Origin of the sequence: Streptomyces olivaceoviridis (assembly GCF_014650115.1) — a bacterium.
Classification (GTDB): domain Bacteria; phylum Actinomycetota; class Actinomycetes; order Streptomycetales; family Streptomycetaceae; genus Streptomyces; species Streptomyces olivaceoviridis.
This window is the reverse complement of sequence record NZ_BMUI01000010.1, coordinates 112513-225250: the sequence shown is the minus strand read 5'-3', so window position 1 is coordinate 225250 and position 112738 is coordinate 112513. Positions and strand designations below refer to the sequence as shown.

The window sequence follows — 112738 nt, the reverse complement described above, 5'->3', positions numbered from 1 at the left end:
GCCATCCGGGCGCGGCGGGGGCGCACACGAGAAGCCCGTACACCACCTGTGCTTCTCGCCCACCGCCGGGCGCCGCCCGGGACGGCGGCCGGCCCTCCGGGGGACGGCGTTCTCGTCCGCAGCCCGCCCTCCCCTTCCGCGCCGGTGCATGGAGACGGCCGTGCGGGGTATGCGGAGCCATCCGGCACGCGCGGGCGCGAAGGGAGCTCCCTGAGCGTTCGCCGTGCGCGGGGCGCCGCCGCGAGGGAGTCTTGTGGCCGGGATGCGACGCGCGGCCGTACGAGGAGGTGGTCGGCGTGTCCGAGGGGCCGGAGCCGGGACGGGCGCCGGCGGCCGGGAGGGCGCCGGCCGGACAGCCGGTGCTGTCGCTGGCGCTGGCCACCCTGATGGAGGAGGTACAGGCGCACTCCGGCGCGGTCTATCTGCTCAGGCCCGACGAGACGGTCCTGGAAATGGCGGTCATGGCGGGCATGCCCCGCGCCTTCGCGGCACCGTGGGAGCGGATCGGGCTGAGCGCGCCGATCCCGGTCGCGGACGCGGCGCGCGAGAGGCGGCTCGTGTGGGTGGGCGGCGAGGCGGAGATGGCCCGCCGCTATCCCAGGATCTCGGTGGTGCTGCCGTACCCGTTCGCGCTGGCCGCCGCGCCCGTGGCGACGGAGCGCACGGTGTACGGCGCGGTGTTCGTGACCTGGCCGGGCACGCACCCGCAGGAGCTGGCGGACCGGGAGCGGCAGCACCTGACGGCGGCCTGCGCGCGGCTGGCGCGGCGGCTGGAGCGGGCCGCGCGGGAGGACCGCCCGCTCGGGTACGAGCCGGACGTGCTCGCGGCGCCGGTGTCGTTCGTGGCGGAAACGCTGGGCTCGGTCGAGGCGGTGCGGATGGTGTCCCGGCTGCCGTACGGACTGATGTCACTGGATCTGCACGGCCGTATCGGCTTCGTGAACGCGTCCGCCGCCGAACTGCTCGGCCGGCCCGCCGGGGAGCTGCTGGGCACGGTGCCCTGGGTGTCGGTGCCCTGGCTGAACGACCCGATGTACGAGGACCGTTACCGGGCGGCGCTGGTGAGCCAGCAGGTGACGTCTTTCGTGGCGCTGCGCCCGCCGGGCGAGTGGCTGTCGTTCCGGATGTATCCGAGCACGACCGGACTGAGCGTGCGCGTCACCCGGGCCCGGGCGGTGGCGGAGATGGCCGGCGGGACCCCGCGGGCGGGCCCGGCTCCGTCCCGGCTCGTGACGATCTCCCAGCTGCTGAGCCTGGCGGGCGCGCTGACCGAGGCGGTCGGGGTGCGGGACGTGGTGCAGCTGGTGTGGGACGAGGTGGCCCCGGCCGTTGGCAGCCAGGCGCTGGCGCTGCTGCGGGCACAGGGCGGGCGGATGCACGTGCTGGGGCACCGGGGCTACCCGGAGCCGCACATCGTGGAGCGGTTCGACGGGCTGCCGCTGTCCGAGCGCACGCCGGGCACACACGTCCTGAGCAGCGGGGTGCCCGCCTTCTTCGACTCCCAGGAGCAGCTCGAACGGCTGTACCCGATCCGGCACGACAGCCCGGACGGCTTCGCGGCCTGGGCGTACCTGCCGCTGATCGCGTCCGGGCGGCCGGTCGGCACCTGTGTGCTGGCCTACACGGAGCCGCACGTCTTCCCCGCCGACGAGCGGGCGGTGCTGACCTCGCTCGGCGGGCTGATCGCGCAGGCCCTGGAGCGGGCGCTGCTCTACGACGCCAAGCACCGCCTCGCGCACGGCCTGCAACAGGCGCTGCTGCCGCACTCGCTGACGCCCCCGCCCGGCATCGAGGCGGCGGCCCGCTATCTGCCCGCCACCCACGGCATGGAGATCGGCGGCGACTTCTACGACCTGGTGCCGACCCGGCCGCTGGCGGCGGCGGTGATCGGGGACGTCCAGGGGCACAACGTGACCGCCGCCGGCCTGATGGGCCAGATCCGCACCGGGGTCCGCGCGTACACCACGGTGGGGCAGGCACCGCACGAGGTGATGAGCAGCACCAACCGGCTGCTGATCGAGCTCGGTACCGAACTGTTCGCGAGCTGTCTCTACCTGCGGCTGGATCCGGCGCGCGGGCGGGCCGTCATGGCGCGGGCGGGTCATCCGCCGCCGCTGCTGCGCCGGCCGGACGGGCGGGTGCGGGTGCTGGACCTCGCCGGGGGCCCGCTCCTCGGGATCGACGCCTCGGCCCGGTATCCGACGACCGAGGTCTGCATGGTCCGCGGCTCGGTGCTCGTCCTTTACACCGACGGCCTGGTGGAGTCCCCGGGCATCGACATCGAGGACGCGCTGGTCGACCTCGGCGGGCTGCTCGCGGAGATCGGCAACCAGCCGCTGGAGAGCCTGGCGGACGAGGTGGTCCGGCACAGTGCGGGGGCCCGGGGGCGGGTGGACGACGTGGCGGTGCTGCTGCTGCGGGCACGCGACGACGGATGACGCGGTGCCGCCCGCGGCCCGGCGCCGGCGCGGGCGCCGGGCCCGTGCGGCCCGCGGCCGGGTCCGGCCCTCCCGCCGGAGGGCCGGACCACTCCCCCGCCGACCGGCCCAGCGGGTGACCGGCGGGGAACCCCGCGGGGCGTACCGGCCGGGTCAGTGCGTACCGGCCGGGTCAGTGCCCATCGGCTCACTGCCTGCCGGTCGGCTCACCGCCCGCCGGTCCGGTCAGTGGGAGCCGGTGAGGGACGACGACCCGTCGTCCGCCGCGCCGGCACCGGACGGATCGGCGCTGCCCCCGATCCGGTCACCGCCGGCACCGGCCTGGTCACCGGCACCCGCCTGGTCACCGGCGCCGGCTTCGTCACCGGCACCCGCGCCGGCCTGGTCGCCCGCTCCGTTGTCACCGCCGCCGCCACCGCCGCCACCGCCGCCGTCGCCGAGCGTCGCGCCGGTGGCCTGGAGGGCGGTGGTGACCGGCTGGAAGAAGGTCTCGCCGCCGCTGGTGCAGTCGCCGCTGCCGCCGGAGGTGAGGCCGAGGGCGCTGCCGTCCTGGGTGAACAGCGAGCCACCGCTGTCGCCGGGCTCGGCGCAGACGTCGGTCTGGATGAGGCCGGTGACGGTGTCGACGCCGTTCGGGTCGGTCTCGCTCTGGAAGTTGACGGTGGCGTCGAGGCCGGTGACCTGGCCGTCGTGCAGCCCGGTGGTGGAGCCCATCCGGAACACGGTCTCGCCGACGGTGGCGTCGGCGGCCTGGTTGATCCGGACGGTCCGGCCGTTGCCGGCGTTGACCTCGCTGGGCGCCTGGGTGTTCGGGTCGTCGTACTTGACGAGGGAGAAGTCGCCCTCGCCGGGGAAGGTGGCCTGGTCGACGGTGGCGATGGGCTGCCCGGTCTCGGAGTCGGACCACTCCTTGGCCGCGACCCCGCAGTGACCGGCCGTCAGGAAGGCGGGGCTGCCGTCGGAGGCGGTGACGTTGAAGCCGAGGGAGCAGCGGACGCTGCCGCCCTGCACCTGGGAGAAGATGGCGTCGCCGCCGGAGACGAAGGTCTTGAAGGTGCCGGAGGACTTCTTCAGGGTCGCCATGCCGGACCCGAGGCCGCGCACGGTCGACCGCAGTCTGTTCCAGTCGGCGCCGGTCACGGTGGAGTCGGCGGTGACCAGGACCTTGTCGGTGCGCGGGTCGACGGCCCAGGAGGTGCCGGGGATGGTCGCCCTGGTCCTCAACGTCTGTGCCGCGGCCTTGAGTTCGGCGATGCTGTTGTCGACCTGGCGGACCACCGCGCCGGCCTTCTTCGCCTGCACGACGACATTGCTGTCGCCGCTGACCACGTTGACGACGAGCCGCTGCTTGCCGCTGTCGTAGTAGGACCCGGCGAAGGCGTCGCCGAGGATCTTCTGGAGCCGGCCGGCGAGGCCGGAGGCGTCCGTGGCCTTCAGGGTCCTCGCGCCCGCCGTGCCGCCCGCGGTCGCGCTGTCCTGGTCCTGGGAGGCGTTGGCGTTGGGCAGCAGGAGGGCCGCCGCCCCGAGCGCCGCGACACCGCCCACCGCTACCGCGGCCTTGCGCTTGGGCATTCGCTTGTGACTCAAACTTCTCGACCTCCACGGGGTCTGCCGCTCACGGGCAGTGCGTATCGGGTTCGTACCGGGGCGCCTGGATGGCCGTACGTACGCACCGGCCGCGTGGTGTGTTCAATTCCGCTTCCGCACGGCCGTATCGGCGCGGGGAATCGGCCATGCTCCGCGTGTCGCGCTGGGGGGCCGGGAACAATCCCCCATATGACGATGACCACCGCCGAAGCCGACAAGATCCTCTCCGTCAACTTCGCCCCCTGGGTGCTCGATCTGGGCTTGACCGTCGAAGCGGTGGGCGAGGACCGGGCCGTGCTGCGTCTGCCCTGGTCCGGCCGGCTGGTCCGGGAGGGCGGCGGACTGTCGGGTCAGGCGCTGATGGCGGCGGCCGACACGGCGACGGTGATCGCCGTATCGGCCGCCCGGGGCGGGTTCGTGCCGATGACGACGGTGCAGCAGTCGACCTCGTTCCAGCGGGCGGTGACCGGCACGGATGTCCTGGTCGACGCGGTGCTCACCAAGCTGGGCCGCCGGATGGCGTTCGCGGACGTCACGTTGAGCGACGCCTCCTCGGGCGCGCTCGCGGCCCGTGCGAGCACGGTCTACGCGCTTCTCGGCTGACGCGATACCGGCCGGCACGATGCCGGCTGACGCAATGTGGGCTGACGCCACGCCGGTCGACACGATTCCACACTGACACGTTCAGCGACCGATCGGTAACGGTCAGCTGCGAACGCGAAGCGGAATCCACCCTTCAGGGAATCTGCACATCGAATGCCCAGGCGCGCCACGGCCGCCCGGAGATCTGCACATCCGCGCGCCCCCCGGCAGGTCTTTGGCGAGGAGTGCCGGATTCGCGATCCGCGGGGCAAGACACCCGGTGCGACGATGCCGTGCGCCATGTGAAGGAGTCGCCGACATGCCGTGCGCGCACCTGCACGGTTGGACCCCCCTCACGCGCCAAGTTCCCAGGTGAGAGCCCTGGTTGATTGGAAGCGCGCCCTGCGTGCGTGCTTTGATCCATCGCACCGCGGGGGTCCGGCGGGCCTCCGGAAACGGGGCCCGGCGCCTGCGGTCGCGGCCGTCCGTCTGTCCCCAGAGGGGGCCGCTCCCCCCTTGTGAGATATCCATATGAAGGGAAGTTCCACCATGAACTCCACCCCCCAGGTTGAGACCGTCGAGATCTCGGACGCCGAGCTGGACAACGTCTCCGGCGGTCTGTCCGTGAACACCCTCAACAGCACCCTGGGCACCGTCAACGCGGTGGCCCCGGGCGTGACCGGCCTGGTCAACACGGTCGTCGGCACCGTCGAGGGCGTCTCCGGCCTGAACGTCGCCCCGGTCAACGGCCTGGTCGCCAGTCTCTGATCGCACCTCGGTGTGACCGACGTCCCGGAGCCGTCCCACGGCTCCGGGACTCATCGGTGCCCTGAAACACCCGCGTCTCTCCCACAGGTGAGGGAAGTTCCGTGCAGTTCCGCCAACAGGCCCTCGCCAAGCTCCAGTCAGCGGAGGAGCTTGACCTCCCGGTGCGTCTCGCGCGCCCGCAGGGCTGGCTCGCCCTCGGCGTCACCGTCGTCGTCATGGCCGCCGCCTCCGTCTGGGCGGTGACCGGCTCGGTCGCCTCCACCGTGAGCGCACCCGCCATCCTCACCCACGGGCAGGGCAGTTACCTGCTCCAGAGCCCGGTGGCCGGACAGGTGACGGCCGTCCTGGCCCGGCAGGGACAGCGGCTGCCCGCGAACGCTCCCGTCCTGAAGGTCCGTGACGACAAGGGCGAGACCGTGGTCCGGACGGTCGCCGCCGGACGCGTCACCACGCTCGCCGCCACCATCGGCCAGATCATCCAGACCGGCACCGACGTCGCCGCGGTCGAGAAGGTCGCCCACGCCTCCGACCCGCTGTACGCGACCGTGTACGTGCCGGCCGAGAACGCCGCCGCCATCCCGGCGCACGCCTCGGTCGACCTGACCGTGTCCTCCGTACCGACGCAGCGGTACGGCGTGCTGCGCGGCGAGGTGAAGTCGGTGGACCGCACCGCGCAGTCCGCCCAGTCCGTCGCCGCGTTCCTCGGCGACAGCCAGCTCGGCGAGCAGTTCACCCGCAAGAGCCGCCCGGTGGCCGTCCTGGTGGAACTCGCCACGTCCTCGTCGACCAAGAGCGGCTACCGCTGGTCCACCTCGGACGGACCGCCGTTCCGGCTCGACTCCATGACCCTCGCCACCGGCTCCGTCCGGCTCGCCGACCAGCATCCCGTCGATTGGCTGCTCCCGTGACCACCGCCCAGGAGACCCGCGGTCGCAGACGCGCCGCCCCCGCGAAGCGGCCGGTCCCCAAGTCCCGTACCGGCACGGTCCGTACGCCCACCGTGCTCCAGATGGAGGCCGTCGAGTGCGGCGCCGCCTCCCTCGCCATGGTCCTCGGCCACTACGGCCGGCACGTCCCGCTGGAGGAACTGCGCATCGCCTGCGGTGTCTCCCGCGACGGCTCCCGCGCCTCCAACCTGCTGAAGGCGGCCCGCGGTTACGGCCTGACGGCCAAGGGCATGCAGATGGACCTGGCCGCCCTCGCCGAGGTGCGGTCCCCGGCCATCCTCTTCTGGGAGTTCAACCACTACGTCGTCTACGACGGCATGGGCCGCCGCTTCGGCCGGCGCGGGGTGTACGTCAACGACCCCGCCAAGGGCCGCCGTTTCGTGCCCATGGAGGAGTTCGACGGCAGCTTCACCGGTGTGGTGCTGGTGCTGGAGCCCGGCGAGGGCTTCACCAAGGGCGGGCGCAAGCCCGGTGTGCTCGGCGCGATGCCGGCCCGGCTGCGCGGCACCGCGGGCACGCTGCCCGCCGCCGTCCTGGCCAGCCTCCTGCTGGTGGCGGTCGGCGCGGCCGTACCCGCGCTCAGCCGCACCTACATCGACATGTTCCTCATCGGCGGGCAGACCTCGCTGCTGGGCGTGCTGTTCGCCTCGATGGCCGCCTGTGTGCTGCTCACGCTGGTGCTGACCTGGCTCCAGCAGGCCAACCTGCTGCACGGCCGGATCATCTCCTCCACCCTCTCCAGCGCCCGCTTCCTGCGCCATCTGCTGCGGCTGCCGGTGACGTTCTTCGCCCAGCGCTCCCCCGCCGACCTGGTGCAGCGCCTCCAGTCCAACGACCAGGTCGCCGAGACCCTGGCCCGCGACCTCGCGGCGGCCGGCGTCGACGCGATCGTGGTCGTCCTGTACGCGGTCCTGCTCTACACCTACGACCCGCAGCTGACGTTCGTCGGCATCGCCGTGGCCCTGCTGAACGTGGTGGCCATGCGGCTCGTCGTACGGCTGCGCGCGACGCGCACGGCGAAGCTGCGCGCCGACACCGCACGGCTCACCAACACGTCGTACACCGGCCTCCAGCTGATCGAGACGCTGAAGGCGACCGGCGGCGAGGACGGCTACTTCCGCAAGTGGGCCGGGCAGCACGCCGGCACGCTGGAGGAGCAGCAGCGGCTCGGCGTGCCGAGCGCGTGGCTCGGCGTGGTCGCGCCGACGCTGGCCACCTTCAACAGCGCGCTCATCCTGTGGATCGGCGGGATGCGCGCGGTGGAGGGGCACATCTCGGTCGGTCTGCTGGTCGCCTTCCAGGCGCTGGTCACCCGCTTCACCGCGCCGCTGACCCGGCTCAACGGCGTGGCGGGCCGCATCCAGGATTTCGCCGCCGACGTGGCCCGGCTGAAGGACGTGGAGAACTTCCAGGCCGACCCGCTCTACGCCCGCCCCGGCGGGGGCGACTCGGCCCGGCGGCTGCACGGGCACGTCGAACTGGAGAACATCACCTTCGGCTACAGCCCGCTGGACCAGCCGCTGCTGACCGGCTTCGACCTGACCGTCGGCCCCGGGCAGCAGGTGGCGCTGGTGGGCGGCTCGGGCAGCGGCAAGTCCACGGTCTCCCGGCTGATCTCGGGGCTCTACACGCCGTGGGACGGGGTGATCCGCATCGACGGCCGCCGACTGGAGGACATCCCGCGCGGCGCGCTCGCCGCCTCCGTCTCCTTCGTCGACCAGGACGTCTTCCTCTTCGAGGGCTCGGTCCGCGACAACGTGGCCCTGTGGGACCCGTCGATCCCGGACGAGGCCGTGGTGGAGGCGCTGAAGGACGCGGCGCTGTACGACGTGGTGATGCGCCGGCCCGGCGGCATCCACAGCAGGGTCGAGCAGGACGGCCGCAACTTCTCCGGCGGGCAGCGCCAGCGCCTGGAGATCGCGCGGGCGCTGGTGCGCCGGCCGAGCATCCTGGTGCTGGACGAGGTGACCAGCGCGCTGGACGCGGAGACCGAGCTGGTCGTGATGGACAACCTGCGGCGGCGCGGCTGTGCCTGCGTGGTGATCGCGCACCGGCTGAGCACGGTCCGCGACAGCGACGAGATCGTCGTCCTCCAGCACGGCACGGTCGTGGAGCGCGGGCGGCACGAGGAGCTGGTGGCGCGCGGCGGCGCGTACGCGGCGCTGGTCAGGGAGCGGTGAGATGACCTCCGTACACGAAGGGGACCTCGTCCTGGGCGCACTCGGCTCGCTCGGCACGCGGTTCGACTGCGCCGGTCTGAGCCGCCTGGACCTGGAGGGTCCGCAGGTGCTGTGGCTGGTCGCGGCCGGCGCCCTGGACCTGTACGCGGTGGACGCCGCCCAGCAGGGCCACTGGCACCACCTCGGCCGGCTGGAGGCGGGCACGCTGCTGCTCGGCCCGGTCGCCGGCCCCCAGCACACCCTGGTGGCCCGGCCGGTCCGGGACTGCGTGGTCCACCGCGTCAACCTGCGCGAGCTGTACCAGCCGGCGCAGACCCAGACCTGGTCGTACGACGAGTACGGCAACCCGCAGTACGTGCCGCCGACGTCGAGCCCGCTGGAGTACGCGCTCGCCCTCGGTGTCGGCCGCGGCCTGTCCGTCCTGTTCCAGGCCCCGCTGGCCGAGGAGCGGGCGACGGCCCCGGCGGACGACGACGTGTTCTGGATGCAGGTGCCGCCGGGCAGTGTGCAGTACGGCTCGCTGTACGGCGCGGAGGCCGCCGCCGATCTGCTGGTGGACCCGGCGCTGTGGCAGAGCATGGTGGACCAGCAGTACCGGCTGCTGACCGCGCTGGACCGGTGGATCGAGCAGCTGGAGCGCACCCACGAGACCCGGACGGCCGCCGGCATCAAGGCCGGTGAGGCGGTCCGCGCCCAGGCCGACCGGACCCTGCTGGCCTCCATCGGCAAGCGCTCCTCGCGCCGTACGACGGGCGCCGACGCCGACGCCACGTACGCGGCCTGCAAGCTGGTCGCCGAGGCGGCCGGCATCCCGCTCGCCGAACCCGCGCAGAGCGGCACGGAGAGCGACCGGCTGGACCCGGTGGAGCGGGTGGCGCTGGCCTCCCGGGTGCGGACGCGGGCCGTCCGGCTGAACGGGCGCTGGTGGCGGGAGAACCTGGGCCCGCTGGTCGGCCACCGGGCGCTGTCCGGGGCGCCGGTCGCGCTGCTGTGGCGGCGCGGCGGCTATGTCGCCGTCCACCCGGGCACGGGGCGCGAGACCCCCGTCGAGAAGGCGAACGCGGAGGAGTTCGAGCCGCGCGCGGTGATGTTCTACCGGCCGCTGCCCGACAAGCGGCTCGGGCCGCTCGGGCTGCTGCGGTTCAGCCTGCGCGGCACCCGCGCCGACCTGGTGAACCTGCTCCTCGCGGGGCTGGTGACGGTGGCGATCGGCGCGCTGGTGCCGATCGCGACCGGCAAGGTGCTCGGCGAGTACGTGCCGAGGGCTCAGGAGGACCTGATCGTCCAGGTGTGTCTGGCGGTCATGGTGAGCGGGGTGGTCGCGGCGGCGTTCACGCTGCTGGAGAACCTGTCCATCCTGCGCCTGGAGGGCCGGATCGAGGCGGCGCTGCAACCCGCCGTCTGGGACCGGCTGCTGCGGCTGCCCACCCGTTTCTTCACCCAGCGCTCCACGGGCGAGCTGGCCAGTGCCGCGATGGGCATCAGCACGATCCGGCGGCTGCTGGCGGGCGTCGGCCCGGTCGTCGCCCAGTCGGTGACCGTCGGCGCGATGAACCTCGCCCTGCTGTTCTGGTACAGCCCGGCGATGGCGACGGCCGCGATCGGGATGCTCGTCGTCATCGCGGCGGTGTTCGGCGGGCTCGGACTGTGGCAGGTGCGCTGGCAGCGGCGCCTGGTGGTGCTCGGCAACAAGCTGAACAACCAGGCGTTCCAGACCCTGCGCGGGCTGCCGAAGCTGCGGGTGGCGGCGGCGGAGAACTACGCCTACGCGGCCTGGGCGCGCCAGTTCGCGCACAGCCGGGAGCTCCAGCAGAAGGCCGGCCGGATCAAGAACCTCACCACGGTCCTCGGCGCGGTCTACCTGCCGGTGTGCACCCTGCTGGTGTTCATGCTGCTGGCGGGCCCGGCCAGGGGGGCGATGTCGGCGGCGGACTTCCTCGCCTTCAACACCTCGGTGACCATGGTGCTGACCTCGGTCACCCAGCTGACCGGCGCGTTCGTGTCGGCGGTGGCGGCGCTGCCGCTGTTCGAGGAGATCAAGCCGGTGCTGGAGGCCACGCCCGAGGTGCGCACGGCGAGCACCCGCCCCGGCCCGCTGTCCGGCGCGGTGGAGGCCCGCCGGCTGTCCTTCCGGTACGCCGACGACGGCCCGCTCGTGCTGGACGACGTGTCCTTCGCCGTACGGCCGGGCGAGTTCGTGGCGGTCGTCGGCCCGAGCGGCTGCGGCAAGTCCACGCTGCTGCGCCTGCTCATCGGCTTCGACCGGCCGGTCTCCGGCAGCGTCCTGTACGACGGCCAGGACCTGGCGGCGCTCGACCAGTCCGCGGTGCGCCGCCAGTGCGGGGTCGTCCTCCAGCACGCCCAGCCGTTCACCGGCTCGATCATGGACGTCATCTGCGGCACCGAGCCGTACACGCCCGAGGAGGCGATGGCGGCGGCCGAGCTGGCGGGGCTCGCGGAGGACATCCAGCGGATGCCGATGGGGCTGCACACGATCGTCGCGGCGGGCGGAGCGGTCTCCGGTGGCCAGCGGCAGCGCCTGATGATCGCCCAGGCCCTCATCCGGCGCCCGCGCATCCTGTTCTTCGACGAGGCGACCAGCGCCCTGGACAACGACACCCAGCGCATCGTCATCGACAGCACCCGCAAGCTGAACGCCACCCGGATCGTCATCGCCCACCGGTTGTCGACCGTCATGGACGCCGACCGGGTGATCGTGATGGAGGACGGCAAGGTCGTCCAGCAGGGCACGCCGGCCGAGCTCCTCGCGGACACCGGGGGCCGGCTGCACGAGCTGGTGCGCCGGCAGCTGGCCTAGCCGGGCTCCTCCTCGTCACCCGGCTGGGCCGGCTCGTCGTGGTGGTGGGACGGCACCCAGTGGTGCTCGGTGAACCAGCGGCCGAACAGGGCACCGCCGTAGATGACGAAGCCGACGCCGATGAGCCAGGACTCGACGACGAGCACGGTGCCGACGGCGCCGTAGCTCAGGGCGTTGGTGACGATGAGCGGGGTGAAGACGAGGTAGGAGAAGGCGCGGAGGCCGGCCAGGCCGATGATCGTGGCCACCGCGCCGGGCAGCAGTGAGCGCCAGTGGACCTGCCCGCCGAGCAGGAAACGCTGCCCCCACCAGAAGAACAGCACTCCGCTCAGCGCGGAGAACACGATCCGCTGCGTCCCGTGCAGCGTCGACTTCGTCGCGACCTCCTCGTAGAGGTACGCCGTCAGCACCACCAGCCAGGTCGCCTGCCGCCACACCCGGTGCCAGGGGCCGGACGCCAGGCCCCAGATCCGCTCATAGGCGTTCTGCACGCTGCCGCCGAAGGACACGCCGAACACGGCGAGCAGGACGCCACTCCACACGCTGGTGGTGCCGATGACCTTGCGCGGGGGGCTGATGACGTCGGTGATGACGTGGGCGGACCGCCCGGACAGGCCCATGCCGTCGGTGAGCCAGGAGGCGAAGCCGCCCCGGACCAGCGGGTCGGCCGCGGCGACCACGATCAGCAGCGGGGCCAGCGTGACCAGGGCCAGGGTGGCGAAGCCCATGGCCCGGTGCATCAGCTCCAGCTCCCGGCCGTGCTCGAACAGGGCCTGGACCCGCAGCCACCGCCACGCGCGGTGCAGGCCGCGCCGCAACCGCCTCACGGCTCCTCCCGCCGCTCGCCGCCCACCACACGCTCTCCTGTGTCGATTCATCCAGCCTGGCACGCGCCGCGCGACTCGCAGCCGGAGGGCGGGCACCGGCCCGGGGCGCTGCTGCGGACGGGTGACCGTCCGGCCGGCGACACGGCCGGCGGGTGCGCGGTTTGCGCCTCGCGGCGGCGGAGAATCGGACTCCGTGCCTACCACCGAGGACGCGCCGGGCGGCCGGCTGCGCATGCTGATCCTGAGCGCGAGCATGGGAGCCGGTCACGACACCGTGGCCGCCGAGCTGGCGCGGCGGGCCGCCGACCGGGGGCACGAGGCCCGGGTGGCCGACGTGCTGGCGCTGCTGCCGTACGGGCTGGGTACGGGACTGCGCCGCGGCTACCAGGCGTCGGTACGGCACCTGCCCTGGCTGTACGGCGGCGTCTACGGCGCGTTCCTGCGCGGTGGGCCCGGCCGGCGGCCCAGCGGGGTCCCGCTCGCCCGGCTGGCCGGGGACCGGCTGACGGCACTCGTGGACCGGATGGGCGCCGACGTGGTGGTGTCCGTCTTCCACCTGGCCGCGCAGCTGACCGGGCATCTGCGGGAGCGGGGCGGGCTGCGGGTGCCGAGCGCCGTGTTCCTGCTCGACTTCGCGGTGCACCGGCAGTGGCTGCATCCGGGCAACGACCGCTATCTGTGCGTCACGGACGCGGCGGCGGCACAGGTGCGCCGGTCGCTGGCCGTGCCGGTGGTCACGACCGGCCCGGTGGTCGCGCCCGCCTTCCGCGCGCCGGCCCCCGGAGCGGCCCGCTGGCGGGAGCGGTTCGCCCGGCGGGCGCCCGGCCGGCCCCCGGTGCTGCTGTCCGCCGGTGCCTGGGGCGCGGCGTCCCGCCCGGCCGCCACCGCCCGACTGCTGGCGGCGGCCGGCTATCTGCCGGTGGTGCTGTGCGGCCGCAACGAGCGGCTGCGCGCGCACGTCTCCCGGGAGCCGGCGGCGCTGGCCCTGGGCTGGGTCGAGGACATGCCGGGCCTGCTGGCCGCCTGCTACGCGCTGGTGGACAACGCGGCCGGTCAGACCGCCGTCCAGGCCCTCGCCGCGGGCCTGCCCGTGATCGCCCACCGCCCGCTCCCCGGCCACGGCGCGGACGGCGTGCGCCGCATGACCGAGCTGGGCCTGTCCGAGCCGGCCCCGGACGCCCCCGCCCTGCTGGGGGCGCTCGGGCGGCTCGGGGAGCACACCCGGGAACGCGCGGACCGGGTGGCCCGCGGGCGCGCCGTGTTCCGAGGGGAGGCCCTGGACCGCGTAACGGAGCTGGCGACGAACCCGTGACCGGGCCGGGGCCGGACGCCCGGGAGCCATGGCCCGGACGGGTTGCGTGGGGTCGGCCCGGGGCGGGTCGGGGTCGGGGAGGCGTGCGGCACCGCGCCGACCGGCGCCGGTCCCTGACCGACACCATCGACACACCGGTGCGCCGGCAGCCCTCCGCTCCGGCGGCGAAGCCGCTCCGTGCTCGCCGGGAGACCCCCACGGTCGGCTCACCGCACCAGCCGAGCCCGAGCGGCGCCCGTCACCCCCCCGCCACCCCGGCCGGCACCACCATCCCGCCCGGAACCGGAACCGGCCCGTGGTCACGCAGGGGCCCCACCACCAGCCCCGCCTCGCGGCAGTCCCGGACCACCGTCGGCAGGGCCGTCAGGGTCGCGTGCCAGCAGCCGGGGGCCGAGTGGCGGTCGGAGTCGTGGAGCAGGACGGTGCCGCCGCCGCGCAGGTCCGCGGCGACCCGGGCCCGTACGGACGCGGGCGTCGCGTCGGCGGTCCAGTCCCTGCCCCATGCCGACCACAGCACCGTCCGCAGTCCGGCCCGCCGGGCGGCCAGCCAGCGGCTCGTGGTGAGGATGCCGTACGGCGGGCGGTACCACCGCGGGCGGTGGCCGGTGAGGTCGTGCACCGCGCGGACGGTCCGGGCGACCTCCTCGGCGTCGCGGGCGAACGCCGGCCACCAGGGCCGGTCGTGGGTCCAGCCGTGCACGCCGAGCTCGTGCCCGCGCCGTACCGTCTCGCGGACCAGCGCGGGATGGCGCACCGCCTGCTCGCCGAGGACGAAGAACGTGGCCCGCACCCCGAGCTCGTCCAGCGCGTCGAGGAAGCGCGGGGTCGACACCGGGTCCGGTCCGTCGTCGAAGGTGAGCGCGATGTGCCGGCGGGGCCCGGTGCCGGCGAGCCCGGGGAAGAGCGGCAGCCGTACGCCCGGGAGCCAGGTGGCCGCCGGGCCGATGTGGGCCGCGGCGACCGCGGCGGGCAGCAGGACGGCGGCCGTCCGCACGGCGCGGCCGGACACGAGGGACATGGGTGACCTACCTCCTCGGGGTGCGCGGGACGGCGGCGGTGGAGCCGGAGGACTCCTCCGGGTCGGTGGCGTCCCACTCCCCGCCGACCGACGGCGAGTGGACCAGGCCGATGCTGCCCGCGCCGATGAGGGCGACGCCGACCGCCTCCGGCAGCAGGCTGAGGCCCAGGTGGATGGTCTCGCCGAACAGCACCCAGCCGAGCACGACGCTGGTGAGCGCGTCGCCGAGGGTGAGGGCGGGCTGGGAGGCCGTCAGCGAGCCGGCCCCGAGCGCGCCCTGGAGCAGCAGGAACGCGACGAGTCCGGCGGCCCCCGTGGCGTACAGCGACCAGTGGCCGAACATCTCCGCGGGCCCCTGCCCGAGCCGCCCCACGGCCTCCTTCAGCAGCGCCGCGGTCGTGGCGAAGGACACGGCGGAGGCGAGGCCGAGCAGCGCGGCCCGCGACGCGCCCCGGGTCGGGCGCGCGACCACCACCAGCAGGACGACGACGCCGAGCGCCCCGCCACCGCCCAGCAGCCAGTCCTCCGGCCGCGCGGTGGGCCGGCCGGCGGACGGCGCCGCCGCCAGGAGGAACAGGGCCAGTCCGCCGGCGAGGGCGACGAACGCCAGCCAGGTGCGGGCTTCCGGGCGGCGCCGGAAGACGACACTGCCCACGGCCAGCGTGAACAGCAGTTCGGCGGTGAGCAGGGGCTGGACCAGGGACAGGCTGCCCACGGCCAGCGCCCCTGCCTGCAACAGGCTCGACAGCCCCAGCAGTCCGGCGCCCGCCAGCCAGTAGGGTTTGCGCAGCAGATGGGCGAACCGGCGCAGCGCGGACCCCGCCCCACCGTCCTGGTCCGGCTCCTCCTGCACGGCGGCCCGGCGCTGGAGGACCGACGCGGACGCGTTGGACAGGGCCGCGAGGAGGGCGAGCAGCACCGTCAGCGCCATCATGGCCGCTCATCCGAAGCGGGCGGCGAGCCGCCGGTAGAGTCCGGGCGCGGCGCCGCGCACCCGGGCGGGCAGCCGGAGCCACCCGGGGACGTACACCTCGTCCCGGCCGTGCAGGACGGCGGCGCAGACCGCGTCGGCCACGCGTTCGGCGGACACGGGCCTCGGCCAGGCCCGGGTGTAGGGGGTGCCCCGCCGGTCGAAGAAGGGGGTGGCGACCACGCCGGGGATGACATGGCTGACGCCGACCCCGGTGCCGCGCAGTTCGTACCGCAGGCAGTCGGCGAAGGTGGCCAGCGCGGCCTTCGCCGCGGAGTAGACGGCCTCACCGCGCACGCCCACGCTGCCGGCGAGGGATCCGATGAGCACGACGCGTCCGGTTCCGGCGGCGACCATGTGCGGCAGCACGGTCCGCACCAGGTGCACGGTGGCGAGCAGGTCGACCCCCACGATCTCGTCGATCCGCGCGGCCGGCATGCCGGCGAAGTCGCCGGCCCAGCCGACGCCGGCGCCCGCGACGAGCAGGTCCAGCCGTCCGAGGTGGTCCAGCGCGAGGCCGGCGAGCCGGCGGTCGGCGCCGGGCCGGGTCAGGTCGGCGGGCAGCGCGACCGCACCGGCCTGTGCGGCCACCTGCTCCAGTCGGGTGACGTCGCGTCCGTTCAGGGCCAGCCGCCAGCCGCCCTCGGCGGCCAGCCGGCGGGCCACGGCCGCGCCGATGCCCGAGGAGGCGCCCGTCACCAGGGCGGCACCGCCCCGGCCGGGGCAGGGGGCGGTGTTCGCCGTTCCGGCCGGGGCCGGCAGCGGCCGGGTGTCGTTCGACGGTCCTGCGGGGGACGGGGCATGGGACATGGTGACGACCTCACTGCGACGGCGTTGCAACGGGCTCGCGAACTGTCGGGGCCGAACCTTCGCGGTGTATCCAGGGCGCCACACACTGAAACTCCGCGCACGGCGAAGTGGGCCGCAATAGAGAAACGTTGCCGTTTCGATCGCGGTGACTTAAGCTCTAGGTGTACGAAACAGTTTCGTTTATGAGCTGTTCACCTTCTCGTACCCGTCTGCCGTCCCGTACCCGAACGACTTCCCTGGAGTAGTTCCGCATGCCCGAGAAGACCCTGGCCGAGAGTTCCCGCGCGGGAGCCGTGGCGCCAGAGCACACCGAGGCCTCGCCCAAGCGGTGGTGGATCCTCGCGGTCATCGCGATAGCCCAGCTGATGGTGGTGCTCGACGCCACCATCGTGAACATCGCCCTGCCGTCCGCCCAGACCGACCTCGGTTTCTCCGACGGCAACCGGCAGTGGATCGTCACGGCCTACGCGCTGGCCTTCGCCTCCCTGCTGCTGCTCGGCGGCCGGATCGCCGACATGTTCGGCCGCAAGACCGCCTTCCTCATCGGCGTCGTCGGCTTCGCCGCGGTCTCCGCGCTCGGCGGCGCCGCGAACGGCTTCACCATGCTGGTCGTGGCCCGCGCCCTCCAGGGTGTCTTCGGCGCGCTGCTCGCGCCCGCCGCGCTGTCGCTGCTCAACACCACGTTCACCGACGCCCGGGAGCGGGCGCGCGCGTTCAGCGTGTACGGCGCGATCGCCGGCGCGGGCGGCGCGTTCGGTCTGCTGCTCGGCGGTGTGCTGACCGACGCGCTGGACTGGCGCTGGACGCTGTACGTGAACGTGGCCATCGCGGTCGTCGCCTTCGCGGGCGGCTGGCTGCTGCTGAGCAACCACCGCGACGCGGCGAACGCCAAGCTCGACGTCCCGGGCACCGTCCTGGTCGCCGCCGGCCTGTTCTCCCTGGTCTACGGCTTCTCCAACGCCGAGACCCACGACTGGGGCTCTCCGCTGACCTGGGGCTTCCTGCTGGCGGGCGGGGTGCTGCTGGCCGCCTTCGCCTGGTGGCAGACCCGGACGGCGCACCCGCTGCTGCCGCTGCGCATCCTGCTCGACCGCGACCGCGCGGCCTCCTTCCTCGCGGTACTGATCGCCGCCGGCGGCATGTTCGGCGTGTTCCTCTTCCTGACCTACTACCTCCAGCTCAACCTCGGCTTCAGCCCCACGAAGACCGGTGTGGCGTTCCTGCCGATGGTCGGCGCGCTCATGGTGACCGCACAGGTGGGCACCACCGTCCTGCTGCCTCGGACCGGCCCCAAGGTGGTCATCCCGCTGGGCTTCGCGGTCGCCACGGCCGGCATGGCCTGGCTGACCGGCATCGGCCTCGGCTCCCACTACCTCGGCGCGGTGCTCCCGCAGCTGATCGTGATCGGCGTGGGCCTCGGCCTCGTCATGCCGACGGCCATGCAGCTCGCCACCGGCGGGGTCGCGGCCGAGGACGCGGGCGTGGCCTCCGCGACCGTCAACGCCATGCAGCAGGTGGGCGGCTCGATCGGCACGGCCCTGCTGAACACCCTCGCGGCGAGCGCGGCCACCGACTACCTGGCCGGCCGGGACGCCACCAGCAAGCTGGTGCAGGCGCAGGCCACGATCGAGAGCTACACCACCGCCTTCTGGTGGTCGGCGGTCCTCTTCGGCGCCGGCACGGTCATCGCCTTCCTCTGCTACCGGCGCGGGGTGCCGCGGCAGGACGCGGGCGCCGCACCCGTCGTCCACATGTGACAGCCGTCGCCGTCCAGGCCCGGGGGGCCGCCGTCAGCAGGGAGACGGCGGCCCCCCGCCCTGTCCGGGGCACGCTTGGGACGCCTCCGGCGGGTAACCCGCAGTAGAGATCACCTCGCCGACGGAAGGAGACGCCATGCCCGGCGGGAACGGCCACGACGACCACGACGACCACGAGGACCGGCCGGAGACGGCCCTGGAGGAGGTGCTCCGGGAGGTCGAGGAGGCCGAGAAGCGCGACGAGGACCAGTCCGCCTCGGGCGAGGCCGGGGACACCATCACCCCGAGCCCCACGGCGCAGGAGCAGGCGAAGGGCGACTGAGGAAGGGCGACGTGAGGTCAGCCGGGCGGCGCGCCCACGGGGCGCTCCGCCAGCGCCCGCGCCACCCCGTACAGGTTCGCCGCCATGGCCCGGCCGGTGCGGTGCGACCAGTCCCGGCCGCGTTCCTCCTCCAGATAGTCCGGGCCGGGGCCGGGGCCCAGGTGCCAGTACGTCCAGGCCTGCCCGGGGACGGTGTGGCCGATGTCGGCGAGGGCGCCCTGGATCTCGCTGATCACGTGGTGGGCGCCGTCCTCGTTGCCGGTGACGACCACACCCGCGACCCGGTTGTAGGCGACCGGGCGGCCCTCGTCGTCGGTCTCGGAGAGCATCGCGTCCATCCGCTCCAGCACCCGCTGCGCGACGGACGAGGGACGCCCGAGCCAGGTCGGCGAGGCGATCACCAGGATCTCGGCGTCCAGCAGCTTGCGGTGCACGGCCGGCCAGGCGTCGCCCTCCCGCACGGCCTCGCTGACCACACCCGGCTCGATGGGCAGGTCGACGGCCCGCAGGACCCCACGGCCACGCCCCGCTCCGCGAGCTGCTCGGTGACGACCCGGGCCGGCGCCTCGGTGTTGGACGGGTCCGGTGACCTCTTCAGGGTGCAGTTGATCACTAGTGCTTTCATCCGGGGCGGGTACCCGGGCCGCATGAACCACCACGTGCGAGGACCCCTGCTGCCCCCGCCCCGAGGCCCGCTCTCCGCCGCGGTCACCGCGTACCTGCGCGGCACGGGCCCGCTTCCCGACCCCGAGGGCGCCGGGGCCGCCGATCCGTACGGCGACGACCTCCAGCTCGCCCTCTACCTCTGCTACGAGCTGCACTACCGCGGCTTCGCCGGTGTTCCGCCGGAGACCGAGTGGGACCCGGAGCTGCTGCGGGTCCGCGCCGCGCTGGAACACCGCTTCGGTGCCGCGCTGCGCGCCGACACCCCGGTCCACGACAGCCTGGACGACGCGCTCGCCGCCCTCCTGGTCGAGCCGGCCGAGGGCACGGGGGTCACCCACTTCCTGTGTGCCGAGGGCGAGCTGTGGCAGCTGCGGGAGTACGCGGCGCTGCGCTCGCTGTACCACCTGAAGGAGGCCGACCCGCACGCCTGGGTGCTGCCGCGGCTGTGGGGCCGGGCGAAGGCGGCGATGGCCGCGGTGGAGTACGACGAGTTCGGCGGCGGCCGGGCCGAGCGGGTGCACGCGCGCCTGTTCGCCGACCTGATGACGGACCTGGGCCTGGACACCACGTACGGCCGCCACCTGGACGCGGCCCCGGCCGAGATGCTGGCCGTCGTCAACCTGATGTCCCTGTCCGGCCTGCACCGCGACCTGCGCGGCGCGCTGGTGGGCCACTTCGCCGAGGTGGAGATCACCTCCTCGCCCGGTTCCCGCCGGCTGGCCGAGGCGATGCGCCGCACCGGCGCCGGCCCGGCCGCGGAGTTCTTCTACGACGAGCACGTGGAAGCGGACGCGGTGCACGAGCAGGTCGTCCGGCACGAGGTGATCGGCGGACTGCTCGCCGAGGAACCGGAGCTGGCACCGGACATCGCCTTCGGGATCGACGCGACCGAGTATCTGGAGGACCGGCTGGCCCGGCGGCTGCTGACGGACTGGCGCGCGGGACGGTCGTCCCTGCGGACCCCCCTGGACTCCCCCGTGCGCACAGCCCCGGGCTCCCCCGCGGGGACACCCCTGGAACAGGAGGTTTCCCATACATCCTGATGACCGGGGTACCCGCGCGACGTGATCGCTTTGGTGCTTCCGGGTGTGTACGCCCCGCAGGACGATACGGAGCTGCTGGCCGAGGCCCTCCACGAGGAGGCGCCGCCGCCCGGCGCCCGGGTGCTGGACGTCGGGACCGGGAGCGGGGCGCTGGCCCTGGAGGCGGCCCGGCGGGGCGCCGAGGTGACCGCGGTGGACGTGTCCCGGCGGGCGGTGTGGACGGCCCGGCTGAACGCGTGGATGACCCGGCTGCCGGTGCGCATCCGGCGCGGCAACCTCTTCACACCGGTGCGGGACCGGACGTACGACCTCATCCTGGCGAACCCGCCCTACGTGCCGGCGCCCGACGCCGGGCGAGGGCCGCACGGGCGGGCCCGGGCCTGGGACGCCGGGCGCGACGGGCGGCTGCTGCTGGACCGGATCTGCCGGGACGCGCCGGCGCTGCTGCGCCCCGGCGGGGTGCTGCTGATCGTGCACTCGGCGCTGAGCGGTTCCGACCGCACCCTGGAACTGCTGCGGGCGGCGGGCCTGAAGGCCTCGGTGATCCGGCGCCGCTGGATCGCCTTCGGCCCGGTGCTGCGCTCCCGGGAGGACTGGCTGCGCCGGAGCGGGCTGCTCGCACCGGCCGAGGACAGAGAAGAGCTGGTGGTCATCCGTGCCGAACGACCCTGCTGAGACCGCGGACTCCGCGGCGGCCTCCGCCGACTCCACGGCGGACACCGCCCCCGCCGGCCCGACGGCCGGCGCTCCGGCCGACCGGGCGCGGCGGATCACCGTGCAGCGACGCGGGCCCCTCCTCGTGGAAGGGCCCGTGGAGATCGAGCTGGAGGACGGGACCACGGTCTCCTCGGACCGCTTCCGCGTCGCTCTGTGTACCTGCCGGCGCAGTCGCCGCTACCCCTGGTGCGACACGAGTCACCGGCGCAAGGCCTGAACAGCTCGTTGAAACCGATTGTTTTTTGCCGCTCCCCGGGCGGTCCCCCACGGACCGGCCCGGGGAGCGGCTGTGTGCCCGGGGCCGGCGGGCGGCCCCACTCCGCCCGCCGGCCCCGGCGCGAGATCGCAGGTTCCCCGCTCCAGGGGGCCGCACTCCCCAGTTGCGGGCCTGATCCGGCGTCCACGGGGACCCGTGCGATCCCGGTCCTAGAAGGCGAACAGACCGCCGCCGACGGCATCCCTCATGCACGCGTTGCCGAAGCCGCGCTCGTAGGCGACGCGCTTGCCCTGCCAGACACCCTGGACGGTGACGACGACGGGGTCGTGGACCTTGGCGCACATCACGTCGTCGGCCGGCTTCAGCGCGTCCGGTTCGCCGCCGACGCCGCGCAGTTCGGCGCAGGCCCGGGCGGCGGCCGGATGGGTGCCGGAGGCGGTGGGGGCGCAGGTGAGGGTGACGGCCCGCTCCGCAGTGGCCGTGGCCGCGTCGTCGCCGTGGCCGGTGGTGAGCACCAGCGCGGAGGGGGCGTAGAGCGACGACGGGGCGGCGCCCGGTGCGGCGACGGCGGCCCCGGTCAGGGGTCCGCAGACGGCGGCGGCCGTGAGGCCGAGGGCCGCTGCCCAGCGCGCGGTGTTCCGCATTGTGTGCATCCTTCCGCTCGAACAGTCGGGTCGCCGGCTCCGGTCCGGTCGGGCGCCGGAGCGGCGAGCGCCACTCTGCCGACTCCCTGGGGGAAACTCACATCGAACCCATGGGTTTCAGTAACCTTTCGTGTTGAATCAGTGGCGTGAAGTAACGGAATTCGAACGTCGTGACCCCGGAACCAAGCGGTTGCCCCCTTACGGAAGCAGCCAGGTGGCCGAAAAGCAGCTCTTCGTTAATCGTCCTGAAACACTCCGGCTCCGACCGCGTCGCACTCCTTCATGACTCCTCGTGTTCATGAAGTGATCACCAGACGCCGGTGTCCCCGTCGCCCGGCCCATGGGCGATTCATCCATGAGCGGCGCGAAATTTGGATGAAGCGTCCTCTGGATCACAGAGTTCCGCCCGCCGTACCGTCAGCGCACCCCGCTGCCGTCCCCGCTGGAGCGCCCGTGTCCGCACAACCCGCACCACCCACCGCGTCCGCCTCCTCGTCCGCACCCGCCCTGACCGAGGTCGAGGCCCACGGTGTGGAACGCATCCCCGACGCCGACCGCACCGCGACCCCGCTGGACCTGTTCCGGCTCGCCTTCGGCGGCGCCAACACCTTCTCCACCTGTGTCCTCGGCGCCTTCCCGATCCTGTTCGGGCTGTCCTTCTGGCAGGGCCTCGCGGCCACCGTGCTCGGTGTCCTCGCGGGCGCGCTGATCCTGTGCCCGATGGCGGTGTTCGGCCCGGTCAACGGCACCAACAACGCCGTGTCGTCCTCGGCGCACCTCGGTGTGCACGGCCGGGTGGTCGGTTCGTTCCTGTCCCTGCTGACCGCCGTCGCGTTCTTCTCGCTGTCGGTGTGGAGTTCGGGCGACGCCCTGGTCGGCGGCGCGCACCGGCTGTTCGGCCTGGAGCGCGGCAACCTGTCGTACGTCGTCGCGTACGCGCTCTTCGCCGGTCTGGTGCTCGCGGTGTGCGTCTACGGCTTCCGGTTCATGCTGTTCGTCAACAAGATCGCGGTGACCTCGGCGAGCGTGCTGTTCCTGCTCGGCGCGGTCGCGTTCGCCGGTGACTTCGACCCGTCGTACGCCGGGGTGTTCACCGCCTCGGCGGACGCGGCGACGCGGTCGATGTTCTGGCCGTCCTTCATCGGCGCGGCGCTGATCGTGCTGTCCAACCCGGTGTCGTTCGGCGCGTTCCTCGGCGACTGGTCGCGCTACATCCCGGCCGCCGCCCCGCGGCGCCGGGTGGTCGGGGCCGCGTTCCTGTCCCAGCTCGCGACGCTGCTGCCGTTCGTGTTCGGTCTGGCGACGGCCAGCATCGTGGCGACGAAGGCGCCGAAGTACGTCGACCCGGCCGCGCCGGACTTCGTGGGCGGGCTGCTGGCGATCTCGCCGAGCTGGTTCTTCCTGCCGGTGTGTCTGCTGGCGCTGATCGGTGGCATGTCCACGGGCACGACCTCGCTGTACGGCACCGGCCTCGACTTCTCCTCGGTGTTCCCGAGGCTGTCGCGGGTCCAGGCGACGCTGCTGGTCGGTGTGTTGTCGATCGCGTTCATCTTCGTCGGCCGGTTCGGCCTGGACCTGGTGCAGTCGATCTCCACCTTCGCCACCATGATCATCACCTGCACCACGCCCTGGATGGTCGTGATGATGCTGGGCTTCTGGACCCGCCGCGGCTGGTACGACCCGGACGCCCTCCAGGTCTTCAACCGCCGTCAGCGCGGCGGCCGTTACTGGTTCGCGCACGGCTGGAACTGGCGCGGCATGACCGCGTGGTGGGTGTCGGCGCTCATCGGTGTGCTGTTCACGAACATCCCGGGCCAGTTCGTGGGTCCGCTGGGCGATCTGGCGCACGGCGTCGACATCAGCCTGCCGCTCTCGCTGGCGACGGCCGCGGTGCTCTTCCTGGCGCTGCTGTGGCTGTTCCCCGAACCCCGTGCCGCGTACGGCCCCGAGGGCGCCCGGCTGGTCCGTACGGTCGAGGTCCCGGTGCCCCCGATCACCGGTCCGGGAGCCACCGTCGACGCTCCCGCGCCCGTGCCTGCGGGCGGGGCCGGCTGACGTGGTCCCGCGGCGCGCCTCCGACGTACCGGTCGGTATCGTCGGGGGCGCACGCGGCCGACGACGCGCGGGAGTTGACGGATGGCACAGCACTGGGCGGACTTCCAGTACGAGATCTACCTGAACGGGATGACCGGGGCCGTCCCCCGGCTCCCCACCGACCTGACCCGGCTGGAGGAACTGGCCGAACACCGGCTCGGCCCGGGCCCGGTGGGCTATGTGGCGGGCAGCGCGGGCGACGGCGGCACGGCCCGCGCCAACCGGGCGGCCCTGGCCCGGCGCCGGATCGTGCCGCGCATGCTGCGGGACGTGCACGAGCGCGACCTCACCACCGAGGTGCTCGGGCGGACCCTGCCGGCACCGCTCGCCCTCGCTCCCGTCGGCGTGCTGTCGATCATGCACCCGGACGCCGAGACCGCCGCCGCCCGGGCCGCCGCCGCACAGGGCGTGCCCTACGTCCTGTCGTCGGCGTCGAGCACGCCGATGGAGCAGGTCGCCGAGGCGATGGGGGACGCTGAGCGGTGGTTCCAGCTGTACTGGGGCAAGGACCGCGAGGTGACCCGGAGTTTCCTCGCCCGGGCCCGTGCGGCCGGCTTCTCGGTGCTGGTCGTCACGCTGGACACCCCGCTGCTGGCGTGGCGGCCCCGCGATCTGGACCAGGCCTACCTGCCGTTCGTGCACGGCGTGGGCACCGCCAACTACTTCACCGACCCGGCGTTCCGGGCGGGCCTCGCCAAGCCGGTGCACGAGGACCCGAACGCGGCGGTGCTGCACTTCCTCGGCCTGTTCGGGGACGCGAGCCACACCTGGCCGGACCTGGCCTTCCTGCGGGAGCACTGGGACGGGCCGATCGTCCTCAAGGGCGTCCTGCACCCGGACGACGCCCGGCTCGCCGCCGACGCCGGGATGGACGGTGTGGTGGTCTCCAACCACGGCGGCCGGCAGGTGGCCGGTTCGGTCGCGGCGGCCGACGCGCTGCCCCGGGTCGCGGACGCGGTGGGCGACCGGCTGGCGGTGCTGTTCGACAGCGGGGTGCGCACCGGCGACGACGTCTTCAAGGCCCTGGCCCTGGGCGCACGGGCGGTCCTGCTCGGGCGCCCGTACGTCTACGGCCTCGGCCTGGACGGCCAGGCGGGCGTGGAGCACGTCATCCGCTGCCTCCTCGCGGAGTTCGACCTGACCCTGGCCCTGTCGGGCCACGCCCGCCCGGGTACGGTGACGCGGTCGGACCTGGAAGCCGACGGCGGCCCGGCCTCCTGAGGGCCGCGGGCCGGTGCCGGTGTGCGGCCCGGCCGGGAGACGGGCGGCGCTGTCGCCACCGGGACCGCGACCGGGGCCGCCCATCTGCCGCTGCGGGTCCGAAATCCCGGCGGGCACCGGAGCGTCGGGGCCTCGCGTGCCTGATGCCGGTGCCGCTGCCGGTCAGCGACGGGCAGGCAGCCGGTGTGGCGACCAGCCGCAGCCCTACGCTCGGCCGCCGGAGACCCACCGTTGGCCGACGGACCCGTCCCGGACCTTGACGACGAGGTCGGCCCCCGCCTGGTCGCCGCCGGCGGCGAGCGCGAGCGTCGGGTCCCACCGCGGCAGCAACTCGCCCGGCGCGGTGAGGTCGTAGCGCACGTCGTCGCCCCGTTGCGACCCGGCGCCGGCGCAGCGGCCGAGGAGCACCACGCCGGCGTCGGCGTGCGAGTCCAGGCACAGACCGGTGCCGGCGGCACTGCGCAGCAGCCCGTCGGTCCCGTACGTCCACCGCTGCGTGGCCGAGCCGGAGCACTCGGCGAGCACGGCACTCGCCCCCGCCTCCGGTGTGCCCTTGACGTCCAGGCACCGGCCGGCGGCGTTGCGCAGCGGACCCGGCCGGCCGGCGACGGGCAGGCCCGGGGTGCCCGAAGGAGCCGACGCGCCGGGGGCGGCGCTGGTGGCGACGGGGGCGGTGCCGTCGTCGCCGTCCGGCCGCACGCCGACCGCGAGGACGGTGGCGAGCAGCCCGGCCGAGGCCACGCCGACCCCGGTCAGCAGCGTCCGGGACGACCAGGCGGTGCCGGGTGCGCGGTGCGCGGACACTCCGGCGAGGAACCGGGCCGGCAGCCCCCTTCCGCCCTCCTCGGTGCCGCGCCGGACGCCGCCGCGCCGGCGTCCGCCGGACCGCCGGGAGCCGCCGCGGGCGGGGCCGGGACGGCGGCCGGGGCGCGAGTCGAGGTAGCGGCGGGCACCCCAGCCGAGCACGGCCTCGGCGAGCAGCACGCCCAGTGCCGCGTCGGCGTGGCCGAGTTGCTCGGCCGCGTGCCGGCAGTAGGCGCAGCCGGCCAGATGCTCCTGGACGTCGGGCAGCAGCGCGCCGCCCCGGCGGATCGGGACGTCGAGCAGGCGGTTGTAGTAACGGCAGTCCTTGCCGGGCGCGAGTTCCCGGTGGGCGCGTACCAGGCCCTCACGGAATTTCTCCCGGGCCTGTTCGAGCGCGGCGGCGGCGTTCCGGATGTCCACGCCGAGCAGTCCGGCGGGCACGTCCAGCGGTTCGGCCTCGACCTCGACGTGCCACAACAGGGCCCGTTCCAGGCGGGACAGGCCGTGGAAGGAACGGTCGGAGAGGGCGCGGTTCTCCGGTACGAGCGGTTGCGCGGCCCGCATCCCGCGGCCCCCGGCGGATTTGCCGAGTCCGGGGAGCACGGCGGTGATCCGGTCGGTGCCGGACCAGTTCAGGACCGTGTCACGGACGGCCACCAGCAGGCGGGGCCGCAGCGCGTCGGCGGGTTCGCCGAGCGCCAGCCGGCCGAGGACCTGGTGGAAGGCGGTCGCGGTGACCATGTGGGCGAGGGGTCCGGAGGCGGCCAGGCAGATGACCGCGTACTCCTGGGCCGGCTGCCAGTGCCGGGCCATCAGGAGGGCGGCCGACCGGGAGGCCTCCGCGTCGGAGCCGGCCCGCAGCGGGCCGGCGAGGAACTCGTCGGATTCCCCGGGATCGGCGCCGGACGGCGGATAGGGAGGACGAGGGGGGTGGGGGGTGAGCACGGAGCGGATTCCTTCTGGCGCGTGTGCGAGCGGGAAATTCACCGCGTTCGAACCCTTGCACAAGTGCCACACGGGCAACAAGGCGCACGGAAGACATCAGCCGGTTTGAAAGAAAGTCAGAACCGGGGCCACGGCCTGGGGTTGTCGCGAAAGCGGCCGGATTTCTCATGCGCCCCGTGTGAAGCGTGCGCACGCGTCCACCGGACGCGCACGCTCCCGCGGCGGGCGGCCCGGTGGTGGACTGGGTACCGGTCCTCCTCGGAAAGGCCCGCTCCCGGCCGGCGGCTCCCGGCGGCTTCCCCCGCCGGCCGGGGGCGGGACGGGCCCGGCCGCCTCAGATCTGCCAGGAGCGGAGCCGGTCGGCGGCGCCGTACACGTCGGTCTTGCCGGAGATCAGGTCGCGGGTCAGGTCGACGAGCGCGCCGTAGGGCGGGTCGATGCCGACGCCGCTGACGAACATGTAGGCCACGGCGGTGGCGCAGGCGAAGCGGGCGTTGGCCGCGGGCAGCGGCTTGAGCACGGCGAGGGTGTGCAGCAGCGCGGCGGCCCGCCAGGCGGCGTCGGAGTCCACGCCGAGCCGGGGTGGGTCCACCCGGTGCCGGGCGACGGCGGCGACCAGCGCGGAGAAGTCGTCCACGGCGGGCTGGTCCGGCAGGACCTCCTCGTGCCGCTGGAGCAGCCACGGGACGTCGATGTGGATGACGGAGGGCATCGCTCAGGCGGCCTCGCCCTTGGCGGGGCGCTCGTCGTCGGGGAAGGCCGCCGCGAACTCCTCGGCATGACCGGCGAAGAAGCGGCGGAACGCCTCGGCGCCCTCCTGGAGGGCCCGGTGCCGGGCGATGTCGGCGGCGGCGGCCTCGCGCACGAGGGCCTTCATCGACGTACCGCGCTCCTTGGCGATCTGCCGCAGGTCCTCTAGTTCCCGTTCGCTGAACTCCACGTTGAGAGCTGGCATGCCCCTCACGGTACCGCGCGGGTACTCACGCGTAAATATGCCCAGGTCAACGCGGTCTCGGTGCGGTACCGGCCGTTCACCGGTCGGCGCGGGCGCACCCGCCGCGGCCCGGTCGGCCGGGCCGGGTCTTCCACGACGCCGCCTGACCGCTCCCGGGCCGTCCCCGCCCCGTCACACGTCCAGCCGGCTGATCCGCACCGCCCCCTTCGTCTGCCCCGGGTACGCGCTGGTGAGCGTCAGCCGCAGCCGGGAGCCGCGTACCGCGTCGAAGGTGACGGCCGTCGGGCTGTCGGAGGCGGTGGCCCACTCCACCTTCGTCCCGGTCACCGGGACCCAGGCGTGGCCGTCCCACACCGCCACCTCGGCCCGCGCGGGCAGGGTGTGGCCGGCGTCGACGGTGAAGGAGACCGTGACCCGGTCGAAGGTCCGGGTGCGCCCGAAGTCGACCGACACCCAGTCCTTCGGCCGGGCCCCACCGAACGCCGGCAGCAGCGCGGTGGCCTGCTTGACGAAGGCGTTGGACCAGCCGGTGGCCGGGTCGCCGTCCAGCATCGCGGCGGGCAGGGTGTCCGGACGGCCGCAGTAACTGGCGTCGGCGTGCGGGTGGCCGGGCGGCGTCGGGTGGCCGGGCCGGAAGCCGGCGGGTTCGGTCGTCGCGGCCGAGCGGGCCGGGCTCGTGACCAGGCGGGCCGTGCCCGTGCGCAGGCCGTCCACCCGGGCGGTGACCCTTTAGGGTGCCGGGCCTGGTGCCGGAGCGGACGATGGCGAGGGCCTTGCCGTGGAAGGCGGTGCGGGTGCTCGCCTGGTAGCGCTCGGCGCTCTCCTGGCGGCCGTTGTCGACGCCGGCCAGGGAGCCGCCGGTGACGTCGAAGGCGATGAGGTGGTCCGCGTCGGGCACGACCACACCGTGCGCGTCGACGATCTCGGCGGTGACGAAGGCCGGCGAACGCCCGTCGGCGGCGAGGGACGTACGGTCGGCGGTGAGCCGTACGGCGTGCGGGGCACCGGCCGTACGCAGCACGTCGGTGGCGACAGCCTTGCCGCCCCGCCGGGCCACCGCCTTCAGCTCACCCGGCCGGTACGGCACCTTCCAGCTCAGGTGCAGCTTGCCCGCGCTGCCGTTGGGGCTGGTGTAACTGCCCGGGTAGGGGCCGTCGGTGAAGGTCTTGTCGTCGCCGGTGGGTTCGGTGGTCTCCAGGTAGCCGCGGCCGTCGGTGGTCCGCTTGACGTCGAACTCCCTCACTCCCAGGGACTCTCCGTTGAGGAAGAGCTCGACGGTGGGCACGTTGGCGTACGCCCACACCTCGACGGTGTCGCCCTCCTCGTGGTTCCAGGTCATGGGCAGCAGGTGGACCATCGGCTCGGTCGTCCACTGGCTCCTGAAGAGGTGGTACATGTCCTTGGGGAAGCCGGCGGTGTCGACGGCGCCGAAGAAGGACGCCTTGACCGGGAAGACGTCGTACGGCGTCGGTTCGCCGATGTAGTCGATGCCGGACCACAGGAACTGGCCCGCGAACCACTTCCGGTCCCGGTCCTTCTTGTGCCCGTACTCGCCGCTCATCGTCCAGGAGGCGAGGTTGTTGTCGTACGAGGAGACCTCCCGCCCGCCGGGCGTGTGGTTCTCGCCCGTGTTGAGGTGCTCCGGCTCCTGGTAGGTGCCGCGGGTCGAGGTCTCCGCGGAGGACTCGGACTCGAAGAGGAACAGGTGCGGGTAGGCGGCGTGCAGGGCGTCCACCGACTTGGCCGTGTTGTAGTTGAGGCCGAGGCCGTCCAGTCTGGCGAGCATCAGGTCGGCCGCCGAGCCCTTGGCGGGTACGCGCCGGTACTTGTCGGAGCCGATGACGAGCGGCCGGGTGTCGTCGGCGGCCTTGACGGCGGCGATGATCCGGTCCGCCATGGCGAGCCCGGCGGTGGAGGTGGAGTCGGGGATCTCGTTGCCGATGGACCACAGCACCACGGCGGGCGAGTTGCGGGCGGCCAGGACCATCTCGGTGGCGTCCCGTTCGCACCACTCGTCGAAGAACCGGCCGTAGTCGTACGTCGTCTTGCCGGTGCGCCAGCAGTCGAAGGCCTCCACCATCATCACGATGCCCAGCTCCTCGCAGACCTGGATCATCTGCGGCGAGGGCGGGTTGTGGGAGGTGCGGAAGGCGTTGACGCCCATCGACTTCATGATCCGCATCTGCCGGCGCACGGCGTCGACGCTGATCGCGGCGCCGAGCGCGCCCTGGTCGTGGTGGAGGTCGACTCCCTTGATCTTCGTGTACGCGCCGTTGAGGGAGAAGCCCTCCTCGGGGTCGAAGCGGAAGGTGCGGATGCCGAAGGGCGTGTGGTGGGTGTCGGTGGTGCGGCCCCCGACGCGCAGCTCGGTGTGCAGGGTGTAGCGGTGCTCCGGGGTCGCGAAGTCCCACAGGAGCGGCTCGGGGACCGTCAGTTCATGGGTCTCGGTGGCCTCGTCCGAGACGGCGGCGGTGGTGACCGTACGGGCGACGGTACGGCCGTCAGGAGCGACGACGCGGGAGCGTACCTCCACGTCCGCCCCGGTGCCGGAGGCGTTCCGCACGGTGGTCCGCACCCGGACCAGCGCCCGGTCGGCAAAGACCTCCGGCGTGGTGACGTACGTGCCCCAGCGGGCCACGTGCACCGGCTCGGTGATCACCAGACGGGCCTCGCGGTAGATGCCGCTGCCTGAGTACCAGCGGCTGCTGGGCAGCTGGTTGTGGACCTTGACCGCGAGCACGTCGGCGGTGGTGCCGTCGGTGTGGACGAGGTCGGTGAGGTCGAAGGCGAAGCCGGTGTAGCCGTAGGGGTGGCGGCCCACCTCGGTGCCGTTGCAGTAGACGTGGGCGTCCATGTAGACGCCGTCGAACTCGACCGAGATCCGCTTGCCGGCACAGTCGCACGGGAGGGTGAGGGCGAGCCGGTACCAGCCGAGGCCGCCCGGGAAGAAGCCGGTGCCGCTGGTGGTGCCGTGATCGGTCGTGGGGGTCTGCTCGATGCTCCAGTCGTGGGGGACGGCGACCTCGCGCCAGGCCGAGTCGTCGTGGCCCGGGTCGGCGGCCCGTGCGTAGGCACCGGTGGGGTCGGCGCCGTCCGGGTCGGCCAGGGCGAAACGCCAGCCGTCCCGCAGGGGCACGGTGTGGCGCCCCCCGGCGGCGGGCGCGCCGGCGGCGAGGGCGGCCGGAGCCGCGGAGATGTCCAGGAGCGTCCCGGCCGCGGGCGCTGCCGTGGCTGCGACCAGAACCGATCTGCGCGTGACCGACATGGGCGGCTCTCCCTCATCAGGGCCCAGAAATACTCATAACTGATCGCGAACAAACAGATTCTGACGTTCAGCCACACACGATCGTCAAAGGTCCGGAACCCTGCGAGTACCGTCGGCGGCACATCGGCCGGATGTGCCCCTTGACCGTCCCCCGGCGTGTTCGACGGGTCGGCCCGGCGGCCGGGAATCGGGGCTCATGGGCGGGTGCGAAGCACTAGGCTGGTACACGAGTGGTGCCACCTGTTCACTGTGAGTGTGCGCTTGGGAGCGGCGACGATGAGCCGGGTCTATCCGTTCGACGATGCGGCGACGGCCCGGGCTGTCATCGGCCACGACGGAACGCTGGTGGAGTGGAACGAGGGCGCCCGCCGCCTGCTCGGCCACCCGGCCGACGCCGTCCTGGGCCGTCCCGCCGCCGAGCTGCTGGCCGACGCCGGCATCCCGGTGCCGCCCACGGGCCCCCGCTGGGCGGGGACGGTCGGATTGCGCCACCGGGACGGCCGTACCGTCCTCGTGTGGCTGCTCGCCCACCACCGCCCGCCGCACGACGGGCACCCCGGTGACTGGCTGGTGGTCACCCCGCTCACCGGCACCGATCCGCCCGCCGGGGACGACCCGCTCACCGAGGCGGGCCTGATCCAGTCGCCGTGCCCGGTCGCCGTGTACGACGACCGGCTGCGGCTGCGCCGGATGAACGAGGCGATGGCCGGCGTCGTCGGGCTGCCCGAGGCGCGGGTACGGGGGCTGCGGCTCGCGGAGATCGGCGGCAGACCGCACAGCGAGGAGCTGGAGGAGAGCATGCTCCGGGTGCTGACCTCGGGCCGGCCCCTGGACGTGCAGACCTTCATGCGCACCGGCGGCGAGGACCGGGCCCACGCCTGGCTCGCCAGCATGGCGCCGGTCCGGGACCCGGCCGGCCGGGTCCGGGGCGTGTGCCTGGCCGCGCACGACATCACCGACAACCACCGCGCCCGGCAGCGGCTGCAACTGCTCAACGAGGCCAGCGTGCGCATCGGGACCACGCTCGACGTCACGCGTACCGCACAGGAGCTGGCCGACATGTGCGTGCCCGCGCTCGCCGACTTCGTCACCATCGACCTGCTGGACCCGCAGGAGTACGGCGATGAGCCCCCGGCCCGCATCACCGCGCCGGTACGGCTGCGCCGCGCCGCCCACCAGTCGGTGCTGCCGGACCTGCCCGAGGTGGTGGTCCGGCCCGGGACGACGGAGGAGTACCCGGCCCTCTCCCCCCAGGCCGACTCGCTGACCGCGGGCCGCACGATCACCGCCACCGTGTCCGCCGGTGACCTGGACCAGTGGCTGGCCTGGCACCCGGTGCGCGGCGAGCGGGTGCGGCGGTACGGCATCCACTCCTCGATGTCGGTGCCGATCCAGGCCCGCGGACTCACCCTCGGGGTCGCGGTGCTCACCCGGCACCGCAGCCCGGACCCCTTCACCGCGGACGACGTGCTGCTGGCCGAGGAGATCACCGCGCGGGCGGCCGTCTGCATCGACAACGCCCGCCGCTACTCGCGCGAGCGGGAGACTGCGCTCGCGCTCCAGCGCAGCCTGCTGCCCCGCTCGCTGCCGCGCACGGCCGCGCTGGACGCCTCCTCCCGCTATCTGCCGGCCGCGCGGGCCGGCGTGGGCGGGGACTGGTTCGATGTGATCCCGCTGTCCGGGCTGCGGGTCGCGATGGTCGTCGGGGACGTCGTCGGGCACGGCATCCAGGCCTCGGCCACCATGGGCCGGCTCCGCACCGCCGTGCGTACCCTCGCCGACATCGACCTGGCCCCGGACGAGCTGCTCACCCACCTGGACGACCTGGTGCTGCGGCTGTCGGAGGACGCCGGCGCCGAGGGCAGCCCGGGGGAGGTCGGCGCGACCTGCCTGTACGCCGTCTACGACCCGGTGTCCCGCCGCTGCGCGCTGGCCCGCGCCGGGCATCCGCCGCCCGTGCTGCTGCGGCCGGGCGGCCGGCCGCAGCTGCTCGACCTGCCCGCCGGTCCCCCGCTGGGCCTCGGCGGGCTGCCGTTCGAGTCCACGGAGGTGGACCTGCCCGAGGGCACCGTCCTCGCCCTGTACACGGACGGTCTGGTGCAGTCCCGGGAGCGGGACCTGGACGCCAGCCGCGAGCTGCTGTACCGGGCGCTGCGGCGGGACACGGACTCCCTGGACGAGGCGTGCGACGGTGTCCTGCACGCCCTGCTCCCGGGCGGGGCCGCGCCGGACGACGTGGCGCTGCTGCTGGCCCGCACCCGGGGCCTGCCCGCCTCGCAGGTGGCGACCTGGGACATCCCCGCCGACCCGGCGCTGGTCGCGCCGATCCGCAAGCAGGTCGTGGACCAGCTGGACGCCTGGTCGCTGAGCGAGGCGACGTTCACGGCGGAGCTGGTGGTCAGCGAGCTGGTCACCAACGCCATCCGGTACGGGGCGCGGCCGATCCGGCTCCGGCTGATCCACGACGCGACCACGCTGATCTGCGAGGTCTCCGACACCAGCCACACCGCGCCGCACCTGCGCCGGGCGAAGACCTTCGACGAGGGCGGCCGGGGCCTGCTGCTGGTCGCCCAGCTCACCCAGCGCTGGGGCAGCCGGCACACCCCCGACGGCAAGACGATCTGGGCCGAGCTGCCGCTGTACGAGGAGGACCGGTAGGCGCGGGGCCGCGTCTCAGGAGGCGGCCAGCCAGGGCCGCACCTGTTTGCGGGCCTCGTGCAGCCGGGACTTGAGGGTGCCGAGCGGGATGCCCGCGCGCTCGGCGGCCTCGGCGTAGTCCAGTTGGCAGATGTCCCGGTAGACCAGCGGCGCCACCAGATGCGGATGCTCGCGCTCCAGCCGGTCCAGGGCCTCCAGCAGATCCACCCGGGAGCCGGCGATGACGCTGGTGGTGCGCGGGTCGACGGCGTGTGCGGGCTCGATGGCCGCGGGCTGTTCGGCGGCCCGCCGTTTCAGCTCGCGGTACTTCTGCCGGCAGCAGTTGGCGACGACGGTGTACAGCCAGGTGCCGAAGCGGCTGCGGCCCTGGAAGCCGGTGATGTGCCGGGCGACCTGGAGCAGCACGTCCTGCGCGGCCTCCTCGGCGTCCTCCCGGCAGGGCAGGAAGCGCGCGCAACGGCGCACGACCTCGGGCCGGATCTCGGTCAGCAGCCGGTCCAGGGCCCCGCTGTCGCCGGCCGCGGCGCGCCGGGCGAGGTCTTCCGTCGGCGCCTGGTCCTGCACGGACGGGCCCCCCTCCAAGTCGATCTCAGGCCAGGCATGATAGTCGTATGCACCCCCTGGAGCGGATCGGCCGCCACCGCCTCGAACGGCCGCTGGGCAGCGGCGCCTTCGCCACGGTGTGGCTCGCGCACGACCCCGAGCTCCAGGCCCCCGTGGCGGTGAAGGTCCTCGCCGAGAACTGGTCGCACCGGCTCGACATCAGGGAGCGCTTCCTGTCCGAGGCGCGGCTGCTGCGCCGGGCCGGGTCCAGCCGGGTGGTGCAGGTCTACGACATCGGGGAACTCCCGGACGGCAGGCCGTACTTCGTGATGGAGTACGCCGCCGGCGGGACCCTCGCCGATCTGCCGGCGGGCGGCCCGCTGCCGGTGCGGGAGGCGCTCGCGCTGACCGCCGAGGCCGCGCGCGGCGCCGCCGCGCTGCACGAGGCGGGCATCGTCCACCGCGACATCAAGCCGACCAATGTGCTGCTGCACACCGCCCCGGACGGCACCCGCCGGGTGCTGCTGGCCGACCTGGGGCTGGCCAAGAGCCTCGCGCAGGCGTCGGTGCTGACCCTGGCGGCCGGTTCGGCGGGCTACCAGCCGCCGGAGCAGGCCGAGCCGGGCGAGGGCATAGACGAGCGGGCGGACGTCTACAGCCTGGGCGCGGTCGGCTACGAACTGCTCACCGGGACCGTCCCGGGCCCGCCGGGGAAGGTGGTGCCGCCCCGGCGGCTGCGGCCGGAGCTCGCCGCGGACGTGGAGCGGGCGCTGCTGCGCGCGCTGGAGCCGGACCGGGCGCGGCGCTGGCCCGGCGCCCTGGCGTTCGCCCACGAGCTGGAGCGGCTGGCCGCGGGTCCGTCGGTGCGGCCCGCGCGGCGCCTGGACGGGGTGCGCGGCCGGCTCAACACCGTGACGCTGGCCGTGGCCGCGGTCCTCGCCGCCACGGCCGCCGCGGTCACGGTGACCGTGGCGCTGCACCGGGACGACGGCACGGACGACGGGGTGCGCATCGCGGACGCCACCGGGCGGGTGACCCTCCGGGTGCCCGCCGGCTGGGGCCGCGAGCTGCGCGACTCCGGCTGGGACCCGCACGCGCTCGGGCTGCCGGCGGGCCACGAACCGGGTCTCGTGGTGGCCGACGACCTGTCCCGCTGGTCCGATCCGAAGGCCGCCGTGGACGGGGTGTTCGTCGGGGTCGGCGGGCGCGGCGACGTCACCGCGAAGGTGAAGGCGCTCGCGCACCCCGGCTGCCGCTACGCGGGCGCCCACAGCTTCACGGACCCCGACTGGCACGGGCTGGTCCGGTCCTGGAGCGGCTGCCCGGACGGCGGCTCGATCACCGAGTCCGCGCTGGCACCGGCGGGCGGGGCGGCGCGGTCGCAGGTGTACGTACAGGTGCGCGAGCGGGGTGACGGCGGCGCCACCGACGGCGTGCTCCGCTCGCTGCGGGTGGCCTGAACGCGCCTGCCCGGGGGCGGGGCGGGGAAGAGAACACGACAGAACCCGGCGCGTCCCGAACTTTTCCGGCGGTCCGTGCATCGGACGGAGAGGACGGCGCACCCGGCGCCGTAGGCACGCGTTCCCGTCGCGTGCCGTGACCTCCAGGAGTGTTGAGCGACATGGTGTACACCCCCCGGTCCGCCCCCCGGTCCGCGCGGCACGGGGCCCTGCTCGTGAGCACGGTCGCCGTGCTGGGCCTGCTGACCGCCTGCGGCAACGGCACGAGCGCGCAGGGCGACGCCCCGGCCACCGTCTCGGGTACGGCAGCCCCCGCGACAGACGGCACGACGAGCCCGGCGCCGCCCGCCACGGCCTCCTCCGCCACCGGCACCGGCTCGCCGGCCGCGCCCCGGACGACGGCGTCCCCGGGCGGCGCCACGGCCACGAGCGCCACGGCCGCGGCGAGCACCCGCTGCCACACCTCCGAGCTGCGCGCCTCCGTGGGCCGCAACGACCCGGGCGCCGGCCAGGAGAACTTCCCCGTGGTCCTCACCAACGCCTCCGCCCGGACCTGCACCCTGCACGGTTATCCGGGCGCGGCCTTCGTGGGCGCCTCCGGGGACCAGCTCGGTCCGGACCCCCAGCGGTCCCCGGGCACCCCGGTGACCGTCACGCTCAAGCCCGGGCAGAGCGCCTGGGCGGGGCTGACCTTCTCCAACCCGGGGGTCAGCGGGGCGAAGACGGCCACGCCGGCCGCGCTGCTGGTGACCCCGCCGGACGAGCGGGACCAGGTCAAGGTGGTCTGGAAGGGCGGCTCCGTGCCGGTCTCCGGCAACTCCTCGACCGTCCGTCTGACGGTGTTCACCCCCGGCGCCGGGCCCTCCTGACCCGACGCCCCCGCGCGCGGACCCCGCTGTCACTCCCCCGAGGCAGCGGGGTCCGCCACGTCGGCGCCGGCCGCGTTTGTCATGCTGGCGCCACAACTGTCACAGGACGGCAACAGCCGCCGCGATCCGCGATCTTTTCCCGCCCCCCGGTCATCGAACCCGGTCGACCGCACAGCGAAGTGGCCCCCACCAGGGGCCGTGACCAGGGAATCGGGGAGAAGATGAGCGGGATCTCACGCAGGCGGATGCTGGCGTCCGGGGCGGTGGCGGGCGCCCTCGGGACACTGGCCGCCTGCTCCTCCGGCACCGGCCTGAGGACCGGTGGGCCGGACCCGGCGGACGGGAAGGGCACCGCGCAGGCCCGGCCGGTGAAGCCGATCGGCGACGGCTCCACCGCAGACACCGGCGCCCAGCCGCACCAGCCGGAGCCGGAGCGGCTGCGTCCGGGCCGGCGGCCCCCGCAGTTCGTGGTGTTCTCGTGGGACGGCGCGGGCGAGCTGAGCAACAAGCTGTTCTCCCGGTTCCGCAAGGTGGCCGCCGACCACGGCGCCGGGATGACGTTCTTCCTCAGCGGCATCTACACCCTGCCCGAGTCCAAGAAGCACCTGTACCGGCCGCCGCAGCACCCGGTCGGCGCCTCCGCGATCGGCTACCTCGCCGACCGGCACATCCACGCCACGCTCCAGCAGGTGCGCGCGGCCTGGCTGGAGGGCCATGAGATCGGCACCCACTTCAACGGGCACTTCTGCGGGGCGACCGGCGTGCGCAACTGGTCCCCGGACGAGTGGCGCAGCGAGATCGACCAGGCGGTGGACTTCGTGACGAAGTGGAAGACCAACACCGGCTTCACCGACCTCGACCCGTTGCCCTTCGACTACCGCAAGGAGCTGATCGGCGGCCGTACTCCCTGTCTGGAGGGCCAGGCCCGACTGCTGCCCACCGCCGCCGCGCTCGGCTGGAAGTACGACGCCAGTTCCCCCGGCGGCCTCCAGGTCTGGCCGGGCAAGGTGCAGGGGGGCAGGCTCTGGGACTTCCCGCTCCAGTCCATACCGTTCGCCGGGCACTCCTTCCAGGTCCTCTCGATGGACTACAACATGATGTTCAACCAGTCCGGCGGGAACCCGCTCGGCGACCGCGCGCAGTACGACACCTGGCGCGTCCAGGCCCGCGACACCTACCTGGCCGGTTTCCGGCGGGCCTACGAGTCCAACCGCGCGCCCCTCTTCATCGGCAACCACTTCGAACGCTGGAACGGCGGCATCTACATGGACGCCGTCGAGGAGGCGATCGGGAAGATGGCCACCTACGATGAAGTGCGGTTCGTGTCCTTCAAGCAGTTGGTTGCCTGGCTGGAGGCGCAGGACCCTGCGGTGCTGCGCAAGCTGCGCACGCTCGTGCCCGGGCAGTCCCCGGCTGGCGGCTGGGCGGAGTTCCTGGGCGCGGCGGGCGCCGGGGCGTCGTAGCCCGTTCGGAATCATCTGTTTTGATGGGCGGGCACCCTCGATCCACTCCGGAAGGACCCGCCCTGAACACCCCGCTCGCCGAGGCCCTGTCCGCCGTACTGCTGGTCGCCGTGCTGGCCTGGGCCGTCGTACGGCCCTTCGGATGGCCGGAGGCGGTCATGGCCGTGCCCGCCGCCGGGATCGCCGTCGCGACCGGCGCGATCTCCCTCGGCCATGCGCGGGCCGAGGTGGAGCGGCTCGGCCCGGTGGTCGGGTTCCTGGCGGCGGTGCTGGTGCTCGCCCACTTCTGTGACGTGGACGGGCTGTTCCAGGCGTGCGGGGCGTGGACGGCGCGGTGGGCGGCGGGCCGTCCGGTGCGGCTGCTGACGGCGGTGTTCGCGCTGGCGTCGGTCATCACCGCCGTCCTCAGCCTGGACGCGACGATCGTGCTGCTCACCCCGGTGGTCTTCGCCACGGCCGCGCGGACGGGCGTCCGGCCCAAGCCGCACGTCTACGCCTGTACGCATCTGTCGAACACGGCGTCGCTGCTGCTGCCGGTGTCCAACCTGACGAACCTGCTGGCGTTCGCGGCGAGCGGGCTGAGCTTCACCCGGTTCGCGGCGCTGATGGCACTGCCGTGGCTGGCCGCGATCGGCGTCGAGTACCTGGTGTTCCGGCGGTTCTTCGCCCGGGACCTGGCGGCGGCGGCCCCGGCGGGCCGGGACACCGGTGAGACGCCCGAGCTGCCGCTGTTCGCGCTGGTGACCGTGGGCTGCACGCTGGCGGGGTTCGTGGTGGCGTCGGCGTTCGGCGTGGAGCCCGCCTGGGTGGCCGCGGCGGGCGCGCTGGTGCTGGCCGGGCGGGCGCTGGTGCGCCGTAAGGCGGGTCCGCTGAGCGTCGTACGGGCGGCGGCCCCGGCCTTCCTCGCGTTCGTGCTGGCACTGGGCATCGTGGTGCGGGCGGTGGTCGACAACGGGCTCGCGGACGTGCTCGGGCGGGTGATGCCGGGCGGCACCGGACTGCCCGCGCTGCTCGGGATCGCCGCGCTGGCCGCCCTGCTGGCCAACCTGATCAACAACCTGCCCGCGGTCCTGGTCCTGCTGCCGCTGGCGGCACCCGCCGGCCCGGGGGCCGTCCTGGCCGTGTTGCTCGGCGTGAACATCGGCCCCAACCTCACCTACGCCGGGTCGCTGGCCACGCTGTTGTGGCGGCGGATCGTCCACCAGCACGAGCACGACGTGGACCTGCGCGAGTTCACCCGGCTCGGGCTGCTCGCCGTGCCGTCCTCCCTCGCCGTCGCGGTGGTGGCACTGTGGTGGTCGCTGCGGATCGTATGACGGGTAGTGGGCGAAGGAGGCCGAGGAATGCGCGTGATCGTCTGGCTCGTGGAAGGCACCTGGCCCGCCTGCGTGGACGCGGTGCGCGCCCACGCACCGGGTGACGCCGAGGTGGTGCTGCTCCATGTGAGCGGGCCGGAGGTGCCGGCGGTGGCGCACGGGGCCTTCGCCGGGCTGCTCGGGCGGCGGAGCCAGGACCCGGGTGACCGCCTCGAAGCGCTCGGCGTCACGTCGGCGACCGCCCTGCTCGACGCGGCGGCCGAGCGGCTGGGCCGGCCGTGCGTGCGCGAGGAGCGGTCGGGCCGGGTCGAACGGGAGGTCGTGGCCGCCGCCGAGGGTGCCGGGCTGCTCGTGCTGGCGCGGGACGGGGACCGGTCCCGGCTGGGCCCGAAGAGTCTCGGCCCGGCCGTCCGCTTCGCCGTCGACCACGCGCCCTGCCCGGTCCTGCTGGTCTGGCCGGAACCGGCCCCGCGTCTGGACACGATCCCGCCACCGCCGCCGCACCACCACCCCTGACCCAGCGGCGCCGGCGTCCTGTGGGGCCGCCCTGCGTCACGGCCGGTGCGGCGCGGAGAGGGGGACCGGGGTCTTGCCGCCGTCCCAGTCGACGTTCTCCATCCGCAGGTCCGGGTGGGCGGTGTCGATGGCCCAGCGCTGCGCGGTCCCTGCGGCGCGGGTCTTGACCACGAGGGCGCCGGAGCCGTCGGTGGCGGCCGGGGTGAGGGCCAGCTCCTGGTCGGAGCGCGGCACCAGGGCGCCCTGGAGGGTGAACTCGTAGTGGAGGTCGCGGGCGGCCTCGCCGGTTGCCGTGCAGGGGGCGAGACGCACGGAGTAGCCGAGGCGGGAGTCCAGGCACAGCCCTGGGGCGGCGCCGCTGCGCAGCAGTCCGTCGGTCTCGTACGTCCACTGCTGGGTCGGGGCGGCGGAGCAGTCGGCGAGTGCCGTCTCGGCGCCCCGGACGGCCTTGTCGCGGACGACTCCGACGCACAGGCCGGAGGCGAGGTTGCGCAGCCGGCCCCGCAGGGTGCCGTGGCCCGAGGCGTTCCGGTCGGCCCAGGAGGGACCCGGGGAGGCGCCGCCGCCCGGCGTACGGGAGGGCGCCCCGGCGGCGCCGGACGCCGGCACGTCGTCGGAGCCGAGCGCCGACCACAGCGCCAGGGGCAGGACGACCAGACCGCTGACGGTGAGGACGGCCAGCGCGAGGTTGCGGCGCCGGGCCCGGCGGGCGGCGCGCTGGGCGGAGCGGCGGGAGGCGGGTCCGGGCCCGGCACCTTCCGCGCCCGGGGCGATGACGGGGTTCGCACGCGTGCGGCGCCGGGCGCTCCGCGCACCCGACAGGGCGGATCCGGCACGCCCGATGCCGTCGGCGACGACCGAGGAGGCCACGCCTCGACGCCGGACGAAGAACACACCACGCCCGACAGTACGACGTGCACCCCTCACACCCGACCCACCGGGTACAGCGCGCCCGATGCCGTCGGCCTCGACGGAGGAGGCTCCCCCTCCGCGCCGCACGAAGAACACACCACGCCCGACAGTACGACGTACACCCCTCACACCCGACCCACCGGGTACAGCGCGCCCGATGCCGTCGGCCGCGACGGAGGAGGCTCCCCCTCCGCGCCGCAGACGCGACGCACCGCGCCCCGCCGGCCGGCGGGCGCCCCCCACATCCGACACCCCGGAGTCGACGTCGTCCGTGCCCTCGGCAACGGTGGACCGTGCTCCCCCGGACGACGGGCCGCGGCGGGCCGATCGACCGGGGGCGGGTCCTTCGCCGGGTAGGGCGGGTTCCGCGGGGGCGAACTCTTCCCCGGCCCGGAGGCCCGCGGGCGCGACGGCGGCGGCTGCCGGTGCCGGTGGCGGCGGCTGCTGCGTGTCCGCCGCCCGGGACTCCAGGTAGCCGCAGGCGCCCCAGCCGAGGACCGCCTCGGCGAGTGCGAGGGCCAGGCCGGCGTTGAAGCGGGCGAGTTGGTCGGCGGTCCGGGCGCAGTGGGAGCAGCCGGCCAGGTGCTGACGCAGGTCGGGGTCGATGTCGGTGCCGCCGCGCCGGAAGGTCACGTCGAGCATGCGCAGATAGCGCCGGCAGTCGTCCTCGGGGGCGAGTTCGCGGTGCGCCTGGAGGCATTCCTCACGCAGCCGCTCGCGGGCCCGGCGGAGTTCGACGCGGGCGTCCTCCTCGTCCAGGCCGAGCAGCGCGGCGGGCACGGCCAGCGGTTCGGCCTCGACCTCGGTGTGCCACAGCAGGGCGCGGGAGGTCTCGGGCACCCGCTGGAACGCTCGGGACAGCACCCTCCGGCCGGGCGGTGGCAGCAGCCGCGACGAGGCCCGCTCGCCGGTGCCGTCCCCGGAACGCAGGGCCGGGTGGAGGAGTTCCCGGCGGCCGTCGGTGTCCCACTCGGCCGCGATCCGGCGGACGGCGACCAGGACATGGGGCCGCCAGGCCGCGGTCGGGCCGGATTGCCGGAGGGACGCGCCGAAGAGCCGGGTGAAGGCGGCGGTGGTGAGCATGCCGGCGGCGGGCGGTCCGTCGGTGCACAGCCGGGCGTAGGCGAAGGCCGCCGCCCAGTGCCGGTCGAGGAGTTCGCCGACGGGACGCAGGGTGGGCGATGCTCCCGTCCACTTCTTCAGTTCGGCGCTCAGCTGCTCGTCCGACAGGCCTGCGTCGGTCACGGCCGCATTCCTCCAGAGGCATTACCGAAATAAGTCCATACCAAGCGGTACGGCGATGTCGTGGCAGCTCCAACGTCCACCTGAGGCGGCACTTTTACACAGCCGGAGACACCGGAACAAGCGATCTCCCGATTCTCGGGATTTCCCGCCCGGATTCTCTCTGTTGACATTTCGTCAAGGGCCGCCATTTCCTCCCCTTACCGCCGTTCGCCCACCCGATAGGCGCCGGCCGCGGGAGTCGGCGAGCAGGCGGGGGTCCGTGCGGCACGGAGTCCGTACCGCACGGACCGCACCGACCGGTCAGTGGCCGCTGATCTCGTGCGGCGCGTACGGCCGCTCCAGTTCCTCGATCTCCTTCTCGCTGAGCTTCAGTTCGACGGCGGCCACCGCGTCCTCGATGTGCTGCGGCTTGGCGGCGCCGACGATCGGCGCCGCCACGGTGTCCTGGTGCAGCAGCCAGGCGAGGGCCACCTGGGCGCGCGGCACGCCCCGCTCGCCGGCGATCCGGGTGACGGCCTCGACGATCGCGTGGTCGCTCTCCAGGTAGAGCCGGCTGCCGAAGGCGTCGTTCGCGCTGCGCTCGGTCACCGCGCCCCAGTCACGGGTGAGCCGGCCACGGGCGAGCGGGCTCCACGGCAGCACGCCGACGCCCTGGTCCGCGCACAGGGGCAGCATCTCCCGCTCCTCCTCGCGGTAGAGCAGGTTGTAGTGGTTCTGCATCGACACGAACTTGGTCCAGCCGTGCCGCTCGGCGGTGTACTGCGCCTTGGAGAACTCCCACGCGTACATCGAACTGGCCCCGATGTAGCGGACCTTGCCCGCCTTCACCAGGTCGTGCAGCGCCTCCATCGTCTCCTCGACGGGGGTCTCGTGGTCGTAGCGGTGGATCTGGTAGAGGTCGACGTAGTCGGTGCCGAGGCGGCGCAGGCTGTGGTCGATCTCGCTCATGATGGCCTTGCGGGACAGCCCGGCCCCGTTGGGACCCGGCCGCATCCGGCCGTGCACCTTGGTGGCGAGCACGATCTCGTCGCGGTGGGCGAAGTCCCGCAGCGCCTTCCCGACGATCTCCTCGCTGGTGCCGTCGGAGTAGACGTTCGCGGTGTCGAAGAAGTTGACGCCCGCCTCCAGCGCCTGCCGGATCAGCGGGCGGGACGCCTCCTCGTCCAGGGTCCACTCGTGCGTGCCGCGGTCCGGCAGTCCGTAGGTCATGCAGCCCAGACAGATCCGCGAGACGTCCAGACCCGTGGAACCGAGCTTCACGTACTGCATCGTTGCTGCTCCTGCCTTCGGGACGATGGTCATGGCCGAGCCTACGACGTGCGGCGGGGCCGACTTGACGTCCGGAGCGCACGGACGATCTGATCCTGACACGTACCGCGCCGCCCGGCGTGGGCAGGACGGAGCGGACGTGCCCCTGACACGTGTTCACCGCGCCACGGGTGCGCGCACGGCCCTGGGCGCCCTGGCAGCGGCCCTGGTCGTCGCGGTGACGGCGCTGTCCGGCTGCGCCTCCGGCGAGCGGGCGGAGGACGGCGGGCCCCCGCGCGCCGCGCTGCGGCTGCCCCCTCGGCACGCCGGGTTCGACTACCAGATCGGCGGTGCCTATCCCCCGCCCGCGGGCGTGCGGATCGTCAGCCGCGACCGCTCGGACTCCCCCGCGCCGGGCCTGTACAACATCTGCTACGTCAACGCCTTCCAGGCCCAGCCCGGCGAGCGCTCCTCCTGGCCGGCCGACCTGCTGCTGCGCGACGCGCGGGGCCGGGTCGTCGTCGACGAGGACTGGGACGAGCCGCTGCTCGACATCGGCACCCCCGCCAAACGGGACCGGGTGGCGCGGCGGGTGAACCGCTGGATCGACGGCTGCGCGGACAAGGGCTTCGACGCCGTCGAGCCCGACAACTACGACAGCTACACCCGCTCCCACCGGCTGCTCACCGCGTCCGACGCGACGGCGTTCATGCGTCTGCTGTCCCGGCACGCGCACGCCCGGGGGCTGGCCGTCGGGCAGAAGAACACCGCGGAGCTGGCCGGGCGGCGCGAGCGGGCCGGGCTGGACTTCGCGGTGACGGAGGAGTGCGGGCAGTACGACGAGTGCGAGGTGTACGCGAAGGCGTTCGACGACCGGGTGGTGGACATCGAGTACACCGACGCCGGCCTGCGCGCGGCCCGCGCCCGCTGGGGGAACCGGCTGAGCATCGTCCGCCGGGACCGGGACGTGTCCACGCCGGGCAGCGCCGGGTACGTCCGCAAGGTGCGCTGGGAATCGTCCGGCGGTACGGCGGTCCGGGCGCCGTACCGCCGGACGGTCGTCAGCCGGTGCTGTCCCGTACGGTGATCGCGCTGACCGGGCAGGCGCGGGCCGCCGCACGGACCATGGGGTCGCCCGCGCCGTCCTCGTGTCCGGGCACGAGCGTGCTGTAGCCGTCGTCGTCCTGGGTGAAGACGCCCGGCGCGGCCAGCGCGCACTGCCCGGCGCCGATACAGACGTCCTTGTCGATGTCGATGTGCATGAGTAGAGCCTCTTACCAGGTCACGGGGAGTTCCAGCATCCCCTGGACCGTGTCGCCGGGTTTGAAGGGAATGTCCTCGGCCGGCACGGCCAGCCGCAGCTCCGGCAGCCGGGTGAACAGGCTGCCGAGGGCGATCTCCAGTTCCGCGCGGGCCAGGTTCTGGCCCAGGCACTGGTGGATGCCGAAACCGAAGGCGACGTGGTGGCGGTCGGGGCGGTGGAAGTCCAGGGCGTCGGGGTCGTCGTACACGGACGTGTCACGGTTGATCACGGAGGTCCCGAAGAGCACGCCGTCGCCGGCCCGGATCGTGGTGCCGGCGATCTCGATGTCCTCCAGCGCCACCCGCTGGAGCCCCTCCGCGATGGACAGCATCCGCATCAGCTCCTCCACGACGGCGGGCAGCAGCGCGGGGTCGGCGCGCAGCTCGGCCAGCCGGCCGGGGTGCCGGAGCAGGGTGTAGGTGCCGAGGGAGATCATGTTGGCGGTGGTCTCATGGCCGGCGACCAGCAGGATGATGGCCAGCGACACGGCGTCGTCGCGGTCCAGCTCCCCCGTGCGCAGCCGGTCGTGGACCAGCTCGTCGAGGATCCCGTCGCCGGGCTCGGTCTCCTCCGCCTTGGCGTCGATCAGTCCGCCGAGGTAGTCCTCCAGCCGTTTGCGGGCCTCCACCGTGTCGGCGGCGGTCGGGCCGCGCAGCAGCCGGCGGGACTGCTCCTCGAAGAACTCGTGGTCGGCGTACGGCACGCCGAGCAGGCCGCAGATCACCATCGACGGCACGGGCAGCGCGAAGGCGGAGACCAGCTCGGCGGGCGGCCCCTGGGCGATCATCGTGTCCAGCAGTTCGTCCACGATCCGCTGGATCCAGGGGCGCAGCGCCGCCGCGCGTTTGACGGTGAACGACGGGATCAGCATCCGCCGCTGCCGGTGGTGCTCCGGGTCGTCCAGCCCGAGCAGGGCCACCTTGCGGTCGCGGCCCGCCGCGAACCGGGGCGTGGGCATGGGGAAGCCGGGGCGGCGGCGCTCGGTGGACAGGCGGGGGTCGGCGAGCAGGGCGCGGGCGGCGGAGTACCCGGTGACCAGCCAGACCTCGCGGCCGTCGTAGAGGGTGACCCGGGACAGGGGGCGCCCGTCGCGCAGCGGGCCGTAGCCGGTGGGCGGGTGGTAGGGGCAGGTGCGGTTCTGGGGGAAGGCGACGGGGTCGGGCGGGGCAGCCGGGGTGGAGATGTCCGTCAGTTCCGTCATGGAAAGACCTCGCAGACGAAGAAGTGCGTCGAGCCGATCATCATTAGATGCCCCAGGCACCTATAGGTCGACGCCAAGTTCGGCCACTTAGGTGACCGTCGTCATCTGGCCGAAGTACCCGGGGTCCGACGGACGGAAACCGGCCACGGCCGCGCGCGGGGCCGCGCCCGGTCACGGCGTCCGGGCGCCCTGCTCGCCGGGGGCGAAGGCACGGGCGACGGCGAGGCTGTCCTCGTACACGTGGTGCCGTACGACCAGGCCGTCCCGGACGGTGAGGTGCAGGGCGAACCGGGCGGCGTAGGCGCGGCCCGTCGGGACGGCGGTCTGCCGGATGACGCCGAGCACGACCGCGTCCTCGCCGTCGGCCAGGACGCGCTCGATGGTGGTGCCGGCCTGCTCCGGGACGTGGTGGGCGGCCAGCTCCCGGTAGTGGGCGGCGGCGTCGGCGCGGGTGGCGCGGTGCCGGATCCACGGTGTGTCGGCGCGGCCGTGTTCCTCCTCGGGCCAGTCCAGCCGCCAGTCGCAGTCCTCCGCGTACAGCTCGGCGATCCGCTCCGGATCGCCCTGGCCGATCCTGCGGAGGAGTTCCCGGACGGCGGCGCGGGTCGCGTCGGTGCGGTCGGCGGACATGGGTGGTTCCCTCCCCGGGTGGGCAGTGATCGGGACACGGATCACTGTGCCGCGCGCGGCGCGGCGGCGCGATGACCCTGGAGGTAATCACCGTGGCCGGACGGCGATCACCCCATCGGCGCCATCGGCGCGCGGTACGGATGATTCGCGGCGTCACCGGCGTTGTCGCGGTGGCAGTCAGCCGTTTGGACCGACGAAGGGAACGGGATCCCATGCCTCTTGAGGGCGAGTACGAACCCAGTCCGACGCAGTGGGTGCGCGAGCAGGTCGAGTTGTACGAGAGCTCGGGCGGGACGAAGGGCACGACGCTGCTCGACACCGGGCTGCCGGTGATCGTACTGACCACCCGGGGTGCGAAGAGCGGGAAGATCCGCAAGACGCCGTTGATGCGGGTGGAGCACGAGGGCCGGTACGCGGCGGTCGCCTCCCTCGGCGGTGCGCCCAAGCATCCGGTCTGGTACTTCAACGTGAAGTCCGACCCGCGTGTCGAGCTCCAGGACGGCCCCGTGAAGCGGGACATGCGGGCCCGCGAGGTCACCGGGGCGGAGAAGGCCGAGTGGTGGGAGCGGGCGGTGGCCGCGTACCCGGCGTACGCCGACTACCAGACGAAGACGTCCCGGGAGATCCCGGTCTTCGTGCTGGAGCCGCTCGACCAGCGCTGATTCAGGCCGGGGGCCGCCCCATTCCAGAAAAATCCGTTCCGGGGAGGTGTGAGCCGGTCCCCGGACGGGCACTCGTGGGTCAGGCCCCGCCGCGTTCCCCCGTCGCGGCGGGGCTTTTCCGTGCCTCGCCCGCCGGCCGGTCGGTCACATCGAGGAAGATCTGGTCGGCCTCGGGGAACGTCCGGGCGAGGGACCGCTTGATGCGTACGGCGACCTCCTCGACGCGTTCGCTGTCCAGGCCCGGCACCAGGTCCACGCGGGCGGCGACCAGCGTGGAGTCCAGGCCCATCTTCATCGTGAACAGCGCCTCCACACTGTCGATCTCCGGCTGCGCCCGCAGCAGCGCGCGGATCCTGCCGGTCTGCTCCGGGTCGGCGGCCTCCCCGATCAGCTGGGCGCGGGCGTCGCGGCCGAGCCGGAAGGCGACGTAGACGAGGAGCACGCCGATCGCCAGCGAGGCGGACGCCTCCCAGACGACCTGTCCGGTCACCATGTGCAGGGCCATTCCGACCAGGGCGAGGGTCACGCCGAGCACCGCCGTGCCGTCCTCGGCGACCACCGTACGCAGCGCCGGGTCGCGCAGCGCGCCGAGGCCGCCGCCCTGCCGGCGCACCTGGTGCAGGGCCCGCAGCAGTGAGACGCCCTCGGCGATGAGGGCCACGCCCAGCACGATCAGGCCCGCCACATAGCCGCTGAACTTCTCCTCGGTGTGGCTGCCGAGGGCCTCGACGCCCTGGAAGAAGGAGAAGCAGCCACCCATGACGAAGATGCCCACGGCGGCGAGCAGGGACCAGAAGAAGCGCTCCTTGCCGTAGCCGAAGGGGTGCCGGGCGTCGGCGGGGCGGCGGCTGCGGCGCAGGGCGGCCAACAGGAAGACCTCGTTGAGGCTGTCGGCGACCGAGTGCGCGGCCTCCGACAGCAGCGCGGGCGATCCCGCGAGGACGCCGCCGACCGCCTTGGCGACGGCGATCACCAGATTGGCGGCGAGCGCCACGAGGACGGTGATCTTGGTGTGCCGGTCGCCGTCGGCACCGGCACGCCCGCCGGGGTCTCCGTCGGTGTGGTCGCGTGCGGTGTCCGGTGCGCCGTCCTGGGCGTGTGCCGACGGCGCTTCCGGGCGCGGCGCATGCGGCGGTGGCGCTGTCCGGTCCGCGGCGCGCACCGGCTCCGGTGCGCCGTCCGGGGCGTGTGCCCGCGCCGACGCACCATCCGAAGTCTGCGCCCGTGCCGGTGCGCCGTCCGCGGCCTGTGCCGGGCGTGTTCCGTTGTCCTCGGCCGTGCGTGCGGCCGGCTCCCGTTCCGAGGGTGTCCCGCTCATCTCTCGCCGGTTGCCCCCGACCGGGCCGCTCACACCGTGCCGGCCGGGTGGAACGGGGAACGCGGTGGTCAGGACCACCCGTGCGGCGAGGAGGAGACATGAGCGGCGACGGCAACCGCGCCTACGGACACCGGACCTTCAGCAGGTCCAGGAGCCACTTCCAGGACCGGATCACCGCGGACGGCCGGGACGGCTGGCCGGTCGAGGCGGGCCGCTACCGGCTGGTGATCTCCCGCGCCTGCCCGTGGGCGAGCCGCGCGGTGATCTCGCGCCGGCTGCTGGGGCTGGAGGACGCGCTCTCGATGGCGATCGCCGATCCGGTCCAGGACGACCGCAGCTGGCGGTTCACCCTGGACCCGGACGGCCGTGACCCGGTGCTCGGCATCCGGTTCCTCAGCGAGGCCTACGACAAGCGCGAGACCGGCTACCCGGGCGGGGTGAGCGTGCCCGCGCTCGTGGACGTCCCCAGCGGCCGGCTGGTCACCAACGACTACCAGCGGATCACCCTGGACCTGGCCACCGAGTGGACTGCCCTGCACCGCGCCGGCGCGCCGGACCTCTATCCGGCCGGCCGGCGCGACGAGATCGACGAGGTGATGGCCGAGGTCTACGAGGACGTGAACAACGGGGTGTACCGGGCCGGGTTCGCCACGCACCAGAAGGAGTACGAGGAGGCGTGCACGGCCGTGTTCCGGCGGCTGGAACTGCTCGGTGAGCGGCTGTCCGGGCAGCGGTATCTGGTCGGTGACACCCTCACGGAAGCGGACATCCGGCTGTTCACCACGCTGGTCCGGTTCGACGCGGTCTACCACGGCCACTTCAAGTGCAACCGCTGGAAGCTGGCGGAGCACCCGGTGCTGTGGGCGTACGCCCGGGATCTGTTCCAGACTCCGGGGTTCGGTGACACGGTGGACTTCGACCACATCAAGCGGCACTACTACCAGGTGCACACCGGTATCAACCCGACCGGCATCGTGCCGATCGGCCCGGACCTCGGCGGCTGGCTGAGCCCGCACGGCCGCGCGGAGCTGGGCGGCCGGCCGTTCGGTGACGGTACGGCGCCGGGTCCGGTGGCCCCGGGCGAACGAGTGGCCGCGCGGGGACGGCCCGCATGAGGGCCGATTGACGAGGAAGTAGTCACACATGGCCAAGAACAAGAAGAAGAAGCTCCCTCTCGTCTACCAGCCGGTCGGATTCGTGCTCAGCTGGGCGGGCGGCGCGCTGGCCGGTATGGCCTTCCGCAAGGCGTGGATGGCGATCCGGCACGAGGAGGACGCCCCCGACGCCCTGGACCCGGACCGCGGCTGGGGCGAGATCCTGCTGGCCGCGGCGGTCCAGGGCGCGATCTTCGCGGTGGTGCGCAGCGCCGTGGACCGCACCGGCGCGAAGGCCATCGCCCGGTCGACGGGCGTGTGGCCGGCGACCGACAAGGGCGGCCGGGACTGACCGGACCGACCGCCCCCTGCCCCGGCGCCCCGGCCGACCACCGTCGCGGCGCCGGGGTTCATCCCCGCCCCGGCACCACCGCCGCCACCCCGGCACCCCCGCCGTCCGCCGGCCTCGCCGGGTGCCACGGGCAGCCGCCGCCCGGTCGCCCCCGTTCCCGCACCGCCGTCGACCGGGCCCCCGCGCCGTCGGTCACCCCTGCTTCGGTGCTGTCGGCGGCAGCAGGCGCAGGGTGAAGGAGTGGCCGGCGGGGTCGGCGTAGCCCCGTTCCTCGTACGGGCCCGCCGCGTCCCGCGTCTCGATCGGCCGGCCGCCGAGTCCCACCACGCGTCGCTCGGCCTCGTCCAAGTCCTCGACGAGGAAGTCGAGATGGGCCTGGAGGGAGTTCTCCGGGCGCGGCCAGCTGGGCGGGGTCGCGTTGACATCGCGCCGGAAGGCCAGCCGGACGCCGTCGGCGCCCCTGACCTCCACGAGGTTGGCGGACGCGCTCACCCGCTCTCCGTCCAGCAACTCGCGGTAGAACTCGGCGAGTTTCTCGGGCTCGGCGCAGTCCAGCACGACCACGCCCGCTTTCACCAGTGACATGGGTCCTCCCGGGAAGTGTCCTCTCCCCAGCGGATATCCCCGGCCCCCGGATTCAGTCGGCGGGCAGCCACTGTCCGTCGCGCATCAGCTCCCGCCCGCGCAGCTCGTTCTCCTCGCGCCAGGCCTGGATCCGCTCCGGGAAGACCCTGAAGTACAGGTAGCGGGCGGCCAGTCGGCGCGGGTCGAAGCCGGTCTTCCCGGCGAAGACCTCGGCGTCCTCCTCGGGCAGGTCCTCGGGTGTCACCGCGCGGACGCCGCCGTCGACCAGGACGACGTCCCGGGTGGGGCCGATGCCGAGGCGGGCGCGGCCGGTGGCCACGAGATTGCGGCCGGTGGGGCTGTCCGCCGGGGTGGCGATCAGCAGGCAACTGCCGTCCCACACGAACGACAGCGGTACCAGGTACGGCGCTGCGCCGTCGGGTCCGGCGGTGGCGACCCACGCGTCGACGTCGTGGTCCAGTCGGCGCAGGGTGTCCTTCTTGCGCTGTTCGGCGGTGCGGGCGGGGGGCGGGGTCATGGCGTACGGCCTCCTCTGCGTGATCGTCCCGATCAGTGTGGCCGTGGGCCCCCGGTCCGCGCACGGAGTCGCCCACAGCGTGTCCGGGTGCGCCCGAGCGGATCAACGAGCTGGACGTGCTCGGCGCCCGGTGCCCCTTCCGCGCCCGGAGCGACGAGGAGCCCACGATCCCGTCACCCGGCCCCGAAACCCCCGCCCGCGCCGGTCAGTCGCACCCGACTCCCTCCTTCACCAGCGGCCACGCCTCCACCCCGTGGTCCGTGCGGACGTACGCCGTCGCCTTGTCCGCCGTCAGCCACAGCCGCCGGTCACGGAAGCGGTACCCGGTGTCCCGGGCGGCCGCGGGCATGCGGACCTTCGCGCGGTAGGGCGCCCGGAGCAGTTCGTCCCGGCCCAGCACGCCCTCGGGGTCGCGGGCGTAGGTCCGGTCGTCCAGGGCGAGGAAGTCGGCGGACTGCCAGCCGCAGTGCTCCGGTCCCGACGAGCCGTGCAGCCGGGCCACCGGCACCCTCCGGCCCGCGCGGTCGGTCCAGATCTGCCAGTCCGTGGTGGACGTGAAGCTCTCCGGGAGTTCGGCCGGGTCGCAGGAGGCGTGCGTCTCGGGACCCCAGCCGGGCCGGTCCTGCTGGTCCTTGGCCACGACGACCGCCACCTTGGTGCGGCCGTCCACGTCGTAGGAGTACAGGACCCGGTCCGCCTCCTCGCGTTCCACGCGGTACCCGTGGTCGGGCTCCTCCGGCTGGACCATGTCGAAGTAGAGGGCCAGCCCCTCCTGCGGGGTGTCCCCGCCGTCGGACCTGCTCCACCCGTCGGGTCCGGAGCCCTCGAAGATCTCCCCGTCGCACTCCAGCGCCCGGCCGGCCGCCCCGGAGGCCAGGCGCAGCGCCCGGGGTGTGCTCTCGTCGAGTTCCTTGGTGGGTACGTCGAGCGGTCCGCTGTAGGGGGTCGGCGGCGGGGTGCCCTCCACCACCAGGCCGGGCCCGGGCCCGTCGTCGCACCCGGCCACCGCCCCCACCGTCACGGCCGTCAGTACCGCCGTCGCCACCAGCCCTCTGCGCATTCCCGCCCCTGTTCTCCCGTGCTCCGTGCGGTCCTTCGACGCCGGAGCCGGACGGAACGTTCAGCGGGCCCGCTGGAAGGTCCTCCGGTAGGCCTGCGGGGACACGCCGATCGCCGCGTGCAGGTGCTGGCGCAGCGAGGCGCCGGTGGCGAAGCCCACCTCGGTGGCGATCCGGTCCACCGGCAGGTCGCTGGCCTCCAGCAGGTGCCGGGCGCGGGCCACCCGCTGCTGGATCAGCCAGCGGCCGGGGCTGAGGCCGACCTCGTCGCCGAAGCGGCGGGCGAAGGTGCGCAGGCTCATCCGGGCGTGCCCGGCGAGGTCCGCCAGGGTGAGCGGTTCGTCCAGCCGCTCCAGTGCCCAGGCGCGGGTCGCGGCCGTGCCGGCGGCGCCGCTCTCGGGGACCGGCTGCTCGATGTACTGGGCCTGGCCGCCGTCCCGGAACGGGGGCACGACACAGCGGCGGGCGACGGCGTTCGCCAGTTCGCTGCCGTGGTCGGTGCGGACGATGTGCAGGCAGATGTCGACGCCGGAGGCCGCGCCGGCGGAGGTGAGGATGCGGCCGTCGTCCACGAAGAGGACGTCCGGGTCGAGGTCGACCCGGGGGTAGCGGCGGCGGAACAGGTCGGCCACCTGCCAGTGGGTGGTCGCCCGGCGGCCGTCGAGCAGTCCGGCCTCGGCGAGGACGAAGGCAGCCGTGCAGATGGAGACGATCCGGGCGTCCGGGCGGATCCGGTCGAGTGCGGCGGCGACCTCGACCGGCAGCCCGGTGGGGATGTGGGCGGGCGCCATGGAGGCGACGACCACCGTGTCTGCCGTCTCCAGGATCTCGGGGCCGTGGGCGACACCGACGGTGAAGTCGGCGTTGGTGCGCACCGGGCGGCCGTCGACCGTACAGGTGAACACCTCGTAGTGACCGTCGGCCGCGCCGAAGATGCGGCTGGGGATGCCCAGCTCGAAGGGGTAGACGCCGTCGAGGGCCAGGACGACCACGCGTTCGGGACTCGGTGTGCCACGCATGGCACGATCCTATCGAAGCTTGGCATTCATGCCATTTCCCGGCCGGGCGCGCTTCGGCAGGCTGGGTGACCATGAGCGATGTGAACACGATGCGAGCCATCAGCCAGGACGTTCTCGGCGGTCCCGAGGTCCTGAGGGAAGTGCGGGTCGAGCGGCCGAAGCCGCGTCCGAACGAGGTGCTGGTCCGGGTGCGGGCCGCCGGGGTGAACCCCACCGACTGGAAGCACCGGGCCACCGGCGGGTTCCTGGGCCGGCCCCCGTTCGTGCTCGGCTGGGACGTCTCCGGCGAGGTCGCGGAGACCGGGGTCGGCGTGGCCGCGTTCCGGCCCGGCGACGAGGTCTTCGGCATGCTGCCCTACCCCTTCGGCCACGGCTCGCACGCCGAGTACGTCATCGCCCCGGCCCGGGCCCTGGTGCACAAGCCGGCCTCCCTCGACCACGTGCAGGCGGGCGCGCTGCCGCTGGTGTCCCTGACCGCCTGGCAGGCGCTGACCGAGCACGCGGACGTCGGGCCGGGGCAGCGGGTGCTGATCCACGCGGCGGCCGGCGGGGTCGGCCATGTGGCCGTGCAGATCGCCAAGGCGCGCGGCGCGTACGTGATCGGGACGGCCAGCGCGGGCAAGCACGACTTCCTGCGGGAGACCGGTGTGGACGAGCCGGTCGACTACCGCACGACGGATGTCACGGAGGCGGTGCGGGACGTCGACGTCGTCCTGGACACCCTGGGCGGCGAGACCTCCGTGCGCTCGCTGCGGGTGCTGCGGCCGGGCGGTGTCGTGGTGTCGATCCTGCCGGTGGGCTCCGCGGAGTTCCACGAGGAGGCCGAGCGGCTCGGGGTGCGGGCGGTGCGGATGCTGGTCGACGCCGACCGGGCCGGGATGCGGGCGGTCGCGGAGCTCGCGGAGTCCGGCCGGCTGAAGGCCACGATCGCCGGGACGTTCCCGCTGGCCGACGCGGCGAAGGCACACGAGCTGGGCGACACCGGGCGGACGACGGGCAAGCTGGTGCTGCTGGCGGACTGAGCGCTGCGCGCCGACAAGCCGCAAACTCGAAGACATATGTCAATCGAACATGCTCAAATTCCTTCCATCGAGGGTAACTTGACGATCGGGAAACGACGTCCGGGCGCGGGTGGGAGGTGGTGGCGAGGTGCGACACGAACCCGTACCTCTCCCCCGGCAACTGGGCATGTACCCGTACCGCGGGCACACGGTGCTGGAGTTCCGGGGTGAGATCGACATCGTCTCGGCGACGGAGATCGGCCCGTTCGTCGACCGGGCCACCGACCGGCCCGGGGCGCGGATCGTGATCGACCTGCGGCCCGTGGAGTTCTTCGACGGCTCGGGGCTGCGGCTGCTGTACCGGGCGCGCGTCCGGGTGCTGGAGCGCGGCGGGCAGTTGCACCTCGTGTGCACGCACCCGCTGACGCTGCGCGTGTTCCGGGTCACCGGTCTGGCCCGGCTGCTCCCCCCGCAGCCGAGCCTGGACGCGGCCCTGACCCGCTCCGGGGCCGCGTCCGGCTCACTGTGACCCCGGCCGGCCGCATCTCACACATGACGCACCGGTCTGCTCCGGCTGTTGACGGGCATGCGGTCAACAGGAAGGAGGACCGTCGCGATGACGACTTCCGTGAGGCGCCTGCCGGGGTGGGCCAAGGCCGTGGCGGCGCTCGTGCTGGTGCTCGCCGTGCTGTTCGCCGGCATCCGGCTGGCCGTACTGCCCGGCATCAAGGACCTGTTCGGCACCGAGACCCATGACCGCTCCGGCCCGGCTCTCCTCAAGTCCATCCAGGACATGAGCCGTTACGACGCGGCGTCGGGCAACTTCCAGGTCGTCGTGGACCTGGACAAGGACGCGAAGTTCCTGCCCGACGCCATCCGCGGCACCCGCACCCTGTACGTCGGCGCGGGCACCGTGGACGCCTACGTCGACCTGGGCCGGGTCGGCGACAAGGACGTGACGGTCAACGACGACCGTACGTCCGCCACCATCCGGCTGCCGCACGCGCGGCTCGGCAGGCCGGCCCTCGACCCCGACCACTCCTACGCCGTGTCCAAGCAGCGCGGGCTGCTGGACCGGCTCGGCGACCTGTTCTCCGACAACCCCAACAGCGAGCAGGCCGTGCAGCAGCTCGCCGTCCGGCACATCGGGGACGCGGCACACACCAGCGGGCTGACCGCCCGGGCCGAGCGCAACACCACCGGCATGCTCCAGGGCCTGCTGCGCTCCCTCGGCTTCACGGAGGTGCACATCGCGTACGGCACCTGATCAGGAACCGAGAATCCCCGGCAGGGCCAGCGCCCCCAGCACGGTCGCGCCCACCAGCAGCCAGGCCACGTAGTCGCCCACGTGCCCGGACTGGAGGCGCCTGAGGGGTGCGGCCCAGCCGGGCGCGGCCACCCAGCCGGGGCGGCTGACCGCGAGCCCGGCCAGCGCCAGGGCCAGCAGGGCGGAGGCCACGCCCAGCAGGACGCCGGGCAGGGTCCAGTGCGCGGAGGCGTGGGCGCCGCCCGAGCCGGCCTCGTTCACGGAGCGGGCGACCAGGGCGCCGAAGCCGGGGGCCAACCCGACGGCGAGGGCGGCGGCGAGCAGCACGGCGGGCACGATCGTCATGGTGTCCGGGATCCGGCGCAGCGGGCCGGACGTCTCGGGTTCCTCGTCGGAGCCGCTGGTCTCGTACTCCGCGTCCCCGGGGCGCGGCCCGAGGCCCAGGAAGACGCGGGCGGTGACCCGCAGGACCGCGCCGGCGGTGATCGCGGAGGCCGCCACGTACACCACGGTGAACGGGCCGCCGACCGCCTCCTCGGTGATCGCCTTGCCCAGCGCCGTACCGAACGGCGGCAGGCCGGCCAGGCCGAGGCCGCCGACGGCGAACATCACGGCGGTGGCGCGCAGCTGCCCCCGGGCCCGGCCGTGCAGCGCGTGCTCGTCGACGCTGCCGAACCGGTCCAGCAGGACGCCCGCGCAGGCGAACAGCGCGGCCTTCACGCCGGCGTGCCCGAGGAGGTACAGGGCGACCCCGTCGTCGCCCTCGGGGGTGAGGACGCCCAGGCCGACGAGGAACAGGCCGGTGTGGGCGACGGTGGAGTAGGCGAGGAGCCGTTTGATGTGCCGCTGGTACCAGCACATGACGGCGCCGGTCACGGCCGTGAGGGCGCCGAGCGTCACCAGGGCGCGGGTCAGGTCGGCGGCGGGGATGCCGCCGGGTCCGGCGAAGACGGTGCCGTACACCCGCCATACGCCGTAGGCGCCGAGTTCCACCATGACGCCGGACAGGAGCATGCAGACCGGGGTGGGGGCGACGGCGTGCGCGTCCGGGAGCCAGAAGTGGAACGGCACGGCCGCCGCCTTCACCAGCAGCCCGGTCAGCACCAGCACGAAGGAGGCGAGGACCAGCGCGTCCGGCCCGCCCGGCCCGGCGGCGGCGTCGAGCCCGCGGCCGATCTTCGCCATGGCCAGTTCGCCGGTACGGGCGTACAGCAGGGCGATGCCCATCAGCATCGCGTACGCCCCCAGGGAGTTGACGATCCCGAAGGTCAGGGCGCCCTGTACGGCCTTGGCCTCGTCGATGCGGTAGCCGGTCAGGGCGTAGGCGACCACGCTCATCAGCTCGAAGAACACGAACGCGTTGAACAGGTCGCCCGCGACGGCGAAGCCGCACATGGCTCCCTGGAAGACCAGCATCAGCGCGGTGAAGGAGCCGGTGCGGTCGCGCGGGGGCTCGTCGAAGTAGCGCCAGGAGTAGGCGAGCGCGGCCAGGGTGAGCAGTGAGGCCAGCGCGGCCATGCCGAGCGCCGGGCCGTCCCCGACCACGAGGATGCCGACGCTCTCGCCGTCGACGGGCAGCCAGCCGCCGACCCACTCGACCATCGGCGGGGCGGAGTTCAGCAGCAGGATCAGCGCGAGGGCGGCCGTGCCTGCGGAGACGACGAATCCGGTGAGTTCGGCGGCGATCCGGGGCAGATGGCGGCCCGTGGCCACCAGCAGGGCGGCGCCGAGCAGCGGGATCGCGACGAGCAGCGGGATCAGGTGGTGCATCAGCCGCGCAGCTCCCGCAGTTCGTCGGGGTCGACCGTGCCGTGCCGTTTGGCGATCTGGAGGACGAGGGCGAGCAGCAGCGCGGTGACGGTGGCGCCGACGACGACGTCGGTGAGGGTGAGGGCCTGCACGACCGGGTCGACCAGCGGCCGGGAGCCGGGCTTCATGTCGGAGAAGACGGGTGCGGTGCCGCCGTCGCGGTAGCCGACCGCCAGCAGCAGGACGTAGGTGGCGGACTGGCAGACCGCGAGGCAGCCGACGGCGTGGATGAGGTTCCGGCTGGTGGCGAGGCCGTAGCAGCCCGTCAGGAAGATATAGGCGGCGACCGGGTACGGCAGGACGTGCATCACGGTGTTCCCCTCCCGTGCTCTTCCTCGATCTCCACGGCCTGGTCGAGGAAGTGGGCGAGCAGGACGACGACCGCGCTCGCCACCTCCATGCCGATGGCCGCGTTCAGCAGGGGGACGGTGCCGCCGGACGACAGCGTGTTGAACGTGCCGTACGGCAGCAGGGTGTTGGCCAGGAACGCGGTGCCGGCGAGGATCCCGGCGGCGCCGAGCACGAGGTAGGAGGAGACGGCGAGCGCGTCGGTGGTCTCGTAGACGCCGAGCGGGCGGACGCGTTCCAGCGCGTGGTAGTCGGCGCCCAGGTAGAGCAGGTGCAGGGCGGTCGCGGCGACGACCCCGCCCTGGAAGCCGCCGCCGGGACTGAGCTGGCCGTGGGCGATGACGTACAGGCCGGTGACCAGGGCGACGGGCAGCACGAGCAGGGCGTAGCGGCGGACCGGACGGGCCACGTCGGCGGGTTCGGGCCGTGCCCGGTGCTCGTCGCGGGCCTCGCGCAGCAGCACCACGCAGCCGAGGACGGCGGCGAACAGGATGCTCATCTCGCCGAGGGTGTCGTAGGCGCGCTGGTCGAAGTTGACGGAGGCGATGGTGTTGGCCGTGTGCCGGGAGAGGGCGGCGCGGACGGCGCGGTCGCCGTACGGGTGGCGGGACCCGCCGAAGCCGGGCAGGTCGAGGCAGGCCGCGACGAGCAGGGCGGCCAGGCCCGCGCCGCCGACGGCCAGCAGCCACAGCCGCAGCCGGTTCACCCGTCCTCCTCCTCGGAGCGGCCCCGACGTCTGATCTTGCGCACCGACAGCATGATCAGCAGTGGGGTGAGGGCGGAGCCGACGGCGAGCTGGGACAGGCCGACGTCCGGGGCCTGGAGCACGGTGAACAGCGCGGCCAGCAGCACGCCCAGGAAGGACAGCACGAGCGCCTGGCGGGCGGGATCGCGCTGGGCCACGGCCGCGGTGGCGGACCCGGCCACGAGCAGCAGCACGACGACGATCAGGGCGTCGGACACACGGCACCCGCCTTCCACGTGCCGGCGGGCGCGCGCCCGCCCCGCGGGGCGTACCGGCGACCGGCCGCACCCGGCGTCCCGTCAGCCACCCCGCACCCCCCGGTATCCGCCCGCCAGGGCGCGGGAGGCGATCACGTTGCCGCTGATCAGCAGGGCGCCGATCACCAGGAGCTTCACCGTCGCCCGGCCCGGGGCGCCGGCCACGCACAGGGCGAGCACGACCGCCGCGCCCAGGCCCGCCGCCGTCCAGGTCAGGGGCCACGCGCCCGGGCGTTCCCCGGCCAGGTCGTCGGAGAGCAGCCGGGCGAAGACGAGCGTGCCGACCGGGCCGAGCAGGGCCAGCAGCAGGGCGAGGTCGACGTAGGAGGGGCGGCCGTAGCCCTGGGCGAGGAGCAGCAGGGCCGGGCAGACGGCGGAGGTGGTGAGGTTCTGGGCGACGACCCGGCGGGCCGGCGGGCCGGTGGTCACGCCCCACAGGGCCGCCGCTCCTCCCCCGCCCAGCTCGACGGTCGCCGCGAGGATCCAGCCGTTCACCGCCAGCTCACCGCCCGCCGGCCGGTCCGGGCGAGGAGCGCGCCCACGGCGGCGCAGCTCGCGCCGACGATCCGCTCCAGGGTGTCGACGGTGCTGATCAGCACCAGCCACAGCAGTGCCAGCACCGCCCACCAGGCGAGGAGTTCACCGGCGGCGAGGAGGGCCGCCCGGGGTGCCGTACGACGGGTCACGCAGCACCTCCTGGGTCCGCTGTGCTCGGATACGCGGCGATGTGTCCACCATGCCGCTGGGGGCATCCAAGCACCGCCGGACCCGGGCGGGAGCGGCGGCACGCGGGTCCGCACCCGGAGTGCCCCTCAGGCGTGAACGGAAACCACGGGTGCGGGCCGGACGGCGGGCATCCTGTGCCGCGGTGGGGGTAACCGACGTTCGGACCGCGGAAGTTGACGAGTGGAGGAGCACATGGCCCGTACCGTGCCGCGCCTGCCGGAGATCCTGCGCGCCGCCCGGAAACGGCAGCCGGCCGAGGAGGTCCGCCCCGCCCGGAACCGGCCGCCGGCCGACGAGGGGCGCCCCCGGTCCACCCGGACGTGGTGGCCGGCCGAGAGGCTGCGCCTCCGGTCCGCCGCCCGGCGGCGCCCGGCCGCGGACACCCGGGAGCGACCCGCCGAGGAGGGCCGCCCCCGGCACGTGTGGCCGCTGCCCGTCCGGCTGCTGGCGATCCTCGTCGCCTTCGCGTGCATGGTCGCGTTCGCCGTCGCCCTGGCCCGCATCACGCTCCAGCCGTCGCCCGCGTCGGTGCCGCTGACGCACAGCAACCTGCACCCGGGCCGCTCGCTCCGGGCCTACCTGGAGCAGGCGTCGCTGCGGGACGCGCTCCGGCAGCTCGGCGGCAACGTGCTGCTCGGCGTGCCGTTCGGGGTGCTGGTGCCGGTCCTCGCGCCGCGTGCCCGGGGTGTGCTCCAGGTGCTCGCGCTGACGGCCCTCGTGATGCTGATGGTGGAGCTGGTCCAGGGGGCGCTGGTCACCGGGCGGGCCTTCGACATCGACGACGTCATCCTCAACACGGCCGGGGCGCTGCTGGGTTGGCTGCTGCTGGGGCGGAGGCTCGGACGGGGGGTGCACCGGCGCGTGCGTGAGCCGTCCGCCGGCTGATCGTCAGCGACAGGTCCGTACCAGAGTATTGACGGCCCCTTATCTCACTCCTTAAATCAAGAGGCGCACCGCTCACGCCCCCACATGAACGGAGAGCCATGGCCTCCCCACGCCTGCTCCGCAGATGTCTCCTGGCCGCCCTGTCCGCGGCACTGATCGGCTCGGCCGCCGTCGGCCCGGCGCGGGCCGACACCGCCGCCCCCACGGCGGCGGCCGTCACCACCTTCTCCGACAGCTTCGACGGGCCCGCGGGCGCCGCGGTCGACTCCTCGAAGTGGACCCTGGAGACCGGCGACAACGTCAACAACCACGAACGGCAGTACTACACCTCGGGCACGAAGAACGCGGCCCTCGACGGCCAGGGCCACCTGGTGATCACGGCCCGCAAGGAGAACCCGGCCGGCTACCAGTGCTGGTACGGCAGCTGTCAGTACACCTCGGCCCGGCTGAACACGGCCGGGAAGTTCAACGCCCAGTACGGCCATGTGGAGGCGCGGATGAAGATCCCGCGCGGCCAGGGCATGTGGCCCGCCTTCTGGATGCTCGGCACGCCGGTGAACTGGCCGGACTCGGGTGAGATCGACGTCATGGAGAACGTCGGCTTCGAACCCTCGACCGTGCACGGCACCATCCACGGTCCCGGCTACTCCGGCTCGGGCGGCATAGGCGCGGCCTACTCGCTGCCGAACGGGCAGGCCTTCGCGGACGCCTTCCACACCTTCGCCGTCGACTGGGCACCGGACTCGATCACCTGGTCGGTGGACGGCAACGTCTACCAGCGGCGCACCCCGGCCGACCTGGGCGGGAAGACCTGGGTGTTCAACAAGCCGTTCTTCCTGATCCTGAACCTCGCGGTCGGCGGCTACTGGCCGGGCGACCCCGACGGCTCCACGCAGTTCCCGCAAGCGCTGGTGGTGGACTCGGTGTCGGTGACGACGAGCGACAGCGCCGCCGGTGTGCCGATCCGGGGCCTGGCGGGCAAGTGCGTGGACGTGGCCGGCGCCAACCCCGCGAACGGCACCCCGGTCCAGCTCTACGACTGCAACGGCACGGCCGCACAGTCGTGGACCGTGGGCTCGGACGGCACGCTCCGGGCGCTCGGCAAGTGCCTGGACGTCAGCGGCGGCGGCACCGCCGACGGTACGCCCGTCCAGCTGTGGGACTGCAACGGCAGCGCCGCCCAGAAGTGGGCCCTCCCGGCGGCCCGCGACATCGTCAACCCGCAGGCGAACAAGTGCCTCGACGTCACCGGCAACAACTCGGCCAACGGGACACGGTTGCAGATCTGGACCTGCACGGGCAGCGCCAACCAGAAGTGGACGGTCGGCTGACCCTGCCCCGCCGGCCGGTCAGTGCAGCGTCCAGGTGTACTTGTCGCCGCCCACCCAGCGGACCGCGTCCGGGTCGTCCAGGTCGTGGATGGGTATGCCGTACGAGGCGGCCGTCTCCAGCACGTCCGTGATGGTCCTGGCCTCACCGACCACCTGACCGTCGATCTCCATGATCCGGAAGGGCGGCTCGCCGTGCCGGCCCGGGCACACCCCGAGGACCAGGATCCGCGGGCGGGAGATGTGGGGGGCTGCTTGTTCGGTCATGCAATCGAGGGTAGAACGCAACCCGCGCCGACGGGTCATCCGCCGGAGCCGTCGAGGAGATCGAGTACGGCCGCCTCGACGGCTCCCTGCGTGGCCGGACGCCCGAACTCCCCGTGTTCGCCCAGCCGGGTGAGCGCGGGGGCGACGGTGACGCCCTGCTCGAACAGCTCGAAGACCTTCGGGTCGATGTACGACGTCCGGCACACCGCGGGCGTGTTGCCCAGGTAGTGGCTGACCTCACGGACGGCCCGGGCGAGCTGCCGGCGCCGGGCGGCCTCGGTCGCCCGGGCGCCCCGCGCGGTCACGGAGACCGCCACGGCGGCCAGCACGGTGGCGTGCCAGGTGCGGAAGTCCTTGGCGGTGACGTCGGTGCCGGACAGCCGGCGCAGGGCCTCGTTGAGGTCGTCGCCGCGCAGGTCGTGCCAGGCGCCGTGGTCCCAGTAGGCGAGGAAGCGGTCGCCGCCGCGCGGGCGGCGCAGCAGGGACCGGGCGACCGCGTGCACCTGCTCGTCGACGAGGGCGCGGACCATCTCGGTGCCGCCCTTGGCCGGGTAGCCGAAGCTGATCTCGCCGCGTGCGCAGCCGACGTGCTCGCGGAGCATGGTCGTCAGGCCGTAGGTCTCGCTGGTGCGGGTGTGCCGGTCGCTGCCGATGCGGAAGAAGCCGAGGTCGAGCAGGCGGACCGCGCAGGCGGTGACCCGGTCCCGGCTCAGCCCCCGCCCGGCGAGGTCCACCGCCACCTTGGCGCGCAGCTCGGGCAGGGCCCGCGCCACCTGCCGTACGTGCTCGTGCTTGGCCCTGTCCTGCTCGGCCCGGAACCGCTCGTGGTACAGGTACTGCCGGCGTCCGGCGTCGTCGGTGCCGACGGCCTGGAGGTGGCCGTTGGGCCAGCGGCAGATCCACACGTCGCGCCAGGCGGGCGGGACGGTCAGGGCGCGGACGCGGGCGAGCTGCTCGGGGTCGGTCAGGGGCTCGCCGGCGCCGTCGACGTAGCGGAAGCCCCGGCCGCAGCGGACGCGCGTGTAGCCGGGGCCGTCGGGCGAACTGGTGCGCAGCCTCACCGCGGTCTCCCCCCGGCCTCGTCGCACCGTCCCCGCCGCCTCAGGGCCGGCGCCAGTCGTCGCTGGTCAGATGGGAGCCGGCCTGCGGGCCCATGCGCAGCATGCCGCCGTCGACGCTCCACGAGGCGCCGGTGACGTAGGAGGCGTCCGGGCTCGCGAGGAACGCGATCACGGCGGCGACCTCGCGGGCGTCGCCGGGCCGGCCGAGCGGCACGCCGGGACGGCGCTCGCCGCGCACGTCGGTGTCCTCCTGGCCGGTCATCGGGGTGGCGATCTCACCCGGCGCGACCGCGTTCACGGTGATGCCGTACTCGGCCAGCTCCAGGGCCATCACCTGGGTGAGCAGTCCGAGCCCGCCCTTGGCCGCGCAGTACGGGGCCGCGCCGACCCGCGGCTGGTGCTCGTGCACGGAGGTGACGTTCACGATCCGGCCGCCGCCGCCCTGCCGGATCATGCGCCGCGCGGCCCGCTGCCCGAGCAGGAACGGGCCCACGAGGTCGACGTCCAGGACCCGGCGCACATCCGTGAGCGTCAGGTCGAGGTAGGGGGTCATCGTGCCGGTACCGGCGTTGTTGACGAGGACGTCGATCCGGCCGAGCTCCTCGCACAGGTCGTCCACGGCGTCGGCGGCCTCGGGCAGCCGGGTCAGGTCCAGCCGGCTCACGGCGGCACGGCGGCCGTGCGCGCGGACCTCCTCCGCCGTCTCCTCGGCGCCCTTCTCGTCCGTGTGCCAGGTGATGCCGACGTCCAGGGCCGCCTCGGCCAGCCGTACGGCGGTGGCCCGGCCGATGCCGCTGTCCGCGCCGGTCACCACGGCCGTTCGCCGCGCATCCGGTACGGACATGACGGGCCTCCTCACGGTGGGTCACGTGCACGGGTCACGCAGTACCCGGGGGCGGTGGGGACAAACGGACCCGCCACCGCGGACCCGGAAGGCGGCCGGTCGCGCGGTTCCCCGCGCCCCTCCGGGGCGCCTGGTGCACCCTTGGTTCCCATGGACCCCGTCGCCGCCCTCGACCGGATCGCGTTCCTCCTGGAGCGGGCGCTCGCGCCCACCTACCGGGTAAGGGCCTTCCGTACCGCCTCCCGGACGCTGGCCGCGCTGCCCGAGGGCGAGGTGGCCGAGCGGGCCGCCGCCGGGACGCTGGAGTCGCTGAGGGGTGTCGGGCCGAAGACCGCGCAGGTGGTGCGGGAGGCGCTGGGCGGCGAGGTGCCCGGGTACCTGCGCAAGCTGGAGGAGGAGGCCGGGGCGCCGGCCGGCGCCGAGGGGGTCGGGGCCGGGCTGCGGGCGCTGATCCGCGGGGACTGTCACACGCACTCGGACTGGTCCGACGGCGGCAGCCCGATCGAGGAGATGGGGCGGGCGGCGGCCGGGCTGGGACACGAGTGGGCCGTGCTCACCGACCACTCGCCGCGGCTGACCGTGGCCCGTGGGCTGTCGCCCGCGCGGCTGCGGGAGCAGTTGGCGGTGGTCGCGGAGCTGAACGCGCGCTGGGCGCCGTTCCGGCTGCTCACCGGCATCGAGTGCGACATCCTGGACGACGGCTCGCTGGACCAGGAACCGGAGCTGCTGGAGCGGCTGGACGTGGTCGTGGTGTCGGTCCACTCCAAGCTGCGGATGGACGCCCGGTCCATGACCCGGCGGATGGTCGCCGCCGTGCGCGATCCGCACGCCGACGTCCTCGGGCACTGCACCGGGCGGCTGGTCACGGGCCGGGGACGGCCCGAGTCTCAGTTCGACGCGGACGAGGTGTTCGCGGCGTGCGCCGAGTCGGGGACCGCCGTGGAGATCAACAGCCGCCCGGAACGGCTGGACCCGCCCCGGCGGCTGCTGCGCCGGGCGGTCGACGCCGGGGTGCTGTTCTCGGTCGACACCGACGCCCACGCGCCCGGCCAGCTGGACTGGCAGATCCTCGGCTGCGCGCGGGCCGAGGAGTGCGGGGTGCCGCCCGAGCGCGTGGTGACCACCTGGTCGGCCGACGAGCTGCTGGACTGGACGCGGGAGGGCCGGCTGCCGGCACGCGTGGCGGGTTCCGGGCGTGGTACCCGTTCCGGGAACTGACCGCGAGGACCCTGGGGCCGGCAGGAAGGACCCGGGGCCGACGGAGAGGACCCGGAATGGACCGTGCCGCCGTGTTCGACGTCGACGGGACCCTCGTCGACACCAATCACCTGCACGTCGTGACCTGGTGGGAGGCGTTCCGGCAGGCGGGCCACGAGGTGCCCATGCACGCCGTGCACCGGGCCGTCGGCCTCGGCTCCACGGACCTCGTCGCCCATCTGCTCGGCGACGACCGCGACCGGGACGAGGACGCCGCGCTGAGCGCCGCGCACACGGCGCTGTACGGCCAGTACTTCGACCGGCTCCCCGCCCTGCCGGGGGCCGGCGAGCTGCTGCGGCGGCTGCACGGGGACGGCTGGACGGTGGTCCTCGCCACCTCGGCGAGCGGTGCCGAACTCGGTGCGCTGCGCCGGGCGATCGACGCGGACGACGCCATCGCGGCCACGGCGAGCGCGGACGACGTGCGGGAGGGCAAGCCGGCCCCGGAGCCCGTGGAGCACGCGCTGGAGCTGGCCGGGGTGCCGGCCTCGCGGGCGGTGTTCGTCGGGGACACCGTGTGGGACATGCGGGCGGGCAGCAAGGCCGGCGTGCGCTGTCTGGGCGTGCTGTGCGGCGGCATCCCCCGGGCCGACCTGGAGGAGGCGGGGGCGGAGGCGGTGTACGCGGACCCCGCGGACCTGCTGGCGCGGCTGGCCGGGAGCCCGCTGGGCTGAGCGGTTCCGGTGGTGACGCACGTCACGCGAGGGGCTGGAACACCTGGGTGTGGTTGCCCGTTGAACAGGCCGTGGGTGCGGATGGGACAGTGTCCCCGGGCCTCACCTTTTGCCCACAGGGACGATCGTTCGGCTGAAGCCCTGTGGAGCGTCTCGCCGAGAGGCGACCGCCATCCGCCCCCACCACCTGACCGCCCCGGTCGTGATTCCCCCGTCACGGCCGGGGCTTCCCCGTGCCGCCCCCGTGCCGCGTGTGCGGACTCGGCGCCCGGGTACCCGGCCGCTCGTCGCAGCCTCCGCCGTGCCGACGTAAGGAGCCGAAGGTGAGCAGCTCAGCGGGCAGCAGGGTCGTCGTGACAGGCGCCACCGGCAACGTCGGGACGAGTGTGGTGCGCCTGCTCTCCGAGGACCCGGACATCAAGTCCGTGCGCGGGCTGGCCCGGCGGACGCCCGAGTGGTCGCCGCCGAAGACCGAGTGGTCCGCCGTCGACCTCGCCGCGGACCGGGCGAACCTCGCCGAGCGGTTCGAGGGTGCCGACGCCGTGATCCATCTGGCCTGGGCCTTCCAGCCGACGCATGATCCGGCCACCACCTGGCGGACCAATGTGCTCGGAGGCATCCGGGTGTTCGAGGCGGTCGCCGCGGCCCGGGTGCCGGTGCTGGTGCACGCCTCCTCCGTCGGGGCGTACTCGCCGGGGCCGAAGGACCGCCCGGTGGACGAGTCCTGGCCCACGCACGGCTGGCCGGACGCCGCGTACTGCCGGGAGAAGGCCTACCTGGAGCGCACGCTGGACGTGTTCGAGCGCGACCACCCCGAGGTGCGGGTGGTCCGGATGCGGCCGGCGTTCCTGTTCAAGTGGGAGTCCGCGAGCGAGCAGCGACGGATCTTCGGCGGGCGGTTCCTGCCCGGTCCGCTGGCCCGGCCGGACCTGCTGCCGTTCCTGCCGGACATCCCCGGCCTGCGGGTGCAGGCGCTGCACACGGACGACGCCGCCGAGGCCTACCGGCTCGCGGTGCGCTCGGACAGCGCCCGGGGCGCCTTCAACCTGGCCGCCGATCCCGCGCTGGACGCCGGTGTGCTCGCCGAGCTGCTCGGCTCCCGGCCGGTCCGGCTGCCGCGTACGGCGGCCCGCTCGGCCATCACCGCCGCCTGGGGACTGCACCTGCTGCCCGCCTCGCCGCACCTGTTCGACGCCGTGCTGCGGCTGCCGCTGATGGACTGCGCGCGGGCACGCGCCGAGCTGGGCTGGGAGCCCCGGCACACGGCGACCGAGGTGATCCAGGAGTTCCTGGACGGCCTGCGCAAGGGCGGTGGGCTGGAGACCGAGCCGATGCGCGGGCGGAAGGTCGGCTGAGCGCGTCCGGAGCACCGAACGAGCCGACGAGGAGCGGAGAAGACCATGACGGTGCGGAAACCTGGCTCCGGGTCCGGAGCCGAGCAACGGCCGGTGCCCCGGGACATGCCCGACCAGCAGGCCCGGCCCGCCGAGGATCCGTGGGACGTGTCCCCGCGGCACACCGCCGGCGACGAGCCGGACGAGGACGTCGCACCGGACACGGACGAGGCCGGCACCGGCCCCCGGGGCGCCCCGCGGCCGGGCACGGTACACCCGGAACACCCGACCCCGGACGAACCGACGGCCTGACCCCGAGGCCCGTGGGCCGGAGCGCGGGGCCGTGCGCCTTGCTCCCCCGGCCGGCCCGCCCCTGCCCCTCAGTGCGGGGCGCGTTCCTGGAGCGCTGTTCGCCAGGCGGGCAGGCGGACCTCGGCGGCCGGTTCCGGGCGGCGCCCGCCGCTGGCGAAGAAGTCGGCGAGCGGCAGGATCGCGGCGCCGACGGTGACCGCGTCCGGGCCCAGCCGGCCGAGGTCGATCGTCACCTTGTCGGCCGGGTGCCGCAGGGCGTACGTCGCCGCATGCCGGCGTACGGCGGGCAGGAACCGCGTGCCGAGCTGGAGCCCGGCCCAGCCGCCGATGAGGATCCGCTCGGGCTGGAAGAGGTTGATCAGATCGGACAGGCCGGCACCCAGGTACTCGGCGGTCTCCTCCAGGACGGCCAGCGCGACCGGGTCGGCCGTATCGCCCTCGGACGGGTACGCGGCGGCGAGCATCGCGGTGAGCGCGGTCTCCTCGTCGGTGTCCTCGGGCGGCCGGCCGCCCTCCTCGCGCCAGCGGGCGAGCAGCGACTCGGCGCCCGCGTACGCCTCCAGGCAGCCGGGCGCGCCGCAGCGGCAGCGGCGCCCGCGCACCCGTACCGTCAGATGGCCCCACTCCACGGCCCGCCCGTGCTCCGCCTCGGGGGTGACCAGGCAGGCGCCGACGCCGGAGCCGAAGAGCACGACGACGGCGTTGCGGGCGCCGCGCCCGGCGCCGAACCACATCTCGGCCTGGCCGAGCGTCTTGGCGCCGTTGTCGATGAGGTACGGCACTGCGTCGGGGAGCCGGGAGGCCGAGCGGAGCAGTTGCTCCAGCGGGACCGCGTCCCAGCCGATGGTCTGCCCGTGCACGACGGCACCCCGGTCCGGAGTGCGCTCGACGATGCCGGGGACGCCGACCCCGACGCCGAGCAGCCGGTCGGGGGCGGCCTGTTCGGCGGTGAGGACCTCGGCGACGCCGTCGCGGATGTGGCCGGCGATGACGTCGACGTCGTAGCCCTGCGGGGTCAGCGGGCGTTCGGCGCGGGCCAGTTCCGTGAGGGCCAGGTCGAACAGCTCGACCCGGACGCGGGTCTCGCCGACGTCCACGCCGATCATCTGGCCGCTGTGCGGGGCGACGCGCAGCAGCGTGCGCGGCCGGCCGCCGTCGGAGTCGACGCTGCCGGCCTCCTCGACCAGTCCGTCGGCGATCAGGTCCGCGACCACGTTGCTGACCGAGCCGGAGCTGAGTCCGGTGGCCGGGCCCAGCTCGAACCGGCTGAGCGGGCCGTCGAAGTAGAGCCGCTGGAGCACCGCCGTCCGGTTGCCTCGTCTCAGGTCGCGTACCGTGCGCCCGTTGCGCGCCGCCATGTGGCTCCCTTCACGAACCCTGCCCGACCTGCAACATACCCCTTCGGACAGCCGGGGCGCGACATTCCCCCAACCCTTAGTTCACGCTATGAGCTAAGGCGGAGACATATGATCTCGTCCAGCGCGGCGACAAGTTCCGGCGCGACGGTCTGCCGGGTCCACCGCCGCCGCTCCGCGTCGACCGCCCGGGGAACCGTCTCGACCAGCATGATCAGGTAGAGGTAGGCGCGGTAGAGCGCGAGCCGCAGCCGCTCCGAGCGGTCGAAGCGGACGCGGCCCCCGGCGTCCCGGTAGCCGGCGAGGAAGTCCTGGTCCTTCTCGATGTCGTCCAGCAGGGCGAGGGAGACGAAGTCGGCCAAGGGGTCGCCCCAGAACATGCGCTCGCCGTCGACGAGTCCGCCGACGCGGGGTCCGGCGGGGGTGCGGTGGACCAGGATGTTGCCCGGCCACAGATCGAAGTGGACGGCGCGCGGGACGGTGACCTCCTCCAGTACCTCGTGGCCGGAGCGGAGGATACGGGCCACCTCGTCCACGGGGCACGGCAGGTCGGCCGCGTGGTCGCGGGCGTCGGCCAGCACGGCGTCGGTCATCGCGGTGAACGCCGTCCGCCAGTCCGGGGCGAGCGGGCCGAGCGCGCCGGACGGATAGCCGAAGCCGGGGCCGGTCACCCGGTGCAGCCGGGCCACGTGGCCGCCCAGCTCCCGGCGCAGGGCGGCCTGTTCGACGACGGTGAGGGACTCGTCCCAGGGGATGCCCGGGCAGTGGGTCTGGAGGGTGTGCCGTGCGGCGGGGCCGCCGTCGGTGCACACGGTGCGGGGCGCGGGGACGCCGGCCTCGGCGGCGGCGCGGCAGAACTCCTCCTCCGAGCGCAGCAGCCGGGACTCGTAGCGCAGGCCCGGCGCGTCCGGCGCGGTCTTCAGCACGTAGCGGCGGCCGTCGGTGAGCCGTAGTTCCTCGACGGTGTTGTAGGTGCCGCCGCCGAGCGGGCGCACCCCGCCCGGCCGGGCGGGCGGCAGGCCCGCAGCGGCCAGGACCCGCCGGGCCCGTTCCTCCGTGTCCCGCACCCCGCACCCCTCCCCCGGCGGCTCATCCCGCCGCGTACACGTCCTCCACGTAACGCCCGTCCGCCACCAGCGTGTCGAGCCACCGTTCGGCCGCGGCCTCGTCGGCGCCGGGGGTCCGTTCGCGGTACAGGGTACGGAAGGCGGCGCGGACGCCGGGAGCCATCCGGGCGCCGTCGCCGCAGACGTACACCCGGGCACCGGCGCCCAGCAGCTCCCAGATCTCGCCGGCCTCCGCGGCGATGCGGTGCTGGACGAAGGCGGCGCCGTTCACGGGCGCGGCGCTGAAGGCGGGGCGCAGCGAGACCGCGCCGGTCCGCTCGGCGGCCCGCAGCTCCTCGGCGTGCAGGTAGTCGGCGTCCGGGGCGTCGCAGCCGAAGTAGAGCAGTCCAGCGGGGAGCCGGGCGCCGGTACGGCGGGCGGCCAGGCGGTCGGCGACGGCACCCCGGAACGGGGCGAGCCCGGTGCCGGCGGCGACCATCACGACCGGTGCCGCGTGGTCGATCCGGAACGCCTCGCGGCAGGGCTGGACACGGGCGTACACGGTGTCACCGGGCCGCAGGGAGGCGAGGTGACCGGAGCCGGTGCCCCGGTGACGGCCCTTGCCGGAGCGCGCGGGGGCGTCGAGCACGGACACCATGAGGTCGGCGTGGCGGGGGTCGGCCGCCGGTGCGGAGGAGATGGAGTAGTGGCGGGGGCGCAGCGGGGTCAGCAGATCGAGCAGGAGCGGCCAGTCCAGGGCACCGCGCAGGGCGGGGTGGTCCTCGGCCAGTTCCACCAGGGTGCGCGGGTCGTCGCCGGGCAGGGCGGCGAGGGCGGCGCGCTCGGGCGGGCAGGGGTTGGCCTCGGCGAGGAGGGCCGACTGGCGGCTGGTCGGCCGCTCCTGCAACTCGACGTGGTGGGTGAGCAGGTGGCGTACCGTCACCGGCCGGTCGACGGCGAGGGCTCCCCCACGCTCGGCTTCGCCCGCGCGGGGGCGGGGACGGGTCGCCCGGATGTCCAGGACGGCGTCGGCGTCGAGGCCGAAGGCGGCGACGGCACGGTCCACCAGTTCGGGAGCGTTGGCGGGCAGCACGGTCAGGTGGTCGGCGGTGCGGTAGGTGACGCCCTCGGGCAGGGCGACGCGCAGGAACCGCTTGGTGCGCGGATGACCGGGCGCGGTGAGGTCACGGGCCTCGGTGACCGTCATCGGGACCAGCCCGTGCCGCTCGGCGAGGGCGTCCAGCGGCCCGCCGGACAGGGTGCGGACCGCGTAGGCGTGGGCGGGCTCGTCCGTGGTGTCGTGGCCGGCGTCCGGGTCGCCGTAGGCGCTGAGCAGCGCGGAGCGCACGCGGGCGGTGAACTCCCGTACGGCACCGGTGAGATCCCCGGAGGCGTCGGCGGCGGCGCGCTCGGTGAGCCGGGTGGCGCCGAGTTCGGCGAGGCGGGCGTCGATCCGGGTGGGGACCTGCTGGTAGGTGGCGGCCCAGTTGCGGTCGCCGACGCCGAGGACGGCGTAGGTCACTCCGGTCAGGTCGGGGGTGCCGTCGAGCCAGGCGGTGAAGGCGACGGCGTCGTCGGTGGGGCGGCCGTTGTAGGAGGCGGCGGCGATGACGACGGGCCGGTCGGTGGGCAGCCCGTCCGCGTAGGCGTCCAGGGCGGCGACCTCGGTGGCGCAGCCGACGGCGGCGGCCTCGTCGGCGAGCCGGGCGGCGAAGTCCCGGCAGGTGCCGTAGTTGCTGCCGTGCAGGAAGAGGGCGCGGGTGCCGGGGCGGACCCGGGCCGGGAGGGCGTCCGGGGCGGGGGTGCCGGCGGCGGGCGCGGTGGCGGCGCCGGGCAGGGGCGCGTGCACGCGGTCGGCAGGGGTGCGCGGGGTGAGCGTGAGGGTGAAGCCCTCGGGCTTGAGGGTGAGGGTCTCCTTCACGGTGAGCCGGTAGCCGGCGTGGTCGTGCAGCCGGTAGCGGTGGACCAGCAGGGCGAGCAGCATGGTCGCCTCGTGCAGCGCGAACTGCCGTCCGATGCAGGCGCGTTCACCGGTGCCGAACGGCTTGAAGGCGTGCACCGGACGCGCCGCCTCGGCCTCGGGGGTGAACCGCTCGGGGTCGAACAGCTCGGGGTTGTCGCCCCACACGGGCCGGCGGTGCAGCATCGGCGCGAGCACGGTGACGGCCTGGCCGGCGCGCAGCGGGATCCGGCCGCCGAGCAGGGTGTCCTCGCGGGCGTGCCGGCTGAACGCGGCGGCCGTCGGCCACAGCCGCAGCGCCTCGTTCAGGACCTGGCGGGTGTAGGTGAGCCGGCCGACGTCCTCGTACGACGGCTCGGGGTCGGCCGTGTCGCCCCACAGCGCGTCGGCCTCGCGCTGCACGAGCCGCAGTACGGCGGGGTGCTTGGCGAGGTAGTAGAGGGCGAAGGACATCGCGCCGGAGGTGGTCTCGTGGCCGGCGATCAGGAAGGTGATGACCTGGTTGCGGATGTTGGCCGCGTCCAGGGTGGTGCCGTCGGCGGGGTGCGGGGCGCTGAGCATCAGGCCGAGCAGGTCCTCGGCGCCGCTCTGGTCGATGCCGGTACGGGCGGCGATGACGTCGTCCACGACCCGGGCGAGGTGGTCGGCGTCCTTCCGGAAGGCCGCGTCGGCCGCCGCGTGGTCGGTGCCGGGGGTGCGGGCCAGCCGGGTCATGCTCCACTCCAGGCAGCGGACCATCGACTCCACGAAGGGGTGCGGCTCGGCGCGCTCGAACGACCCGAAGTCGTAGTCGAACCCGGCGAGCCCGATGGTGTCGAGGGTCATCCGGGTCATGTCGTCGGGCACGTCGACGGGCCGGCCGGCCCGCGCCGCACGGTCCCAGGCGTCGATGAGCCGCCGGGCCACCTTCAGCATCACCGGGTGGTAGGTGCGCATCGAGCCCAGCGCGAAGGCGGGCATCAGGATGTCGTGCGCCTTCGCCCAGTTGGGCTCGTCGTTGTACGCCGTGAACAGGCCGTCGGCGGCGAACTCCCGCACGTTTCTCAGGGCGGGCCCGACGTGCTTGGCGAACCGCTCCTCGTCGGCCAGGTCGGCGACCAGGTCAGCGTCGGCGACGAACATCACGTCCCGCCCGTGCAGCCGCCGCACCAGCACCGGGCCGTGCTCCCGCATCAGCTCCATGGTCTGCTGGATGGGCGTGCGGCCGGGGCCGGAGGCGGTGATGTCGACGAGGGGGACACCGGTCAGGGTTCCGGCCGGTTCGGGGCGCAGTGCGGTGGGGGGCATGGCGCGGCAACTGCCTTTCGCGGTAACGGATGTACTGCGTCCAGGGTGGTCGACGGGCGGAGGGCACCGGGGCCATGGCACTACACGATCGTGTAGTGGAAAGTGCCCGCCGGGACTTGCGCGCGCGGGGGCGCCACGGCCGGGGGCCGAAGCCTCTCCGCCAAGTTGCCGCTGACCTGGCCCTTCCCCTTGGATGAGGTGCCATGGAAGCGGAACGGGCCGACGCGGTGGTGTGGCGCAACCGTGCGCTGGTGCTGTTCGACCGGGTGGCGGTACCGGTGGCCGTGTGCGATGTGTACGGCCAGGTCGTCCTGGCGAACCCCGCCATGGCGGCGGAGTGCGGTACGACCCCTGGGCGGCTGCGCGGCCGGCATGTGCTGGAGCTGTTCCGGCCGCAGGAGGCCGGCCAGGTGGAGCGGATCGCCGAGGCGCTGCGCCTGCGGCACCGCTCCCGCTACCAGGTGTCGGTGTGCTGGCGGGCGCCGGGCGGGGCCGAGCGGCACGGGGAGCTGACGGCGGACCCGGTGAGCGACAGCGTGGAGGAGACACCGACGCTGCTGGTGATGCTGCGGGTCCTGGGCGAGCGCCCGGCACCGGAACCGGAGCCGGTACGGGTCACGGACACGGAGCGACGGGTCCTGGCCCTGCTGGCGGGCGGCGCCACGACGGCCCGCGCCGCCCGCGAACTGGGCCTCACCGGGGACGGCGTCAGCTACCACCTGCGCCGCCTGTCGGCACGCTGGGGCGCGACGAACCGCACGGAACTCGTGGCCCGAGCCTACGCGATGGGGGTACTGGCCACGGGGGTGTGGCCACCGGAACCGGGGCGGGGGACGGGGGCGGGAACGGGGAGTGAGTAGCGGGCGGGTAGGCCGGGGCACTCCGCCGAGGCCGGGGCACTCCGCCGGAGCCGGGGGCCGGCCCGGCGGGGAGGTCGGGTCGTCGGGGGGATACCGACCGTGACCGGAGCGGGGGTGCTCGGGCAGGGCAGGCCGTGGGGAGGCACGAGGCACGTCGGGGAGCACGCCCGCCGTGGCCGGGGCGGGCCCAAGTCGGCGGTGGCGTTGCGGTGGGGAGCCGTCCAAGCGGCGGCAGCCCCCGGCGGCGGCACCCGCCGAAGCCTGGTGGCGCCGAAGACGTGGTGGCGGCACCCGCCGAAGCCTGGTGGCGGCGTCCGCCGAGGACGTGGTGGCGACACCCACCGAAGCCTGGTGGCGACATCCACCGAAGACGTGGTGGCGGCATCCGCGGCGGCCACGACCCGGCCTTCCGGGAACCTCAGCCGTTGCGCTCCGGAGGGCTCTGTACCGCGGCGGAGCCCGTGGGAGCCAGGGCCGCGGGGCCCCCGGGACCGGTCGCGGTGTCCGTGCGAGGCGGGACGGCAGGCGGCGGGGGGAGCCTCGCCGTTCCCGCGCCCTCGGGGGATCCGAAGCGGGCCAGGGTGTGCCAGACCATCTTGAGCGCCTGGAGGTCGTACCGGGCGCTACGGGCCGCGTCGCCGATGACGCGGGGGGTGATGAGGCCGCGCTCGGCGATGCGGGCGCCCAGGTCGGCGTACCGCGGGCCGCGGTAGTCGGCGTGCCGGCGCAGTGCGGTGACGGTGAGGCGGTAGCCGGGGTGCCAGACGAGCGGGAAGGGCAGGCGCCGGGCGGCCGTCTCCACCGGTGTGCCCCGGTAGCTCGCGTCCAGTACCAGCGCCTCCACGTCCCGGTCGAGCAGCACACCCCCGTGCACATGGGCCTCGATGTAGTCGTTGAGGGCGTCCTGCTCGTCGGCCTCGGCGAGGGCGATCAGCGGCATGGCGCCGGCCACGCCGAAGTCGCCGGGCTCGGTCGAGCTGTCCGGGTAGCAGAAGGTGGCCCGGGCCAGGGCCGCTCCGGAGAGCCTGAGGTGCGAGGAGCCGAAGCGGGGGGCCGCGCCGACCACCTGGCGCCGGAAGTCCAGCGCGCCGTACACCGGACGCTCGGCCGGGTCGGCGTCGTCGTAGGCGCCGCCGAAGATCCGGCTCTCCCAGCGCGTCCGGTCGCCGCCCGGGTGCGCGGTGAGGCCGCCGTTGCTGGTGCCGGTGACGAACTGCGAGTGGTACGCGCCGTCCCGCGCCAGCGACTCCAGGATCGGCAGTCCACCGGAGATCCGGTCGGGGTGGAAGTTGAGCGTGATGCGCAGACCGGAGTCGAGCGGTGGGCCGGACGCGGTGCCGGCGACATGGTCCAGCGCTCGCCGGGCACGCCGCGGCAGCCCTTGCAGCCCCTGGCGGAAATCCATTGGCCCACCCCCATGTGGCTAAATAGGATAGCTGCGAACCTAGAGCCTCTAGGTTCGTTCGTATGACTGGCAATCCGGAAGGATCCCCCATGAGATCGCTCACCGAGCAGGACATCCGCAACTCGTTTATCAACTGCTCCAAGGGCGAGGCCAAGCGCCTGGCCGTCCCGCGCGATCTCGGTGACCGCCCCTGGGGCGATCTGGACTTCCTCGGCTGGCGCGATCCGGGCGCTCCCGACCGCAGCTATCTGGTCATGGAACGGGACGACCGGCTCGTCGGCGTGGCCCTGCGTTTCCCGCCCGCGCAGCGCGGCTTCCTGCACCGGAGCATGTGTTCGCTGTGTCTGACCACGCATCCCGGCGGCGGGGTCTCACTGATGACCGCGCGGAAGGCGGGGGCGGCCGGCCGGGAGGGCAATTCGGTCGGGCTGTACATGTGCACCGACCTGGCCTGTTCGCTGTATGTGCGCGGCAGGAAGGTCCCCGAGTCCGGCACCCGGTTCGAGGAGAGCCTGACGCTGGAGGAGCAGATCGCGCGTACGACGGGCAATCTGGCCGCCTTCGTCGACAAGCTGTATACGTAGGAATCTGGAGTAAATCAGGCGGAACCGGTCCGCGAACGGCTACGTTCGACGCACCCGATGAGCGGGAACAGGCCAAGGGATGCGCGAACGAAAGTTGACCACGGGACTACTGCGACTGGCGAAGCGCCGCCGGGAGCCGGTGGTCGTCCAGACACTGCGGTCGGCCACGGCCGCGACCATCGCCTACGTCATCGCCCTCCGGCTGAGTCCCGAGCCGGCCCCGCTCACCGCGCCGCTGACCGCGCTGCTGGTCGTCCAGGTGACCTTCTACGCCACGCTCACCAACGGCATCCGCCGGGTGAACTCGGTGGTCGCGGGCGTCCTGGTCGCCATCGCCTTCAGCGTGCTGGTGGGCCTGACCTGGTGGAGTCTCGCCCTGCTGATCGTCGCCGCGCTGGCCGTGGGACACCTGGTCCGCGTCGACGAGTACGTCGCCGAGGTGGCGATCAGCGCCATGCTGGTGCTCGGGGTCACCACGGTCGGGTTCACCGCCTGGGCGCGGATCGTCGAGACGCTGATCGGCGCGGTCGTCGGCACCGCCTGCAACCTGCTGCTGCCACCCCCGGTGTGGGTGGACGAGGCCGGCCGGTCCATCGAGGACCTGGCCCGGCGGGTGCGCCAGCTGATGCTGCGGATGGGCGAGGAGGCCGGGGGCCGGATCCCCTGGGAGCGGGCGGCCGAGCGGCTGCACGAGGCGCGCCGGCTGGACCACGACATCGTGCGGGTGGACGCGGCACTGCGGCAGGCGGAGGACAGTCTGCGGCTCAATCCCCGGGTGAAGGAGGGACTGCTGCACCGGGTGGTGCTGCGCACGGGTCTGGACACGCTGGAGATCTGCACGGTGGTGCTGCGGGTGCTGGCCCGCTCGTTCACGGACCTGGCGAAGGCCCGTGAGCCGGAGGAGCTCTTCCCGCCCCGGGTGGGGGCGACCGTGGAGCAACTGCTGTCGGAGATCGCCGACGCGGTGGTCAGCTTCGCGGTGCTGGTGACGACCCACCTGAGCGAGAACGCGGAGTCGGCGGAGGCACGGCTGTCGGCCGAGCTGCACACGGCGGCCGGCACCCGGGACCGGCTGGCCGAGCTGCTCCAGGAGGAGATCCGCAAGGACTGGGCGCACTGGCAGCTGCTCGGGGCGGTCCTGACCGAGACGACCAGGATCATCGACGAGCTGAACACCGAGCACCGCACCCGCCGCCTGCTGGAGGAGCTGGACCGGGTCTCGCGCGGGCAGCGGACCAAGCTGCCCCGGCTCGCCTTGCTGCGCGACCGCCTCGGGGTCCAGGAGGAGCTGTGGCGGAACCACGCGGGGTTGGGCGAGCGTCATCGGTGAGGAAGCCGCCGGGGCGGTCCGGCGCCGCGGGGGCGTACGGATGAGCGCTTCCGGCACCGCGAGAGAGGGAACGTACGGACGGCCGCTGACGGCGCCGCGAGGGGAAGGGCGTACCGATGGCCGGCGACGGAGTCCGGATCGACGGGAACACGCTGCGGTTGCCCGGCGGGGTGGCGGTGCGGTTCGTCCGCGCGCTGCGCCTGCCGGAGACCGGTACGCATCCGCTGCCGCCGGGGCTGGGCGAGTTCCCGGTGCGGCGGGTGGCCGACCACGCCGACCGGGTGCCCGCGGGGATGCGGGCGCGCGGCGGCGTCATGCTGCCGGTGTACCCGCGCGAGGCGATGTGGCTCAGCTTCGCCGCGTCGGAGCCGGCCGCGCTCCAGGTCGGTGTGGGCAAGGTGTGCGCGGTGTCCGGCGAGCCCTGGCGCGACTCGCTGTCCCGGCGTCCGCAGAACTAGGTGGTGCTGCCCCGCCAGCCCTGGCTGGACGGCGTCAACTCCGGCAGGGGCACGGTCCGCCAGTTCGTGGCCGTACCGCTGGGGCTGGGCTCGACCGTGGAGGGGCAGGTCACCGGCGAGGAGGCGTGGGGCGGCGTCCAGCTCCGGTCGTTCCCGCTGAAGGAGGACGCCCTCGCCGAATGGCGGCGCCTGGAGAATGAGCGGCAGCGGCGCCTGGCCGACGCACGAGGCGGTTACGGCGCGGCCCTGCCCATGGCCGCCCCGGCCCCCGGCGGACCCCCCGGAGTGGCGCCGTCCGCGCCCGTCGCGGCCTTCGGCGCTCCGCCCGCCCCGGCCGCCGCTCCCCCGCGGCGCGCCACGGCCATGGGGCTCGGCGTCGGCGGCTCGATGCGGCAGGAGGTGTACCGGGACGACCGGCCGCCGGGCGACTGGTCCGAGCAGCCCGCCGGGCGGGTGTTCGCGCACCTGGTCACGCCCCCGGAGTGGCGCCGGATCACCGGCGAGGCACCGCCGCCGTCACCGGTGGACCGGGCGGCGTACACCCGGGCGGGCCTGCCCTGGTACGACTACTACGACGCGGACGCCGAGGACCTCGCCCCCACGCCCACCCTGGAGGCGGTCGAGCCGGTCGGCGAGTGGCTCGGGGACGACCTGGAGCCGTGGCGGGCGCCGTCCGCCGACCAGGTGACACCCCTGAAGGACGCGCCGGGCAAGCCGGTGGCGGACGGGGACCGGTAGCCACCGCCGGCGGTGCGTGCCGCGCGGCTGCCGTTGCCCGGCTTGCCCTCGGCGGCCCGCGCAGGCCAAGGTGGCTGTCACGAGCGGGGGCACCGACGACCTGGGGTAGCGGTATGGACACGGAGGCAGGGACGGCGGGAGCAGGGTCTCCCCTCCCCCGGCGGGACCGGGACCCGGACCGGGAGCACGGCGGCTGGACCAGACGCCGGTTCGTCGGCGCCGTGGCCGGTACGGCGGCGGTCGTCATGGTGCCGTCCCCGGCGGCCCCGCCGACGGGCACGCCGGCCGGGCGGGGCGAGCCGCAGGCGGCCCCGCCGCCCCGGAGGCCGTCCGGACCGCGCCCGCTGTACGTGGGCACCTACACCTCCGTCGAGGGCGGCGGCACCGGCATCGGCCTGGCGTCGTACGACCCCGAGTCGGGCCGGATCACCGGGTCCGGCACGCTCACCGGGGTCCCCGACCCGTCGTACCTCGCCGTGCACCCGGACGGCCGCACGCTGTACGCGGTGGACGAGCGGGAGGAGGGCGGGGTGACGGCCGTACGCCTCGCGGACCGGCGGGTTCTCGGGAGCCGGAGCACCGGCGGCGCGGGCCCGTGCCATCTGTCGGTGCATCCCTCCGGGCGCTGGCTGCTCAGCGCCAACTACGGTTCGGGCAGTGTCGCCGTGCACCCGATCGACGCCTCGGGCGCGCCGGGCGAGCGCACCGCTCTGGTCACGCACAGCTCTCCGCCGCCCGGCCCCGGTCAACAGGGGCCGCACGCCCACCAGTTCCTCACAAGTCCGGACGGCGGGCACGTCCTCGCCGTGGACCTCGGCACCGACACGGTCTACACCTACCGCCTCGACCAGACGAAGGGCACGCTCGCGGAGGCGGCGCGGGCACGGACCCGGCCCGGCGCGGGACCGCGCCATCTGACCTTCCATCCGGGCGGCCGGTACGCCTACCTGGCCAACGAGGTGGACGACACCGTGGCCGTGTGCGCGTACGAGCCGGGAAGCGGGCGCCTGACGATCGGCGAGCCGCAGTCGACGGGGTCCGGTGGCGGCACGAACTATCCGGCGCAGATCCTGGTGACGGCGAACGGCCGGTACGCGTTCCTCGCCAACCGGGGCCACAACAGCCTCGCGCGGTACGCCGTCGAGGACGGCGGGGCCCGGCTGCGGCTGCTCGGCACGGTGCCGGTGGGCGGGGACTTCCCCCGGCAGATCGCGTTCTCGCCCGACGGCCGGCTGCTGTTCGCGGCGAACCAGCGCTCGGGCACGGTCACCGTCTTTCGCGTCGACGCGGACAACGGTGAACTCCGCCCGGCCGGTGAGCCGTTCGCGTCACCCGTCGCCGTCTGCGCGCTGCCGCTGTAGCGCCCGGGGGCAGGCGGCGGCACTGGCCTGGGCGAGCAGGGCGTGCACGCGCTCGGTGAGCTGGGTGACGTCGTCGGCGGGTGTGTGGAAGGGCAGTCGTACGTCGCCGTGGGCGCGGGTGCGTTCGATGCGCAGGGTGAGTCCGTGCCGGTCGACGGCGAGCGGTGCCACCCGGGTCGCGGCGTGCAGGCTCTCGGGCCGCACCAGGCGGGTGAGCCGCTCGACGGCGTCCGGGTGGGCGTCGGCGAGGTGGGTGAGCAACCGGGCCTCGGCGCCGGCCAGGGGGTCGGGCCGGGCGGCGGTGAACTCGTCCAGGTCGACCACCACGGCCCCGGCGGGCCGGCGCAGCACCACGCGGGTGGGCCGGAAGAGGAGGGCTCCCCCGGACGGGGCGAACCAGCCGGACAGGAAGAGCCGGGCGCGGATGCGGTGGCGCACCGGTACGGGCGCCACGTCGGCGAACTCCAGCAGGGCGGAGGGTTCTTGGCGCGGGGCGCACAGCACCGCCCCGAACAGGGCGCTGTCGTCGGGCACCGCCAGCCGTACCGCGCCGTCCTCGGTCACGGTGTGCGCGCCGACGTACTCCTCGCGGACTCCGTCCGCGGTCACCGCGCACGACCAGGCGGCGGCCGACACCGAGCGTGCCTGTTCCGCCGCGCCTGGTGCGGCCGTCCAGTCCTGCGTGTCACCCATCCGAGACCTCCTTAGGTAAGCCTTGCCTAACCTATCGGAGATCGAGGCGCGCGCCAACCACACCACCCCTACCGGACGGAGTCATTCCGGTCCCAGTGGGCCTAAGCGAGGACGCCCAGCAGAGCGCGGGCGCACAGATCGCGCACCTGATCCCGGCTCAACTCCCCTTCGCCGCGCAGCCATTCGAGACAGACGGCGGTGGTGAAGGCGAGCCAGCCACGCACCGCCAGGCGCACCCGCGGGGCGGCCTCGACGGCGGGCCCGAACTCGGGGTCGGCGGCGAGCGCGGCCAGGATCTGCTCCTCCTGGGCGGCCAGCGCCCGCTGGTAGACCCGGCGCACGGCCTGGTCGCCGGCCGCGTCGGCGCGGTGGAAGGCGCGGAAGCCATGGGCGTGCGCCTGGACGTAGCCGAGGTAGGTGTCGAGGCCGGCGGCGAGCTGCTCGCGCACCGGCACCCCGGGCTCGGCCGCCGTCATGCGCAGCATGCGCGCGCTCTCCCGCTCCACGACGGCGGCGAAGAAGTCCCTCTTGGTCGGGAAGTAGTGGTACAGCAGCCCGCGCGAGACCCCGGCGATCTCGGCGACCTGCTCGATCCACACGTCGTCGTAGGGGCTCTCCGAGAACAGCTTCGCGCCGACCGACAGCAGCTGCTCACGGCGTTCCCCGGTGCTGAGTCTGCGCCGGGCGCGCTCCCCCTGGTTCGCGGGCATGGCGTCACTTTACTTGACGTCGGTTCAACAAGGGCACCACACTGGAACGCGTTATTGAACTCACATACAACACGCGTGCGTCACTGCGTCAACCACCCGCTGGATCAAGGGAGATCGCGTCATGGCGGCGACGACGGAGACCATGGAGACCGGGCTGCCGAAGGGTTTCCGGAGCGCCGAGCAGGGCTGGCCCGAGCTGCGCCGCATCCCCCGTCCGCCGCACCGGGTGCCGCTGCTCGGCGATGTGCTCGGCGTCGACCGGCACCGGCCGTTGCAGGACTCGATGCGCTTCGCGCGCGAGCTCGGCCCGATCTTCCGCCGCCGGGCGTTCGGCAAGGAGTTCGTGTTCGTGTGGGGGGCGCGGCTGGTCGCCGACCTCGCCGACGAGTCCCGGTTCGCCAAGCACGTCGGGCTCGGCGTCGCCAATCTGCGGCCCGTGGCCGGCGACGGCCTGTTCACCGCCTACAACCACGAGCCCAACTGGCAGTTGGCGCACGACGTCCTGGCGCCCGGGTTCAGCCGGGAGGCCATGGAGGGCTACCACGGGATGATGCTGTCGGTCGCCGACCGCCTCACCGACCACTGGGACCGCCACCTGGCGGCCGGGCGCACGGTGGACGTGCCGGGCGACATGACCCGGCTGGCCCTGGAGACGATCGCCCGGACCGGCTTCGGGTACGACTTCGAATCCTTCGAGCGGGACCGGCCGCACCCCTTCGTCACGGCGATGGTCGGCACGCTGGCCTACGCGCAACGGCTGAACAGCGTGCCGGGACCGCTGGCCCCGCTGCTGCTGCGCACCGCCGCCCGGCGCAACGCGGCCGACATCGCCCACCTCAACCGCACGGTCGACGGCCTGGTCGCCGCCCGGCGCCGGTCCGGTGGCGGCGAGGGGGACCTGCTGGACCGCATGCTGGCGACGGCGCACCCGCGGACCGGGGAGAAGCTGTCGCCGGAGAACGTCCGCAAGCAGGTGATCACGTTCCTGGTGGCGGGCCACGAGACCACCTCCGGCGCGCTCTCCTTCGCCCTCTACCACCTCGCCCGGCACCCGGAGATCGCCGCCCGGGCCCGCGCCGAGGTCGCACAGGTCTGGGGCGACACCCCGCGGCCCGGCTACGACCAGGTCGCCAAGCTGCGCTATGTGCGCCGGGTGCTGGACGAGTCGCTGCGGCTGTGGCCGACCGCGCCCGCCTTCGCCCGCGAGGCCCGGCGGGACACCGTCCTCGCCGGGGACCATCCGATGCGCCGGGGCGCGTGGGCCCTGGTGCTGACCCCGATGCTGCACCGGGAGCCGGAGGTCTGGGGCGAGGACGCCGAACGGTTCGACCCCGACCGCTTCACCCCGGCGGCCGTCCGCGCCCGGCCACCGCACACCTTCAAGCCCTTCGGCACCGGCGCACGGGCCTGCGTCGGCCGACAGTTCGCCCTCCACGAGGCGACCCTGGTCCTCGGCCTGCTGCTGCGCCGTTACGGCCTGCACGCCGACCCGGGTTACCGGCTGAGCGTGGCCGAACGCCTGACCCTGATGCCGGAAGGGCTGCGGCTGCGACTGGAGCGCCGGCCGGCTCTCACGGAGGTGAGCGAGGGACGACCCGCAGGGGCGCGGGGCAGTGTCCGACGTGCGGCTGACGCCGCGCGGGCGCGACCAGCCCGGGACGAAGCCGCGGACGACCGGCGGCACGACCCGGCCGGACCGGCGCAGCCCCTGTCAGCGAGCCGCTGTCCAGTGCACGGGGCGGCTGACTGAAGCCGGCAGCCGCGTACCCGTGCTGCCCCGCGCGGCGTTCACCTGCGGCTGGGTGAGGAAGAAGGCACCGGTGAGGTCGGCGTCGGTCAGATCGGCATCGCGCAGGTCGGCACCGATCAGATCCGCGCCGCGCAGGTCGGCACCGGTGAGGTCGGCGGCGATGAGGTAGGCACCGCGCAGGCTCACCCCGCGCAGATCGGCGCCCCTGAGGCGGGCGCCCATGAGGTCCGCGCCCCTGCGGTCCCTGCGCCGGCCCTTCCCCTTCCCCTGGCCCTTGCCGCCGACGCCGGCCCGGGCCAGCTCGCTGGTGCGCAGCAGGAGCACGTTCACCTCCTGCCGGTGCGCGGCCACGTCCAGCGCGGCCAGTTCCTCGGCGGTCAGCCGGGTCAGCCGCTCGGTCTTCTCCAGCGCCCGGCGCAGCTCGGGGTGGACGGGCCGGGCGGCGGGCAGGCCCAGCGCCTCGGTCAGGTACCACAGCAGCTCGTGCAGCTGCCGTACGACCGGGAAGACGTCGAACATCCGGCGCGCGTCCTCCGTGGACCCGGTACGCCAGTCCTGCCCGTCGAAGGTGACCTGCGAGACCTTCTGGCCGGCGCCGAAGCAGTCGTAGACCGTGCAGCCGGTGAAGCCCTTCTGGCGCAGGTCGGCGTGGATGCCGCAGCGGTGGTCGCCCTGGAGGTTCGGGCACGGCTTGCCCGCGGGCTTGTCCAGCGCGAAGTCGGCGGAGCGGGCGAAGGGCAGGGCGACACAGCACAGCCCGAAGCACCGGGTGCAGTCGGCGCGCAGGTCGGAAGGGTCGGCTATCTGATCCGGCATGGGGACAGCCTACTGACCTGCGAGCTTGCCCCCGCACCCACGCGCACCCGCGACGGCGGCCCGCGGCGCCGCTAGCGGGCGAACAGTTCGAAGGCCACGGCCGGTGTGCCGCCGAAGCGCTCGCCGGTGGCCGTGGTGGTCTCGGTCAGGAAGTCATGGACGTACGTCTTCGGGTCCTGGTCGGTCAACGCCTCGATGTAGGTGCGGTGTTCGAGCAGTGAGCGCACCGCGCGGTCCAGGCCCGGCCTGGCGTCGACGGCGTGCGTGGGGCTGCCCGAACCGGCGACGGCCACCCAGCGGACGCCGTTCCAGGGCTGGAGGCCCTGCTCGGCGAGTTCGGGGAAGATCCAGCGGTTGCCCGCGTCGGCGGCGGCGTCCAGGGTGGCGCGGCCGACGGCGACGTGGTCGGGGGTGTTCCAGGCGACGCCGCCCCAGGTGTCGCGGTGGTTGAGCGTGACGACGAGTTCGGGGCGGTGGCGGCGTATCGCGGCGGCGATGTCGCGGCGCAGCGCGCTGCCGTACTCGATCACGCCGTCCCGGTGGTCGAGGAACTCCACGGTGCCGACGCCGACGACGGCCGCGGCGGCCCGCTGCTCACGCTCGCGCAGCGGGCCGCAGGTGGCCGGGTCCAGGGTGTCGATGCCCGCCTCGCCGCGGGTGGCCAGCACATAGGCGACCTCGCGGCCGGCGTCGGTCCAGGCGGCGACCGCCGCGGAACACCCGTATTCGAGGTCGTCCGGGTGGGCCACCACGGCGAGGGCGCGCTGCCAGTCGTCGGGCAGGGGCTGGAGCTGGGTGATCTTCGGCTCGGTCATGGGCGGCACACTATGCCGCCCCGTCCCGTGCGCGACGTCGTGTACGGCGCGCCCCGGCCGTCCTATCGCGTACGTCACACCTCGTCGCGTACCAGCGCCAGCAGCCGGTCCAGGACGCGGGGCGCGCCCGTGCGCAGGCCGTCGTGCTCGTACTCGTTGGTGACCCAGGGGCGCAGGCCACGGATCGCGCCGGCCGTCTGAAGGGAGTGGCCGGTGTCGACGTACATGTCGTCGTGGTAGACGGCCGCGGCGACCGGGACCTCGTTGGCGGCGAGCCGCGCGGGGTCGTACAGGGGGCGCCAGTCGGTGCGCGCGGCGAGCAGTTCGGCCGTCTCGCGCAGGGGGCGCAGGGCCGGGTCGGCGTCGAACACCCAGGGGTGGACGGTCTCGCCGGTGAACAGGACCGGGCCGTCGCCGGTGAGTGTCTTGGCCGCGTCGAACTGCGGGAACTCGGCGCGGACGCGCTCGGCCGACCAGGCGGTGGGGCGCGCGTCCTGGCCGTAGATCGACTCGTGGACGAGGGCGTACAGGGGGTGCGAGGCGTACGACAGGAGGGACTGGGCCTGCTCCTGGAAGGCGTCGGACAGCTCCAGGCCGGCCGGGGTCACCACGAAGGCGTCCTCCAGGAGGTGGTGCAGCCGGTGGCTGCCGTCGCTCGCGCCCAGCATGATGCCCAGGGACTGGAAGGCCTCCACGGTGAAGCGGTAGCCGTTCGGCAGCACCACGTCGTGGGTGAGGAGGTGGTCGGCGATCCGGCGGGCCCGCTCCACGTCCTGCGGGTAGCGGGCGTAGTGCGCGGCGACCTTGCGCTCGACGCGCGGGTAGGCGGCCCGGTAGACGTCGTCGGCGTGGGCGTGCAGGGACGGCAGGCCGCCGGTGATGATCGCGGTGGCGAGGCCCTCGGGGGCGAGGGAGAGGTACGACACCGTGCAGAAGCCGCCGAAGCTCTGGCCGAGCACGGTCCACGGGGCGCCGCCGGTGACCTGGGGGCGGATGGCCTCGCAGTCGCGGACGATGGAGTCGGCGCGGAAGTGGGTGAGGTAGTCGGCCTGGGCGGCGGGACCGCCGCGCAGCGGCAGCGTCTGCCGGGTGGCGGGCGTGGAGCGTCCGGTGCCGCGCTGGTCGAGGAGCAGGACGCGGTACTCCTTCAAGGCCCGGTCGAGCCAGGCCTCCCGTCCGACGAAACGATTCGCCCCGAAGCCGGGGCCGCCTTGCAGGTACACCAGCCAGGGCAGGTCCTGCCCGGCCTTGTCGCTCGCCACCGCCTCGCGGGCGTACAGCTCGATCGTCTCGCCGCCCGGGTCGGCGTGGTCGAGGGGCACGGTGAAGTGGCGGTCGGTGAGCACGACGCCGGGCTGGCGGTAGCTGAGGCTCAACGGGTCTCCTGGGACGGACGGGCTGGACGTCTCCCAGTTGAGCACATGGGCCGGTGTGGGCCGAGCACCGGGATCATGGATTGTTACTGAACTTCCGGTCAGCGCCGCCGATCGGCGCGTCCGTCCGGTGCGAGGCTGGACGCGGGCGGGGACACCGCGAGGCTCAGCGTGCGGCGAGGCTGGACCGGCGCACCACCAGTTCCGGCTGGAGCACCACCCGCCGGTGCTCGTGGGTCCGCTTCCCCTTGCCGTCCCCCTCGCCCCGCTCGGTCTCCTCCAGCAGCAGTTCGGCGGCGAGGGCGCCCATCGTGACGGCGGGCTGGCGCACCGAGGTGAGGGGTACGGCAGCGGCGGCGGCGAACTCGATGTCGTCGTAGCCGACGATCGCCAGGTCGTCCGGGACGGTCACGCCCGCCGCGTACATCGCCTGGAGCACGCCGAGGGCGAGCAGGTCGTTGGCGCAGAACACGGCGGTGGGCCGGTCGGCGAGGCCGAGCAGCCGGGCACCCGCGTCCCGGCCGGCGGCCACGTCGAGCCGCTCGGTGGGCAGTTCGCGCAGCGCCTCGGGGCCGAGCCCGGCCTCGGCGAGGGCGTTCAGCGCGCCGGTGCGCCGGTCGCGGACCTGGTTGAGCCCGGGCGGCCCGCTGACGTAGGCGATCGAGCGGTGCCCGGCGTCCACCAGGTGCCGCACCGCCAGCGCGCCGCCCGCGATGTCGTCCACGGAGACCGAGCACTCGGTGGTGCCCTCGGCGACCCGGTCGACCAGCACGAACGGGATGCCGTGCCGGCGGAAGGCCGCGATGTTGCGGCCGGTGGCGTCGGCCGGGGTGAGCAGCACGCCCCGCACCCGCTGTTCGGCGAAGAGCGACAGGTACTCGGCCTCCTCGGCGGCGTCCTGCGCGCTGTTGCACACCATCACGCCGAGCCCGGCCTCCCGGGCCGCGCGCTCGGCGCCGCGCGCCACGTCCACGAAGAAGGGGTTGCCCATGTCGAGCACGAGCAGCCCCATGATCCGGCTGCGGCCCGCCCGCAGCTGGCGCGCCGACTCGCTGCGGACGTACCCGAGCCGGTCGATCGCGGACAGCACGCGCGCACGGGTCTCGCCGGCGACGGTGTCCGGGCGGTTGATGACGTTGGACACCGTGCCCACCGACACTCCGGCGGCGCGGGCGACATCCTTGATACCCACCGACTGGGCCATCGGGCTTCGGACCTCCAGGGAACGGGATGCGGCGGGACGACCTTCACGTTACCGTCACGCCGGCAGGGCGGAGTCGGCCACGTGCGGCGCCGAGGGCGCCGTATCGGCGGACTTCTCCTGGTACGGGAACGTCGATGAACCGGCTCTCCTGGTTCATCAGCGGGTGGTCCGGGTCCAGCGGGTCCACGGCGCCTGGCCGGTGCCGTGGCTGGTGAGGCCGCCGGGGCCACGCGTGACGACCGCGTCCCGCTCCCGCCAGGCGGACAGGGCGTGCGGCCGGCCCCGCGTGTCGTGGTCGATGCCCGCGCAGGTGCGTGTTCCGGGCGCTGCTGGAGCCGTGCTCGCCGGTGCACGTGCCGGTCGCGCCGGTCCGCTCCCCGAGCGCGGTCCACCGCGAACCGCCGTACCCGGCCAGGGCGCCCGGACGTCGTCGGCCTTGGGCCGGTGCGGCGGCGTGGGCGTCGACCGGTCGCCGGCACCGAGGGCCCGGCGGGCCACGACCGCGTCGCTGCCCGCCGTGTACCGGGCGGCGTACTGGTGGCCCCGGTGGGTCAACAGGCCGTTCTTCCGGAACGATCCGGTGTTGACCAGGCCGTCGTAGGAGACGGAGCAGACGGCGTGGGCGTCCAGTCGTGTGGCGCCCTGCCGGGTGACGGAGGGTCTCATCCGCGCGGCTCCCGCGTCAGTCGAGGTGGAACACTTCGGTGAGGGGTCGCATGGCCTCGTCGGGCCGGGCACCGTCCAGGGACTCGAAGAACGGTGCCATCTCCTTCTGCCAGCGCGCGTTGACGTCGGTGGCCGCCATACCGGCCTGGGCGGCGGCGAAGTCCTCGGTCTCCAGATAGCCGACGAGCAGGCCGTCCTCGCGCAGGAACAGCGAGTAGTCGTGCCAGCCGGTCGCCTTCAGGGCGTCGAGCATCTCCGGCCAGACGGCCGCGTGCCGCTCACGGTACTCGTCGAGCCGGTCCGCCCTGACCTTCAGCAGGAAGCACACGCGCTGCATCAACAGCTCCCGTCCGTCAGAAGTTGAACTGGTCGATGTTCTTGGCGTCGAACACGGTCGGCTTGCCCAGGTTGATCACGCCGTCCTTGCCGATGGTGTACGTGGTGGCGCCGGCCTTGAAGGTCTCGCCCTCCTTGCCGGTGATCTGCCCCGAGGCCAGCGCGACCGCGGTCCGGGCGGCCAGGTCGCCGAGCTTGGCCGGGTCCCACAGCTCGAAGGCGTCGACGGTGCCGTTCTTCACGTACTTGCGCATGTCGTCGGGGGTGCCGAGGCCGGTCAGCTTGACCTTGCCCTTGTACTTGGAGCCCGACAGGTACTGGGCCGCCGCCTTGATGCCGACGGTGGTCGGGGAGATGATCCCCTTCAGGTTCGGGTGCTCCTGGAGCAGGCCCTGGGTCTGCTGGAAGGACTGCTGGGCGTCGTCGTTGCCGTAGGCGATCTTGACGAGCTTGATGTCCTTGTACTTGGGGTCCTTCAGCTCGTCCTTCATGTAGCCGATCCAGGTGTTCTGGTTGGTCGCGGTCTGCGCGGCCGACAGGACCGCGATCTCGCCCTTGTATCCGATCTGCTGGGCGAGGAGCTGCACCTCGGTACGGCCCAGGTCCTCGGCACTGGCCTGCGAGACGAAGGCGTTGCGGCAGCCCGGGCTGGTGTCGGAGTCGTAGGTGACGACCTTGATGCCGTTGCTCATGGCCTGCTTCAGCGCCGTGCACAGCGCGCCCGGGTCCTGCGCGGACACCGCGATGGCGTTCACCCGCTGCTGGGTGAGCGTGTTGACGTAACTCACCTGCCCGGCCGTGTCGGTGGCGCTGCTGGGCCCCACCTCCTTGTACGTCGACCCGAGCTCCGTGACCGCCTTCTCGCCGCCCTTGTCGGCGGTGGTGAAGTAGGGGTTGTTGACCTGCTTGGGCAGGAAGCCGACGGTCAGCCCCTTCTTGGTGGCGGCGTTGGGGTCGGCCTTGCCGGCGGAGGCGGCGGAGGCGTTGTCGTCCTTGACGTCCTTCTTGGTGGTGCCGCCGCAGGCGGTGAGCGCGAGGGCGAGGGAGGTGCCGGCGGCGAGGGCGGCGCAGGCGCGGCGGAGGGTCGGCTTGAGCATGGGAAGGGCCCCTTGTCGTCAGGAGTGGGAGGTGCGCCCCTCGAAGGGGCACGGGGTTGTGTGGAGGTGCGGCTCCGCCGCGTGGGCGCGGACGGTCCGCGGCCGGCGACGGGCTATCCGGTGGAACCGGCCGCCCGCGCGAGAGAGATCTGCCGCGCGACCCGGGGGCCCAGCACGGACACCACGAGCAGCACACCGGTGACGACGATCTGCGACTGGGCCGAGACGTTCAGCAGACTCATCACGTTCTGCAACGCACCGAGCAGGAAGACACCGGCGACGGCACCACCGATCGTGCCCCTGCCCCCGTCGAAGTCGATCCCGCCCAGCAACACGGCGGCGACGACGGACAGTTCGAGTCCGGTGGCATTGTCGTACCGGGCACTGGCGTAGTGCAGCGCCCAGAAGACACCGGTCAGCGCCGACATGGCCCCCGTGGCGACGAAGAGCAGGAGCTTGGTCCGCTTCACCCGGATCCCCGCGAACCGCGCCGCCTCCTCCCCCGCGCCGATCGCGAACAGCGACCGGCCGAACGGCGTGGCGTGCAGCAGCACCACGGCGACGGCGAGCAGCACCAGGAAGGGCAGGAAGGCCTGCGGCAGGAAGGAGTCACCGAGGCGGCCGGCGGCGAAGTCCAGGTACTGCGAGGGGAAATCGGTCACCGCGTCGGAGCCGAGCACGATCTGCGCGACACCCCGGTAGGCGGCGAGCGTGCCGATGGTGACCGCCAGCGACGGCAGCCCGAGCCGGGTGACCAGCAGGCCGTTGAGCAGCCCGCACACCACCCCGAGCAGCAGGCACAGCGGGATGATCTGCTCGATGGCCATGCCCTCGTTCCACAGCTTGCCCATCACCGCGCCGGACAGCCCGGCCGTGGACGCGACGGACAGGTCGATCTCGCCGGCGACGACCAGCAGGGTCATCGGCAGGGCGATCAGCGCGATCGGGAGCGTGTTGCCGATGAGGAACGACAGGTTGAGCGCGTTGCCGAAGCCGTCGACGAAGCCGAACGACAGCAGCAACAGGACGATGAGCAGCGCGCCGACGACCGTGTCCCAGCGGACCGCGCGGGTGAGCGACTCAGGCACCGGCCTTCTCCTTCGCCATGGCGGACCTCCTGGGGGCCGACTTCTTCTTCAGGGCGGCGGCCACGCGCAGCGCCACGATCCGGTCGACGGCGATGGCGAGCAGCAGCAGGACGCCGTTGATGGCGAGCACCCACACGGAGCTGACGCCGAGTGCGGGCAGCACACTGTTGATCGAGGTGAGCAGCAGGGCGCCGAGGGCGGCGCCGTAGACGCTGCCGGAGCCTCCGGTGAAGGCGATGCCGCCGACCACCACGGCGCTGACGACGGTGAGTTCGTAGCCGTTGCCGGTGCCGGAGTCGACGTTGCCGAACCGCGCCAGGTACATCGCGCCGGCGAGTCCGGCGAGCGCTCCGCAGAAGGTGTACGCGGCCAGGATGCGCTTGCGGACCGGGATGCCGGCCAGCCGGGCCGCCTCCGGATTGGAGCCGAGGGCGTACAGCTCCCGCCCGCTGCCGTAGTGCTTGAGGTAGTAGCCCGTCGCCACGAGCACCACCAGCGCGATCACGGCGAGCCAGGGGATCGCGGAGATGCCGCCGGAGCCGAAGTCGACGAAGCCGCCGGGCAGATCGGCCGCGGTGATCTGGCGGGAGCCGACCCAGATGGAGTCGACGCCCCGGATGACGTACAGGGTGCCGAGGGTGACGACGAGTGCGGGGACCTGGCCGAGGCTCACGAGGAGGCCGTTGAGCAGCCCGAGGCCGATGCCCAGCAGGACGGCGAGGAGGATCGCGACGACCGGGTTCCCGCCGTCCTGGAGGTAGGTTCCGGCGGCGAAGGCGCTGATGCCGAGCGTGGAGCCGACGGACAGGTCGACGTTGCGGCTGAGGACGACCAGTGACTGGCCGGTGGCGACGAGCACCAGGATCGTCGCGTTGAGGAGCAGGTCCTTGATGCCCTGCTCGGACAGGAACTCGCTGTTGCCCGCCTGGGTGACGGCGATCATCACCAGGAAGACGGCCAGGATGGCGAGTTCGCGCATCTTGAAGACCCGGTCGACCAGCCGGGTGCCGCCGGAGCGGGGTGCCCCGGTGACGGGGGTCTCGTCGGTGGTGACCGTCATGCGGCGGCCCTCCCGGTGGCTGCGGCCATCACGGTCTCCTCGGTGGCGTCGGCGCGGGGTATCTCGGCGGTGATCCGGCCCTCGTGCATCACGAGGACGCGGTCGGCCATACCGAGGATCTCGGGCAGGTCGGAGGAGATCATCAGGACGGCGACCCCGTCGGCGGCCAGCTCGCCGAGCAGCCGGTGCACCTCGGCCTTGGTGCCGACGTCGATGCCCCGGGTGGGTTCGTCCACGATGAGCACCTGGGGGCCGGTGGCGAGCCACTTGGCGAGGACGACCTTCTGCTGGTTGCCGCCGGACAGGGTGGAGACGGCGTCCGCGATCCGGGCGTACTTCACCTGGAGCTTCACGGCCCAGTCCAGGGACCGGCTGCGTTCGGCGGTCCGGTCCACCAGCCCGGCCCGGGCGGTCGTACGGAGTCCGGTCAGGCCGATGTTCCGTTCGATGGACATGTCCATCACCAGGCCCTGGGCCCGCCGGTCCTCGGGCACGAGGGCGAGTCCGGCCGCCATCGCGGCGGACGGGGCGCCGTTCGTGAGCCGGCGCCCGCCGACCTCGACCTCGCCCGCGTCCCAGCGGTCGACGCCGAACACGGCCCGGGCCACCTCGGTGCGGCCGGCCCCGACCAGCCCCGCGAGGCCGACGATCTCTCCGCGCCGGACCTCGAAGGAGACGTCGGTGAAGACGCCCTCGCGGGTCAGCCGCCGCACGCTGAGCGCGACGTCGCCGACCTGGACCTGCTGCTTCGGGTAGAGCTCGGCCAGGTCGCGGCCGACCATGCGGCGGACCAGGTCGTCCTCGGTCATCCCGGCGAGCGGCTCGCCGGCGATCCAGGCGCCGTCCCGCAGTGTGGTGACCTTCTGGCAGATCGCGAAGATCTCCTCCAGCCGGTGCGAGATGAACAGCACGGCCGCGCCCTGTTCCCGCAGGGTGCGGACCACGCCGAAGAGGCGGGCCACCTCGCTGCCGGTGAGCGCGGCGGTCGGCTCGTCCATGATCAGGACCCGGGCGTCGAAGGACAGCGCCTTGGCGATCTCCACGATCTGCTGGTCGGCGATGGACAGGCCGCGGGCCGGCCGGTCGGGGTCGAGGTCGACGCCGAGCCGCCGCATCAGGGCGGCCGTGGCCGCGTGGGTGGCCTTGTGGTCGATCCGGCCGAGGGCGCGCCGGGGCCGGCGGCCCATGAAGATGTTCTCGGCGATCGACAGGTCGGGGAAGAGCGTGGGCTCCTGGTAGATCACGGCGATGCCGGCGTCGCGGGCGTCGCCGGGGCCGTGGAAGACGACGGGCTCGCCGTCGAGCAGCACCTGACCGGTGTCCGGCCGATGCACTCCGGCGAGGGTCTTGATCAGCGTCGACTTGCCCGCGCCGTTCTCTCCGGCGAGGGCGTGCACCTCGCCGGGCAGCAGCTCCAGGGAGACGTCCCTCAGGGCGCGTACGGCGCCGAAGGACTTCGAGACGCCCTTGAGTGCCAGCACCGGGGCCGGTCCCGTGTCAGGCGGGTGGGTCATGGGGGCTCCTCGACGACACCGGCGAAGGGGCCGCGAGGCCGCCACGGTGTCGTGAAAGGTTTCAAGTGGATTGCGGGGACCGTAGGCACCACAGTCATGTCACGTCAATGGGTCCGTGTCGAAAAACTTTCGATAGCCAAAGGTCACGTCCGGATCACGGAAGACGGGGGCTACTGGAGCCCTTGACACCCCTGCGCCCGACACCTAGCTTGCCGTTCTGAATCGTTTCACATTCGGCGTTCACATGCTCGGTCGTTCCGTCCGACATCCGCTCAGTCGTCCCCCCGCCACCACAGGAGCCCCCAAGTGACCGACCTCGCCGCGGTGAAGGCCGCGCTCAAGACCCAGGCCGTCGAGACGCCGTCGTGGGCGTACGGGAACTCGGGCACCCGGTTCAAGGTGTTCGCGCAGGCCGGTGTGCCGCGCTCGCCCTGGGAGAAGCTGGAGGACGCGGCCCAGGTGCACGCCTTCACCGGGGTCGCGCCGACGGTCGCCCTGCACATTCCGTGGGACACCGTGGAGGACTACGCGGCGCTCGCGAAGTACGCCGAGGAGCGCGGGGTGCGGCTGGGCGCGGTCAACTCCAACACCTTCCAGGACGACGACTACAAGCTGGGCAGCATCTGCCATCCGGACGCGGCGGTGCGGCGCAAGGCCGTCGACCACCTGCTGCGGTGCGTCGACATCATGGACGCCACCGGGTCACGGGACCTGAAGCTGTGGTTCGCCGACGGGACGAACTACCCCGGGCAGGACGACATCCGCGCCCGGCAGGACCGGCTGGCCGAGGGGCTGGCCGAGGTGTACGCCCGGCTGGGGGACGGCCAGCGGATGCTGCTGGAGTACAAGTTCTTCGAGCCGGCGTTCTACACGACCGACGTGCCGGACTGGGGGACCGCCTACGCGCACTGTCTGAAGCTCGGCGACAAGGCCCAGGTGGTCGTCGACACCGGGCACCACGCGCCGGGGACCAACATCGAGTTCATCGTGGCGCTGCTGCTGCGGGAGGGGAAGCTCGGCGGGTTCGACTTCAACTCGCGCTTCTACGCCGACGACGACCTGATGGTGGGGGCGGCCGACCCCTTCCAGCTCTTCCGGATCATGTACGAGGTGATCCGGGGCGGGGGGTTCACCTCCGACGTCGCGTTCATGCTCGACCAGTGCCACAACATCGAGGCGAAGATCCCGGCGATCATCCGGTCGGTCATGAACGTGCAGGAGGCCACCGCGAAGGCGCTGCTGGTCGATCGGGCGGCGCTGGCCCGGGCGCAGGCTTCCGGGGACGTACTGGGGGCCAATGCCGTGCTGATGGACGCGTACAACACGGATGTGCGGGGGCTCCTCGGCGAGGTCCGCCAGGAGTCGGGGCTGGACCCCGATCCGATGGGCGCGTACGCCCGGTCCGGGTGGGCCGAGCGGATCGTCGCCGAGCGGGTCGGGGGCGAGCAGGCCGGCTGGGGGGCGTGAAGCGTCTGCCTCTGAAGCGCCGTCGCGGGGTGCGGGTCCGTTGTGGCTCGTCGCGCCCACCCGGCGGAACCGCGTATCGACACGGCCCCGCGCCCCTTCTCCACGTCCCCTCCCCTGGAAGGAACCGGTAGTCATGACCACCCGCCCCGAAGTCGACGCTCTCCTCGACCGCTCCCACCGGCTCGGCTCCGATCCCCGTAACACCAACTACGCCGGCGGGAACGCGTCGGCCAAGGGCAGCGCCACCGATCCCGTCACCGGGGGTGAGGTGGAGCTGATGTGGGTGAAGGGCTCCGGGGGCGACCTCGGCACGCTCACCGCGTCGGGGCTGGCCGTGCTGCGGCTGGACCGGCTGCGGGCCCTCGTGGACGTGTACCCCGGTGTCGAGCGCGAGGACGAGATGGTCGGCGCCTTCGACTACTGTCTGCACGGCAAGGGCGGGGCCGCGCCCTCCATCGACACCGCCATGCACGGTCTGGTGGACGCCCCGCACGTGGACCATCTGCATCCCGACTCGGGGATCGCGCTCGCGTGTGCGGCCGACGGGGAGAAGCTGACCGCCGAGTGTTTCGGGGACAGCGTGGTGTGGGTGCCGTGGCGGCGGCCCGGGTTCCAGCTCGGGCTGGACATCGCCGCGATCAAGGAGGCCAACCCGCAGGCCATCGGGTGCGTTCTCGGCGGGCACGGGATCACCGCGTGGGGAGCGACGTCCGAGGAGTGCGAGCACAACTCGCTGCACATCATCCGGACCGCCGAGGCGTTCCTCGCCGAGAGGGGGAAGGCGGAGCCCTTCGGACCGGTCGTCGACGGATACGAGGCCCTGCCCGAGGCCGAGCGGAGGGAGCGGGCCGCCGCGCTGGCGCCGTACGTCCGGGGCCTGGCGTCCCAGGACCGGCCGCAGGTCGGGCACTTCACCGACTCCGAGGTCGTCCTCGACTTCCTCGCCCGCGCCGAGCACCCCCGGCTGGCCGCCCTCGGCACCTCCTGCCCCGACCACTTCCTGCGCACCAAGGTCCGGCCGCTCGTGCTGGACCTGCCGCCGGCCGCGCCGCTTGAGGACGCCGTCGCGCGGCTGCGGGAGCTGCACGCCGCCTACCGCGAGGAGTACGCCGCCTACTACCGGCGGCACGCCCTGCCCGACTCCCCCGCCATGCGCGGCGCCGACCCGGCCGTCGTGCTCGTCCCGGGTGTCGGCATGTTCAGCTTCGGCAAGGACAAGCAGACCGCCCGGGTGGCGGGCGAGTTCTACGTCAACGCCGTCAACGTCATGCGCGGGGCCGAGGCGGTGTCGTCGTACGCGCCGATCGAGGAAGCCGAGAAGTTCCGGATCGAGTACTGGGCGCTGGAGGAGGCCAAGCTCCAGCGGATGCCGGAGCCCAGGCCGCTCGCCACGCGCGTCGCGCTCGTGACGGGGGCCGGCAGCGGGATCGGGAAGGCCATCGCGCACCGGCTGGTGGCGGAGGGGGCGTGTGTCGTCGTCGCCGATCTGAACGGCGAGAACGCCGTGGCCGTCGCCGAGGAACTGGGCGGGCCGGACAAGGCCGTCGCCGTCACCGTGGACGTCACCGACGAGGAGCGGATCGCCGCCGCGTTCAAGGCGGCCTCCCTCGCCTTCGGCGGGGTGGACCTCGTCGTCAACAACGCCGGGATCTCCATCTCCAAGCCGCTGCTGGAGACGTCGGTCAAGGACTGGGACCTCCAGCACGACATCATGGCCCGCGGGTCCTTCCTCGTGTCGCGGGAGGCGGCGCGGGTGATGACCGCGCAGGGGCTGGGCGGCGACATCGTCTACATCGCCTCCAAGAACGCCGTGTTCGCCGGGCCCAACAACATCGCCTACTCCGCCACCAAGGCCGACCAGGCCCACCAGGTGCGGCTGCTGGCCGCCGAGCTGGGCGAGCACGGGATCCGGGTGAACGGGGTCAACCCGGACGGTGTGGTGCGCGGGTCCGGGATCTTCGCCGGGGGCTGGGGGGCGCAGCGGGCCGCGGTGTACGGGGTGCCGGAGGAGAAGCTGGGCGAGTTCTACGCGCAGCGGACGATCCTGAAGCGGGAGGTGCTGCCCGAGCACGTGGCGAACGCGGTGTTCGCGCTCACGGGCGGGGACCTCACCCACACCACCGGGCTGCACATCCCGGTCGACGCGGGTGTGGCGGCCGCGTTCCTGCGATGAGCGCGGGCGTGAAGTCGTACGCCGCGGTCGATCTCGGCGCTTCCAGCGGGCGGGTGATGGTGGGGCGGGTGAGTCCGGACTCGGTGGAGCTGAGCGAGGCGCACCGGTTCCCCAACCGGCCGGTGCGCGTACCGGAGGGGCTGCGCTGGGACATCCTGGCGCTCTACGGCGGTGTCCTCGACGGGCTCCGGGCGGCCGGTGCCCACTGCGGTGGACGGCTCGCCTCCGTGGGCATCGACAGCTGGGCCGTCGACTACGGCCTGCTGGACGCCGACGGGGCCCTGCTCGGCAACCCGGTGCACTACCGCGACGCCCGCACCGAGGGGGTCGCGGAGAAGGTGTGGGCGACCGTGCCGGCGGCACAGCTGTACGCGGCGACGGGCATCCAGTACGCGCCGTTCAACACCCTCTACCAGCTCACGGCCGCCCGCGCCGCGGAGCAGTTCACCCACGCCAGGCGGCTGTTGCTGGTCCCGGACCTGCTGGCGTACTGGCTCACCGGCGAGCAGGGCACCGAGCTGACCAACGCCTCCACCACCCAGCTCGTCGATCCCCGGACCCGGGACTGGTCCTACGAGGTCGCCGAACGGCTGGGCATCGACCTCGGGCTGTTCGCGCCGCTGCGCCGGCCGGGTGATCCGGCCGGGACGCTGCGGCCGGAGGTGCTGGCGGAGACGGGCCTGACCGGTCCGGTGCCGGTGACGGCCGTCGGCTCGCACGACACCGCGTCGGCGGTGGCCGCCGTCCCGGCGACCGGGGAGCGCTTCGCCTACATCTGCACCGGCACCTGGTCCCTGGCCGGCCTGGAACTGTCCGCTCCGGTGCTCACCGAGGAGAGCCGGGCCGCGAACTTCACCAATGAGCTGGGGCTCGACGGCACCGTCCGCTATCTGCGCAACATCATGGGGCTGTGGCTGCTCCAGGAGTGCGTACGGGCCTGGGGCGAGCCGGATCTGGGAACGCTGCTGCGGGAGGCGGCCACCGTGCCGGCGCTGCGCGCGGTGGTGGACGCCGGGGGCGAGGCGTTCCTGGCGCCGGGGCGGATGCCGGAGCGGATCGCCGAGGCGTGCCGCGCGTCGGGGCAGCCGGTGCCGGAGACCCGGGCCGAGACCACCCGCTGCATCCTCGACTCGCTGGCCCTCGCCCACCGGCGGGCCGTGCTGGACGCGCAGCGGCTGGCCGATCATCCGGTGGACGTGGTGTACCTGGTCGGCGGCGGCACCCGCAACGCGCTGCTGTGCCAGCTGACGGCCGATGCCTGCGGGCTGCCGGTGGTGGCCGGCGCCACCGAGGCGGCGGCCCTCGGCAACGTGCTCGTGCAGGCCCGCGCGGACGGGCTCGTCGGCGATCTCGCCGCCCTGCGCGGGCTGCTCACCCGGACCCAGCCGCTCACCCGGTACACGCCCCGCGGCGACACCGGCCCGTGGCGGGCGGCCCAGGCCCGGCTCGCCACGCGGTGAGCCGTGGTCTCCCGTCGGCGCCGCCCGCCGACTACCCTTCACTCGTCCGATGACCGACACCGAGGAGCCGCGATGCGTGTCGCCCTGTTCCTGACCTGTGTCAACGACACGCTGTATCCGGACACCGGCCGGGCCGTGGTGAAGCTGCTGACCAGACTGGGTGTCGACGTCGACTTCCCGATGGCGCAGACCTGCTGCGGACAGGCCCACTACAACACCGGCTACCGGCATGAGGCCGAGCCGCTGGCCCGGCATTTCTCCGATGTCTTCGGGGAGTACGAGGCGATCGTGACCCCGTCCGGGTCGTGCGGGGCGATGGTGCGGGAGCTGTATCCCCGCATGGGCGAGCGGGCCCGGGCCGAGGGGCGCGGGGACGCGCTGGCCCGGACGCTGGCGCCGGTGGTGCCGAAGACGTACGAGCTGACGGAGTTCCTGGTCGACGTGCTCGGGGTGACGGACGTGGGCGCCTACTACCCGCACACGGTGACCTACCACCCGACCTGCCACGGGCTGCGCGGGCTCGGGCTCGGCGACCGGCCGCGCCGGCTGCTCCAGGCCGTCAAGGGGCTGGAACTGGTCGAGCTGCCGGGCGCGGAGGAGTGCTGCGGGTTCGGCGGCACGTTCGCGCTGAAGAACGCGGAGGTGTCGGCGGCGATGGGTGCCGACAAGGTGCGCAACGCCGAGTCGACCGGCGCGGAGGTGCTGTGCGCGGCCGACAACTCCTGCCTGATGCACCTCGGCGGCACGATGAGCCGGCTGCGCACGGGCATGCGGCCGGTGCACATCGCGGAGATCCTGGCGAGCACGGAGGAGGAACCGGCCGTATGACCGGAACGTATCTGGGCATGCCGGCCTTCCCGAAGGCCGCGCACGACGCCGTCCACAACCCCGTCCTGCGGGGCAATCTGCGGCACGCCACCCACACCATCCGGGCCAAACGGGCCAAGGCGGTGGGCGAGTTGCCCGACTGGGCGGCGCTGCGCGAGGCGGGCAGGCGGATCAAGGACCACACCCTGCGCCATCTCGACCACTACCTCGTCCAGTTGGAGGAGTCGGTCACCGCGGCCGGCGGTACGGTCCACTGGGCGGCGGACGCCGAGGAGGCCAACCGGATCGTCGCCCGGCTGGTCAAGGAGACCGGCGAGTCGGAGGTCGTGAAGGTCAAGTCCATGGCCACGCAGGAGATCGGCCTCAACGAAGCCCTGGAGGCCGAGGGCATCCGCGCCTACGAGACCGACCTCGCCGAACTGATCGTGCAGTTGGGCAAGGACCGCCCCTCGCACATCCTGGTCCCGGCCATCCACCGCAACCGGGGCGAGATCCGCGACATCTTCCGCACCGAGATGGGTGAGTGGGGCCGCCCGGCCCCGGAGGGTCTGACGGACACGCCCGCCGAACTCGCCGAGGCGGCCCGGCTGCACCTGCGGGAGAAGTTCCTGCGCGCCAAGGTCGGCGTCTCCGGCGCCAACTTCATGGTCGCCGAGACCGGCACGCTGGTCGTCGTGGAGTCCGAGGGCAACGGCCGGATGTGCCTGACCCTGCCGGAGACGCTCATCTCGGTCGTCGGCATCGAGAAGGTGGTGCCCACCTGGCGCGACCTGGAGGTCTTCCTCCAGACCCTGCCCCGCTCCTCCACCGCCGAGCGCATGAACCCGTACACCAGCATGTGGACGGGAACGACGGACGGCGACGGTCCGCGCGCCTTCCACCTGGTCCTGCTCGACAACGGCCGCACCGACACCCTCGCCGACCAGGTCGGCCGCCAGGCGCTGCGCTGCATCCGCTGCTCGGCCTGCCTGAACGTGTGCCCGGTGTACGAGCGGGCGGGCGGGCACGCGTACGGCTCGGTCTACCCGGGCCCCATCGGCGCCATCCTCAGCCCCCAGCTGAGGGGCACGGCGAGCGAGATCGACGCCTCCCTGCCGTACGCGTCGAGCCTGTGCGGGGCCTGCTACGAGGTGTGCCCGGTCGCCATCGACATCCCCGAGGTGCTGGTGCACCTGCGGGAGCGGGTGGTCGAGGGCGGTCCGGCGGTGCGGCAGGGCAACACGGTGGTGCTCCAGCCGGCGAAGGGGCACGCGGCCGAGCGGGCGGCGATGCGGGCGGCGCGCTGGGCGTTCACGCACCCCGGCGCCCTGCGCACGGGCCAGCGGCTGGCCTCCCGCACCCGCCGGCTGCACCCCCGTGCCCTGCCCGGCCCCGGTCGGGCGTGGAGCGGCACCCGGGACCTGCCGGCCGTGCCGCCGGAACCGTTCCGGGACTGGTGGCAGCGCACGCGCGGCGGAAAGGACGGTGCGAAGTGAGCAGCAGGGAGCGGATCCTGGGCCGGGTGCGGCGCGCGCTCGCGGACGTGCCCGCGGACGAGGGGCCGTACGAGGAGGCCGTGCCCCGGGACTACCTGCGCGAGCACGGGCAGCGGACCACCGAGGAGACGGTGGAGCTGCTGGCGGAGAACCTGGTGGACTACCGGGCCGTCGTGCACCGCTGCGACGCGGAGGAGCTGCCGCTGCTCGTCATGCGGCTGCTGGCCGAGCGCGGCTCCCAGGAGGTGCTGGTTCCTCCCGGGCTGCCGCCGGAGTGGCTGTCCGCCGCCGATCCCGTGCGCGTCCACGACCGGGTGGCGGACACCGCACGGCGGCTGGACCGGGTGGACAGTGTGGTGACGGGATGCGCCGTGGCCATCGCCGAGACCGGCACGATCGTGCTCGACGGCTCCCCCGACCAGGGCCGGCGGCGGATCTCGCTCGTCCCGGACCACCACATCTGTGTCGTCCGCGTCCCGGACCAGGTCGTCTCCTCCGTACCCCAGGCCCTCGAACGCCTCGACCCCACCCGTCCGTTGACCTGGATCTCGGGCCCGTCGGCCACCAGCGACATCGAACTGGACCGGGTGGAGGGCGTCCACGGCCCCCGCACCCTGGAGGTGATCCTGCTCGGCTGACCGCGCCTCCCGGGCGTCCGCCGGTCGGGGCACGACGGAATGAAGCGTGCGGCGGCGTGCCGTACGTTGAGGGAATGATCCGGTTCGAGCAGGTCACCAAGCGGTATCCGGACGGTACGACGGCCGTGGACGACCTCTCCTTCGAGGTGGCCGAGGGGGAACTGGTCACGCTCGTCGGGCCCTCCGGGTGCGGCAAGACGACGACCATGATGATGGTGAACCGGCTCATCGAGCCGACCTCGGGCCGGATCCTCGTCGGCGGCGAGGACATCGCGACCGTCGACCCGGTCCGGCTGCGCCGCCGGATCGGGTACGTCATCCAGCAGGTGGGCCTCTTCCCGCACCGCACCGTCCTGGACAACACCGCGACCGTGCCCGCGCTGCTCGGCTGGAAGCGGGCGAAGGCGCGGGCCCGGGCGGCCGAGCTGCTGGACCTGGTGGGGCTGGATCCGCAGACCTACGGCCCGCGCTATCCGGAGCAGTTGTCCGGCGGGCAGCGGCAGCGGGTCGGCGTGGCGCGGGCGCTGGCCGCGGATCCGCCGGTGCTGCTGATGGACGAGCCGTTCGGCGCGGTCGACCCGGTGGTGCGGGAGCAGTTGCAGGACGAGTTCCTGCGGATGCAGGCGGCGGTGCGCAAGACGGTGCTGCTGGTCACGCACGACATCGAGGAGGCCGTCCGGCTCGGCGACCGGATCGCCGTGTACGGGCAGGGCCGCATCGAGCAGTTCGACACGCCGGGCGCGGTGCTGGGGGCGCCCGCGACGCCGTACGTCGCCTCCTTCGTGGGCGCCGACCGCGGGCTGAAGCGGCTGTCGGTCACCGCGATCGAGCCGGACGACCTGGAGCAGCCGCCCGTGGCCCGCCCGGAGGAGCCCGCCGCGCGGGCGCTGGAGCGGCTGCGGTCCGCGGGCGCCCGGTGGGCGGTGGTCCTGGACTCGGACGGTGACCTGCACGGCTGGGTCGGCGTCGAGGAACTGCCGGCGGGCGGCACGGTCGGGGACCTCGCCCACCGGATGACCGCCTGGGTGCCGGTCGGTGCGCCGCTGAAGCAGGCGTTCGGGGTGATGCTCCAGCACGACGCCGGGTGGGTCGCCGTGCTGGACGGGGCGCGGTTCCTCGGCGTGCTGACCCCGGCGAAGCTGCATGAGGCGCTGCGCCGTTCGGTGGACGCCGACGCGCGCGGGGTCACGCGGGGGCAGGTGCCGTTCGACTCGGTGGCGGACGCCTGACCCGGGTCACTTCAGCAGGCCCTTGTCCTTCAGATAGGCGCGGGCCACGTCGGCGGGCAGCCGCCGCCAGCTGTCGACCTGCCGGTTCATGGCGGCCAGGTCGCCGGTGGTGAGGACGTCGCCCAGCCTGCCGAGCGCCTTCGCCACGCCGGCACCGCCCGCGCGGGAGCGGTTGACGACCGGGACGACGTAGTCGGCGTTCTGCAAACGCTTGTCGTCGGCGAGCAGGACCAGGCCGAAGGAGGCGAGGGTGGCGTCGGTGGTGGTGGTCAGCACCATCTGGTCGCGGCCTTCCTGCACGGCCCGCTTGGCCTGGGTGGTGCCGACCCCCTTGGGATCGATGCCGGTGATGTGGATGCCGTACACCTTCTTCAGCCCGGGCGCGCAGTACGGCCGTCGCACGCATTCGTCGCCCGCCGCGAGGCGTACCTTCAGCCCGGAGGCGCCGAGGTCGCTGAGGGTCCTGAGGTGGTGCCGGCGGGCGTAGGCGGCGGTCACCGCGAAGGCGTTCTGGTCGACGGCCCGGCCGGGCGGGAGGACGGTGAGGCCGCGGGGTGCCGCGAGGGCGCGCAGGGCCTTCATCGTGGCGCCGAGGTCGGGCGAGCCGGCCGGGGGCGCGTCGGCGCCGTGGGTCTTGGCGCTCAGCCAGTCGGCCAGGGTCGCCGCGTACTCGGGTACGACGTCGACCTGGCCGGACTCCAGGGCGGGTTCGTACAGCTCCCGGTTGGCGACCGTGAGGAGGGACGTCCTGTAGCCGGCCTGGTCGAGTAACTGGGCGTACATCTGGGCGAGCAGATCGCTCTCGGTGAAGCCGGCCGAGCCGATGGTCAGATGACGGCTGTCCCCGGGCGGGGCGGTGACCTGCCCGCGGCTCTCCAGGGACGGGCCGGTGGCACAGGCACCGAGCGCGAGGAGGGCGGCCGTGGCGAGTGCGGCACGGCGGCCGAGGAGGGTGACCGCGGCGAGCGCGGTACGGCGGCTGAGGAGGGCGGGCCTGGCGCGTGCCGTGCGGGGGCTGGGGAGGGTGGGGGCGGCAGGTGCCGTACGGCGTCTCATCGGCTGCCCCGGACCCAGGCCGGCGCCACTCGCTCGGCGATCTCGAAGACACCCTCGACGAGCAGGGCGAACACCGCGACGAGCAGCGCGCCCGCGACCACCTGGGGCGTGCTGGCCAGGTTGAAGCCCGCCGTGATGATCCGGCCGAGGCCGCCGCCGCCCGCGAGCGCGGCGATCGTGGCGGTGGCGACGAGCTGGACGGCGGCGATGCGCACGCCGTTCAGCAGCAGGGGGAGCGAAAGGGGCAGTTCCACGTGAAACAACAGCTGTCGACCGGTCATGCCCATGCCTCGGGCGGCCTGGACGACGTTCCGGTCGACCTCGCGCATGCCGACGTAGGCGTTGGTGAGCAGCGGCGGTACGGCGAACAGCACCAGGGCGACCACCGTGGGGCCGTCGCCCCACCTCCCGACCGGGGTCAGCAGGAGCAGGACCAGTACGGCGAAGGTGGGCACGGCCCGGCCGACGTTGGAGATGTTCACGGCGAGCGCGCCGCCCTTGCCGAGGTGGCCGAGGACGAGCGCGACGGGCAGCGCGATCAGACAGCTGAGGATCAGGCAGACGACGGTGAGCAGGAGGTGCTGGAGCAGCCGGTGCCGGATGCCGTCGTCGCCCGGCCAGTGCGCGGGGTCGGTGAGCCAGTCCCAGGCGGCGGTGAGGGTGCTCATGAACGGGCCGCCCGCGTCCAGGGGGTGATCAGCCGCTGTACGCCCAGCAGGAGCAGGTCGGCGGCGACGGCGATCAGCACGCACAACACGGACGCGGTGAGCACCTGCGCCTTGAAGTAGGTGTTCATACCGGAGTAGATGAGGTTGCCGAGACCGCCGAAGCCGACGATCGCGCCGACCGTGAGCAGGGAGACCGCCGAGACGGTGGCGATGCGCAGGCCGGCCATCGCGGCGGGCAGGGCCAGGGGCAGTTCCACGGTGAGCAGCAGGCGGACGGGGCCGTAGCCGAGACCCCGCGCGGCCTGCCGGGTCTCCTCCGGGACCGCGCGCAGGCCGGCGAGGATGTTCCGGACGAGCAGGGTGAGCGAGTACAGCACCAGCCCGGCGACGACCAGGGTGGCCGAGAGGCCGTAGAGGGGCAGGAGCAGGGAGAACATGGCCAGCGACGGGATGGTGTAGAGGATCGTCGTCACGGCGAGGACCGGCCCGGCCGCCCAGCCCCAACGGCGGGCCAGCACCGCCAGCGGCAGCGCGATGACCAGGCCGATCAGGACCGACAGGAAGGTCAGCTGAAGGTGCTGGACGACCGCGTCGAGCAGGATCTGGCGGCGGGTGCTCAGATAGGCACCGCAGATCCACTCGTTCCGCGCGAGGCAGTCGTCCGGGGGCGCGCTCACGGGTCCATTGGACCGGACGGGCGAGGACGGCGGCGCGTTGTGGTGGCCCGGACGGGGGGCGCGCCCTGACGGTCCGCACCAGGGGCATGCGCCGTGGCGGCCCGGGTTCGTGTGCGCGCCGCACCGCACGCGCCTCCTTGCCCTGCCGGCGCCCTGATCCGGACGGCAGGACCTAGCGGACTCCCGCCGCGTCCAGCAGGGCCGTCACCGTGGTCGTGGCGAGTGCGTCGTCCAGGTGTTCCACCCGGGCGCCGGCGCGGGCGCTGGCGCCGTCGAAGACCAGCAGGAGCTGGCGGGCGAGCAGCTCGGGATCCCGCGCGCCGCCCCGCTCCGCCTCCTCGCGGAAGGCGCTCAGCAGGGTCTCCTTGGCCTCGCGGGCGACCACGCTCGCCGGATGCTCCGGATCCTTCACCTCGACCAGCACGGCCAGGTAGGGGCAGCCGTGGTACTCGGGTTCCACGGAGCCCTTCTCCAGTTGTCCGAAGACGTACAGGATCCTCTCGCGCGGGGTCGCGGACGCTGGATCCGGGTGGGTCAGCCGGGCCTGGTACGCCGGCATCCGCCGCTCCAGGCTGGCGGCCAGCATGTCGTCCTTGCTCTCGAAGAGCTGGTACATCGACCGCTTGGAGACGCCCGCCTCCCGGCACAGCGCCTCGATGCCGATGGACACACCGTCGCGGTAGGAGAGCCGGGCGGCGGCATCGAGCAGCCGGTCTCGGGGGGACGCCTTCTGTGTGCTGGTCATACCGCGAGATTACCGCGACGCCGACTCGGAGGACACCGATCGGTGTACACCATGGCGCAGAAGCTGAACAAGCGCTTAGATAGGAGATCGGAAACCGTTCCTCCCGGACCCTGTCCCCGACCCCGCCGGAGGCCCCGTTGTTCACGTCCGTCGACGACGTCTCCGCCCGCCTCGCCGAGACCGGCTACCTCGCCTCCCCCGCCGTCGCCACGACCGTGTTCCTCGCCGCCCGGCTGGGCAAGCCGCTGCTGGTGGAGGGCCCCGCCGGGGTCGGCAAGACCGAGCTGGCCAAGGCCGTCGCCCAGGTGGCCGACGCCCGGCTGGTCCGGCTCCAGTGCTACGAGGGCGTGGACGAGTCCCGGGCGCTGTACGAGTGGAACCACGCCAAGCAACTGCTGCGCATCAGCGCGGGCCGCGGCGAGAGCTGGGACGAGACCCGTACCGACATCTTCACCGAGGAGTTCCTGCTCCCCCGCCCGCTGCTGACCGCCATCCGCGGCGACGAGCCGACCGTGCTGCTCATCGACGAGACCGACAAGGCCGACGTCGAGATGGAGGGGCTGCTGCTGGAGGTGCTCAGCGACTTCCAGGTCACGGTCCCGGAGCTGGGCACGGTCACGGCGACCCGCCGCCCGTTCGGCGTCCTCACCTCCAACGCCGGCCGCGAGCTGTCCGAGGCGCTGCGCCGCCGCTGCCTGTTCCTGCACATCGGCTTCCCCGAGGAGGAACTGGAGCGGCGGATCGTACGGCTGAAGGTGCCGGGCCTCGGCGCGGCGCTGACCGAGTCGGTGGTCCGGGTGGTCGGGGCGCTGCGCGCGATGGACCTGCGCAAGGTGCCGTCCGTCGCCGAGACCATCGACTGGGCCCGCACCCTGCTCGCCCTGGGCGCCGGCACGCTGGACGAGACCGTCGTACGGGACACCCTCGGGGTGATCCTCAAGCACCAGGACGACATCCAGAAGGCGGCGGCCAAGCTCGACCTGGACGCGCTGTGACCGACGTCGGCGACCGGATCACCGGCCTGGCCGCGGCGCTGCGCGCGCACGGGGTGCGGATCGGCACCGGAGAGACCGTGGACGCGGCCCGGGCAGTGGAGGCGCTGGGCCTCGCGGACCGGGAGCGCCTGCGTGAGGGGCTGGCGGCGACGCTGCTGCACGGACCGGGTCAACGGGTCCTGTTCGACCCGGTCTTCGACCTCTACTTCCCGCGCGGAGTCGGCGGTCCCGAGGACGCTCCCCGGGACCGGGAAGCCCTGCGCGACCGGCTGGCCGAGGCACTGGCCGCCGACGACCGGGCCATGATGGCCCGGTTGGCGGCGGAGGCGGTCGACGGACTGGGCGGGTACGGGAGTTCACCGGGCTCGGACGGCTGGTCGGCGTACCAGACCCTGGACCGGCTGCGGCCCCAGACCCTGCTGGCCCGGGTGCGGGCCGACGTCCGGGGCCGGGACGGCAACGGCGGCGCCGGGTTCGCGGACCGGTTGCTGGACGACGAGATCCGCCGCCGCATCGAGGAGTTCCGGCGGCTGGTGGGGGCGGAGGCCCGGCGCCGGGTGGCCGAGCGGCGGGGGCGGGACGAGATCGCGCGGCGGGGTGTGCGGCCGACCGCCGACCGGGTCGACTTCCTGATCGCGAACCGGGACCAGCTGACCGAACTCCGCCGCGCGGTCCAGCCGTTGGCGCGGAAGCTGGCCACCCGGCTCGCCGCGCGCCGCCGCCGGGCCGCGCGCGGCACGATCGACCTGCGCCGCACCCTGCGCTCCTCGCTGTCCACGGGGGGCGTGCCGATGCGGCCGGTGCTGCGGCGGCGCCGCCCGGTCCGGCCCGAACTGGTGCTGCTCTGCGATGTGTCGGGCTCGGTGTCCGGCTTCTCGGACTTCACCATGCTCCTCGTGCAAGCGCTGCACGACCAGTTCGGCAAGGTGCGCGTGTTCGCGTTCGTCAACCGGCTCGACGAGGTCACCGGCCTGCTCGACCACGGCCGCGCCGACCCCGACGGGCTCAGCGCCCGCATCCGCGCCGAGGCCACGCTCACCGGCTGGCACGGCAGCAGCGACTACGGCGTGGCGCTGGGCGAGTTCGCCGAGCGGTACGGCGGTGCGGTGGGGCCGCGTACGACGGTTTTCGTCCTCGGTGACGCCCGCACGAACATGAGCGACCCGAACCTCCCCGCCGTACGCGAGCTGGCCCGGCGGGCCCGGCGCGTCTACTGGCTCAACCCCGAGCCACGCGACCGCTGGGGCACCGGCGACTCGGCCGCGCCCGCGTACGCCAAGCTGGTCGAGATGCACGAGTGCCGCACGGCGGCCCAGCTCAGCGCGCTGATCGCGGGCCTGCTGCCGGTGTGAGGCGGGGCACGTGACCATGACCGGCTGATCCGCTGCGCGCAAGGATCACGGGCCTTGCCGCCGGTATGACGCGAGGTGCCCCGCCGTGATCGACTGGCCCCCACGCCGACACCGACTCAAGGACGTCCCCATGACCCACCCGCCCGTGCCGCTGGGCACCTTCCCCACCCCTCTGGAACCGGCGCCCCGGCTCGCCGCCGCGCTCGGGCTCGGCCCGGAGGACCTGTGGGTGAAGCGGGACGACCTGACCGGCCTGGGCGGCGGCGGCAACAAGATCCGCAAGCTGGAGTGGACGGTGGGCGCGGCCCTCGCCGAGGGCGCCGACACACTCGTGACCACCGGTGCCCCGCAGAGCAACCACGCCCGGCTGACCGCCGCCGCGGGCGCCCGGCTCGGGCTGGACGCCGTCCTCGTCCTGCGCGGCACCCCGGGCGCCTCCCGCTCCGGGAACATCGCCCTGGACGGCCTGTTCGGGGCGCGGCTCGCCTGGGCGGGCGAGGTGGACCGGGCCGGGCTGGACGCGGCGGCGGCCGAGGTCTGCGCGCGTCTGCGGTCCGAGGGCTCCCGCCCGGCACTGATTCCGTTCGGCGGCTCCGGCGCGCTGGGAGCCAGGGGGTACGTACGCTGCGGCACGGAGCTGCGCGAGCAACTGCCGGGCCTGCGTACGGCGGTCGTGGCCCTCGGCTCGGGCGGCACGATGGCCGGGCTGGTCGCGGCCCTGGGCAGCGGGTCGGTCCTCGGCGTCGACGTGGGCGCGCTGACCGACCCGGCCGCGGCGGTCGCGGAGTTCGCCGCACCGCTCACGGCGGAGGCGGTCACGCCGGACACCCTGCGGATCCGCCGGGACCAGGTGGGCGCCGGCTACGCGACCCTCACCGCCCCGGTACGCGAGGCCCTCCGCCTCGCCGCCCGCACCGAGGGCCTGGTCCTCGACCCCGTCTACACCGGCCGCGCCCTGGCCGGCCTGCACGCGGCGGTCCGTGACGGCACCGTCCGTCCGGGCGAGCGGACGGTCTTCCTCCACACCGGTGGCCTCCCGGGCCTGTTCGGCCACACGGACACGATCGCCTTCGCGGAGGAGGGGGCGCGGGTCTTCGACGTGTAGACCGACTCCGCCGGACCGCTTCCAGGGCGGCCCGGCGGGGCAAGGAGACGGGCGGACGGATTCGGCGCGGCTAACCCTTCGCGTACTCGTTCGCCATCGTCCCGGCGAAGTCGTACAGCACGACCTGCTCGTCGCCGACCACCCAGGCGTCGTGGCCGGGCGCGCAGACGAAGACGTCGCCGGGGCCGACCTCGCTCTCGCCACCGTCGTCCATGCGGATGTGCATCCGGCCCCGCACCACGTACCCGTTGTGGTGGACCATGCAGCTCTCGGTGCCCGCGATCGGCGCCACGCTCTCCGACCAGCGCCACCCGGGTTCGAACGTGCCCACCGCGAAGTCGAGCCCGGTCATGTGGAGGGCTTCGAGGTGGCCGCGGGGGAAGTCGCGCCGTTCGTCCGGCTTCTCGACCGTCTTCACTTCCAGCATGACGGTGTCCTCCCTTCCGGCCGCCGACCGCGGCCGGGGCCGGCCTCCGTCCCCCGACGGCCTCGGACGGCACCGGCGCTGCGGCGGCCGTACCCCACAGCACCATCGTCGGCCCCGCTACCCCGCATCGCCATCCGGGGAGCAGGGGACAACGATGTCAGCGGCACCGGCCGACGGCCCGTGGACACGTCACTGATTACCCTGGCACGGTGCCAGCCGGCGACGCACCGTCGATCGCGACGGACGACCTCGACGACCCGCCCCTGCGCCCCCTGCCCGAGCGGGCCGCCCTGCTGCTGGAGCAAGTCGACGCACCGCCACGGCTGGTGGCCCACCTGCGAGCGGTGCACGATGTCGCGGCACAGCTCCTGGCGTGGGTACGACCGCGCTGTCCGCGGCTGGAGCCGGACGCGGAGGCGGTGCTGTTCGGTGCCGCCACGCACGACATCGGCAAGGTCCCGCACCCGGCCGAGCTGTCCGGTCCGGGCGCGCGACACGAGGCGGCGGGGCGGGAGTTGCTGCTGGAGCACGGTGTGCCGGCCGGCCTCGCCCGGTTCGCCGGCACCCACGCGTCCTGGACGGCTCCCGGGACCGGCGTGGAGGACTTGCTGGTGAGCCTGGCCGACAAGGTCTGGAGGAACAAGCGCGTCCCGGAGCTGGAGGACCTGGTGGTGGCGCGGCTGGCCGAGGCCGGTGGAGGGCCCGCCTGGCAGTGGTTCATGGAGCTGGACGAAGCCCTCACCGCCGTCGGGGAGGACGCGGACCGTAGGCTGGCGTACCAGATGTCCCACCCTCTCGGCCGAAGGTGACCATGTTCGCGACCCCTCTCGGTGCCGACGGTGCCGAACTGTGTCCTCTCCAGCCCTGGCAGGCCGAGGAGTTCCTCGCCCATGTGGACCGGGGCCGGGAATTCATCGGCCGGTTCAACGGACTGCCGGACGTGGTCACGGATCTCGCCGCCGGCCGGGCGTTCCTGGAGGCGTACGCCGAGAAGGAGGCGGCCGACGCGGGGCTCATCCGGGCGATCCGCCTCGACGGCACCCTGGTGGGGGCGGTCATCCTGCGCCGGATGGACGTGCCGCAGGGTACGGCGGAGGCGGGCTGCTGGCTGGAACCGGCCGCGGTGGGCCGCGGTCTGGTGACCCGGGCGGCACGCTTGCTCATCGACTGGGCGATCCGGGAGCGGGGCATCCACCGCGTCGAGTGGTGGGTGTCGGCCGGCAACGCGCCCAGCATCGCGGTCGCCCGCCGGCTGGGCATGCGCAAGGAGGCCGTGCTGCGGGAGAGTTACCTCTACCGGGGCGAGCGGCACGACGAGGAGATCTGGTCGGTCCTGGCCCCGGAGTGGACGGCCGTCCCGGGAACCACCCCGTCCTGACGACCCCGTCCACCTGCCTACCAACTGCGCGCCGCCCGCAGCAGGAGGGCGCGGACGCGGGCCACGTCGGGGTTGTCGGAGGCACCGGGGCGCTGGACGAGGAAGCCGGTGTTGATCGGCGGGTCCTCCGGTTCCAGCAGCGCGACGAGCGCGCCGGAGGCCAGGAGGTCCTGGCACAGATAGCGGGGCAGCACGCTGAACCCGGCGCCGGCGGCCACGGCCGCGAGCACCCCGCGCAGATCGGGGACGGTCACGGCGGCGGTACGCGACAGACGCCAGCCGAAGACGTGCCGCCAGTACCGGCGGGCGATCGGCAGATCCTCGGCGTAGGTGATGAGCGGAACCTCGTGCAGCACGGCGGGGTCGAAGGAGTCCGGCGCGGCGAACGACCGCCCGCCGGCGTCCCGCACGGTGGGCCCTTGGCGCTCGGTGGCCTGCATGGCGGGTCCCAGACCCTCGGCGTCCCGCCCGGCGGATCCTTGACGCTCGGCGCGCTGCCCTGCTGGCTCTTGGTCCTCGGCGCGCTGCCCTGCGGGCTCTTGGTTCTTGGTGCCCTGCCCTGCTGGCTCTTGGTCCTCGGCGCCCTGCACGGCGGGCCCTTGATTTTCGCTGCCCCGCAGGGCGGATTCTTGACCCCCGCCGCCCTGCCCGGCCGACCCCAGACCCCCGCCGCCCAGCCCGGCCGACCCCAGACCCTCAGGGCCCAGCCCCGCCGGGCCCTGTCCGTGGACCTCGTCGTCGGTCTCCGGTACGACGACCCCGTCGGTGTCCGTATCCCGCACGGCAACCCCGCGTCCCTCGGTCTTCCGCCCGGCGGCCCCCTCGCCCTCGTTCTCCCGCGCGGGTCCGCGCCCCAGCAGCCGCTCGGCCCAGATCGGGGCCGCGACCAGTACGAACTCCTCGTCGGTGAGCGGGACGGCGTGCACCGTACGGCCGCGGGGGCGGGTGGTGGCGATCACCAGATCGTGGCGGCCGGCCCGCAGTTCGTCCAGCAGCGGATCGGTCAGCCCGGTCGCCACCCGCAGCCGTACGCCCTCCGCGATCAGCGGCGCGAGGGCCGGCAGGGCCCGGGTGCACAGGAGTTCCGCCGGGCCGGCCAGATGGACGGGCTCGGCCCGGGCCCCGGCCTGCGGCGTGGGACCGGCGACGGCGGCCAGCTCGTCCAGGGGCGCGGCGATCCGGGCAGCCAGCTCGTCGGCCACCGGGGTCGGCGTCACACCGCGCGGCAGCCGTTCGAACAGCTCCCGGCCGGTCTGCCGTTCCAGTGCGCGCATCTGCGTCGTCACCGTGGGCTGGGACAGTCCGAGCAGCCGGGCGGCGCCGGTGAAGGAACCGGAGCGGTACACCGCGAGGAAGGTGCGCAGCAGGTTCAGGTCGAGGGAAGCGGGGGAAGCGGTCTCCACGGGTCCGAGTATGGCCGCCGCGTATTCCCCGGCCGCCATAGGAAACCCAATGTCAGCCATTCGGTGCTTCATTGGATGCCTATGGGCCGACTCGCCTACGTTCGTTCTCGCAGGCCCGAACCGCCGCATCCGCGGCCCCGAGGCGCCTGTGGACGCAAGCCTTCTGGAGAGAGAACCCCATGTCGAAGATCCTGTTCGTGATGACCGGCGCCGATCACTGGACGCTCGCCGACGGCACAGCGCACCCGACCGGCTTCTGGGCCGAGGAGGCCGTGGTCCCCTACCGGGCCGTCAAGGCCGCCGGTCACGAGGTCGTCGTCGCCACGCCGGGCGGTGTGGTGCCGCCGGTCGACCGGGCGAGCCTGGCCGCCGAGGTCAACGGCGGCCAGGAGAAGGCCGACGAGATCGCCGGCGCGCTGGAGGAGATGACCGAGCTGCGGACGCCGGTGAAGCTCGCGGAGGTGGACCTCACCGAGTTCGCCGCCGTGTTCTACCCGGGCGGGCACGGCCCCATGGAGGACCTGGCCGTGGACGCCGAGTCGGGCCGGCTGCTGGTGGCGGCCCTTGACTCGGGCAAGCCGCTGGCCGTGGTCTGCCACGGTCCGGCCGCCCTGCTCGCCGCGGTCCGCTCCGACGGCGGCAACGCCTTCGCCGGCTACCGCGCGGCGGCCTTCACCAACGAGGAGGAGACCCAGGGCGGTCTCGCCGGGCAGGCCAAGTGGCTGCTCCAGGACCGGCTGACCGAGGCGGGCGTCGAGGTGCGGGCGGGTGAGCCGTGGGCGCCGCACGTCGTGGTGGACCGCAACCTGATCACCGGCCAGAACCCGGCCTCCTCGGCCCCGGTCGCCGAGGAACTGCTGAAGCACCTGGGCTGAGACCCCTCGGGCGGGGGTGGGCGGTCGCTCGCGAGTGGCGGGAAGCGATGGCGGGAAACGGATGGCGGAAAATTCGCCGGACGTCACCCGCAACCTCGCCCGGGGTCGGACGTCTGTCGGGGTGGAGGCCTCCACCCCGTCCAGTTGTCCGACCCTGAGCGACCGAAGGAACACATGTCCGTACACCGTGCCCCGCGCCCGAACCGCACCCACCGGCTGCGCGCCGCGCTGGGGGTCTCCGCCGTAGGCGCGGCCCTGGCCGTCGCCGGAACCCTGACCGCCCAGGCGGC

102 protein-coding genes and 5 pseudogenes (1 of these 107 cut by a window edge) are annotated in these 112738 nt (G+C 73.8%); 53 read left to right on the top strand and 54 right to left on the bottom strand.

The window, feature by feature from the left end; all coding sequences use genetic code 11:
- Positions 1-287 precede the first annotated feature (287 nt).
- Complete coding sequence (locus tag IE273_RS21105; RefSeq protein ID WP_373309375.1) at positions 288-2438, top strand: SpoIIE family protein phosphatase; 2151 nt, start codon at positions 288-290, stop codon at positions 2436-2438.
- A 225-nt stretch (positions 2439-2663) separates the two neighbouring features.
- Here the strand turns inward: IE273_RS21105 and IE273_RS21100 are convergent, their stop codons facing one another.
- Complete coding sequence (locus tag IE273_RS21100) at positions 2664-4025, bottom strand: S1 family peptidase (RefSeq protein WP_229887313.1); 1362 nt, start codon at positions 4023-4025, stop codon at positions 2664-2666.
- A 189-nt stretch (positions 4026-4214) separates the two neighbouring features.
- On the opposite strand from IE273_RS21100, the gene IE273_RS21095 reads away from it, so the two are divergent.
- From IE273_RS21095 to IE273_RS21075, 5 genes are all read left to right on the top strand, one after another.
- Complete coding sequence (locus IE273_RS21095) at positions 4215-4628, top strand: PaaI family thioesterase (protein WP_189816730.1); 414 nt, start codon at positions 4215-4217, stop codon at positions 4626-4628.
- 528 nt (positions 4629-5156) lie between these two features.
- Complete coding sequence (locus tag IE273_RS21090; protein ID WP_189816729.1) at positions 5157-5375, top strand: type A2 lantipeptide; 219 nt, start codon at positions 5157-5159, stop codon at positions 5373-5375.
- Between the two features lie 101 nt (positions 5376-5476).
- Positions 5477-6283, top strand: coding sequence for an HlyD family efflux transporter periplasmic adaptor subunit (locus IE273_RS21085; protein WP_189816728.1), 807 nt, complete (start codon positions 5477-5479; stop codon positions 6281-6283).
- On the top strand, positions 6280-8502 hold the full coding sequence (locus IE273_RS21080; protein WP_189816727.1) for an NHLP family bacteriocin export ABC transporter peptidase/permease/ATPase subunit: 2223 nt from the start codon (positions 6280-6282) through the stop codon (positions 8500-8502). The genes IE273_RS21085 and IE273_RS21080 overlap by 4 nt, the downstream gene beginning before the upstream one ends.
- Position 8503: 1 nt before the next feature.
- On the top strand, positions 8504-11320 hold the full coding sequence (locus IE273_RS21075; protein WP_189816726.1) for an NHLP bacteriocin export ABC transporter permease/ATPase subunit: 2817 nt from the start codon (positions 8504-8506) through the stop codon (positions 11318-11320).
- Here IE273_RS21075 and IE273_RS21070 read toward each other — a convergent pair.
- A complete protein-coding gene (locus tag IE273_RS21070; protein WP_189816725.1) occupies positions 11317-12147 on the bottom strand; it encodes a YhjD/YihY/BrkB family envelope integrity protein in 831 nt (276 codons plus the stop codon). The genes IE273_RS21075 and IE273_RS21070 overlap by 4 nt on opposite strands.
- Before the next feature lie 193 nt (positions 12148-12340).
- Between IE273_RS21070 and IE273_RS21065 the strand changes: the two genes are divergently transcribed.
- Positions 12341-13459 (top strand): MGDG synthase family glycosyltransferase, encoded by a 1119-nt coding sequence (locus tag IE273_RS21065; RefSeq protein WP_189816724.1) that lies wholly within the window; start codon positions 12341-12343, stop codon positions 13457-13459.
- 238 nt (positions 13460-13697) lie between these two features.
- On the opposite strand, the gene IE273_RS21060 is transcribed toward IE273_RS21065, so the two are convergent.
- The 3 genes from IE273_RS21060 to IE273_RS21050 are packed head-to-tail and all read right to left on the bottom strand — an operon-like array spanning position 13698 to position 16257.
- Positions 13698-14477 carry a polysaccharide deacetylase family protein gene (locus tag IE273_RS21060; RefSeq protein ID WP_189816723.1) on the bottom strand — a complete coding sequence of 260 codons (780 nt, stop codon included), beginning with the start codon at positions 14475-14477 and terminating at the stop codon, positions 13698-13700.
- 7 nt (positions 14478-14484) lie between these two features.
- Positions 14485-15411: a DMT family transporter gene (locus tag IE273_RS21055; RefSeq protein ID WP_189816722.1), complete on the bottom strand. Its 927-nt coding sequence runs from the start codon at positions 15409-15411 to the stop codon at positions 14485-14487.
- Between the two features lie 6 nt (positions 15412-15417).
- Positions 15418-16257 (bottom strand): SDR family NAD(P)-dependent oxidoreductase, encoded by an 840-nt coding sequence (locus IE273_RS21050; RefSeq protein ID WP_189816721.1) that lies wholly within the window; start codon positions 16255-16257, stop codon positions 15418-15420.
- Between the two features lie 251 nt (positions 16258-16508).
- Here IE273_RS21050 and IE273_RS21045 point away from each other — a divergent pair, with 251 nt between their 5' ends.
- Positions 16509-18014 carry an MFS transporter gene (locus IE273_RS21045; RefSeq protein WP_189816720.1) on the top strand — a complete coding sequence of 502 codons (1506 nt, stop codon included), beginning with the start codon at positions 16509-16511 and terminating at the stop codon, positions 18012-18014.
- 136 nt (positions 18015-18150) lie between these two features.
- A complete protein-coding gene (locus tag IE273_RS21040) occupies positions 18151-18336 on the top strand; it encodes a hypothetical protein (protein ID WP_189816719.1) in 186 nt (61 codons plus the stop codon).
- Between the two features lie 17 nt (positions 18337-18353).
- On the opposite strand, the pseudogene IE273_RS21035 reads toward IE273_RS21040, so the two are convergent.
- Positions 18354-18961, bottom strand: a pseudogene (locus IE273_RS21035) (flavodoxin family protein).
- A 22-nt stretch (positions 18962-18983) separates the two neighbouring features.
- On the opposite strand from IE273_RS21035, the gene IE273_RS21030 reads away from it, so the two are divergent.
- The 3 genes from IE273_RS21030 (at position 18984) to IE273_RS21020 (ending at position 20979) form a co-directional block, all read left to right on the top strand.
- On the top strand, positions 18984-20045 hold the full coding sequence (locus tag IE273_RS21030; RefSeq protein WP_189816718.1) for an iron-containing redox enzyme family protein: 1062 nt from the start codon (positions 18984-18986) through the stop codon (positions 20043-20045).
- 45 nt (positions 20046-20090) lie between these two features.
- Positions 20091-20720 (top strand): HemK2/MTQ2 family protein methyltransferase, encoded by a 630-nt coding sequence (locus IE273_RS21025; protein ID WP_189816766.1) that lies wholly within the window; start codon positions 20091-20093, stop codon positions 20718-20720.
- Positions 20721-20814: 94 nt separating this feature from the next.
- The gene (locus IE273_RS21020; protein WP_103816469.1) at positions 20815-20979 is read left to right on the top strand and encodes a CDGSH iron-sulfur domain-containing protein; all 165 of its coding nucleotides are present in this window, start codon (positions 20815-20817) and stop codon (positions 20977-20979) included.
- Between the two features lie 209 nt (positions 20980-21188).
- Here IE273_RS21020 and IE273_RS21015 read toward each other — a convergent pair whose 3' ends face one another.
- The gene (locus IE273_RS21015) at positions 21189-21623 is read right to left on the bottom strand and encodes a subtilase-type protease inhibitor (protein WP_189816717.1); all 435 of its coding nucleotides are present in this window, start codon (positions 21621-21623) and stop codon (positions 21189-21191) included.
- Positions 21624-22076: 453 nt separating this feature from the next.
- Between IE273_RS21015 and IE273_RS21010 the strand changes: the two genes are divergently transcribed.
- Complete coding sequence (locus tag IE273_RS21010) at positions 22077-23678, top strand: purine-cytosine permease family protein (RefSeq protein ID WP_189816716.1); 1602 nt, start codon at positions 22077-22079, stop codon at positions 23676-23678.
- Positions 23679-23759: 81 nt separating this feature from the next.
- Positions 23760-24938 carry a lactate 2-monooxygenase gene (locus IE273_RS21005; RefSeq protein ID WP_189816715.1) on the top strand — a complete coding sequence of 393 codons (1179 nt, stop codon included), beginning with the start codon at positions 23760-23762 and terminating at the stop codon, positions 24936-24938.
- Between the two features lie 204 nt (positions 24939-25142).
- On the opposite strand, the gene IE273_RS21000 is transcribed toward IE273_RS21005, so the two are convergent.
- From IE273_RS21000 to IE273_RS20985, 4 genes and pseudogenes are all read right to left on the bottom strand, one after another.
- Positions 25143-26687 (bottom strand): RICIN domain-containing protein, encoded by a 1545-nt coding sequence (locus tag IE273_RS21000; protein ID WP_189816714.1) that lies wholly within the window; start codon positions 26685-26687, stop codon positions 25143-25145.
- Positions 26688-27021: 334 nt separating this feature from the next.
- Positions 27022-27399: a toxin Doc gene (locus tag IE273_RS20995; RefSeq protein ID WP_189816713.1), complete on the bottom strand. Its 378-nt coding sequence runs from the start codon at positions 27397-27399 to the stop codon at positions 27022-27024.
- Positions 27400-27402: 3 nt separating this feature from the next.
- The gene (locus IE273_RS20990; protein ID WP_030344647.1) at positions 27403-27642 is read right to left on the bottom strand and encodes a hypothetical protein; all 240 of its coding nucleotides are present in this window, start codon (positions 27640-27642) and stop codon (positions 27403-27405) included.
- A gap of 171 nt (positions 27643-27813) precedes the next feature.
- Positions 27814-30907, bottom strand: a pseudogene (locus IE273_RS20985) (glycoside hydrolase family 2 TIM barrel-domain containing protein).
- Between the two features lie 276 nt (positions 30908-31183).
- Between IE273_RS20985 and IE273_RS20980 the strand changes: the two are divergent.
- Positions 31184-33565, top strand: coding sequence for a SpoIIE family protein phosphatase (locus IE273_RS20980; RefSeq protein WP_189816712.1), 2382 nt, complete (start codon positions 31184-31186; stop codon positions 33563-33565).
- A gap of 15 nt (positions 33566-33580) precedes the next feature.
- Here the strand turns inward: IE273_RS20980 and IE273_RS20975 are convergent, their stop codons facing one another.
- A complete protein-coding gene (locus tag IE273_RS20975; RefSeq protein ID WP_189816711.1) occupies positions 33581-34129 on the bottom strand; it encodes an RNA polymerase sigma factor in 549 nt (182 codons plus the stop codon).
- Positions 34130-34176: 47 nt separating this feature from the next.
- Between IE273_RS20975 and IE273_RS20970 the strand changes: the two genes are divergently transcribed.
- From IE273_RS20970 to IE273_RS20950, 5 genes are all read left to right on the top strand, one after another.
- On the top strand, positions 34177-35568 hold the full coding sequence (locus IE273_RS20970; RefSeq protein ID WP_189816710.1) for a serine/threonine-protein kinase: 1392 nt from the start codon (positions 34177-34179) through the stop codon (positions 35566-35568).
- A gap of 161 nt (positions 35569-35729) precedes the next feature.
- Positions 35730-36437, top strand: a complete 708-nt coding sequence (locus IE273_RS20965) for a DUF4232 domain-containing protein (protein WP_189816709.1) — start codon at positions 35730-35732, stop codon at positions 36435-36437.
- A gap of 221 nt (positions 36438-36658) precedes the next feature.
- The gene (locus IE273_RS20960) at positions 36659-37900 is read left to right on the top strand and encodes a polysaccharide deacetylase family protein (protein ID WP_189816708.1); all 1242 of its coding nucleotides are present in this window, start codon (positions 36659-36661) and stop codon (positions 37898-37900) included.
- Between the two features lie 23 nt (positions 37901-37923).
- Entirely contained in the window at positions 37924-39216 is a 1293-nt protein-coding gene (locus IE273_RS20955) for an arsenic transporter (protein WP_189816707.1), read from the top strand.
- Positions 39217-39243: 27 nt separating this feature from the next.
- Entirely contained in the window at positions 39244-39732 is a 489-nt protein-coding gene (locus tag IE273_RS20950; RefSeq protein WP_189816706.1) for a universal stress protein, read from the top strand.
- Positions 39733-39768: 36 nt separating this feature from the next.
- Here the strand turns inward: IE273_RS20950 and IE273_RS20945 are convergent, their stop codons facing one another.
- Positions 39769-41889 (bottom strand): RICIN domain-containing protein, encoded by a 2121-nt coding sequence (locus IE273_RS20945; protein WP_189816705.1) that lies wholly within the window; start codon positions 41887-41889, stop codon positions 39769-39771.
- 300 nt (positions 41890-42189) lie between these two features.
- Positions 42190-43158 (bottom strand): aldo/keto reductase, encoded by a 969-nt coding sequence (locus tag IE273_RS20940; RefSeq protein ID WP_189816704.1) that lies wholly within the window; start codon positions 43156-43158, stop codon positions 42190-42192.
- 139 nt (positions 43159-43297) lie between these two features.
- Here IE273_RS20940 and IE273_RS20935 point away from each other — a divergent pair, with 139 nt between their 5' ends.
- Entirely contained in the window at positions 43298-44224 is a 927-nt protein-coding gene (locus tag IE273_RS20935; protein WP_229887311.1) for an endo alpha-1,4 polygalactosaminidase, read from the top strand.
- Here the strand turns inward: IE273_RS20935 and IE273_RS20930 are convergent.
- The 3 genes from IE273_RS20930 to IE273_RS20920 form a co-directional block, all read right to left on the bottom strand.
- On the bottom strand, positions 44199-44399 hold the full coding sequence (locus IE273_RS20930; RefSeq protein ID WP_189816703.1) for a ferredoxin: 201 nt from the start codon (positions 44397-44399) through the stop codon (positions 44199-44201). The genes IE273_RS20935 and IE273_RS20930 overlap by 26 nt on opposite strands.
- Before the next feature lie 12 nt (positions 44400-44411).
- Positions 44412-45641 carry a cytochrome P450 gene (locus tag IE273_RS20925; RefSeq protein ID WP_189816702.1) on the bottom strand — a complete coding sequence of 410 codons (1230 nt, stop codon included), beginning with the start codon at positions 45639-45641 and terminating at the stop codon, positions 44412-44414.
- 171 nt (positions 45642-45812) lie between these two features.
- Positions 45813-46271 (bottom strand): nuclear transport factor 2 family protein, encoded by a 459-nt coding sequence (locus IE273_RS20920; protein ID WP_189816701.1) that lies wholly within the window; start codon positions 46269-46271, stop codon positions 45813-45815.
- A gap of 212 nt (positions 46272-46483) precedes the next feature.
- Between IE273_RS20920 and IE273_RS20915 the strand changes: the two genes are divergently transcribed.
- Complete coding sequence (locus IE273_RS20915; RefSeq protein WP_189816700.1) at positions 46484-46933, top strand: nitroreductase family deazaflavin-dependent oxidoreductase; 450 nt, start codon at positions 46484-46486, stop codon at positions 46931-46933.
- 79 nt (positions 46934-47012) lie between these two features.
- On the opposite strand, the gene IE273_RS20910 is transcribed toward IE273_RS20915, so the two are convergent.
- The gene (locus IE273_RS20910; RefSeq protein WP_189816699.1) at positions 47013-48095 is read right to left on the bottom strand and encodes a cation diffusion facilitator family transporter; all 1083 of its coding nucleotides are present in this window, start codon (positions 48093-48095) and stop codon (positions 47013-47015) included.
- Positions 48096-48349: 254 nt separating this feature from the next.
- On the opposite strand from IE273_RS20910, the gene IE273_RS20905 reads away from it, so the two are divergent.
- Positions 48350-49366 carry a glutathione S-transferase family protein gene (locus IE273_RS20905; RefSeq protein ID WP_189816698.1) on the top strand — a complete coding sequence of 339 codons (1017 nt, stop codon included), beginning with the start codon at positions 48350-48352 and terminating at the stop codon, positions 49364-49366.
- 28 nt (positions 49367-49394) lie between these two features.
- Positions 49395-49697: a DUF4235 domain-containing protein gene (locus IE273_RS20900; RefSeq protein ID WP_014676628.1), complete on the top strand. Its 303-nt coding sequence runs from the start codon at positions 49395-49397 to the stop codon at positions 49695-49697.
- Positions 49698-49889: 192 nt separating this feature from the next.
- On the opposite strand, the gene IE273_RS20895 is transcribed toward IE273_RS20900, so the two are convergent.
- The 4 genes from IE273_RS20895 to IE273_RS20880 form a co-directional block, all read right to left on the bottom strand.
- Positions 49890-50282 (bottom strand): VOC family protein, encoded by a 393-nt coding sequence (locus IE273_RS20895; RefSeq protein WP_189816697.1) that lies wholly within the window; start codon positions 50280-50282, stop codon positions 49890-49892.
- 52 nt (positions 50283-50334) lie between these two features.
- Entirely contained in the window at positions 50335-50799 is a 465-nt protein-coding gene (locus IE273_RS20890; protein WP_189816696.1) for a pyridoxamine 5'-phosphate oxidase family protein, read from the bottom strand.
- Between the two features lie 205 nt (positions 50800-51004).
- The gene (locus tag IE273_RS20885) at positions 51005-51859 is read right to left on the bottom strand and encodes a hypothetical protein (protein WP_189816695.1); all 855 of its coding nucleotides are present in this window, start codon (positions 51857-51859) and stop codon (positions 51005-51007) included.
- 60 nt (positions 51860-51919) lie between these two features.
- Positions 51920-52876, bottom strand: a complete 957-nt coding sequence (locus IE273_RS20880; RefSeq protein ID WP_189816694.1) for a GlxA family transcriptional regulator — start codon at positions 52874-52876, stop codon at positions 51920-51922.
- Positions 52877-52947: 71 nt separating this feature from the next.
- Here IE273_RS20880 and IE273_RS20875 point away from each other — a divergent pair, with 71 nt between their 5' ends.
- The 3 genes from IE273_RS20875 (at position 52948) to IE273_RS20865 (ending at position 55144) form a co-directional block, all read left to right on the top strand.
- On the top strand, positions 52948-53898 hold the full coding sequence (locus tag IE273_RS20875) for an NADP-dependent oxidoreductase (RefSeq protein WP_189816693.1): 951 nt from the start codon (positions 52948-52950) through the stop codon (positions 53896-53898).
- A 127-nt stretch (positions 53899-54025) separates the two neighbouring features.
- On the top strand, positions 54026-54406 hold the full coding sequence (locus IE273_RS20870) for an anti-sigma factor antagonist (RefSeq protein WP_229887310.1): 381 nt from the start codon (positions 54026-54028) through the stop codon (positions 54404-54406).
- Between the two features lie 87 nt (positions 54407-54493).
- Entirely contained in the window at positions 54494-55144 is a 651-nt protein-coding gene (locus IE273_RS20865) for a DUF4230 domain-containing protein (RefSeq protein WP_189816692.1), read from the top strand.
- Here IE273_RS20865 and IE273_RS20860 read toward each other — a convergent pair whose 3' ends face one another.
- The 6 genes from IE273_RS20860 to IE273_RS20835 all read right to left on the bottom strand — a co-directional run bounded on the left by IE273_RS20860 (position 55145) and on the right by IE273_RS20835 (position 58989).
- Positions 55145-56914, bottom strand: coding sequence for a complex I subunit 5 family protein (locus IE273_RS20860; RefSeq protein WP_189816691.1), 1770 nt, complete (start codon positions 56912-56914; stop codon positions 55145-55147).
- Complete coding sequence (locus tag IE273_RS20855) at positions 56914-57261, bottom strand: sodium:proton antiporter (RefSeq protein WP_189816690.1); 348 nt, start codon at positions 57259-57261, stop codon at positions 56914-56916. The genes IE273_RS20860 and IE273_RS20855 overlap by 1 nt, the downstream gene beginning before the upstream one ends.
- Positions 57261-58007: an MnhB domain-containing protein gene (locus IE273_RS20850; RefSeq protein ID WP_189816689.1), complete on the bottom strand. Its 747-nt coding sequence runs from the start codon at positions 58005-58007 to the stop codon at positions 57261-57263. Before IE273_RS20850 ends, IE273_RS20855 begins: the two co-directional genes overlap by 1 nt.
- Positions 58004-58264 (bottom strand): Na(+)/H(+) antiporter subunit B, encoded by a 261-nt coding sequence (locus IE273_RS20845; protein WP_189816688.1) that lies wholly within the window; start codon positions 58262-58264, stop codon positions 58004-58006. Before IE273_RS20845 ends, IE273_RS20850 begins: the two co-directional genes overlap by 4 nt.
- Positions 58265-58345: 81 nt before the next feature.
- The gene (locus IE273_RS20840; protein WP_189816687.1) at positions 58346-58798 is read right to left on the bottom strand and encodes an MrpF/PhaF family protein; all 453 of its coding nucleotides are present in this window, start codon (positions 58796-58798) and stop codon (positions 58346-58348) included.
- Entirely contained in the window at positions 58795-58989 is a 195-nt protein-coding gene (locus IE273_RS20835; protein ID WP_189816686.1) for a hypothetical protein, read from the bottom strand. Before IE273_RS20835 ends, IE273_RS20840 begins: the two co-directional genes overlap by 4 nt.
- 232 nt (positions 58990-59221) lie before the next feature.
- On the opposite strand from IE273_RS20835, the gene IE273_RS20830 reads away from it, so the two are divergent.
- Together IE273_RS20830 and IE273_RS20825 are read left to right on the top strand one after the other, a co-directional pair.
- Positions 59222-59914, top strand: a complete 693-nt coding sequence (locus IE273_RS20830; protein ID WP_229887309.1) for a VanZ family protein — start codon at positions 59222-59224, stop codon at positions 59912-59914.
- 98 nt (positions 59915-60012) lie between these two features.
- Positions 60013-61245, top strand: a complete 1233-nt coding sequence (locus IE273_RS20825; RefSeq protein WP_189816684.1) for a glycoside hydrolase family 16 protein — start codon at positions 60013-60015, stop codon at positions 61243-61245.
- An 18-nt stretch (positions 61246-61263) separates the two neighbouring features.
- Here IE273_RS20825 and IE273_RS20820 read toward each other — a convergent pair whose 3' ends face one another.
- The 3 genes from IE273_RS20820 to IE273_RS20810 are packed head-to-tail and all read right to left on the bottom strand — an operon-like array spanning position 61264 to position 63414.
- Positions 61264-61509, bottom strand: a complete 246-nt coding sequence (locus IE273_RS20820) for a hypothetical protein (RefSeq protein ID WP_014676612.1) — start codon at positions 61507-61509, stop codon at positions 61264-61266.
- Positions 61510-61544: 35 nt separating this feature from the next.
- Complete coding sequence (locus tag IE273_RS20815; RefSeq protein WP_189816683.1) at positions 61545-62570, bottom strand: DNA topoisomerase IB; 1026 nt, start codon at positions 62568-62570, stop codon at positions 61545-61547.
- 40 nt (positions 62571-62610) lie between these two features.
- Positions 62611-63414 carry an SDR family oxidoreductase gene (locus IE273_RS20810; RefSeq protein WP_189816682.1) on the bottom strand — a complete coding sequence of 268 codons (804 nt, stop codon included), beginning with the start codon at positions 63412-63414 and terminating at the stop codon, positions 62611-62613.
- Between the two features lie 150 nt (positions 63415-63564).
- Here IE273_RS20810 and IE273_RS20805 point away from each other — a divergent pair, with 150 nt between their 5' ends.
- The 4 genes from IE273_RS20805 (at position 63565) to IE273_RS20790 (ending at position 66991) form a co-directional block, all read left to right on the top strand.
- Positions 63565-64632 carry a PHP domain-containing protein gene (locus IE273_RS20805; protein ID WP_189816681.1) on the top strand — a complete coding sequence of 356 codons (1068 nt, stop codon included), beginning with the start codon at positions 63565-63567 and terminating at the stop codon, positions 64630-64632.
- Between the two features lie 56 nt (positions 64633-64688).
- Positions 64689-65345, top strand: a complete 657-nt coding sequence (locus tag IE273_RS20800; RefSeq protein WP_189816680.1) for an HAD family hydrolase — start codon at positions 64689-64691, stop codon at positions 65343-65345.
- A 323-nt stretch (positions 65346-65668) separates the two neighbouring features.
- Complete coding sequence (locus tag IE273_RS20795; RefSeq protein ID WP_189816679.1) at positions 65669-66700, top strand: SDR family oxidoreductase; 1032 nt, start codon at positions 65669-65671, stop codon at positions 66698-66700.
- Positions 66701-66745: 45 nt separating this feature from the next.
- The gene (locus IE273_RS20790) at positions 66746-66991 is read left to right on the top strand and encodes a hypothetical protein (protein ID WP_229887308.1); all 246 of its coding nucleotides are present in this window, start codon (positions 66746-66748) and stop codon (positions 66989-66991) included.
- A 68-nt stretch (positions 66992-67059) separates the two neighbouring features.
- On the opposite strand, the gene IE273_RS20785 is transcribed toward IE273_RS20790, so the two are convergent.
- The 3 genes from IE273_RS20785 to IE273_RS20775 form a co-directional block, all read right to left on the bottom strand.
- Entirely contained in the window at positions 67060-68349 is a 1290-nt protein-coding gene (locus IE273_RS20785; RefSeq protein ID WP_189816678.1) for an ROK family transcriptional regulator, read from the bottom strand.
- Between the two features lie 86 nt (positions 68350-68435).
- Entirely contained in the window at positions 68436-69413 is a 978-nt protein-coding gene (locus tag IE273_RS20780) for a phosphotransferase family protein (protein ID WP_189816677.1), read from the bottom strand.
- A 22-nt stretch (positions 69414-69435) separates the two neighbouring features.
- Positions 69436-72639 carry a cytochrome P450 gene (locus IE273_RS20775; protein WP_189816676.1) on the bottom strand — a complete coding sequence of 1068 codons (3204 nt, stop codon included), beginning with the start codon at positions 72637-72639 and terminating at the stop codon, positions 69436-69438.
- A 203-nt stretch (positions 72640-72842) separates the two neighbouring features.
- Between IE273_RS20775 and IE273_RS20770 the strand changes: the two genes are divergently transcribed.
- Positions 72843-73499: a PAS domain-containing protein gene (locus IE273_RS20770; protein WP_189816675.1), complete on the top strand. Its 657-nt coding sequence runs from the start codon at positions 72843-72845 to the stop codon at positions 73497-73499.
- 418 nt (positions 73500-73917) lie between these two features.
- On the opposite strand, the gene IE273_RS20765 is transcribed toward IE273_RS20770, so the two are convergent.
- On the bottom strand, positions 73918-74904 hold the full coding sequence (locus tag IE273_RS20765) for a DUF3626 domain-containing protein (RefSeq protein WP_189816674.1): 987 nt from the start codon (positions 74902-74904) through the stop codon (positions 73918-73920).
- Positions 74905-74993: 89 nt separating this feature from the next.
- Here IE273_RS20765 and IE273_RS20760 point away from each other — a divergent pair, with 89 nt between their 5' ends.
- The 4 genes and pseudogenes from IE273_RS20760 to IE273_RS20745 all read left to right on the top strand — a co-directional run bounded on the left by IE273_RS20760 (position 74994) and on the right by IE273_RS20745 (position 79375).
- Positions 74994-75488 (top strand): FBP domain-containing protein, encoded by a 495-nt coding sequence (locus IE273_RS20760; RefSeq protein ID WP_189816673.1) that lies wholly within the window; start codon positions 74994-74996, stop codon positions 75486-75488.
- Positions 75489-75567: 79 nt separating this feature from the next.
- The gene (locus IE273_RS20755) at positions 75568-76818 is read left to right on the top strand and encodes an FUSC family protein (RefSeq protein WP_189816672.1); all 1251 of its coding nucleotides are present in this window, start codon (positions 75568-75570) and stop codon (positions 76816-76818) included.
- 116 nt (positions 76819-76934) lie between these two features.
- Positions 76935-78014: pseudogene (locus IE273_RS20750) on the top strand (hypothetical protein).
- A 245-nt stretch (positions 78015-78259) separates the two neighbouring features.
- Positions 78260-79375, top strand: coding sequence for a lactonase family protein (locus IE273_RS20745; RefSeq protein ID WP_229887316.1), 1116 nt, complete (start codon positions 78260-78262; stop codon positions 79373-79375).
- Here the strand turns inward: IE273_RS20745 and IE273_RS20740 are convergent.
- Both IE273_RS20740 and IE273_RS20735 read right to left on the bottom strand, forming a co-directional pair.
- Positions 79343-80068 carry a DUF2470 domain-containing protein gene (locus IE273_RS20740; protein WP_189816671.1) on the bottom strand — a complete coding sequence of 242 codons (726 nt, stop codon included), beginning with the start codon at positions 80066-80068 and terminating at the stop codon, positions 79343-79345. The two genes, IE273_RS20745 and IE273_RS20740, sit on opposite strands and share 33 nt — an antisense overlap.
- A gap of 101 nt (positions 80069-80169) precedes the next feature.
- Positions 80170-80778, bottom strand: coding sequence for a TetR/AcrR family transcriptional regulator (locus IE273_RS20735; RefSeq protein ID WP_189816670.1), 609 nt, complete (start codon positions 80776-80778; stop codon positions 80170-80172).
- A 121-nt stretch (positions 80779-80899) separates the two neighbouring features.
- On the opposite strand from IE273_RS20735, the gene IE273_RS20730 reads away from it, so the two are divergent.
- Positions 80900-82528, top strand: a complete 1629-nt coding sequence (locus IE273_RS20730; protein WP_189816669.1) for a cytochrome P450 — start codon at positions 80900-80902, stop codon at positions 82526-82528.
- Here IE273_RS20730 and IE273_RS20725 read toward each other — a convergent pair.
- The 10 genes from IE273_RS20725 to IE273_RS20680 form a co-directional block, all read right to left on the bottom strand.
- Positions 82490-83344 (bottom strand): pentapeptide repeat-containing protein, encoded by an 855-nt coding sequence (locus tag IE273_RS20725; RefSeq protein WP_189816668.1) that lies wholly within the window; start codon positions 83342-83344, stop codon positions 82490-82492. The two genes, IE273_RS20730 and IE273_RS20725, sit on opposite strands and share 39 nt — an antisense overlap.
- Positions 83345-83415: 71 nt before the next feature.
- Positions 83416-84159: a PIG-L deacetylase family protein gene (locus IE273_RS20720; protein WP_189816667.1), complete on the bottom strand. Its 744-nt coding sequence runs from the start codon at positions 84157-84159 to the stop codon at positions 83416-83418.
- Between the two features lie 74 nt (positions 84160-84233).
- Positions 84234-85535 (bottom strand): alpha/beta fold hydrolase, encoded by a 1302-nt coding sequence (locus IE273_RS20715; RefSeq protein WP_189816666.1) that lies wholly within the window; start codon positions 85533-85535, stop codon positions 84234-84236.
- A 163-nt stretch (positions 85536-85698) separates the two neighbouring features.
- Positions 85699-86736: a LacI family DNA-binding transcriptional regulator gene (locus IE273_RS20710; protein WP_189816665.1), complete on the bottom strand. Its 1038-nt coding sequence runs from the start codon at positions 86734-86736 to the stop codon at positions 85699-85701.
- A 156-nt stretch (positions 86737-86892) separates the two neighbouring features.
- Positions 86893-87402 carry a hypothetical protein gene (locus IE273_RS20705; protein ID WP_189816770.1) on the bottom strand — a complete coding sequence of 170 codons (510 nt, stop codon included), beginning with the start codon at positions 87400-87402 and terminating at the stop codon, positions 86893-86895.
- A 16-nt stretch (positions 87403-87418) separates the two neighbouring features.
- Complete coding sequence (locus IE273_RS20700; protein WP_014676587.1) at positions 87419-87739, bottom strand: L-rhamnose mutarotase; 321 nt, start codon at positions 87737-87739, stop codon at positions 87419-87421.
- Between the two features lie 16 nt (positions 87740-87755).
- On the bottom strand, positions 87756-88835 hold the full coding sequence (gene rhaS, locus IE273_RS20695; RefSeq protein ID WP_189816664.1) for a rhamnose ABC transporter substrate-binding protein: 1080 nt from the start codon (positions 88833-88835) through the stop codon (positions 87756-87758).
- Between the two features lie 113 nt (positions 88836-88948).
- Entirely contained in the window at positions 88949-89923 is a 975-nt protein-coding gene (locus IE273_RS20690) for an ABC transporter permease (RefSeq protein WP_189816663.1), read from the bottom strand.
- On the bottom strand, positions 89916-90983 hold the full coding sequence (locus tag IE273_RS20685; protein ID WP_189816662.1) for an ABC transporter permease: 1068 nt from the start codon (positions 90981-90983) through the stop codon (positions 89916-89918). The genes IE273_RS20690 and IE273_RS20685 overlap by 8 nt, the downstream gene beginning before the upstream one ends.
- A complete protein-coding gene (locus IE273_RS20680; protein WP_189816661.1) occupies positions 90980-92497 on the bottom strand; it encodes a sugar ABC transporter ATP-binding protein in 1518 nt (505 codons plus the stop codon). The genes IE273_RS20685 and IE273_RS20680 overlap by 4 nt, the downstream gene beginning before the upstream one ends.
- Positions 92498-92803: 306 nt before the next feature.
- On the opposite strand from IE273_RS20680, the gene rhaI reads away from it, so the two are divergent.
- The 7 genes from rhaI (at position 92804) to IE273_RS20645 (ending at position 101767) form a co-directional block, all read left to right on the top strand.
- On the top strand, positions 92804-93964 hold the full coding sequence (gene rhaI, locus IE273_RS20675; protein WP_189816660.1) for an L-rhamnose isomerase: 1161 nt from the start codon (positions 92804-92806) through the stop codon (positions 93962-93964).
- A gap of 133 nt (positions 93965-94097) precedes the next feature.
- Positions 94098-96137, top strand: coding sequence for a bifunctional aldolase/short-chain dehydrogenase (locus IE273_RS20670; protein WP_189816659.1), 2040 nt, complete (start codon positions 94098-94100; stop codon positions 96135-96137).
- Entirely contained in the window at positions 96134-97597 is a 1464-nt protein-coding gene (locus tag IE273_RS20665) for a rhamnulokinase (RefSeq protein WP_189816658.1), read from the top strand. Before IE273_RS20670 ends, IE273_RS20665 begins: the two co-directional genes overlap by 4 nt.
- Positions 97598-97669: 72 nt before the next feature.
- A complete protein-coding gene (locus IE273_RS20660) occupies positions 97670-98425 on the top strand; it encodes a (Fe-S)-binding protein (protein WP_189816657.1) in 756 nt (251 codons plus the stop codon).
- On the top strand, positions 98422-99900 hold the full coding sequence (locus IE273_RS20655) for a LutB/LldF family L-lactate oxidation iron-sulfur protein (RefSeq protein ID WP_189816656.1): 1479 nt from the start codon (positions 98422-98424) through the stop codon (positions 99898-99900). The genes IE273_RS20660 and IE273_RS20655 overlap by 4 nt, the downstream gene beginning before the upstream one ends.
- The gene (locus IE273_RS20650) at positions 99897-100538 is read left to right on the top strand and encodes a LutC/YkgG family protein (RefSeq protein WP_189816655.1); all 642 of its coding nucleotides are present in this window, start codon (positions 99897-99899) and stop codon (positions 100536-100538) included. Before IE273_RS20655 ends, IE273_RS20650 begins: the two co-directional genes overlap by 4 nt.
- A 74-nt stretch (positions 100539-100612) precedes the next feature.
- On the top strand, positions 100613-101767 hold the full coding sequence (locus IE273_RS20645) for an ABC transporter ATP-binding protein (RefSeq protein ID WP_189816654.1): 1155 nt from the start codon (positions 100613-100615) through the stop codon (positions 101765-101767).
- 6 nt (positions 101768-101773) lie between these two features.
- Here IE273_RS20645 and IE273_RS20640 read toward each other — a convergent pair whose 3' ends face one another.
- The 4 genes from IE273_RS20640 to IE273_RS20625 form a co-directional block, all read right to left on the bottom strand.
- The gene (locus IE273_RS20640) at positions 101774-102823 is read right to left on the bottom strand and encodes an ABC transporter substrate-binding protein (RefSeq protein WP_229887307.1); all 1050 of its coding nucleotides are present in this window, start codon (positions 102821-102823) and stop codon (positions 101774-101776) included.
- Complete coding sequence (locus IE273_RS20635; protein WP_189816653.1) at positions 102820-103491, bottom strand: ABC transporter permease; 672 nt, start codon at positions 103489-103491, stop codon at positions 102820-102822. The genes IE273_RS20640 and IE273_RS20635 overlap by 4 nt, the downstream gene beginning before the upstream one ends.
- Entirely contained in the window at positions 103488-104168 is a 681-nt protein-coding gene (locus IE273_RS20630; protein WP_189816652.1) for an ABC transporter permease, read from the bottom strand. Before IE273_RS20630 ends, IE273_RS20635 begins: the two co-directional genes overlap by 4 nt.
- A 172-nt stretch (positions 104169-104340) precedes the next feature.
- Entirely contained in the window at positions 104341-104913 is a 573-nt protein-coding gene (locus tag IE273_RS20625) for a TetR/AcrR family transcriptional regulator (protein ID WP_189816651.1), read from the bottom strand.
- Positions 104914-105050: 137 nt separating this feature from the next.
- Between IE273_RS20625 and IE273_RS20620 the strand changes: the two genes are divergently transcribed.
- From IE273_RS20620 to IE273_RS20610, 3 genes are all read left to right on the top strand, one after another.
- Entirely contained in the window at positions 105051-105908 is an 858-nt protein-coding gene (locus IE273_RS20620) for an AAA family ATPase (protein ID WP_189816650.1), read from the top strand.
- Positions 105905-107260 carry a vWA domain-containing protein gene (locus tag IE273_RS20615; protein ID WP_189816649.1) on the top strand — a complete coding sequence of 452 codons (1356 nt, stop codon included), beginning with the start codon at positions 105905-105907 and terminating at the stop codon, positions 107258-107260. The genes IE273_RS20620 and IE273_RS20615 overlap by 4 nt, the downstream gene beginning before the upstream one ends.
- A gap of 130 nt (positions 107261-107390) precedes the next feature.
- Entirely contained in the window at positions 107391-108365 is a 975-nt protein-coding gene (locus IE273_RS20610; protein ID WP_189816648.1) for a D-cysteine desulfhydrase family protein, read from the top strand.
- 70 nt (positions 108366-108435) lie between these two features.
- Here the strand turns inward: IE273_RS20610 and IE273_RS20605 are convergent, their stop codons facing one another.
- Positions 108436-108792: a cupin domain-containing protein gene (locus IE273_RS20605; RefSeq protein ID WP_189816647.1), complete on the bottom strand. Its 357-nt coding sequence runs from the start codon at positions 108790-108792 to the stop codon at positions 108436-108438.
- A 209-nt stretch (positions 108793-109001) separates the two neighbouring features.
- Between IE273_RS20605 and IE273_RS20600 the strand changes: the two genes are divergently transcribed.
- Together IE273_RS20600 and IE273_RS20595 are read left to right on the top strand one after the other, a co-directional pair.
- Positions 109002-109601 carry an HD domain-containing protein gene (locus IE273_RS20600; RefSeq protein WP_189816646.1) on the top strand — a complete coding sequence of 200 codons (600 nt, stop codon included), beginning with the start codon at positions 109002-109004 and terminating at the stop codon, positions 109599-109601.
- A gap of 2 nt (positions 109602-109603) precedes the next feature.
- The gene (locus tag IE273_RS20595; RefSeq protein WP_189816645.1) at positions 109604-110170 is read left to right on the top strand and encodes a GNAT family N-acetyltransferase; all 567 of its coding nucleotides are present in this window, start codon (positions 109604-109606) and stop codon (positions 110168-110170) included.
- 17 nt (positions 110171-110187) lie between these two features.
- On the opposite strand, the pseudogene IE273_RS20590 reads toward IE273_RS20595, so the two are convergent.
- A pseudogene (locus tag IE273_RS20590) lies at positions 110188-110556 on the bottom strand (LysR substrate-binding domain-containing protein); the annotation flags it as partial.
- Between the two features lie 453 nt (positions 110557-111009).
- A pseudogene (locus IE273_RS20585) lies at positions 111010-111612 on the bottom strand (LysR family transcriptional regulator); the annotation flags it as partial.
- Between the two features lie 140 nt (positions 111613-111752).
- Here IE273_RS20585 and IE273_RS20580 point away from each other — a divergent pair.
- Both IE273_RS20580 and IE273_RS20575 read left to right on the top strand, forming a co-directional pair.
- Positions 111753-112448: a type 1 glutamine amidotransferase domain-containing protein gene (locus tag IE273_RS20580; protein ID WP_189816644.1), complete on the top strand. Its 696-nt coding sequence runs from the start codon at positions 111753-111755 to the stop codon at positions 112446-112448.
- Positions 112449-112622: 174 nt separating this feature from the next.
- Positions 112623-112738: the start of a hypothetical protein gene (locus tag IE273_RS20575; protein WP_189816643.1), read on the top strand. The gene runs 358 nt beyond the window's last position; only the first 116 of its 474 coding nucleotides appear in the window; the start codon lies at positions 112623-112625; its stop codon lies beyond the right edge, outside the window.

Excerpts from the sequence above, each read along its gene's own strand:
- IE273_RS20980 (WP_189816712.1), top strand. The coding sequence starts at position 31,184 with ATGAGCCGGGTCTATCCGTTCGACGATGCGGCGACGGCCCGGGCTGTC.
- IE273_RS20925 (WP_189816702.1), bottom strand. The coding sequence starts at position 45,641 with ATGACGGAACTGACGGACATCTCCACCCCGGCTGCCCCGCCCGACCCC.
- IE273_RS20775 (WP_189816676.1), bottom strand. The coding sequence starts at position 72,639 with ATGCCCCCCACCGCACTGCGCCCCGAACCGGCCGGAACCCTGACCGGT.
- IE273_RS20880 (WP_189816694.1), bottom strand. The coding sequence starts at position 52,876 with ATGCGTGGCACACCGAGTCCCGAACGCGTGGTCGTCCTGGCCCTCGAC.
- IE273_RS20655 (WP_189816656.1), top strand. The coding sequence starts at position 98,422 with ATGACCGGAACGTATCTGGGCATGCCGGCCTTCCCGAAGGCCGCGCAC.
- IE273_RS20700 (WP_014676587.1), bottom strand. The coding sequence starts at position 87,739 with ATGCAGCGCGTGTGCTTCCTGCTGAAGGTCAGGGCGGACCGGCTCGAC.
- IE273_RS20890 (WP_189816696.1), bottom strand. The coding sequence starts at position 50,799 with ATGACCCCGCCCCCCGCCCGCACCGCCGAACAGCGCAAGAAGGACACC.
- IE273_RS20770 (WP_189816675.1), top strand. The coding sequence starts at position 72,843 with ATGGAAGCGGAACGGGCCGACGCGGTGGTGTGGCGCAACCGTGCGCTG.
- IE273_RS20610 (WP_189816648.1), top strand. The coding sequence starts at position 107,391 with ATGACCCACCCGCCCGTGCCGCTGGGCACCTTCCCCACCCCTCTGGAA.
- IE273_RS20915 (WP_189816700.1), top strand. The coding sequence starts at position 46,484 with ATGCCTCTTGAGGGCGAGTACGAACCCAGTCCGACGCAGTGGGTGCGC.
- IE273_RS20810 (WP_189816682.1), bottom strand. The coding sequence starts at position 63,414 with ATGTCCGTACCGGATGCGCGGCGAACGGCCGTGGTGACCGGCGCGGAC.
- IE273_RS20735 (WP_189816670.1), bottom strand. The coding sequence starts at position 80,778 with ATGCCCGCGAACCAGGGGGAGCGCGCCCGGCGCAGACTCAGCACCGGG.
- IE273_RS20660 (WP_189816657.1), top strand. The coding sequence starts at position 97,670 with ATGCGTGTCGCCCTGTTCCTGACCTGTGTCAACGACACGCTGTATCCG.
- IE273_RS20950 (WP_189816706.1), top strand. The coding sequence starts at position 39,244 with ATGCGCGTGATCGTCTGGCTCGTGGAAGGCACCTGGCCCGCCTGCGTG.
- IE273_RS20990 (WP_030344647.1), bottom strand. The coding sequence starts at position 27,642 with ATGCCAGCTCTCAACGTGGAGTTCAGCGAACGGGAACTAGAGGACCTG.
- IE273_RS20905 (WP_189816698.1), top strand. The coding sequence starts at position 48,350 with ATGAGCGGCGACGGCAACCGCGCCTACGGACACCGGACCTTCAGCAGG.
- IE273_RS21045 (WP_189816720.1), top strand. The coding sequence starts at position 16,509 with ATGCCCGAGAAGACCCTGGCCGAGAGTTCCCGCGCGGGAGCCGTGGCG.
- IE273_RS20995 (WP_189816713.1), bottom strand. The coding sequence starts at position 27,399 with ATGCCCTCCGTCATCCACATCGACGTCCCGTGGCTGCTCCAGCGGCAC.
- IE273_RS21055 (WP_189816722.1), bottom strand. The coding sequence starts at position 15,411 with ATGATGGCGCTGACGGTGCTGCTCGCCCTCCTCGCGGCCCTGTCCAAC.
- IE273_RS20830 (WP_229887309.1), top strand. The coding sequence starts at position 59,222 with ATGGCCCGTACCGTGCCGCGCCTGCCGGAGATCCTGCGCGCCGCCCGG.
- IE273_RS20580 (WP_189816644.1), top strand. The coding sequence starts at position 111,753 with ATGTCGAAGATCCTGTTCGTGATGACCGGCGCCGATCACTGGACGCTC.
- IE273_RS20900 (WP_014676628.1), top strand. The coding sequence starts at position 49,395 with ATGGCCAAGAACAAGAAGAAGAAGCTCCCTCTCGTCTACCAGCCGGTC.
- IE273_RS20885 (WP_189816695.1), bottom strand. The coding sequence starts at position 51,859 with ATGCGCAGAGGGCTGGTGGCGACGGCGGTACTGACGGCCGTGACGGTG.
- IE273_RS20680 (WP_189816661.1), bottom strand. The coding sequence starts at position 92,497 with ATGACCCACCCGCCTGACACGGGACCGGCCCCGGTGCTGGCACTCAAG.
- IE273_RS20940 (WP_189816704.1), bottom strand. The coding sequence starts at position 43,158 with ATGCAGTACGTGAAGCTCGGTTCCACGGGTCTGGACGTCTCGCGGATC.
- IE273_RS20855 (WP_189816690.1), bottom strand. The coding sequence starts at position 57,261 with ATGCACGTCCTGCCGTACCCGGTCGCCGCCTATATCTTCCTGACGGGC.
- IE273_RS20665 (WP_189816658.1), top strand. The coding sequence starts at position 96,134 with ATGAGCGCGGGCGTGAAGTCGTACGCCGCGGTCGATCTCGGCGCTTCC.
- IE273_RS20875 (WP_189816693.1), top strand. The coding sequence starts at position 52,948 with ATGAGCGATGTGAACACGATGCGAGCCATCAGCCAGGACGTTCTCGGC.
- IE273_RS20800 (WP_189816680.1), top strand. The coding sequence starts at position 64,689 with ATGGACCGTGCCGCCGTGTTCGACGTCGACGGGACCCTCGTCGACACC.
- IE273_RS20820 (WP_014676612.1), bottom strand. The coding sequence starts at position 61,509 with ATGACCGAACAAGCAGCCCCCCACATCTCCCGCCCGCGGATCCTGGTC.
- IE273_RS21090 (WP_189816729.1), top strand. The coding sequence starts at position 5,157 with ATGAACTCCACCCCCCAGGTTGAGACCGTCGAGATCTCGGACGCCGAG.
- IE273_RS20640 (WP_229887307.1), bottom strand. The coding sequence starts at position 102,823 with ATGAGACGCCGTACGGCACCTGCCGCCCCCACCCTCCCCAGCCCCCGC.
- IE273_RS20865 (WP_189816692.1), top strand. The coding sequence starts at position 54,494 with ATGACGACTTCCGTGAGGCGCCTGCCGGGGTGGGCCAAGGCCGTGGCG.
- IE273_RS20725 (WP_189816668.1), bottom strand. The coding sequence starts at position 83,344 with ATGCCGGATCAGATAGCCGACCCTTCCGACCTGCGCGCCGACTGCACC.
- IE273_RS20645 (WP_189816654.1), top strand. The coding sequence starts at position 100,613 with ATGATCCGGTTCGAGCAGGTCACCAAGCGGTATCCGGACGGTACGACG.
- IE273_RS20710 (WP_189816665.1), bottom strand. The coding sequence starts at position 86,736 with ATGGCCCAGTCGGTGGGTATCAAGGATGTCGCCCGCGCCGCCGGAGTG.
- IE273_RS20755 (WP_189816672.1), top strand. The coding sequence starts at position 75,568 with ATGCGCGAACGAAAGTTGACCACGGGACTACTGCGACTGGCGAAGCGC.
- rhaS (WP_189816664.1), bottom strand. The coding sequence starts at position 88,835 with ATGCTCAAGCCGACCCTCCGCCGCGCCTGCGCCGCCCTCGCCGCCGGC.
- IE273_RS21095 (WP_189816730.1), top strand. The coding sequence starts at position 4,215 with ATGACGATGACCACCGCCGAAGCCGACAAGATCCTCTCCGTCAACTTC.
- IE273_RS20930 (WP_189816703.1), bottom strand. The coding sequence starts at position 44,399 with ATGCACATCGACATCGACAAGGACGTCTGTATCGGCGCCGGGCAGTGC.
- IE273_RS20705 (WP_189816770.1), bottom strand. The coding sequence starts at position 87,402 with ATGAGACCCTCCGTCACCCGGCAGGGCGCCACACGACTGGACGCCCAC.
- IE273_RS20860 (WP_189816691.1), bottom strand. The coding sequence starts at position 56,914 with ATGCACCACCTGATCCCGCTGCTCGTCGCGATCCCGCTGCTCGGCGCC.
- IE273_RS20955 (WP_189816707.1), top strand. The coding sequence starts at position 37,924 with ATGGGCGGGCACCCTCGATCCACTCCGGAAGGACCCGCCCTGAACACC.
- IE273_RS20790 (WP_229887308.1), top strand. The coding sequence starts at position 66,746 with ATGACGGTGCGGAAACCTGGCTCCGGGTCCGGAGCCGAGCAACGGCCG.
- IE273_RS20760 (WP_189816673.1), top strand. The coding sequence starts at position 74,994 with ATGAGATCGCTCACCGAGCAGGACATCCGCAACTCGTTTATCAACTGC.
- IE273_RS21030 (WP_189816718.1), top strand. The coding sequence starts at position 18,984 with ATGAACCACCACGTGCGAGGACCCCTGCTGCCCCCGCCCCGAGGCCCG.
- IE273_RS21015 (WP_189816717.1), bottom strand. The coding sequence starts at position 21,623 with ATGCGGAACACCGCGCGCTGGGCAGCGGCCCTCGGCCTCACGGCCGCC.
- IE273_RS20825 (WP_189816684.1), top strand. The coding sequence starts at position 60,013 with ATGGCCTCCCCACGCCTGCTCCGCAGATGTCTCCTGGCCGCCCTGTCC.
- IE273_RS21075 (WP_189816726.1), top strand. The coding sequence starts at position 8,504 with ATGACCTCCGTACACGAAGGGGACCTCGTCCTGGGCGCACTCGGCTCG.
- IE273_RS20740 (WP_189816671.1), bottom strand. The coding sequence starts at position 80,068 with ATGGGTGACACGCAGGACTGGACGGCCGCACCAGGCGCGGCGGAACAG.
- IE273_RS20745 (WP_229887316.1), top strand. The coding sequence starts at position 78,260 with ATGGTGCCGTCCCCGGCGGCCCCGCCGACGGGCACGCCGGCCGGGCGG.
- IE273_RS20970 (WP_189816710.1), top strand. The coding sequence starts at position 34,177 with ATGCACCCCCTGGAGCGGATCGGCCGCCACCGCCTCGAACGGCCGCTG.
- IE273_RS20785 (WP_189816678.1), bottom strand. The coding sequence starts at position 68,349 with ATGGCGGCGCGCAACGGGCGCACGGTACGCGACCTGAGACGAGGCAAC.
- IE273_RS21050 (WP_189816721.1), bottom strand. The coding sequence starts at position 16,257 with ATGTCCCATGCCCCGTCCCCCGCAGGACCGTCGAACGACACCCGGCCG.
- IE273_RS20635 (WP_189816653.1), bottom strand. The coding sequence starts at position 103,491 with ATGAGCACCCTCACCGCCGCCTGGGACTGGCTCACCGACCCCGCGCAC.
- IE273_RS20920 (WP_189816701.1), bottom strand. The coding sequence starts at position 46,271 with ATGTCCGCCGACCGCACCGACGCGACCCGCGCCGCCGTCCGGGAACTC.
- IE273_RS20765 (WP_189816674.1), bottom strand. The coding sequence starts at position 74,904 with ATGGATTTCCGCCAGGGGCTGCAAGGGCTGCCGCGGCGTGCCCGGCGA.
- IE273_RS20685 (WP_189816662.1), bottom strand. The coding sequence starts at position 90,983 with ATGACGGTCACCACCGACGAGACCCCCGTCACCGGGGCACCCCGCTCC.
- IE273_RS20670 (WP_189816659.1), top strand. The coding sequence starts at position 94,098 with ATGACCACCCGCCCCGAAGTCGACGCTCTCCTCGACCGCTCCCACCGG.
- IE273_RS20720 (WP_189816667.1), bottom strand. The coding sequence starts at position 84,159 with ATGACCGAGCCGAAGATCACCCAGCTCCAGCCCCTGCCCGACGACTGG.
- IE273_RS20730 (WP_189816669.1), top strand. The coding sequence starts at position 80,900 with ATGGCGGCGACGACGGAGACCATGGAGACCGGGCTGCCGAAGGGTTTC.
- IE273_RS21060 (WP_189816723.1), bottom strand. The coding sequence starts at position 14,477 with ATGTCCCTCGTGTCCGGCCGCGCCGTGCGGACGGCCGCCGTCCTGCTG.
- IE273_RS20605 (WP_189816647.1), bottom strand. The coding sequence starts at position 108,792 with ATGCTGGAAGTGAAGACGGTCGAGAAGCCGGACGAACGGCGCGACTTC.
- IE273_RS20965 (WP_189816709.1), top strand. The coding sequence starts at position 35,730 with ATGGTGTACACCCCCCGGTCCGCCCCCCGGTCCGCGCGGCACGGGGCC.
- IE273_RS20595 (WP_189816645.1), top strand. The coding sequence starts at position 109,604 with ATGTTCGCGACCCCTCTCGGTGCCGACGGTGCCGAACTGTGTCCTCTC.
- IE273_RS21005 (WP_189816715.1), top strand. The coding sequence starts at position 23,760 with ATGGCACAGCACTGGGCGGACTTCCAGTACGAGATCTACCTGAACGGG.
- IE273_RS21040 (WP_189816719.1), top strand. The coding sequence starts at position 18,151 with ATGCCCGGCGGGAACGGCCACGACGACCACGACGACCACGAGGACCGG.
- IE273_RS20805 (WP_189816681.1), top strand. The coding sequence starts at position 63,565 with ATGGACCCCGTCGCCGCCCTCGACCGGATCGCGTTCCTCCTGGAGCGG.
- IE273_RS20625 (WP_189816651.1), bottom strand. The coding sequence starts at position 104,913 with ATGACCAGCACACAGAAGGCGTCCCCCCGAGACCGGCTGCTCGATGCC.
- IE273_RS20960 (WP_189816708.1), top strand. The coding sequence starts at position 36,659 with ATGAGCGGGATCTCACGCAGGCGGATGCTGGCGTCCGGGGCGGTGGCG.
- IE273_RS20895 (WP_189816697.1), bottom strand. The coding sequence starts at position 50,282 with ATGTCACTGGTGAAAGCGGGCGTGGTCGTGCTGGACTGCGCCGAGCCC.